The sequence below is a fragment of the Xanthomonas vasicola genome (genome assembly GCF_000772705.2).
Classification (GTDB): Bacteria; Pseudomonadota; Gammaproteobacteria; order Xanthomonadales; family Xanthomonadaceae; genus Xanthomonas; species Xanthomonas vasicola.
On sequence record NZ_JSBW02000039.1, the window covers coordinates 57,672 to 172,748 of the forward strand.

Below are 115,077 nucleotides of genomic sequence, written 5' to 3' on the forward strand. Positions count from 1 at the left end.
AAGCGACTGCGTCGCCAATACATACCGGACGAACCGAACCGGCAGTCGGCCATCTTCGGTTTGCAGTGGGCCGGCGACCGTTTATGGCTGGGAAGTGAGTCGGGAGTGCATGTGCTGCGGGCAGACGGTCACTGGCAGCCGCTTGCCTGGTCAACCATGTTTGGTCCCGGCAACGAGTTCTGGGGCGCAGTGGCGGCGCCGGATGGCGAATTCTGGCTGGGCAGCGGACGCGGTCTGTGGCGCACGCGTGGCGAGCGTCCGCCGGTGCCGGCCCTCAGCGGCGATGGGCCATTGTCGCGCCGCAACGTGGTCGGTTTGATGGAGGCGGCCGATGGCGGGCTGTGGGTGCCCATGCATGGCACCGGCCTGGGCTATCTGCCGGCAGACTGGAAACGCAGTGCCGTGCTCAAGCCCGCGGTGCCAGCGGGCGATGCAGTTTACTGCAACCTGGCGCCTGCCCAGCGCTCAGGGGGCTTGTGGCAGGTCGATGCGCAGGGGCAGCTATTGCGCCTGGATCCCAGCACCGGCGACTCGTTTCAGACAGGCCTGCAGTCGCCCCATCTCAAAGGGATGGAGTTGGTATCAGCGCTGGAAGATCGTCTGCAACGCCTGTGGCTGGGAAATTTGAGTTTTGGCCTGTCGCGGATGGATCTGCGCACTGGTGAGTTCATTCATTGGCCGTCCGATGGGCCCGAGCCTGCCTCGGCGTTGTCGCCGCCGGAATGGATCTCCGAGCATGGCGACACCGTGTGGATGGCCTTTATCGATATGGTGCAGCAGCGCGATCTGCGCACTGGCAAGGTCTTGCAGCGGATTACCCAGCAAGACCTGCATGGCCTGCGTGCAATCGATACACAACAGCTGGAGCAAGGCCCCGACGGACGCGTATGGGTGGCCGGCGAGGGTGGCATGTTCGCGTGGGACGATGCGTCAGGCCGCTTCGTGCCGGTGGCAGGTATGGAAGGAGCGCAAATCCAGGCATTTGCCAGCCCGTCTGCGGAGACGGTCTGGGTATATCGGGCTTCCGGTGCAGAGCAATGGCAAAAGGTTGCAGACCGCTGGAAGCGGGTCCGTCAGGTAGGCGAGGCGGATGGGATGAGCGGGTTCGATGCCTCTGCCATGCAGATCGACCCGCATGGCCGTGTCTGGATATCCAGTCTGCGCGGACTGTGGCGGATTGACCCCTCGGTGCATCCGGCGCGGGTCCGCAATATCGGCACGCGCGACGGGTTGACGAGTCAGGAATTCATCCAGCATTGCCTGTTGATGTCCGGCGATACGTTGATTGGTGCAACCAGCGACGGCTCTACCGTGCTGCTGGATACGGCGATGCCGGATGTTGCACCGTTCGTCCCGGCGCTGCAGCTGGAACATGTCAGCGTGCTGCGTAATGGCGCACGTATCGACCTGCCAATGGATCGCCCGTTCCAGCTGGGCCCGGAGGACCGCCAGCTGCAGGTCGTCAGCCGCTTGTTGTCGTACAGCGACCCGCTTTCCAATCGATATCGCAGCTTCCTGAAAGGTTTTGACGCGGACTGGCAAACCACCGGCAACTCGGGTATCCGCGAATTCGCCAGCCTGCCTGCTGGAAATTATGAGCTCGCGCTGCAGGGCATCGACCCGCTGGGCAATCGCTCGCAGGTCCGTTCGCTGCAATTTTCGGTCAGGCCGCCCTGGTGGCGCAGCGATATCGGTATTGCGCTGATCTGTTTGTCGGGATTGCTGTTGAGCGCCTTGCTGGCTGCGGCTTATCGCCGGCGTATTCGTATGCGCGCGCAATGGCAGCTGGCGCAACACAAACGCGAGTTGGCAGAGCAGGCGTCGCTGGCCAAGACGCGCTTTTTGGCCACGTTGGGCCACGAGGTACGCACGCCCATGACCGGCGTATTGGGCATGAGCGAGTTGCTGCTGCAGACCCCGTTGGATGGGCGTCAGCAAGGGTATGCGAGCGCGATCCAACTGGCCGGTAAGCACTTGCTGCGTCTAGTCAACGATGCGCTGGATTTGGCCCGGATCGAAGCCGGCAAACTGCCCCTGGATTACCGCGATTTCGACCTGCGTCAATTAGTCGGGCAGGTGGTGGAACTGGTGCGCCCGAGTGCCGAGCAGAAGCAGCTGGCCTTCCACTGCGCGCTTGACGATGCATTGCCGCCGGCCTTGCATGGCGATGCCAGTCGCGTGCAGCAGATCCTGCTGAATCTGCTGTTCAACGCGATCAAGTTCACTGAGCGTGGAAGCGTGCACCTGCGTGTTGCGGCACTGCCCGAGCACACGCAGCAGGGCATTCGTGTGGAAGTGCGCGACACCGGGCCGGGCATGAGCGCCGAGCAGCGCGGGCGGCTGTTCCAGCGTTTCGAACAGGCCGAAGGCGCGCTCACGCTTGCGCGGCACGGCGGCAGTGGCCTCGGGCTGGCCATATGCCGCGAACTTGCGGCCGCGATGGGCGGCTCAGTGACGGTCATCAGTGAGTTGGGACAGGGCGCGTGTTTCGTGGTCGAGCTTCCGCTGCGCTGGGTGTCCACGTTACCCGCTGTCACGCCGTCTGCAGTGCGCACAGCCCCGCTGCACGAGCAGGCGCCGTTGCAGTTGCTGCTGGTGGAAGACGATGCGACCGTGGCGCAGGTGATCGTTGGCCTGCTGCAAACGCGGGGGCATGACGTCACCCATGTATTGCACGGTCTTGCGGCGCTGGCCGAGGTCAGTACGCGCAGTTTCGATGCAGGTTTATGCGATCTGGATCTGCCCGGTCTGGACGGCGTAGCACTGATAGCGCAGTTACGCGCGCGCGGTGTGCGCTTCCCGATTGTGGCGGTGACCGCGCGTGCCGACGCCGATGCCGAACCGCAGGCGATGGCCGCCGGATGCAACGGTTTTCTGCGCAAGCCGGTCACGGGCGATTTGCTGGCGCAGGTGTTGGCGCGGGTACTTGCTGATGTCGATGATAAAAAGAGCGACAGTGAGGCCGGCGGCGTGTAGGCCGACGTGGAAGGCGATGCGAATGCGCACCAGGCCTAAGGGCGCTGGCACTGTTTGCTCGGCAGTGCAGAAAAAAACGGGAAGCCGCCAACCCGAACAATGTCACGTGGGCGCAGGCAGCTGCGGCATGGTCCGGCCATGATGTGGTCGCCCGCTGAGCTGGCGGCGATCAGCATTAGAACCAGCGCCGCGCTGCCAGCCACTCTCTGGAACCAATGACTGCTGTGTACCGGGTACAGTGCAGTCCAAACAGGGGCGCGCATGCGTGCACAGGCGGCGATGGGACAAGGATGACGATGAAGAATGTGCTGTTGTCGGTGCTGGCCGTGCTACTGCTGTCGATCGGCCTGGATGCGGTGGCGGTGAACCAGATCGAGACCCCGCACATGCGCCGGTTCGGTGCGGCCGAAGGCCTGCCCTCACGCATGGTGCTGGCATTGGCGCAGGACCGGCAGGGCTATATCTGGGCGGCGACCAGCGATGGCCTGGCGCGCTACGATGGCATCGGGCTGCAGGTATGGCAGCACGACCCGCATGTCGCCAGTTCGATCCCGGGCACCGAAGTAGAAACGCTGTTTGTCGATGATCGCGACCGGGTGTGGGTTGGCGTCAATGGTTCGCCACCGAGCATGCTGGATGCGGCGCGCATGTCATTTACGACGTTTCCGGACGTCGGCACGGCGTGCGATGCGCAGGTCTGGGCGCTGGCGCAGGCACAAGGCGCGATCTGGATCGGAACCAGTAGCGCCGGAGTTTGCCGGCGCGAAGAAAATGGACGGGTGACGGCGTTCCGTGCCACCCCCGATGCGGCGGATGGACTGCCCAGCAACACCATCATGAGCATGGTGACCGATGCACGCGGCCGGCTGTGGATCGGCACCGATCGCGGGTTGGTGATGCGCGACGGAGAGCGCTTCGTACGCATCGCGCCTGACAGATTGAGCACGACTGTCTTCAAGCTGAGCAAGGATACCGACGGTACGTTGTGGGTCGGGACCAGCAAGGGCTTGTACAGGGTGACACCGGCTGGTGTGCTCACGCCTGCGCCTTGGGCAGGGTCCGATATCGTACGTGCCGCCACCGTGGTGCACGATGTGCATGGCGGCTACTGGATTGGTGCCGCCGACGGGCTCTTTCGGGTGGCGCCCGGGGAAGCCGCAATGCGCGTTATGGAAGGTGATCGTGGCAGCGGCTTTCTTACCGCACGTAGTGGCGTGCTTGATGTGATGCAGGACCGCCAGGGTGGGCTATGGCTCGGGCTGATTTCGCAAGGCGTCGCGTATCTGTCACCGGATTGGCGGCGGTTCTCCACCATTTTTGCAAGCCAAGGCAAGCCTCTTGAGAGCTTGTACTTGGTCAACGCCGTCGCCGATGGCGGCAGCTTTCTGGTAACGACTGGCGAAGGTGTGTACCGGCTGGGTAATGACGGTGAGCTGGTCCCCGTACTACACAGCGATGCATTGGGGGGCGGTACCGTGCAGTCGGTGCTACCGGCCGGGGACGGTAGTCTGTGGATCGCGCTGCGCGATGGCGTTACACGCTATACCCCAGCGACCGGTCAGAAACAAATGCTCGCGATGCAGATTGGCACTTCCGCCACGCATCGGGTGGAGCTGATGACGCCAGGCATCAATGGCGAGTTCTGGGTTTCGATCGTGGAAGGTGGCGTACAGCGACGTGCTGCGGATGGGCGACTGCTGGCGACCTTCCACTTCGGCAGCGATCTCAGTGAAGTGGGCGGCATGGTGCAGCAACTGACGGTGCGCCCAGATGGCGCCGTCTGGGTCGCAGCCGGTGACGGTTTGTGGCTCTGGCAGGGCGAACGCTTTCGCGCTGTGATCAAGGACGCCAGTCATGAAGTCTATGCGCAGGCCTTCGTTTCGCCACATGAGTTCTGGGTTGGGCGTCCCGGTGCATTGGAGCGCTACGGCTGGGACGGGCAGCAGGCACGCCTGCTGGAGCGGATTGGGCACGAGCACGGTCTGCCATCTACCGAGATACGTGGTCTGGCATTAGGCGGCGCCGACACCGTATGGGCCACCACCTCGCGCGGCCTGTTTGCGTACAAGCGCGGCCAGCCGCAGGTACGCCGCTTCGGTCAACGCGACGGCTTGCCAGATAGTGAGTTTTCGATGCGTCCACCGGCCATCGGTTCCAATGGCCAGGTGCTGGCGCTGACGACCAGCGGCATCGTGTTATTCGATCCATCGCGGCCGTTCGCACCGGCGCCGATGGCGCGTCTAGTGATCGAGTCGGTGCAGGTGCGGCGTAACGATGCCGAGCGTCCGCAGACCATTGCGCACAAGGATGCGGTGATTCTGCAGGCGCGCGATCGCGATCTGCGCATCAGTGCGCGGCTGTGGTCGTTCGTCGATCCCGCCTCCGCGCATTATCGTTATCGTGTAAATGGCTACGACGAGCGCTGGGTGGAGCAGGGCGCCAGCGGCGAGCGCGTGATCTCGCGGTTGCCACCGGGCCATTACCGCCTCGACGTGCAGGCACGTGCCGGCGATGGCGACTGGGTCGCCGCACCAGCGCTGCAAGTGGAAGTCCGGCCGCCGTGGTGGTTGAGTACGGCGGCGCAACTGGCGGCGGCAGCGCTATGCATGCTGCTGCTATCTCTGGGCATCTGGGCCAGAAAAAAACGCGTGCGGCGGCAACAGGAATGGGTGCTGGCGCGGCAACGGCAACAGCTTGCCGAGCAGGCGTCGATCGCCAAATCGCATTTCCTGGCAACGCTCGGCCACGAAGTGCGCACACCCATGACCGGCGTGCTGGGCATGAGCGAGCTGCTGCTGGCCACGCCATTGAATGCCAAGCAGCGTAGCCATGTCGATGCGATCCGCAATGCCGGCACGCATCTGCTGCGGTTGGTCAACGATGCACTGGATCTGGCGCGCATCGAAGCCGGCAAACTGGAACTGATGCAGCAGCCGTTCGATCCCGCGCAGCTCACTCAGGAACTAGCCGATTTCATGCATCCCATCGCCGACGCCCGCGGCTTGCGTTTCCAGTATCGCAATCGGTTGCCCACCCAGCTGGTCGTGTTGGGCGACGCCACGCGCGTGCGGCAGATCCTGATCAACCTGTTGGGTAATGCAATCAAGTTTGCCGAACGCGGTGAGGTGTCGCTGACCCTGAGCCAGCACGGCGAAACGCTGCGCTTCAACGTGCGCGATGCCGGGCCGGGCATCGGGCCGGAACAGCAGAAGCGCTTGTTTCAGCGTTTCGAGCAAGGCGAGGGCGCGCGCACCAGCTCGCGTTACGGCGGCAGTGGGCTGGGCCTAGCGATCTGTCAGGAACTCACCGTGGCGATGAAAGGCCAAATCCGCGTGCGTAGCCGGCTCGGCATCGGCACCCAATTCTCTGTGGACCTGCCCTTGCCGGTCGATCGCTCCGGCACGCGTATCGCCACCGGCCAGGTGCAGGCGCTTGCAGGTGAGACGCTGCGCATCTTGCTGGTGGAAGACGACCCGACCGTGGCTGAGGTAATCAGCGGCCTGTTGATCAATCGAGGCCATCGCGCGGTGCATGCCGCGCATGGGCTGGCGGCATTGTCGGAAGCGGTGGACGGCGGTTTCGACGTCGCGCTACTGGATTTGGATCTCCCCGGGCTGGACGGCTTCGCCCTGGCATCGCAACTACGCCAGCTCGGTCACCGCTTTCCGCTGCTGGCAGTCACGGCACGCGCCGACAGCGCCGCCGAAACCCAGGCGCAGGCAGCCGGCTTCGACGGATTCCTGCGCAAGCCGGTCACCGCGGATTTGCTGGTGGAAGCGATCGCGGCTGCGCGCGATGTGGCAAATACATGCCCGATAGTCGCTGATGGCACTGCATCAGGCGGATTTCAGTGAGGCAATGCATGCTTGCTCACGCACGGCGCGCGCCGCACTATGCGGCGACCTGCAGTGAAATTTTTATGTCACGCCTACGTCTTTGTCCCGCTTTCGGTCGCCACCTTGCTGCAATGTGGTTGGTTCTATTGATCACCGCGGTGCCCGTGCTTGCCTCCGCGGCAGTGCCAACCACTCCTGTACCGGTCCAACTCACTGTGGCCGACGGTCTTCCGTCCAACACAGTGAACGACTTTGCCGAGGACAAAAATGGCTACCTATGGCTGGCAACTGCCGATGGCCTGGCCCGGTTCGATGGGCGAAGTTATCGCATCTGGCGAATGGAGGACGGGCTGACAGACAATTTTGTCTGGGCTTTAAAAGTCGATGCCGACGACGGGCTATGGGTCGGCTTCGATAATGGTGGCGTGGGTGTTCTGGATCCTAAGCAGCGTGCATTCAAGCGTTTGGAGAGCGCGCAGTTTCCTGAGCTTAGGCGCATCACCGTATGGGCGATCGCGCAGACGCCCGATGGCGATCTATGGTTTGGAACGGCAAGAAACGGGCTTTATCGCCGGCGGCCGGATGGCCGAATGCAGCACTTTATATCTGTGGCGGATGATTTACATGGTTTGCCGGGGAATAATGTCAGTTCCTTACAGGTCACGCCGGACGGATCGCTGTGGATCGGCGGTAACTCAGGCGTTGCGCGCTGGACAGGGAAGAGCTTTGAGCGTGTGCGATTGGCTGGGGGCGTACAAGCTGTCAACGGAATGCGGCTTGATTCGCACGGAATTCTCTGGATTACTGATACGAATTATCACCTATATCAGTTGAATTCACGAGGGCAGTTTGTAACGCAGCCTTGGCATAAAAACGAAAAAGATCGACGTGTTTTAGGTATGTTGTTGCGTGATCGTGTTGGACGCTATTGGTTGGATACGATGGCGGGTTTGGGGGTCTCGGATGGAAAAAATGTCGTTAATGTGCCGATTTACAGCCTCTCGGCGCATGGGCTTGTAAAGCCTAGCTGGTCAAGTGCATACCAGGATCGCGAGGGTGGGGTATGGTTCGCTAGCCTTAATGGTGGTCTTTGGCATTTACCTCCTAACTGGAGCACCTTTGCGGTACTGTCTTATCACGCAGATGATCGGCAATCGATTTCCAATCCTATCGTAAATATTTCGGCAGTTTCTGCATCTGGTGGAATGTGGATTGCCGGGACGCGTGGCGTTCTTGAGCGCTTGAATCCAGCTAATGGGGCGCTTGAACGTCATCTGCAGCCAATTTATGAATTGCGCTGGCCAACGTCTCTGATTGAAAGCAAAAGCGGATACGTCTGGATAGGGCTGCCTTATTCGCTTGTCCGCTATGATCCTCGTACTAAGCAGCGGAAACGCTGGCCGCTTTCTACCAACTCGGCATCGGTGGGTTACGACAGTCCAGAACGCCTGGCAATGGATGCACAGGACCGGCTGTGGATTTACACAACTAATACCGGAGTGCAGATTCGCGATGAAGAGGGACGACTGATTCGAGAAATAGCACAAGGCACTCATGGCCTTGATACGTCGAACGTCTATGACCTTAGGCTTGGTCCCGATGGGGAAATGTGGCTAGCCAGCTCAACTGGCTTGAGGCGCTGGGATCCAAAAGCAAACACTTTTGTCACGGTACAAGGCGCGCCTTCCTCAGCGAATTATGTAGTCGGTTTCACCGACTCAGGTGTCGTATGGATCGGACTGATGGGCGAGCTGCGGCGCTATCTCTGGGATGGCACGAGCCTTACCCATCTGGACACCATTGGCGGAGCGCAGGATTTCCCCATGGTGGCACCGAACGGGCTTGTAGTAGATGCCGCGGGCGTGGCCTGGGTGTCGAGTGCGCGCGGTTTGATCAGGGTGGACCCCGCTAGCAAAATGGTGCGGATCTACGGGGTGCATGACGGGCTTCCCAATCAAGAATTTCTGGGAGGCACGCTTGTCCAAGCAACGGGTGGGCAGATTCTAGGCGGGACGCCTGATGGTGTTGTGCTGTTTGATCCAGCCCAAATGCGTCCTAATACACGCCAACCACCCCTGTTGATTGAGCGTGTGGGGATACGTCGTGGCGAGCGCGGACTGGATGTGACCGGCGTGGAGCCGCTACAACTGCAGGACGGCGATCGCGACCTGCATATCGTGGCGCGAATGCCCACGTTCACCAATCCCGAATCGACAAGTTATCGCTTCCGTTTGAGCGGCTACGACCCGGATTGGATCGATGTGGGACCCAGTGGCGAACGCTTGTTCTCCCGCCTGCCAGCCGGTCGTTACACGCTGGAAGTGCAGGGGCGCACTGCCGACGGTATCTGGTCGGCAAGCCAGACTTTGCGTTTTCAGGTGCTGCCAGCATGGTGGCTCTCGCCGTGGGGTTTGAGCGTGCTGGCCTTGCTGACCTTGTGCATGATTGCTGCGGCCATCTTGTTGTACCGCCGTCGCCTGCGTCGCTTGACTGCCTGGCAGCTGGCGGTGCACAAACAGGAATTGGCCGAGCAGGCGTCTTTGGCCAAGACCCGATTCCTCGCAACGCTCGGCCACGAAGTGCGAACGCCGATGACCGGCGTTTTAGGTATGAGCGAACTACTGCTCAAGACGTCGTTGGATACCAAACAACGCAGTTACACCGATTCCATCCGCCGCGCGGGCGCGCATCTACTACGGCTGGTCAATGATGCGTTGGATCTGGCGCGCATCGAATCCGGCCGTCTGGAACTGGATCTGCAGCCATTTTCGGTGCGTCAGCTCTTGGCCGAAATCGAAGCGTTGATGGCGCCATTGGCACAGGAACGCGGCCTGCGTTTCAGCCTGGAAATCGGATTGCTCGGCGACATCACCGCCAGCGGCGATTGCACCCGCATCCGGCAGATCTTGCTCAACCTGCTCAATAACGCGATCAAATTCACCGAGCGTGGCGTGGTCGGTTTGAAGTTGACGACGCTCGGTTCCTATCAAGGGCTGCGCTTTGAAGTGGCCGACACAGGGCCCGGCATCAATGCCGAACAGAAAGTGCGCCTATTCCAGCGCTTCGAGCAGGGCGATGGTGCCAGAACCACCTCACGCTACGGCGGCAGTGGTCTGGGGTTGGCGATCTGCCAGGAGCTGGCGATGGCCATGGGCGGGCATATCGAGGTGATCAGCCGGCTCGGTTCGGGGACGCGCGTTGTGGTGGATCTGCCGCTGCGTTGGGTGACCTCCAATGCCACACTCGATGGCGAGCCAACGCCTGCCGATATGGCCGTCGAACCGCAGCGTATCTTGCTGGTGGAAGATGACCCGATCATTGCGGAGGTCATCATCGGCCTATTGCGCTCCCAGGGGCATTCGGTCGTGCATGCGCCGCACGGCCTGGCGGCGTTGACCGAGGCGGCCGACAACACTTTCGATCTGGCATTGCTGGATCTGGATCTGCCTGGGCTGGATGGTTTTGCGTTAGCGCGGCAACTGCGCGTGTTCGGCTACGAGATGCCGTTGATCGCCGTGACCGCACGCTCCGATGAAGCCGCCGAACCGAATGCAGAGGAAGCAGGCTTCGATAGTTTCCTGCGTAAGCCACTTACCGGCGACATGCTGGCCGACACCATTGCCGAGGCGTTACGCGGCAAGCGATAACATGCTGTGCGGATGCCTTGTCATCAACGCTAGCGCTAACTGGGCGGCATGCGGTGCGCTCCTTCAGCCGCGGGCTGTCGAACCGCGATGCAGCTCGTGATGATGTCGAAAGGCCAGACGGTGGTCTCAGTGAAATGCGCGGTTGGGCTCGCTGTTCGCGACCACTGCGGCATGGAGCGGCTTACCAATGACGCGACCGCAACCTCTTGAAAGCAGAGCGCAGACGCAGCCGCACGCACAGCTGCGGGCTTGCCCGCACCGCGTGTGGCCCGCACTATGCGCCGACGTGTTGTGAAGTTGATCCGGTGCGCCTTCTATCCCGCTTGCCCCATTGGCTACTCGTTGTGCTCTGGGTGTGCCTGTGTCTGGCAGTGCTTCCAGTGCAGGCGCGTACGCCAGCGACACCGGTGCCCATCCAGCTGACGATCGCCGACGGGCTGCCGTCCGATACGATCAATCAATTGGCCGAAGACAAGCAGGGGTATCTGTGGCTTGCCAGCGATGACGGGTTGGCCAGATTCGATGGCCGCAACTACCGCATCTGGCGGATGGAAGATGGCCTGACCAGCAATGTCGTCTGGACCATCTGTGTCGATGCCCATGATCGGGTGTGGATGGGCTTCGAGGATGGCGGCGTTGGCTATCTGGAAGCGAACACGCGCACGTTCAAGCGGCTGGAAGACCCACATTTCCCGGAATTGCGCGACGCCACCTTGTGGTCATTGGCACAAACGCCAGACGGCGATATCTGGATCGGCACTGCCAAGCAAGGCCTCTATCGGTACCGTCCCGACGGACGCATGCAGCACTTTTCTGCTAAAGCCGGTGATCCGGCGAGCTTGCCGTCCGACAACGTCGTCGGTCTTGAGGTTGCGCCCGACGGCGCGCTGTGGATCGGCACCTGGGGCGGGCTGGTGCACTGGGATGGTCGACGCCTGGAGCGCGTACCGCTGCCCGGCCCGTCCCAGGCAGTCAACCGGTTGTACAAGGAGCCCGACGGCAAGGTGCTATGGGTTGCCGATTTTGATGGCAATACGGTCCAGTTCAACACTGTTGGGCCGCACACGCCTCGTCCCTGGCACAGCCTCACGGCCAAGCCGCAGGTCAAAGGCGTGCTGTTGCGCGATCGGGTTGGGCGCTATTGGCTGGATACCGACACCGGCCTCGGGATGAGCGCCGGCGGCGGCGCCGTCGAACGCGTGCCGGTCTACAGTTTTTCAGCGCACGGTCTGGTCAACCGGAATTGGATTACCGCTTACGAGGACCGCGAGGGAGGACTGTGGTTCGCCAGTCTGGAGGGTGGCCTGTGGCATCTGCCCCCGCGTTGGGACACCTTCGCGCTGTTCTCGCACCGCGCGGATGACCCGCAATCTCTCGCCAATGCCTCGGTCGTTGCGACAGCGCCTTCGCGCACGGGCGGCATCTGGCTGGTCGGTACACGCGGTGCGCTGGAGCACTTCGATCCAGTTACAGGCCGCATCGAGCGACATCTGGCCCCGGTCGATCCAGAGCGCGTTCCCGACACCGTCATTGAAAGCAAACTGGGGACTGTCTGGATCGGTGTACAGGGCACGCTGGTTCGCTACGATCCGCGAACACGCCAGGTCAAGCGTTGGCCGCTGCTCAAGCACCTGCAACATCCCGCAGCCGACCCCGAGATCGCGGGCAGGCCTGGCAGGATGGCCGAAGATGCACAAGGACGCATCTGGGTCGCACTGCTGACGCATGGGGTGCAACTGTGGAGCGGCGAGGGCCAACTGCTCAGAACGATTGACTATGGAAGCCACGGGCTGAAAGCGCTGACCGTGCTGGATATGCGGATCGGGCCGGATGGTCAGATCTGGCTGAGCAACAACGCCGGGCTTTGGCGATGGGACCCACATGCCGACCAGTTCGTTGCCGTGCGTGGTGTGCCGTCCATGCCAACCTATGTGTTTCGCCAGGGCGATGGTGGCATCGTCTGGGTCGGGTTGGCCGGAGAGCTCCAGCGCTATCTCTGGGACGGCAAGCAGCTCACGCTTCTGGATAACGTGGGGAAGGACCAGGAATTTCCGATGGTGTCACCGACCGGTCTGGTGGTCGATGCCGGCGGCGTGGCCTGGGTTTCCAGTCATCGTGGCCTGATTCGGGTCGACCCCGGCAGCAAGCTGGTGCGTGTGTACGACGTGCACGATGGGCTTCCCAGCTCGCCCCTGCAGGTGGCGACCTTGGTGCAGGCAAACACGGGGCAGATCCTGGGCGGCACATCCGATGGCATTGTGGTGTTCGATCCGGCCACGATGCGTCCGAATCTGCGTCGACCGCGGCTGTTAATCGAACGCGTCAGCCTGCGACGCGGTGAGCGCGAGCTGGATGTCACCGGCAAGACCCCGCTGCAAGTGCAGGACGGCGATCGCGACCTGCATATCGTGGCGCGAATGCCCACGTTCACCAACCCCGAATCGACGAGTTACCGCTTCCGTTTGAGCGGCTACGACCCGGACTGGGTCGATGTGAGCTCCACGGGCGAGCGCCTGTTTTCACGCCTGCCTTCAGGTCATTACACATTGGAAGTGCAGGGACGCACGGCCGATGGCATTTGGTCGGCCAGCCAGACGCTGCGTTTCCAGGTATTGCCGCCGTGGTGGCTGTCACCGTGGGGCTTGAGCTTGCTGGCCTTGCTGACCTTGTGCGTGATTGCCGCGGCCATCTTGCTGTATCGGCGCCGGCTGCGTCGCTTGACTGCCTGGCAGCTGGCAGTGCACAAGCAGGAACTGGCCGAGCAGGCGTCTTTGGCCAAGACGCGATTCCTGGCAACGCTTGGCCACGAAGTGCGTACGCCGATGACCGGCGTGTTGGGCATGAGCGAATTGCTGCTCAAGACCTCGCAAGATGCCACGCAGCGCAGCTATACCGAATCGATCCGTCGCGCGGGTGCGCACTTGTTGCGGCTGGTCAACGATGCGCTGGATCTGGCCCGCATCGAATCGGGCCGGCTGGAACTGGATTTCGAGCCATTTTCGGTGCGTCAACTCGTGGCCGAAGTCGAAGCGCTGATGGCACCGTTGGCGCAGGAACGCGGCCTGCGTTTCAGCCTGGAAGTCGGGCTGCTCGGCGACATCACCGCCAGCGGTGATTCCACCCGCATCCGGCAGATTCTGCTCAATCTGCTCAATAACGCGATCAAATTCACCGAGCGCGGCGTGGTCGGTTTGAAGTTGACCACGCTCGGCTCCTATCAAGGCCTGCGTTTTGAAGTGGCCGACACGGGCCCGGGCATCAATGCCGAACAGAAGGCGCGCCTGTTCCAGCGCTTCGAGCAGGGCGATGGCGCCAGAACCACCTCCCGCTACGGCGGCAGTGGTCTGGGGTTGGCGATCTGCCAGGAGCTGGCGATGGCGATGGGCGGGCATATCGAAGTGATCAGCCGGCTGGGTGCGGGGACCCGCTTTGTGGTGGATCTGCCGCTGCGCTGGGTGGCATCCAATGCACCGCTGGGCGGCGAAGTGGCGCATGCCGGCAACGCGGTCGAACCGCAGCGCATCCTGCTGGTGGAAGACGACGCAACCATCGCGGAGGTCATTATCGGCTTGTTGCGTGCGCAGGGGCATTCGGTCGTGCATGCACCGCACGGCCTGGCGGCGTTGACCGAGGCGGCCGACAATGCCTTCGATCTGGCGTTGCTGGATCTGGATTTGCCCGGGCTGGATGGTTTCGCCTTGGCGCGGCAACTGCGCGTGTTCGGCTACGAGATGCCGTTGATTGCCGTGACTGCACGCTCCGATGAAGCCGCCGAACCGAACGCACTGGAAGCCGGCTTCAACAGCTTCCTGCGCAAGCCGCTCACCGGCGATATGTTGGCCGACACCATCGCCGAGGCGCTGCGGCGTGCGAGCCCGCGCGACGGTATCTAGCCGCTACGGACACGTGACGGTGCGCTGCCGCTACTCGGCAACCGCTTCCACTTCCTTGGGATGCGGCCGCGTCTCGGCCAGCTGCCAGAAGATCAATGTCGACGACAAGGTGATACCGCCAACGCACAAGAAAGTGGCATGCAGCGCTGCGGTGGCTCCATGCGTATCGCCCAGATGCGTGTTGAACGCGGCCAGCAAGCTACCCGCTGCTGCTGCGCCGAAACCGGTGGACAGCATCATCACCATCGACAGCAGGCTGTTGCCGGGGCTGGCTTGGTCGTGGCCCAGGTCGCGCAGGGTCACGGTGTTCATGACGGTAAATTGCAGCGAATTCACCGCGCCGAAGCAGGCCAGCTGCACCAGGCGCAGCCACAGTGGCTGGCCGATATCGATCAACGCAAAGCTGGCCATGGCCACGCCCACCAACACGGTGTTGAGCATCAGCACGCGCCGATAGCCGAAGCGACCCACCAGCTTGACCGCCGCGCGTTTGGCGGCCATGCCGGCCAGCGCCACCGGTACCATCATCAGCCCGGCATTCATCGGGCTCATGCCCAGGCCCACCTGCAACAACAACGGGATCAGAAACGGCATCGAGCCGCTGCCCACGCGCGCGAACAGGTTGCCCAGAATGCCGATGCGGTAGCTCGCCACCTTGAATAGCGCCAGCGGAAACAGCGCATTGGTGGTATTGCCCGCATGCAGCCAGTAGCCGGCCAGTGCGGCAAGTCCGCCGATCGCCAGCAACATCACAAATGCATGGCGCAGGCCGAGTTCCGAGATGCCATCCAGGGCCAGCGACAGCGCCACCATGCCGAACGCGAGCATCACGTAGCCGACCAGATCGAAGCCCCTGCGTGCATCGCCATAGTGATCCGGCATGATCTTGAGCGCGGCAATAAACCCGATCACCCCGATCGGCAGATTGATCAAGAACACCCAGTGCCACGAGGCGACTTCGACCAGCCAGCCGCCCAAGGTCGGGCCGATGAGTGGGCCGATCAGCGCGGGAATGGCGATAAAGCTCATCGCGCGCAGGAAGTCTGCGCGCGCCACCGTCTTGAGCACTGCCAGCCGCCCGACCGGCAGCAGCATCGCACCGCCAATGCCTTGCACCACACGTGCGGCCACCAACTGCGGCAGGTGCTGCGCTGCCGCGCACAGCAGCGAGCCCAAGGTGAACACGATGATCGCGGCAAGGAAGGTGCGCCGCGTGCCGAAGCGGTCTGCAATCCAGCCCGAGGCGGGGATGAACATCGCCACGGCCAGCGCATAACTGAAGACCACCGACTGCATCTGCAGCGGACTTTCATGCAGGCTGCGCGCCATCGACGGCAACGCCGTATTGACGATGGTCGCATCCAGCATCTGCATGAAGATGGCCAGCGACACCAGCCATAGCAACGGCTTGATGCTGTCGTAGGCGCGCAAGATGGGAACGGGCTGAGACATGGGGGCGTAGTGGAGGGAACGCTGCATTATCCCCTCCCTCGTGTGCACGGCGCGGAACGGTGTGCTCACCGGCGATGCATGCTGTGTGGTGGCCGATGTCGAGACCGCAAACCGCGGCTGCGTGCGTGCTCGGCGAGGTCGGCGTGCCGAAGAGATAGTTTCGACGAAGGTTTCGCATGCGCGCCTGCGTTAGCGGCATTGCGCGTCCATGCGCGGCGGGCCTGGACGACGAGCAGATCAGCGCCACGTGACAGCTGTCAGCGTCCAGCCGAACACAGCCGCGAACGCCATGGCTGCGTCATTCTGCAGCGCATCGTGTGCGTGCCGGGCCTGCGCTGCGATGACATACGCTCAGATCAGCAGCCAGCTCGTGATGACTGCAAGGCAAGCGCGCGCGTTTTTTCAGAGTGCGTCGATGCGGTGGCGCAGCGCGCGACGCGGCAGCGCCACGCGTAAGGGCCGGTGGCCGTGGAACTCCGGCCCTCGATGGCGTGATTAGCGCTTACTCAAACTCTGCACCGCTTCCACCAGCACGCCTACATGCTCCGGATTCATATCCGGCGACATGCCGTGGCCGAGGTTGAAGACGTGGCCTTCGCGCGAGCCGCCATTGCCTTGCGCATAGCTGTCCAGGGTCTTGCCGACCTCGGTGCGAATCGCTTCCGGCGAGCCGTACAGGGTGGCCGGGTCGAGGTTGCCTTGCAGGGCGACACGGCCGCCTGCGCGTTGCGCGGCGTCGGCCAGCGAGATGGTCCAGTCCACGCCCACCGCTTCGGCGCCGCTGGCGGCCAGATCGGCCACGTAGGCACCGTTGCCCTTGCCGAACAACACCAGCGGGGTGCGCTCTGCGCCTTCACCGCGTTCCAGCTCACGCGCGATGCGGGTGAGATAGGGCAGCGAGAATTCGCGGTACATCGCCGGCGAGAGCACGCCGCCCCAGGTGTCGAACACCTGCAGCGCTTGCGCACCGGCGGCGCGTTGTGCGGCCAGGTAGGCGATCACCGCGTCGGTGACAGTGTTGAGCAGGTGGTGCAGCAACTCCGGCGCGTTGAAGGCCATGGCCTTGATGCGTGCGTATTCCTTGCTGCCGCCGCCTTCGATCATGTAGCAGGCCAGCGTCCACGGGCTGCCGGAGAAACCGATCAACGGTACGGAACCGTCCAGTTCGCGGCGGATCACACGCACCGCATCCATCACGTAGCGCAGCTCGGTTTCCATGTCCGGCACGCCCAGACGGTGGATGGCAGCAGCATCGCGCACCGGGTGGCGGAACTTGGGGCCTTCGCCTTCGACGAAATACAACTCCAGGCCCATCGCATCGGGGATGGTGAGGATGTCGGAGAACAGGATCGCGGCATCCAGCGGGAAGCGCTGCAGCGGCTGCAAGGTCACTTCGCAGGCGATGTCCGGGTTTTTGGCCATGCCCAGGAAGCTGCCGGCGCGCGCGCGGGTGGCGCGGTATTCCGGCAGGTAGCGGCCGGCCTGGCGCATCAACCACACAGGGGTGCGGTCCACGGGCTGACGGTTGAGGGCGCGCAGCAGGCGATCGTTCTTGAGCATGGGAAGGTGTGTCCTCAGCGCGGCGCGTCGGCGCCGCCGGTGATGAGTTGGAAGCCGCGTTTGAGTTGGGTGTCGCGCGCCTTGTCGAAGGCGCGGTCCGCTTCATCCTGTTGCAGGTACTGGTCGCGTCGCAATTGCGTGCGTCCGCCGATCTCGCCGGTTTCGCGCAGCAATTCCCAGCCCCCGAACAGATCCGGTTGCAGGGTCAGCTGGACGTAGCGGAGCGGCGCGTTGCCGCCGGGATCGTGTTGTAGAAGGATGCGCATGCGGCCGATTGTAGCCGGGCGCTGCTGAAAGCAGAGAGCAGTGGCGCGTCCTGGTGTTTTAGAGCAGCTAACAAAAAACGTAGCGAGCAGTCGTCAGGTGGGTGCGGACGGCGCACAGGAACCGGAGTGTACGAGTGGTACATGCCGATTCCGAGCACAGGCCGCGCCCGCCTGGCGGCGAGCACAGGCCGCGCCCGCCTGGCGGCTGCGCAGTAGTTTTGTTAGCCGCTCTTAGTTGCGAAGGGAGCGTCGTTGGGCGTCCACGCTTGCCGGTGCGCTCCCGAGCGAGGTGCCGACCCCCTGCAGACGGTGGCAGGCAGTGCGTAGAGCGCACCTGGGCGCGATAGGGATTTGTCGGGAAGGCCCCATCGCGCCCAGGGGCGCTCCTACAGAGTGAGCGTGGTGATCGGCGGCAGCTGGGTGCGGGCGTCCAGCGTTCCGTGCCTTATTGGCCGGTTGGCCTTATTCCGCCAGGATCTTCAGCACCGCCGCCTCTTCCACATCCGGCACCACCTCGGCCTTGCCGATGCCGCGCCACAACACCAGGCGCAGGCGGCCGGCGATGTTTTTCTTGTCCAGGCGCATGCGCGCGAGCAGGGCTTGCGGGGTCAGGCCGGGCGGGATCTCGGTGGGCAGGTCGAAGTCGTGCAGCAGGGCGCGCAAGGCCTCGGTGTCTTGCGCATCGCTCATGCCTAGTGCGGCCGACAGGCGCGCCGCCAGCACCATGCCGACTGCGACGGCTTCGCCATGGTTGAGGTTGGTGTTGCCGGGCGCGCCGTAGCCTTGCTCGGTTTCGATGGCGTGACCGAAGGTGTGGCCCAGGTTGAGCAGGGCGCGCTCGCCTTTTTCCAGCGGGTCGCGCGCCACGATCTCGGCCTTGTGCTCGCAGCTGCGGGCGATGGCCTGCGCCAGCGCCGCTGCATCGCCATCGAGCAGCGCACGGCGCTCGGCGTGCAGCCACTGGAAGAACAGCGGGTCGCAGATGGCGCCGTACTTGATCACCTCGGCCAGGCCGGCGCGCAGTTCGCGCGCGGGCAGGGTGCGCAAGGTGTCGGTGTCGGCAATCACCGCACGCGGCGGATGGAAGGCGCCGACCAGGTTCTTGCCCTGCGGGATGTCCACCGCGGTCTTGCCACCGACCGAGGAATCCACCATTGCCAGCAGGCTGGTGGGCAGCTGCACGCAGTCCACGCCACGCATCCAGCACGCCGCCGCAAAGCCGGCCAGGTCGCCAACCACACCGCCGCCCAGCGCGAACACGCAGGCGTCGCGGGTGGCACCCAGTTCGGCCAACGCGGTGATCGCAGAGCCGAAGGTGTCCAGCGTCTTGGAGGCTTCGCCGGCAGCAATGACCAACTCGCCAATCTGCACGTCCGGGCGCGCGCTCAACAGCGCGGCACGCACGCCGGCGGCGTAATGCGGGGCCACCTGCGAGTCGCTGAGCAGCAACACGTGGCGACCACGCACATGGCGGGCCAGGCGCGCGCCGTCGGCCAGCAGGCCGGGCGCAATGGTGATGGTGTAAGGCTGAGCGCCGTCGACATCGACGCTGCGCGAGGAATGGGGAAGTGTCATGCGGGGGGACTCGACATGCGCCATTGCGCCGCCAAACGCAGCACCAGCTGCGCGGTGGCCTCGGCGGGGGAAAGATGATCGGTTTCCAGGCTGAGGTCGGCGACCTCCTGGTACAGCGGGGTGCGGTGCGCGGCCATCGCGTGCAGCACCTGTTCGCGGTCGGCGGGTTGCAGCAGCGGGCGATTGCGGTCGCGCGCCAACCGCGTCAGCTGCGCCGGCACGCTGACATGCAGATACACCACAAACCCACGTGCGCAGATGCGCTGGCGGTTGTTTGGATCCAGCACTGCGCCGCCACCGGTGGAAATCAGTTTGTTGTCCTGTTCCAGCAGCGCCTGCAAAGTGTCCGACTCATGCTGCCGAAACCTGGCTTCGCCATGCTGCTCGAAGATTTCCGGGATGCTGCTGCCCACCTGTTCGACGATGGACTGGTCCACATCGACGAACTCCAGCCCGAAGCGCTCGGCCAGGCGACGGCCGATGCAGCTTTTTCCGGCGCCCATCGGGCCGACCATCACGAGATTGGGTGCGGGGTTCATGCGCAGGGATCGTAGCATTCACGCCATCTGGCCGGGCCGATCGTGCGGATCAGTTCCGGGCTTCCGCCAGACGCATCGAGCCATGATCAGGTGATTCAATCGCGGTGCATAGGCGAAGCGCGGGCGATGCGCCCACAATAGGCGCCCATCTGGCTGCCACGCACCGTCATGACCGATCTGTACGCAGAAGCTCTCGCCACCTTTGCCGCGCTGTATGCCGAGGCGCAGAACAGCGCCGAACTCGAAGCCAGCGCGATGACCGTGGCCACTGCCAACATCGATGGCCGGCCGAGCGCGCGCACCGTGTTGCTCAAGGCCTTCGACGCGCGCGGGTTCGTGTTCTACACCCATCTGGACAGCGCAAAGGGCCGCGACTTGCAGACCCACCCGCAAGCGGCGCTGCTGTTCCTGTGGCGCAGCCTGCGCGAGGCCGGCATCCAGGTGCGTATCGAAGGCGGCGTGCAACTGGTGAGCGCGGACGAATCCGATGCGTACTTCGCCTCGCGCCCGCGCATGAGCCAGATCGGCGCGTGGGCCTCGCTGCAATCGCAGACGCTGGGCTCGCGCGAGGAGTTCGACGCGGCCATTGCCAAGGTCGAGGCGATCTTCGAAGGGCGCGAGGTGCCGCGACCGGATGGCTGGGGCGGGTTCCGGGTGGTGCCGCAGGCGTTCGAGTTCTGGTACGGCGCCAAGTTCCGCCTGCATGAGCGCTGGCGCTACGAGGCCGACGCGGCCAGCCACTGGAGCAAGCGGATGCTATATCCGTGAGCCCGCAGCTCGGTGTAGGGCTGCGAGCCAGCTGAACGGGCGGTTTGCCGCGCTAGCCGCGCGCCCGGCTAGCTGACTTTCGGCCCTTTCTGCCGGTCACAGGCAGTCTGTAGTATGTCCGGTCGTTGCAGGACTCTTGCTGCATCACCACCGCCGCATGACCAAAGGACAGGACATCGTATGACGCAGTACACCACTGTCGAATTGCACGGCTTGCTGGCCGAGCGCTACCGTGGCCAGCCAATCCATGTCGAACTGATCGACGGCCTGGAGCCGGCCATCAATCTCACCCTGGCCGACCATGGCGACATGCAGATCCAGGTTGCCGCTTCCGGCTCACAGGTTTTCGTGTCCACGCTGCTGGCCCATGCCGACCACGTCAACGACCGCGCCGCCTTCAACGACGCCTGCCTGCGCCTGAATCCGCTCAACCCCTTGTCCAACCTGGGCTTGGTCCAGGTCGACGGCGAGGACCGCTACGTGGTCTTCGGCGAACTGTCAGCATCGTCGACGCTCGACCAGATCGACGAAGAAATCCAGACCCTGGCGGCCAATACGTTGGAAGCCGCCGAATCTCTCAAGCCGTTCTTTTCCTAAAGGCGTGTTGTCATGAGTATTTTTTCCAAGCTGATCACGCTGCTGCGTGGTACCGCACACGAAACCGGCCAGAAGGCGGTCGACGCCAATGCGCTGCGCATCCTGGACCAGGAAATGCGCGATGCCGGCGCCCAGCTCACGCGCTCGCGCGAAGAGCTCACCAAGCTGATGGCGCAGAGCAAGCTGGCCCAGCAGAAAATCGACGCGCGCGCCGGCAAGATGGCCGAATACACGCGTTACATCGAAGGCGCGTTGGCCAAGAATGATGAAGCGCTGGCGCACGATGTGGCAGTCAAACTGGCTGCGCTGGAAAGCGAAGACGCCGGCGACAAGGCTTCCAAGACCGCGCTGGATCAGTCGGTGGTGACGCTCAAGGCCACCATCCAGAAGACCGAAAACCAGCTGCGCGGTATGCGGCAGCAAATCGACACGGTCAAGGCCACCGACGCGGTGCAGAAGGCGCAGGCCGCGATTGCCGCCCGCCACTCCGGTGCCAGCAGCAAGATGGGCTCGGCGCTGGAATCGCTGGAGCGTATCAAGGCAAGGCAGGCCGAGACCTCGGCGCGGATCGAATCGGCCGAAGAACTCGAAGCGTCCAGCGGCGATGGCGATCTCAATCGGCGTCTGGCGGCGGCCGGACTGATGGAAGGCGAATCCAACGCCGCTGCGGTGCTGGCGCGCTTCAAGAAGCCGGCTGCGCAGCTGGGTCACGAGAATGCCGGCGGCACCGCGCCGCTGATTGGCCAGGTGCGCGACGTGCAGCAGGTTCCGCGCAGCGACAGTTGATCCACCGCACGGCACAGGATGCGCCATGATCATCGTTGGACGGCTGTTGCGGGTCCTGCGGCGCCACGTGCGCCGCGTCAGCTGGGGCATGGTGACTCTGGCCCTGCTGGTGCACATGGGGCTGAGCTGGGTGTTGCTGCTGTGGGCCGGCGAGCAGAAGCTCGTCGGCCTGGACGCGTTTCCGTATTACTACATGACCACCGCCACCACCATCGTCTACGGCGATCTGTCGCCGGGCTCGGCGGCCGGGCGCTATATCGCCGCCTTCGTGTTGATGCCGGGCGCGGTGGCGTTGTTCGCCACGGTGCTGGCCAAGACCAGCGGCGTGCTCATCACGTTCTGGAGGCGCCACCACATGGGCAAGATGGCCTATGCCAATCTGCGCGGGCACACCATTCTGATCGGCTGGCAGGGCGCGGCTTCCACGCGCTTGCTGGAGTTGTTGCTCTCCGATACCGCCACCGATGACGAGGGTGTGGTGCTGATTGCCGAAGGCGTGGCGGAAAATCCGCTGCCCGACCACATGCGCTTCATCGCCGCCGAGTCGTACACGCATACCGAGGTGTACCTGCGTGCCGGCATTGCCGGCGCGGCGCGTGTGATCGTCAACCCGCCCTCGGACGACCAGACCCTGGCAGCGGTGTTCGCGTTGATGGCGCATGCGCCGGCCGCGCACATCGTGGCGCACTTCGATTCGGCCAGCGCTGCGCGATTGGTCAACTGCCATTACCCGGCCATCGAGTGCACGCGCCCGATGACCGCCGAGATCCTGGCCCGTGCGGCGCAGGATCCGGGCAGCGCGGCGATCACCGCCGAGCTGCTGTCGGTGGACGATGGCCCAACCCAGTTCAGTCTTGCGGTGCCCGCGAATGTCCAACCACTGGATTACAGCCGGCTTGCGGCCGATTTCAGCCAGCGCGGCGCATTGCTGCTGGGCCTGCGCGCACCCGACGGTGCATTGCGCTTGAACCCGCCAGCACGCACGGCGGTCGCCGCCGGTACCATGCTGTACTACCTGGCCGAGCAGCGCGTGCCGGCACACGCCATCGCGTGGCAGGCCATGCGCAGCGAGGCGTCCGCCATTTTCCCATCGCCACAAGGTGTATGACGATGAGTTTTTTCAGCAAATTGTTCGGTCAACCGCAACCGCCGCCGCTGCCCACTTCCGGGAGTGGCGCGATCGGTCACACGCTGCCGCTGGGGCTACGCGTCGGTGGCCAGGTGGAAATTGATACCACCCTGTACCGCATGGCGCCCGAGGCCATGACCGCCGAATTGCCGGGCGGGCACCAGGGCATTCCGTGCTACGGCCACGTCGATCTGGGCGATGGCTACGCGCTGCATCGGTTCTATCTGGACGACGATGCGTTTTTGCAGGTCACCACTGTGGGCGGCGATCTGGAAGCGATGAAGGCCTTCGTGTATTGCGAGACGGTGAACCCGCCCAGCAAACAGGCGTTTCAGGAGTTCGTGATGCAGCATCCGCATCTGGGTGCGGCGCGGATCGAGTATGCCGGTAAGCAGTGGCAGCGTGCCACACAGTCCACTGACGATGCCGCGCGGATTCCGCCGATCGCCTACGACGAAGTGTTGTACCGCTACCAGCCCCCGCGCCGCGACGGCGATCTAACCCACTACGCCATGCTCTATAGCCGCGATGTGCCCGAGCTGCAGCGCGAAGAATTTTTGCTGGTGACCGGCGAGGATTCCGGACCCAACGAATTCTGCGTCACCTATGCAGTCGGAATTGATGTCACCGTTGCCGATCTGGATATCACCTGAGCGCGCGCGCTTGTCTTCCACTCACCTTGGTCTTGTCATGAACCCGATCAATCTGCACAGTTTTCTCGCGTTTCTTTCCTATTTCGGTACCGGCCTGGGTGTGTTGATCGTTTCGGTGGTGCTGGTGACGCTGGTCACCCCGCATAAGGATTTCACCTTGCTGCGGCAGGGCAATGTGGCTGCGGCCACCGCATTGGCCGGCAACCTGATCGGTGTGGCGTTGCCGCTGCATTCGGCCATTACCCATTCGGTCAGCCTGATCGACGCCTTGATCTGGGGCCTGGTGGCCTGCGGCATCCAGGTGGTGGCGTACCTGCTGGCCAATCTGGTCGCCGGGCGCATCTCGCGGCAGATCACCGACAACATCACCGCTGCCGGCATCTTTTCGGCCGGCGTGTCGATCGCAGTCGGGCTGATCAATGCCGCTGCGATCACGCCGTAACGGAGCGCAGGCATGAAGCGATCACGCAATCTCAAACTCACCTTGATGGCCGCGCTGCCGGCCGCCTTCGTCACCGGCTGTGGCTCGGAGCCGGAGACCGGTGTGGTGCTGCAGTCGGCCTCGGACTGTTACCAGATCAAGAAGGAACAGACCGACATCCAGCAATGCCTCAAGGCCTACGACGAGGCGGTGGCCAAGCATCAGCAGGCCGCACCACGCTTCAACACGCGCTACGAGTGCGATGCGCAGTTCGGCAGCTGCACGGCGATCACCAATCCGCAAGGCCAGCAGAGCTGGATTCCGCCGATGGGCGGGTTCTTGCTGGGTTACGCGTTGGGCAATATGAGCGGCGGCGGCTACCGCTATGGCGGCTCGATCCCGCTGTATCGCGATTATCGCAGCGGCGGTTACTACAAGCCCAATGGCGATCTGGCCAGCGACCGCATTGGCACCGTGCGTGGGCGCAGCGGCGCCATCGACATGCCCACGCGTGCCATTACCGTGTCGCGCTCGGGCTTCGGTTCCAGTGCGGCGGCGCGCAGTTCATTCGGCAGCGGCGGGCGCAGCTCGGGCTTCGGCGGCTGACATGCAACGCATCCTGATCCCCGAACGCCCGGACTGGCGCACGCAGGCCGAATCGCTGGGTTTCCACTTCCACACCATCGACGGCGAACCGTACTGGGACGAAAGCGCGTACTACGCGTTTTCGCTGCGGCAGATCGAAGACGACATCGAAGCGCCCACGCAAGCGTTGCACGACATGGCGATGCAGCTGGTGGACGAGGTGGTGGGCTCGGAAGCGTTGATGACGCAGCTGGCCATCCCGCCGTTCTACTGGGACTGGATCGCCAACTCGTGGAAAGAGCGCGACCCGCATCTGTATGGCCGCATGGACCTTGCGTATTCGGGCAACGGCCCGGCCAAGTTGTACGAACTCAATTACGACACCCCGACCTCGCTGTACGAATCGGCGTATTTTCAGTGGTTATGGCTGGAGCAGCAGATCGCCAGCGGCGCGCTGCCCAAGGGCACCGATCAGTACAACCTGATCCAGGACCTGCTGTGCGAAACGCTGGGTGCGCTGGCGGTGGACGGTGCGATCGGCGCGCAGATGCATTTTGCGGCGGTGCGCGATTCGCTGGAAGATCGCGCCACCGTGCGGTATCTGCGCGACTGTGCGCATCAGGTCGGCATCAGTACTGAAGAAGTCGCCATCGAAGACATCGGCCTGAGTGCGGAAGGCTGGTTCACCGACGAGCAGGATCGGGTGATCCACACGCTGTTCAAGCTGTATCCGCTGGAATTCATGATGCAAGAACGCTTCGGGCCGGCATTGATCGCCGACCGGGTGCGCTTGATCGAGCCGGCATGGAAATCGGTGTTGAGCAACAAAGGCATCCTGCCGCTGCTGTGGGACCGCCATCAGGGCCACCCGAATCTGCTGCCGGCCCGCTTTGCGCAAGCCGGTGAAGCGCCGACCACAGGCTGGGTGCGCAAGCCCCTGCTGTCGCGCGAGGGCGCCAACATCGCGCTGGTCACTGCGCAAGGCGAGGCCGCACACACCGATGGCCCGTATGTGGATGGCCCCGCAATTCTGCAGGCGCATCATCCGCTGCCGGTGTTCGACGGACGCCATGCGCTGGTGGGCAGCTGGGTGGTCGCTGATCGTCCTGCCGGATTGGGCATGCGCGACGACGATGGCCCGATCACCCGCGACACCTCGCGCTTCGTGCCGCACGTCATCACCGATTGATGCGCAGTTTGTGCGTACATCGCCACCGAGCGGTGGCGACGTTGCGCGTGGGTCCAAGCTTCTCTGCGTCACACGTGGATACAGTTTTTGGGATGACGCCCAGCGTGTTGCCGGCAGGTACTACGCCCCTGCGATGGCACTGCTTGTCGCGCTTGACACAGGCGCCAGCGGCGCGCAAGGCCTCAGGCACATGCAAGGCGACGCATCTTTTCCACACCCCCTGTGGATGGAAGTTGCACAACGCTGTGGACAAGTGCGCGCAGGCCCCGGCCCGCAACGCTGTCAAGATCGGTGGTGAAAAAATGACCAATCACTAGCGGAGGATTTTTTTCGCTTGCGGTTGCAGCGATCTCGACAGGATCGGCAAAGTGGTCGGCACGTCGTCGCTGCGGAATCTCTGCGCGTTTGCGCGATGCCAGAATGACGTGGTGCGCATGCAGACCGCGTCAGGCGTGCCGACCGCGCACGCGGTGCATTTCAGTGGAGTGGCGTAAATCGGCCGATCACACTGGCATCAGGATGCGCTGTCAACGCGTCACTCATTCCATCCACACACGCACCCCACCACCCATCACACCCGTCGCGCCACAAAAAAGCTCGCGACCGCCAACAGCCACGCCAACCCGAACACGCTCAGGTAGGCCGCGCTCGTCGCCGATGTCAGCAGCGCAGCGAACAAGGCGCCGGCCAGTGCCAGCATGGCCGCCACCGCAATGGCTTCGCTCAACTGCAAGGCAGAGCTATCGGCGCCTTGCTGCGTCGGTGGCGACAGCGACAGCAGCACCACCGACAGGCTGGGATACAGCAGGCCCATGCCCAGGCCGGTCAGTGCCCAGCCGGCGATGGCCAACGGCACCGGAATCGCCGGCCACACCGCCCCTGCACTGATCGCGATGCCCAGCGTCATCAGCAGCGCGCCGGTCTTGAGCAGGCAAGGGCGCGACCAACCGGCACGGCTGTGGCCCTGGTACCACGAACCACTAAACCAGCCCAACGCGCCCACGCTCAGCGCCACGCCGGTCAGCAGCGGCGAGAGCCCGCGTTCGCGCGACAGCAGCAGCGGCAAAAAGGCCTCGAAACCAAAGAACGCAGCGGCAGCGATGCCAAGCAGCGCGATGACGCTGGGCAATCCGCGCGCAAGCCGCAACGTGCCGGCCGGCAGCAGATGCCAGGCGCAATACATCGCGATCGACAGCGCCGGCAGCATCGCGGCCGGTACCAGCGTGCCGTGCAGTTGCCCGCCCAGATATACGCCAAGCACGCCTAACGCCGCGCCGACGGCCCAGCCCAGCGATGCAATTGGTGCATCGGAAACCTCGCTTGTCCAGGTGCGTCCGCGCAGCGCCGGCCACAGCAGTAATCCCGCCGGAATCGCCAGCAGCGGCACCGACAGAAACACCCAGCGCCAGCCCACGTGTTGCACGATCAACCCGCTGATACCGGGGCCGATCAACGAGGGCACCACCCAGCCGGCTGAAAACGCGGCAAAGACGCGCGGGCGCAAGACCTCCGGATACAGCCGCCCGACGATGACGTACAAGGCCACCGAATACGCGCCGGCGCCCAGACCTTGCAGTAAGCGCCCGACGATGAGCAGCGGCATGCTCGGTGCCAAGCCGGCAACCAGCAGGCCGACCACGAAGCACAGCAGGCCGGCAGCCAATGCACCGCCAGGCCCGCGGCGGTCGCTCCAGCGCCCGGCTGCGGTCATGCCGACCACGCTGGTGGCCAGGGTGCCGCCGAATGCCAATGCATACACCGGCAGGCCGTTCAATTCGCTCGCCACCGTGGGCATCGCGGCGGCAACTGCCAGCGACTCGAAGGCGTTGAGCGACACCAGCGCCACCATGCCCAGCGTTGCCGCGCGGTAAGGCGCGGCCAGGATGGAGGTGGGCTGCGTTTCAATGGGCAGCGTTGCGGCAGTGGTCAGTCTCTCGGTGGGCATCGAACATCCTGGGACGAAAAGTGTGTAGAGCCATGGCACCGGTGCTTGCCCCGGTGATGGCCGCGCAGCATCCTGCCTCAACCTAAGTTGAGGTCAAGGCAATGCAGCGCGAGTTGTCCGTGGGCGAGGTGGCCAAGCGCAGTGGCGTGGCGGTGTCGGCGCTGCACTTTTACGAGCGCAAAGGCTTGATCAGTAGCCTGCGCACCGCCGGCAACCAGCGCCGCTACGGGCGCGATGTGCTGCGGCGGATCGCGGTGATTCGCGTGGCGCAGCGGCTCGGTGTGCCGCTGCAGCAGGTGCTCGATGCGTTCTCGGTGTTGCCGGAGCAAGGTACGCCCACGCGTGCAGAGTGGGCGCGCATGTCGGCGCGCTGGCGCAGCCAACTGGACGCGCGCATCAACGAACTGCAGGCCTTGCGCGACCAGCTCACCGAGTGCATCGGCTGCGGCTGTCTGTCGCTGCGCCGCTGCCGCCTGAGTAATCCGGACGACGCCATGGGCCAGGGCGGTGAGGGGGCATTGCGACTGGGTAGCCTGCTCGTGGAGTAAGCCTGGCTAACGACCGCTTCCTTGCGCCGATCGTCATGCAGGCGTCGTGGACTTGATCGGTACGCGATGCGTGCATGTAGAGCGCCGCTAGCGCTGCACCGGCGCGCGCATTGGCGGCCACGTCCAAAGCATCACGCGGCCGCAACCGGGACCAATGGCATTCCCATGCGCGGCGAGGTGCGCCGTAGGATGGGAACCCCCTTCCCGCCGCAGGATTTCGCATGACCCCCACCGTGCGCCGATCGCTCACCGTTGCATTGTCGCTGGCGTGCCTCACTGCGCCGATGCTTGCCGCCGCCGCGCCAGCCAGCGCCGCATCCGCCACGCCCGCTCCAGCGAACGTGTTCGACCCGCTGGCCCTGTTCGCGCCCCTGCAATTGCCGGACGCCCCGAATAGTTACCGCAGCGGCAGCGGCGTGCCCGGCCCGGCGTTCTGGCAGAACCGCGCCGATTACGACCTTAGCGCCAGCATCGACCCAGCAACGCACACGCTCAGCGGCGAGGCCGCTATCACCTATACCAACCATAGCCCCGACACGCTGGACGTGCTGTGGCTGCAGCTGGACCAGAACATCTATCGTGCCGACGCGCGCGCTGCCGCCAGCCGGCCCCTCAAGCGCAAGGAGTTCACCAATGGCATGCAGATCGCCAGTGTCGAGGTCGACATGGGCGGGCGTCGCCAGGCCGTGCACTTCGTTGTCGACGACACCCGCATGCGGGTGGATCTGCCGCAGCCGCTGGCCGGGCAGGGTAAGGCGCTCACCGTGCATATTCGTTACCGCTACACCATTCCCGGCACCTGGGGCGGGCGCACTGCGGTCAGTGCCAGCAAGCAGGGCGAGATCTACGAGATTGCGCAGTGGTACCCGCGCATGGCGGTGTACGACGATCTGCGCGGCTGGGACACGCAGCCATATCTGGGCTCGGAGTTTTATCTGGAATACGGCAATTTCGATTACGCAGTCACTGTGCCGGAGGGCTTTCTGGTCGCTGGCTCGGGCGCACTGACCAACCCACAGGACGTGCTCAGCCGCACCGAGCAGCAACGCCTGGAACAAGCCCGCGGCAGCGACCGCACGGTGCTGATCCGCACGCCTGACGAAGTGACTGCACGCGCGGCCAAGCCAGCGAGCAAGGGCACGCAGACCTGGCGCTTCCATATGGACCACACCCGCGATGTCGCATTCGCCGCATCGCCGGCATTCGTCTGGGACGCGGCGCGCATCAACTTGCCGGGCGGCAAGCAGTCGCTGGCAATGTCGGTCTACCCGGTGGAAGGCGTGGGCGCAGAAAAGTGGAGCCGCTCCACCGAATACGTCAAAGGCGCTATCGAGCATTTTTCGCAGTGGTATCCGTACCCGTGGCCGGCAGCGATCAACTTGGGCGGCTACGGCGCCGGCATGGAATACCCGGGCATCGTCTTCGACGGCTTCGAAGACGGCGGCAAGGATTTGTTCTGGATCACCGCACACGAAATCGGCCACACCTGGTTCCCGATGATCGTCGGCTCCAACGAGCGCCGGCATGCCTTCATGGATGAAGGCTTCAACACCTTCATCGACGTGTATGCATCGGATGCGTTCAACAAGGGCGAATACGCGCCCAAGCGCGATTCGGAATACGCACCGAAAGGTGGCAACCCGGTCGACGAAATCCTGCCGCTGCTGGCCGATACCCATGCGCCCACGCTGATGGACAACGCCGATTCCACCAGCGAGACCTATCGCCATCCGCTGACCTACTTCAAGGGTGCCTTGGGGCTGGTGCTGTTGCGCGAACAGATTCTGGGGCCGGCGCGCTTTGATCCCGCGTTTCGCAAATACATCGCCACCTGGGCTTACAAACATCCCACACCGTCGGATTTCTTCCGGCTGATGGAGAGCGAAAGTGGCGAAGATCTGTCCTGGTGGTGGCGCGGCTGGTATCTCAATAATTGGCAGCTGGACATGGGCATCACCGCAGCGCATTACGTGGACCATGACCCGTCCAAGGGCGTGCAAGTCACGCTGCGCAGCCGGCAGAGGTTGGTGATGCCGGTGACCTTGCGTGCTGACCTGGCCGATGGCAGCCATCTGGACCGGCGCGTGCCGGTGGAAACCTGGCTGCAGACCACCACGCCCACGGTCAACCTGCCGACCACGCAGAAGGTGCTGCACGTGACGTTGGATCCGGACCATGTGCTGCCGGATGCAGACCGCAGCGATGCGCGTGTGGACGTGACCGGCTGAGCATGACGACAGGTATGCATGGTGACGTGACCGCAGGCGCGGTCGCGTCAGCCGCCGCCTGCAGTGGCGACGAAGAGTGGAACGAAAACGCCTGCGGTAACCACCAGGCGAACACAGCAGTTGCCTCCAATCGGTAGGCAGCACTCGTACGCAGCGCTCAGTGGCGCTGCCGATGTCCAACCGAAGACGACGTACGCCGTGTATTTGTCGGCTCCAAACGCACGCAATCGATTGCGAAGATTGCGCTGTCTTCGTGTGTGCGAGATGCCTGTCGCTGTAAGGCGTGTTGCCGAAGTGCGAACGGCATCGCACATGTATCACTGCTGTGTTCAGTGCATCGCTGCGTCTGACAATCGCAACGAAGATGTGCGGCGGCGACATCCGATCCTTCGTTTGCGCAAACGCCGCCTTCCACCACGCCACGACACGTTACATTATGGAAATTTCACCGTGCGGCTTGCCGGTTTTTGCGTAATGCCTTGATAACGCTTACAGCCCTGCCACCGTTGATAAACGCATTCGGACTCAAGCGACTGCCGTATCGGCTGTAACAGTGCACAGCTATCACTATGTTGCAACGCACGGTGACAAGCCCTTTATGCCCTGACTAGGCTGCGAGGCATGTTAGCGCTATCACTGGCTGACACACGGTGCAAAGCAGCCGTCACAAATGCAGCAATGGCAGAGCGTTGTCGTTGATGCGCTGGGTGGTAGTGCGTGCACATCGCAGGTCAACGGTCGAAGGGGCGACCGGCGGCCTGCGTGCTAGGGGATAGATCGAAGGGCAGCTGAAACAACGTAGCGAGCGGTTGTCGGGTGGCGCGTGTGGTGTGGCGAAAGCGGCGGAGATGCACGCAGTGCATGTCCGATCCGAGCGCCGGCAGCGCCTGCATGGCGAACGCATCGGCGTTGGATTGGTGGCTCAGCAGTTGCAGCAGCAGTCGCCACGGCCTGTCGGGCAGTGGCCATGATTCCGCCGGATCGCATGCCGCGATATCGGCCGTTGGCGGTTGAACTCCACTCCCGAGGACACATCGATGCGTCGTACGTTGAACAGCTTCAAGTCGAAGGCCATGTTCACCTTCGTTGGCGGCCTGTTGGTCATCAATCCCGCGTTTGCGCAGGATGTCGCTCCGCCGCCCGCGCCGGCGCCGCAGTCCAGCAGCGATTCCGCTACAACCCTGGATGCCGTCAACGTGACCGGTATCCGCAACAGCCTCAACCAATCGATGGGCATCAAGCGCGACGCTGCCGGCGTGGTGGATGCGATCAGTGCCGAAGACATCGGCAAGTTTCCGGATACTAATCTTGCCGAATCGCTCCAACGCATCACCGGTATTTCCATCGAGCGCCGCGATGGCGAAGGCGCGCAGGTCACCGCACGCGGCTTCGGTCCGCAGTTCAACACCGTCACCCTCAATGGCCGTCTGATTCCCGGCGCCGATGCGTTCGGTGCGCCCGGCCAGACGCCGATCGGCGGTGTGGATGTCGGCACGCGTGCGTTCAACTTCGCCCAACTCGCGTCCGAAGCCATCACCGGCATCGAGGTGTTCAAGACCAGCCGCGCGACTGCGCCCAGCGGCGGCATCGGTGCGACGATCAACATCCAGACCGACAAGCCGTTCAATCACGATGGCGTGGTGGCCAACGCCGGCGCCAAGATGGTGTCGGACCGCTCCGAGCCCTTCGGCGATTCGCTCACCCCGGAAGTGTCGGGCATCTTCAGCTACACCAACCCGGACAAGACCTTCGGTATCGGCTTGAGCGCCAGCTACCAGAAGCGCCACGGCGGTTCGGTGCAGGCCACCGAAAACACCTGGAACATCCAGCGCTGGACCGGCACCGACCCGGCGCTGCGCCCGGACGCGGTGGTAACCAATGCCCCGGCGATCGGCCAGTTGTACGGCATGCCTAACGATCTGCGTTACGCATTCGCCGATTTCCAACGCGAGCGCATGAACGGCCAGGCGGTGATGCAGTTTGCGCCCACCGACAGCCTGACCCTGACCCTGGATTACACTTATTCGGCCAACGAAATTCGCGAAGAGCGCGGTGAGCAGGGTATCTGGCTGCAGCGCGCCAACAGCTTTACCGATCTGACCTTCGATACCGGCCAGGCCGTGGCCACGCCGGTCTATTTGCGCGATGTGCCCAACGGCGCCAAAGACTTCGGCATGGAGCAACAGCGCAACGAGCAGAAGTACACGCTTGGCTCGCTGGGCTTCAACGCGGATTGGCAAGTGAGCGATCGCTTCCAGTTGAGCTTCGATGCGCACAATTCGAAGACGCAAAGCCTGCCCAACGACCCGACCACGGGCGGCAGCGCCACCTACTTCAGCTTCGCCGGCACCAATAACTGCACCAATGGGCCGTACTGCGGCGGCCAATGGGGACAGGAACTGTGGTTCAACAATTCCTTGCCGATCGGCGCACGCACCTGGTATCCCACTGCAGCCGATTCGCTGGCAAATACCAATGGCGTGGTCAATCCTGCTTTCACGCCTGCCGAGCTCGGCTCGCAGGTGCTGCGCATTTTCTATCAGAAGCAGGTGACCGAAACCAAGGAAGGGCGCCTGGACGGCAAGTTCGACTTTGACGACGGGCGCTTCCAGTTTGGCGTGAGCTCGACCAACACCACCATGCAGCGCCGTGTCAGCGAGACCAACTCGCCGCTGGGCGATTGGGGCGTGGCCAATGCGGGCAACGAGCCGGGAATGGTCGCGCTGCTGCAGCCGGTGAGCATCACCGGCATGTTCAAGGATTTCAATCCCACCGGCGCTGCCCCCAGTGCATGGCGTGGCGATGCCGATCAGCTGGCTTTGTGGGGTGGAAGTCAGTACGGCGCGACCACGCGCTACAACCCGCAATACACCGCCGACAACCGGGTGGAAGAAAAGACCCGCGCTGCCTACGTGCAGTTGGAAATTGCCGGTGCCATCGCCGGGATGACCACCAATACACGCCTGGGTCTGCGCTACGAGCGCACCGACGTGGAATCCACCTCGCAGGTGGCCACGCCGACCGCGCTGCTGTGGCTTTCCAACAACGATTTCCAGTTGATCCGCTCCACTGAGCAGCAGCCTTTCAGCGAGAAGACCAGCTACAACTACATCCTGCCCAACATGGACTTCAGCATCGATTTCACCGATCAGCTGAAAGGTCGTGCCTCGTTCGGTCAGACCATTGCACGGGCGCCGTACAACAATCTCATCGCCGGTCCCACGCCAAATACCCCCAACGGCTCGATCCTGATCAATCCGTCCAACCGCGCCGGTGGCGACTCGCAGACGCCAACCCTCGATCCGTTGGAATCGGACAACCTCGATCTGGCACTGGAGTGGTATTTCGCTGACGCCAGCTACATCTCAGCGACGTTCTGGAACAAGCGCGTGAGCAATTTCATCGGCAATACCGTCACGCGTGAATCGCTGTACGGATTGACCGACCCCACCTCGGGGCCGGATGCCCAGGCCGCGCTGGCGTTCCTGCAAAGCGGTGCCTGCGCCGCCCAGGTGGGCGCGGCCGGCAACGATGTCGCAGGTGCATGTTCGGCCAACGACACCTCGCTGTTCGCGGCAATGGCACTGCTGCGCAATGCGGCTGCTACCGGCGGGCTGAGCGCCTACAACGGCAGTTCGGCGCAGAGCCTGGCGCTGGAGAATGCCTACGATATCGCCGGCAATGCCTCCGACCCGTTGTATCAGTTCGACGTGTCGCGGCCGATCAACCAGAACAAGGCAAATATCCACGGTTGGGAACTGGGTGGGCAGTACTTCTTCGGCAGCACCGGTTTCGGCATCTATGCCAACTACACCATCGTGGAAGGCGATGTGGCATTCGATAACACCGTGATCGACCGCGATCAGTTCGCGTTGCTCGGCCTGAGCGATACCGCCAACGTCATGCTGATGTACGAGAAGTATGGCTGGAGCGCACGCCTGGCCTGGAACTGGCGTGACGAATACCTGATTGCTGCCAACCAGGACAACGCCAACCGCAACCCGTACTACGTTGAGCCCTATCAGCAGTTCGACCTCAGCGTGAGCTACGCATTCAACAAGCAGCTGTCGGTGGGCTTCGAGGCGATCAACCTGACCGGTGAAGACGTGCGCTGGCATGGCCGCTCGGAGAAGCAGATCATCCGCTTGATCGACCAGCAGCCGCGTTACACGCTGGGCGTGCGGTACGCGTTCTGAGTCATCACGCCGACGCGCTTGAAGCTGTAGCCCTGCGGCCGCCATCGCGTGATGGCGGCCGCAACTGGTTGTTGCACAAGTGCTCGCTCGGGGTACGCAGCCGTGTCGTTCAGCAGCACCGTCTCTGTCTGTGCATATGAGGTCGCCGGCGCAGTGCGCACCCGTGACGTACGCGCTGATGTTCGCATTGATGCAGCGTATTGCTGCCCTGCGGCTTGCCGGCGCGCCTATTTTTGGCAATGCTCAGCATCGCCATGCACGCGGGGATGCGTGCGACCGAAACCCATCATGACTGCAGTCCTTCGCGACGGATGGCTGCTGGAGTTTTAAATGACGCGATATGCAGTGCTCAACAACGTGGCGCATCACGACCTGCGCGTGATCCTGCGCTTTGGTGCGGAATTCGGCGATGCGCTCGGCGTGGTGCCGGCTTTCGTCACCGAATACGCCGAGCTGCAGCGCGAGTACCCGCTGTTCTTCCGCAAGGATCCGGCTGGGAGTGGTTACCAATCTGTGGCGCTGCTGGGCTTCGCACAGGACGAGAACCTGTTTCTGCAGGACGGGCGCTGGAATGCCGGCTACCTGCCGGGCATTGTGGCCAAAGGGCCGTTCTTGATCGGTTTCCAGGAGCAGCACATCGACGGCGCCTTGGTGCAAGAGCCGGTGATCCATGTCGACCTGGAGCATCCACGCATCAGCCGCAGCGAGGGCGAGGCGGTGTTCCTGCCGCAAGGCGGGCACAGTCCATATCTGGAGCACATCATTGGTGTGTTGCGCGGCATCCGCGAGGGCGTGGACGCAGGGCAAGCGATGGCGGCTGCCTTCGACGCGCTGGGTCTGATCGAGCCAGTGCGCCTGGACGTCGCGCTGGATGCCAGCCACGCCACGCAGTTGCAGGGATTGTTCGCCATCGAACGCGAACGGCTTGCCGCATTGGATGCACAAGCGCTGCATCAGTTGCATCGGGCCGGCTATCTGGAAGGTGCCTTCCTGATGTTGGCATCGCTGCACAACGTGCGCCGGCTGATGGCCGAGAAGCAGCGCCGCTTGCAGCACTCGCACAGCGACTCCGTTGCCGCGTAGGCCTGAGCGCATGGCCGCACGCGCCGCCGATCTCTCCGTCACCGCAGGCACCGCCATCGCCGAGCGTAGCGATTGCGGCCCCGACGCATTGCCGCTCGCCGAACTTTGCGACGCCGCCGAGCCGGTGGTGCTGCGTGGCCTCGCGCGCAATTGGTCGCTGGTGCAAGCCGGGCTGCGCAGCGCCGAGGAAGCCATGGCGCTGTTGCGTGCGCACGATACTGGCCGCCCCTTGCAATATTCCTACGGCGGCCCGGACATCGGCAGCCGCCCGTTCTATCGCGACGATTGCAGCGCGCTCAACTTCGAGGTGCAACGCGGCAGCTTGAGCACCCTGCTGGATGCCATCGCAGCACATCGCGATGACGTGCAGCAGCCCACCTATTACTTGGCCTCGTTGCCGGTGGATGCCAACCTGCCTGGATTGCGCACGCACAACGACCTGGATGTCGCTGCGAAGGGCAGCCCCGTGCAGCCCAGCATCTGGATCGGCAATCGCGTGATCGCCTCGTGTCACTACGATGCGCTGGATAACCTGGCCTGCTGCACGGTGGGGCAACGGCGTTTTACGCTGTTTCCGCCGGAACAGGTGGCCAATCTCTACCCCGGCCCGCTCGATCCCACGCCTGGGGGACAGGTGGTGAGCATGGTCGATTTCGCTCGCCCGGATCTGCAGCGCTTTCCGCGCTTTGCCGATGCCTTGCCGCATGCGCGCAGCGTGGCGCTGGAGCCGGGCGATGCCTTGTTTATCCCCAGCATGTGGTGGCATCACGTCGAATCGCTGCATTCGTTCAACGTGCTGGTCAATTACTGGTGGAGCAGCGCGCCGGCGCATCTGCCTGCCGGGATGCCGGCCCTGTACCACGCGCTATGGGCCATTCGCGACCGCCCGGCAGCGGAGAAACAGGCGTGGCGCGCGCTGTTCGATCACTACGTGTTCGGCCCTGCCGAGCGAGCCGGCGAACACCTGCCCGAATCGGCACGCCAGGCGCTTGGTCCGATCGACCCAACGTTGGCACGACAGCTGCGCGCCATGCTGATCGGCAAGTTGAACCGTTGATGCGCAACACCGCTCTCAACCCATCTCACAGGAATGCGCAGTGACTCAGGCTCAGATTCGCAAGGTGGTGATCGCCGGTGGTGGAACGGCCGGCTGGATCGCCGCTTGTGCGCTTTCGCATCAATTCCGCGATTTGCTGGACATCACCCTGGTCGAGTCCGAGCAGATCGGCACTGTGGGCGTAGGCGAATCCACCGTGCCGCCCATCCGGACCTTCCACCGGTTCCTGCAGATTGACGAGCAGGAGTTTCTGCGTGCGGTCGCCGGCACCTTCAAGCTCTCGATCTCGTTCGAGAATTGGCTGCGTCAGGGCGATCGCTATATCCATCCGTTCGGCATCACCGGCCAGAGCACCCTGGTGTGCGCCTTCCATCATCTGTGGCTGGAAAGCCAACGCCGCGGCATGCCGGGCAGCTTCGGCGATTACTGCCTGGAAACCGTGGCCTCGCGCGTGGACCGTTTTGCGCTGCATGGCGAGCCGGCGGTCAATTATGCGTATCACCTGGACGCGGCGCTGTATGCCAAGTTCCTGCGCGCGCGTAGCGAGGCCTGTGGCGTCAAGCGTATCGAAGGCAAGATCCAGCAGGTGACCGTGCAGCCGCACAGCGGCGACGTCGCCAGCCTGGTGCTCGAAGACGGGCAGGTGATCGAAGGCGATCTGTTTATCGATTGCAGTGGCTTTCGCGGCCTGCTGATCGAGCAGACGCTGCACACCGGCTATGAAGATTGGAGCCATTGGCTGCCGTGCGACCGTGCGGTGGCGGTGCAGACCGAAGCCGTTGGCCCGCCGGTGCCGTATACCCGCGCTATCGCGCACGAAGCCGGCTGGCGTTGGCATATTCCGTTGCAGCATCGCGTCGGCAACGGCCTGGTGTTTTCGAGCAAGCATCTGTCCGATGACGAAGCGCACGCCAAGCTGCTGCACGATGTGGCCGCGCCCGCCGTCAAGGACCCCTGGATGGTGCCGTTCCGCACCGGCCGCCGGCTCAAAGCCTGGAACAAGAATGTGGTCTCGCTTGGTCTGGCCAGCGGCTTTATCGAACCGCTGGAATCCACCAGCATTCATCTCACCATCTCTGCGGTGGTACGGCTGTTGGCGCTGTTTCCGGCCGAAGGCATCGCACCATCGCAGGTGCAATTGTTCAATGACGTCAGCCGCGCTGAAATGGAGCACGTGCGCGACTTCGTTACCTTGCATTACCACGCTACCCAGCGCGATGAACCGTTATGGCAGCAATGCCGCGAGATGGAACTGCCCGACTCGCTTGCGTTGCGTCTGCGTGCCTGGCGCGAACGCGCGCACGCCTGGCAGGGTGCGGATGAATTGTTCCGTGTCGATTCCTGGACCCATGTGCTGATGGGGCAGGGCATCGCACCCGAGCAGCATCACCCGCTGACGCGCGCGTTCGCCGACCACGACCTGCGCCGCCTGCTCGACGGTATCGCCCAGCCGATCCAGCACGCGGTGCAGCAGATGCCGTCGCAACAAGCCTTTATCGAGCGCTATTGCAAGGCAGGCGCACAGGTGTGGGGGATGCGCAGGCCCATGCCGGCATAACGCCGGCCATCTGGCGACACTTCGGGGCAGGTGTTGCGCGTGCCTGCGCTAGAGACGCATCAAATCCTTGCCCACCACGATCGGCCCGGCGTAATGCCTGCGCGCGCCCTCGCTCCACATCGCATCGGTGATGGACGCATCGCCACCAGGAACGAAGTGATTGAGCACAAGCATCTTGGCCTTGGCCGCGGCTGCAATCTTGCCGACCTCCTCGCTGGTGGAATGGCTCTTGAGCAAATGGTCCAGCAACGTGGGCGCGTTATCGTTGTTCTGAAGCATCTTTTGCAGTGCCGGTAGATACATCACCTCGTGCACCAGGATATCGGTGTTCTTCGCGAACTCGGCCAGTGCGGGCAGATAGCGCGTGTCTCCAGAGAACACCACGCTGCGGTCGCGCGCTTCGAACCGGTATGCGAATGCCGGCTTGAGCGTGTAATGGTCCACCAAGGTGGCGGTTACGGTGACCTGATCGTTTTTCAGCACAGTGCCGGGCTGATCGAATTCGTGCAAATGGATCAGCTGCTTGAACGGCGGGCGGCCTTCCTCACGGATGCGTGCCTTGATGTCGATGGCATTCATCTCGACAAAGGCATTCACCATCTTGGCGATGCCGGGTGGGCCGTATAGATGCACTGCTGTTTGCAGGCCACTGGCCCAGGCGAGCCACACCACGTTGAGCAGATCGGCGCTGTGGTCGGAGTGGAGGTGGGTCAAAAAGATATCGCGCAGCATGGGCAGGCGGATCCCGGCCTTGGCCAGTTGCTGCGCGACCCCGTTGCCGCAATCGATGAGATACGGCTGCCCATCGATGACCAGCGCATTGGCTGCCGCCGCCCGCAAGGGCGAAGGCGTCGGGCCACCCTTGGTGCCCAGCAGCACCAGGACGCTACCCTCGGCTGGGAACGGTGCTGGCGGTGCGGCTTCGGGCTTGGAGAGCCCATGTCGTGTAGACGACTGCGCAGCACCAAGCTGCCCCACCGCAGTCAGCGCACCGGCAACCAGGGCAGTGCGCAGCAGCGTGCGGCGGGAGCGGGATGGATGGAATGCGGTCATTGCGGCTCCTGTCGGTGTGCGTGTGTTGGTGGGTGCCGATGCACTTCTGTGTCCTGGACACACAATACGTCAGGCGTCGCTGGCAGCGATTCGCCACAGCAGTCCAGGCGCTATGTTTCGCTGCTCACATCGCCAAGCTCAGAATTCGCGCGCAACGAATTGATTCAACGCCGGCGAACGATAGAACGCCATGCATTGCGCGAAGATGCGGTTGAACGGGCCGCGACGCGCCTCGTCCTTCATCGGAACTTCTCTCTTGTCGAAGCCCGCAGTGCTGGCGTCGACAAAACGCTGCAGACGCTCGGTGGCGCCGGCTTTGGCGTTATCCATCGCATAGGTGGTCAGCAGATACGAGCGATCGCGTAGCTGGTCGGGCGCGTATTTGCCGCTGCGCGTGTAGTTGTTGTCCAGGCAGCGCTGCAGCGCGTAGCCCTTGATGTCCTCGCGATCGGCGGGCTTGCCAGCCGCCTGGGCAGCGGTTTGTAGCGTCATGGCAGCAAGGGTGATAACGAACAGTGCGGTACGTAGACGAAGCATGGGCGGCGACTGGCGAAGGAGACCCAACAAGTCTGCATCATCACGCTACGCGCCGCCTAGATTTGCACGGGGTGAAGCCGGGTGAATTTGGCGGCGGCGGTCGTCCTGATTGTCTGACGTTGGGCAGCGATGGCGTTGATCTGGCGGGGGTAACGCACGGCGTACCGTGCTGTTGTCGCAATAAGAGCATTGCTGCTTGGCTATAGGCGCGCTGGAAATCGTGGCGCATTGACTCGTTCGACTCATTCCAACGAGCGATTATTTTGTCATCCGAAAGGTGATTTCTTAAGGTCTTCAGCGCAGCTGGACCCGCCATGAGTATCACCACAGAGCTTCGAGTAAGCGCCCAATCATCACTGTTTTGAACGATGCCATCGAAGTGGTCCGCGTCGGATGGCGAGGTCCAAACATCGTGGTGGTGCTGGTCGTATTCACGGGCTTCCAGCATTGCGGTAAGGCGGTCACGCTTCGAGCAGTCGGATTCATCATCGTGTCCACCACGGCAAGCATCCTGCGCTGGCCGCCACGGTTGTAGGAGTCCGGTGGCTATTGCTTGTGCGCCTCCAGTGCTTGCCAAAGGCCCACCCTCGCCCTTGTCCAACGCTCAAATCAAGACGGACCTGATTCGCGAATCCATCAGCTCGCATCCAGGCAACTGTCCTTGCCCCCATAACACAGCGCGTAATGGAAGCAGCTGTGGCGGTAGGAGCGCATAGCCGTGGTTGCGGTTACGTGTCCCTTTGCTATCCGAAAGACCTAACGGCCGACATGGTTGCTCAATACCGCGCCAGATAGCAGTCTCAGTGTGTGCCCATGCTGATGCTTCTGCTCTGTTGTTGGTGGCGACCTGCTGGTGGCCACAGAGTCACGCGGCCGTCTCCACGGCCAGCGCAACACGCTGCCCGGCCCCGTGGGGGATGGGTCTATCCGTCGTCCCCAGACGCCTGGCAAGGGGTGGGGCATAGCGTGTCAGGGCGGTGGATAATTGCTATTGCATCGCCCGGGCGATGCCGTTGCGGTCTTGTCATCATTCCTCCCCTGTCGCCCCATTCGGTTGGGCAACGGCTTGGGACGACAAAACCGCAGCAAGGCGGTTTTTTCATGCCCGCAGGAAGCTCCGTGTGACCATCGTCAAAGCCACTGCCGTCTACATCGATGGCCACACCTGTACTACGGGCGCATCCGTGGGACCGCATTCAATTGGCTTGATGTGGTCGCACTGTTCGATACCCTCCTGCATAATCAGGATCCGACCTCCGATCTGCTGCACGTCCGCTATTTCATAGCGCCGGCGCTGGGTCGGTTTGCCACCCACAAGCAGGCCTCGGAAACGCAAGCGGCATATCTGCGCGCGTAGCACACAGCCACCCACAACGATTCACCACGACATTGGGCAAACACAGCTGGGACAAAGCGGGAACCCTGCTGCCTGAGTTTGTCAGCGGCCAACCGTATGATCGGGCGCGCTGGGTGCGGGTCTGGAAGCTCGAAGAGAAACAGACCGATGTGAACCTGGCGCTGGCCATGTATCGCGATGCGGCATCTGCGCAGTATCAACAGCTGGTTGTGTACTCCAACGATAGTGACATTGAGCCGGTCCTTACGGCGATCCGCGAAGACTTCCCGACCATCGTGCTTGGCGTCGTCACGCCACGCAGGCCGCCGGTCGAGGGTGAATCAGACAGAAGGGTCAGCGCCTCGCTGTCGAGCCGCGCTGACTGGACGCGTCAATACATCTTGGATAGTGAGCTGGCTGCCGGTCAGCTTCCCGAGCGTGTTCGTAAGCCTGGCAAGCCCATCGATAAGCCGGGGCATTGGTGCGGGTGTCGCGCGAGGCTTGACCGCTAGCATGCTTGCCCCCGCGCTTTGACCGATCACAGTTCAGTTTTCAGCTGCATCCGATCAGTGGGCAGAATTTCGCTAGTCCACAGCGTTTTTCGTTTGGCGAAAGCAGGTTTACGCTTTTCGTGAGAAGTTGGCAGCCCTCAGTCGAGGGAGGGCGCTCGAAGTCCCCGCCCTGACTTCTTCTTGGTCGTAATGCACGTCATCGATTTCATATCGCAATGAAAATTGAAAAGAATGCCCTAACTGAATCAGCATCCACCATGTTGAGGGGACTTGAGGAAAAGCATGCGGCGAAACCTGGCGCATCCAGCGAAAAACGTCCCGAATGGGATGCGCTTACTCGATCGGGTGTGCTTGATGGACTGCAAAAGGCTCCCGTGCGCGTTGCTTCCAGTCGCTCTCGGTCCCGCACTTCAGGTCACGCCTCGACGGCTGGAGCGGATAGGACTTTGCAAAAACAAGCGGGCCTTTACGCTGAGAAAAAAAGAGTTCAGTGGATCAATGCGACAGGTGTCGTCAGTCGGGTGAGTCATAAGATTCAAGCCATGCTGGGGATGCGCGATGCCCAGTCTCGCGCGCAAGCGTTCGTTGAGTTCATGGCTGAGGGCAAAGGCAAGTCAGACGCAACAGCGCTCGATCTTGGCGATGGTTGGACGAGGATCACGCGCGTTGTCAATGGAAAGACGGCTTTGATCGACGTCCAGTGCGACAGCGATGGGCAGGTTGTAGATGCAAGGTATCCCGGAAAATTCCCTTTTCTCCCTGAGGGAAAGGAGCGGGAGGCATACAACACCGTGCTTCATGAGATGCAGCTCAAAGCGCCTGACGCGCTATCCCAAGTCCCCGTTTACTATGTGAACAGAAACACGCGTGGATATCTTATTCCCACACATGGATACGTAGTTGCCGGCTATCCCAACCGAGGGCGCAAAAGCGGCGCGATACTCTACGGAGTGGGAGGTGATCCAAAACGGGGGCATGTTGTGTTAGACGAAAAACTCCTTGGACACTTGATAGGTAAAGATTACTCGAAAAATCCCCACAAATTGTCTGCAGAGATCCGGGCGGCCCTTTTAGCTCTTGCCGGAACTTTATTTGCTACTCGTGAGGAGTTTTACGAAGCTTACAGGCGGGCTAGGGGTGGTGAGGCTAGTTCATTCGCGTTGCATGACGAGATCACTGCCATCTATCGTCTTTTGCCTTTGTCAACAATGGAAATGTGGCCAAAGAAAGCCGGTGACTACAGAGTGGAAAGGCCTCCCGCGCCGGAACGCGATCTGCGTGCCTTCGAACACCTGCCAAGAGATTTCAGAAGAAAAGTCTGGTTAAGAAAAATCTCAGACGTGGATAGTATTGATTTACTAGAGGCCAGACAGCAATTTACGCTTCATCAACTGTATCAGGATGAGCTGTTAGGGCGCAATGGAACAGGAGTTCCGTTGCGAAACCCGGAAGTCAAAATGGATGTTGCGCGCCGTAATCGCGTGCTGGCTCCCACACCGCGATTTCAGAGACTGCCGCCGCACAAAACCGACAAGGTCGGGAATTGCAATACCGGTGCATCATCCCTCCTTCAACGCGCTGTTGATAGATATGCAGATAAGAACAACTTACCTTCCAAGAAAGTCGCTGCTGCAAGTTTTTTTGGTATCGGGTCAACCCATCGCCTTGCGATTTGGGATCCCTTGGGAATAGACGCCAAAAAGGGGATTACCTCCTGAGCATGTCCGCATGACCCCACGGCCCGCCACAATGATTGGCGCTGGGTTGAATGCACAGTGGAGGCCTGAGTTTATTCCGCATTACAGCACTCGAGTAGGCTGCTTGCACGGTTGCTAACTCGCCCTGGTATCATTCAAGGGTCACAGACGCAGATCACCGTTGGATAGCCGGCAGCTCGGGCGCAGACCTGGGGTGTAGGGCAGAGTCCCTACGCGAACGCCTCACCTGCGCTTGCGTCACGGCGGACCCTGAGCCATCCCCAACTGAAGTCCTGCCTGACTTCACGGCGCTCTACTCCCGGCAATCAATTTCCATGACTTCGCGCGCAGTAAGCCGCCCACACCCGCTTTACGGTAGTCACGCTTGTGCCGGCGAGTCGCGCAGTGTTGGCGATGGTCTCCCCACGACCGCGCAAAGCGACGATGCGAGCATGTATGGCCTGATCGGCGGAGCGGCCACGGTATTTGTCTCTGCCCGATTCATGGATAGTCCTTCTCGTCAGGGATCGGCGAGCTGCAGCGGGGGGCTGCAACAAGCGGGCGCCATCGTGGCGCCAAACGAGACTAGGGAACTTCAGGGCTGAATATGCGCCCAAAAATATCGTTCGTAGATAGATAGTCGCAATAAATATAGTCATATCTTCAATCATCGATGTGTTGCGTCTTGGGTGCAGTTAGCCTGTATCGCATGCGCACTCTGGTAGAGACGGCCGCAGCGATGCATGCCGTCTTGTGCACAGTAACGTTGCAGCATGTACGTAGCGCCCTCTGCCGTGTGCATGCGCGATGCGTTACGCCGCATTGATCGTGTGCTGCAGCGTCGCGGCACAGCATCTGGTTACGCTTGCAGGCCACTACTACGCAGTTGCGATGGCTCGCAGCATAGGGCCAACCGCGACATGGCAGTGCAGCAGCCAGCGCTGTTGTCACGGCTATTCCAGCGCGTCGCTGGCGCGAAATTCGGTAGAACGTCCGCTGCGTTTCAGAAACGCCAGTACCGTTAGCCCCACAACCATCCACGCAGTGCCACCCAGTTGCGCGTGCATGTCGGCATTGATCAATACATAGGCCAGGATGACGATACCGATCAACGGCACCACACCATGCAACACGCGTCGACCCTGGCCGCGGAAGTGCCATAGCACCGCGATATGCAGCAATACAAAGGCGGTGAGTGCGCCGACGTTGCACAGCGACGACAGCAGCGCGATCTGGCCGACGAAGAGTTCGCCCAGCACGATGCTTAGGCCTGCCAACAGCAAGATCGCACGCTGCGGCACGCCGGTACGCGGGTGGATGTAACGCAGAAATGCCGGCAACTGCCGGTCGCGCGCCATGGCGAATAACAAGCGCGATGTGGCCGCTTGTGCCACCAGCGAATTGGCGATTGCCGCGCTGATCGCCACCGTGAGCGCAATGACGATCTGCAGCCATGGTCCGGCGATCAATCGCCCGATCTCGAAGAATGCATCGTTGGATGCCTGCGCGCTGGGGTAACGCTGCAGGGTGGGCTGCAGCAGTGCCGCCAGCCACGTTTGCAAGACGAATAGACCTGCGACGATCAGCAATGCCAACAAGGTGGCGCGCCCCACGACACGGTTGCCGCCGCGCGCTTCCTCCGACAAGGTGGAGATCGCATCGAAGCCGAGGAACGACACCACCGCCACCGACAACGCGCTGAAGATCAACTGCGGGGAAAATGCCTGCCGGTCGTAGAGCGGGCGCCAGCTCCAGTGCGCGCCATTGACGCCGCGCTGGATCGCCAATGTCGCCAGCACCACGAACACCGCCAATACAATCAACTGTGCAAGCAGAAAAAAGCGATTGGCACGTGCGGTGGTTTCGATGCCGCGTAGGTTCACCACCGTGTTGAGCACTACGAAGAATGCAATCCACGCCGGCTGCGGCACCGCCGGCAACACGTTATGCATCGCATTGGCGCCGACCACATACAGCAGGGTCGGCACCAGCAGATAGTCGAGCAGAATCGCCCACCCCGCCAGAAAGCCCATGCCGCTGCTCAGCCCACGCCCGACGTAGGCATACACCGAGCCAGCCACGGGGAATGCCCGCGACATCTGTTGGTAGCTCAGCGCAGTGAACAGCATCGCCACGAAGCCGACCAGGTAGGTCAGCGGCACCATTCCGGCGCTGATGTCGAAGACGCCGCCAAAGATCGAAAACGGTGCCGTCGGCACCATGGACACCAGCCCGTAGATCAGCAGATCCTTGAGCGTGAGCTGCCGCTTGAGCTCTTGTGCGTAGCCAAAGCGTTCCAGCGTGGCCGCAGCGTCGCGGCGTGGTGTGTCGATCATGCAGGTGTCCGTTGAAAGGGATGCCGGCGCGCAGCGCAAACGCTTCAAGGACCTGAACGCCCGTTCTGCGCTGCAGCTATGTGACCGGAATTGTGACGATAATGTGGCCGGCAAGCCCATCCATTGGCAAAAGTGCTAGGTTTTCCATGCTGTATGTCACCCGTTGGCAACCACCGGTACCGAGGATTCGCCACGTTCGAAATTCTAGCCAGCCTTAGTCGCGATCTGCAGGCGCTGCAGACGCTCAATAGATGCCTGGATCGGGTGTTTCGCGATGTCTCTGCACTCGGTTTCCAATCGCTGGTGTACGACTACGCACCGGTGCCCTTGAGTATCGAGGGGGCGCTGATCACGCCAACGGTGTTCATGCAGCGCAATGCGCCGGGCGATATGCAGCATGTCTGGTGCGCGCATGGGTACTACCAACATGACCCTGTTCAGCAGCGTGCAACGCGACGCACCACGCCGTTCGTGTGGTCATACCGCACCGACGGCAACTGCGCCGGTGTGGAATATGTGGGTGGCCAGCACTGGCAAGTGACGCGTTATCTATGCGATAGCGGCATGGGGACCGGCGCCACGGTGCCGCTGCATCTGCCCGGTGGCGCATTCGCCACCTTCAGCGGCGCGATCGACACCGTGGATGCAGAAGCGCCGCATTTGGCCGAAGCGCAGCTATTGCCCTTCTTGCTGCTGGCACACGCCTTCCAGGCGCGTGCGCAGGAATTGCTGGACCCGCAGGAACGTCGCTGCCACCACATCGCGCTGACCCGTCGCGAGCGCGAGTGTCTGCAGTATTCGGCCAAAGGCCTGACCTCCAAAAATATTGCCGCGGCCCTCAACCGTTCAACCGCCACGGTGAATCTGCATCTGAATTCGGCTGCCCGCAAACTGGGGGCACGTAACCGCGTGGAAGCGGTGGTGCGGGGTATGCACTATCGGTTGCTGGAGCCATAACCGCGGCTGATGGACACCTGCGCGGCCGCCACGCGGGCGCAGCGGGTGCTGGGAACCTGCTGATACCGCGTACAACATCTTTCCTCGTGCGCCATCCACATCCATTGGCAAGCGCTCGTTACGTTTTCTGAGGCGCTTCGAATTGAGCGAGCTTGCGCGCGCGACAGCCACACTGATGCATAGCGGACATTTCGATCGAAAAGCGAAGTTGAATCGTGCGGTATCGCGCGGAATTCAACGACGCAACACGTTTGGTGGAACCGGCTATCCGCCAGCGCCAACCGCGCATCCGGGCGCACTCAAACCTGTGAGATTTGCCAGTTAACGCCAGTGGGCCTGCTCGCTAAGCTCGGGGCACATCATTGCCGTAGGCAGGCGCAGGTCATGCAGTGCACCGAAGGTTACGTCGAATTCCGCGGCTACCGCACCTGGTACCGCATTACCGGCGATCTGTGTGCGGATGCCTGCCCGCTCCTGGTGTTGCACGGTGGCCCCGGATGCACCCACGACTACGTAGACAGCTTCAAGGACCTGGCGGCCAGCGGCCGTGCGGTGATCCACTACGACCAGCTCGGCAACGGCAATTCCACCCATTTGCCCAATGCCGCCCCAGGCTTCTGGACAGTGGGGCTATTTCTGGATGAACTGCAGACGCTGATCGCGCATCTGGGGCTGTCGCAGTACGCATTGCTGGGCCAGTCCTGGGGCGGGATGCTGGCCGCCGAACACGCGGTGCGCCGTCCAGCCGGCCTACGTGCGCTGGTGATCGCCAATTCGCCCGCGTCGATGGGCTTGTGGCGGGCTGCTGCGTTACGCCTGCGCGCGCGTTTGCCCAACGACATCCAGGCTGCGCTGGATGAGCACGAAGCCGCCGGTACGTTGGACCATCCGGCCTATCGCGCCGCCAGCCAGGTGTTCTATGCAAAGCACGTGTGTCGCGTGCTGCCGTGGCCTGCCGAAGTGGGGCGTACCTTTGCCGCCATCGATGCCGACCCGACCGTGTATCACGCCATGAATGGCCCGACCGAATTCCACGTGGTGGGCAGCTTGCGCAACTGGAGCATCATCGAGCGCCTGCACCGCATCACCACGCCCACGCTGGTGCTCTCTGGCAAGTACGACGAAGCCACGCCGGAAACCGTCGAGCCGTATGCGCGGTTGATTCCGGATGCGCGCTGGCATGTGTTCGCCAACTCCAGCCATATGCCGCACGTGGAAGAACGCGCGGCATGCATGCAAATGGTCGGCAATTTCCTGGACGATCAGACGCCCTGGCCCGGTGGGCAGATGCTGCGTTCGTCGGCGTTGGCCAATCGCGCTGTTTGAGTGGCCTGGTGTGGGTGTGGTTAGAGCCGGCGGGCCGAATACGGCTTACACGTCCGTGCCTGCAGCGTTGATGCCGCCTTGGGCGGGCATCATCGCTCCGCGCGTCCGATAGAGGCATTTAGCGAAGTTCAGTGCCCACGCATTTCTGGCGGTGCAGACATGGCGCTGCACGCGTTATGGCCGGTGTTCTGTCGATGTCGTTTCGAGCATTGGCGCGAGCCATCGTCAAGCTGCCGGCCGTGCACTTTGCGCGAGCGCCGCAACGCACTTCCGCAGTGTGGGAGTGAGCTTGGGCGTGAGACAGCCCAACGCATGAGCGCTCTGATGCACTGCGGAAGGGCTGCAAGCGACGCTGCAGCAACCGCTGGATACCACGCGTACGCACGCCTCTGGCGATGTACATGCACATGTTGCATTGCGTACCTGCAGAGCTTGTTGTGCCAGCTGCAGTCGCCCCGCAGGCACAGATGCGGGGCGAGCCTGCATGCAATCAGCACACGGACCATCACAGACGTAAGTGCGATTGATCTATAGCCAGGTGCGTGCTTAAAACCACATGCAGCCTCGACGTCTGCATGCACATGCACATACACGCATGCGTGTGGTCGGCGATGCGCACAACGTGATCATCCAGAATATGACCATCGGTTTGCTGCAAGGCGGCGAAGATGCCGATTCAATTTCGCTGGAGGGCAACTCCAGTGGCGAGCCATCCAAGATCTGGGTCGATCACAACACCATCTTTGCTTCGCTCACCAAGTGCTCCGGTGCCGGCGATGCCTCCTTCGACGGCGGCATTGATATGAAAAAAAGGGCGTGCACCACGTCACCGTCTCCTATAACTACGTCTATAACTATCAAAAAGTCGCGTTCAACGGCTATAGCGACAGCGACACCAAGAACTTGGCTGCAGGCACCACCTATCATCACAATCGCTTCGAGAATGTGGAATCGCGCTTCCCATCGCAGCGTCGCGGCCTGAGCCACATCTACAACAACTACTTCAATAATGTGTTCATCTCCGGCATCAACGTGCGCATGGGCGGCGTGGCGAAGATTGAGTCGAACTACTTCGAGAACATCAAGAACCCGGTGAACTCGCGCGACAGTAGCGAGATCGGCTATTGGGACCTGATCAACAACTACATCGGCAGCGGCATCACCTGGACCACGCCGGACGGCAGCAAGCCCTACGTCAATGCCACCAACTGGGTGAGCTCCAAGGTGTTCCCGGAGCCGCTGGGCTCCATGTACACCGTCACCCCGGCGGCGCAGGTCAAGGCCAAGGTGATTGCCACCGCGGGTGCGGGGAAGATCTGGCCGAGTGATCGGCAGCGCGTAGCCGCATCAACACACATCCCCGGCCTGTCCGGGGATGTGTTGACTCCATAGCTCGATGACGGCAGGTTGCTCGCTGGCGCTGCGTCGGCAGGCAGGCGGCAGCGCGTGCCGGGCAAGTCGCCGTGCGCTGCTTGCCGCACGCCCGAGGGCAAGGCACGAATGTCGGGCCTAGCCACTCCTTCCCCGGGCTGGCGTCAAGAGGCGCGGCAGGCGCCGCGACGCGGTATCGTGTCGCGATTCCATTTATTCAAGCCTGTCCATGCCGCTTCCGACCGACCCCGTTGCTGAGACCGCTGCGTCCGCCGCGCCTGCACTGCGCCATGCGCTGAAGCCGCGGCAATTGATGATGATGGGCCTGGGCACGGCGATCGGCGCCGGGCTGTTTCTGGGTTCGGGCGTGGGCATCCATGCGGCCGGGCCGGCCGCGCTGGTGTCCTACCTGATCGCCGGTGGTTTGGTGATCATCGTGATGAACGCGCTAGGCGAAATGGCGGCCGCCAAGCCGGCCAGCGGCGCGTTCTCGGTGTACGCGGCCGACGCGATGGGTCCGACCGCCGGGGCGACGGTGGGCTGGCTGTGGTGGGTGCAGATCGTGGTGGTGATCGCGGCCGAAGCAGTCGGCGCGGCGGGGCTGCTGGCGACGGTCTGGCCGGCCTTGCCGGCGCCGCTGCTGGCGTTGCTGTTCATGGCCACGTTCACTGCGATCAACCTGTTGGGTGTGCGTAACTTCGGCGAGTTCGAATTCTGGTTCGCCATTCTCAAGGTGCTGGCGATCGTGGTGTTCCTGCTGATCGGCGTGGCCCTGTTGGCCGGGGGGTTGCCTGGAGTCACGTCGCCCGGTTTGTCCAATTTCACCCAGAACGGCGGCTTTGCGCCGAAGGGGCTGGCCGGTATCGGCTCGGCGTTGCTGGTGGTGGTGTTCGCTTTCGGCGGCACCGAGATCGTGGCGGTGGCCGCCGCGGAAACCGCCGACCCCGGGCGCAGCCTGGCGCGCACCATCCGCACTGTGGCCTGGCGCATCCTGGTGTTCTATATCGGTTCGATCAGCGTGATCGTCGCAGTCGTGCCGTGGACCAGCAATGCGCTCAGCTCGCCGTTCGCTGCCGTGCTGGAAGTGGCACGCATTCCCGGTGCCGCCACGGCGATCACCCTGGTGGCGGTGGTTGCACTGCTGTCGGCGCTCAACGCCAATCTGTATGGCGCCTCGCGGATGATCTTCTCGCTGGCACAGCGCGGCGAAGCGCCGCGGGTGCTGGCCAAGACCAGCGGCGAGCAGGTGCCGCTGGTAGCGGTGGTCGCCAGTGTGTTGTTCGGCTTCGCTGCTGCCGCGCTGGAGTTGCTGTATCCGAACAAGGTGTTGCCGATGCTACTCAACATCGTCGGCGCTACCTGCCTGCTGGTGTGGACGATCTCGCTGGTGTCGCAATTTATCTTACGCGCCCGTGCCGACCGCGCCGGCATCGCCTTGCCGTTCCGCATGCGCGGCTATCCGTTTCTGACAGTGCTGGCGCTGGCGATCCTGGCGGTAATCTTCGGGTTATTGGCCTATTCGGCCGACACGCGTGCGCAGTTCCTGTCGATGGTCGCGCTGACCGCAGTCATCGCCGTGGTCAGCGAAGTTGCGCGACGCTTCCGTGCGCGGATGTAAAGAGTCGGTGGCCGTGTCAGTGCGCGGGCGCGGATGCCGACCTCGCATGTGTTGTTGGCTATTACGAAGCTTTCGCCCGGCAGATTGCCGCCATGGGGATCGTCGAAGATCCGTGGAAACACCTGAGTTTCGGCAGCGATTTCGATGGCGGTTCCAGCTTGCCGACCGGGATGCGCAGCGGTGCAGATCTGCCCAAGCTCACGCAGGCAATGATGGATGCCGGCTGGCCCACGCAACGCATCATTGATGTGTATGGCGGCAATGTTCTGCGGGCCTGGGAGCGGGTGCGGCCGTAGCGTTGCGGCGACCTGACTCTGCAAGGGATGGCGTGGTGGGTCTTGCTATCGTGCGCCGGCGCGTGCTTATCAGAGTCCAGTACGCCGCAGCGGCTACGTTTTCCTTCACCGTCTGCAGCGCAAGGCCTACTGCATGACGGGAAGGGTATCGCGGCGCATTGCTTTGACAAGAGCGGCAAAGTGTCGCAGATGCGACGCCGTGTCGCATCGGGAACGGGCCCGACCGTCCCTATCATGATGACGTAACGCAGCAGCTTGCTTGCGATCGTCCAATGCAGTGGCAACCCGGCGATCGATCTGCAGCTTGCTCGCCGACGATCACTTTTCCTGGAGGGTTCTCCATGGACGCACTGCTGTTATCGCGGATCCAGTTCGGGTTCGTCATCGCGTTCCACGTGCTGTTTCCGGCATTTACCATCGGGCTTTCCAGTCTGCTGGCGTTTCTGGAGTGGCGTTGGCTGCGCACGCGTCTGCCGGTCTGGCGCGAGCTGTATTTCTTCTGGCAGAAGATCTTCGCGGTGTCGTTCGGCATGGGTGTGGTCAGCGGCATCGTGATGGCCTTCCAGTTCGGTGCCAATTGGCCGGAATTAAGCCGGATTGCCGGTGGCGTGATCGGGCCGCTGCTGAGCTATGAAGTGCTCACCGCGTTCTTTCTGGAAGCCAGTTTCCTGGGCGTGATGATGTTCGGCTGGGGGCGCATTTCCGAGCGTCTGCACTTCTTTGCCACCTGTATGGTGGCGCTGGGCACGCTGTTCTCCACGTTCTGGATTCTCTCGTCCAATAGCTGGTTGCAGACGCCGGCCGGCTTCGATGTGATCGGCGGCATCGTACATCCGGTCAACTGGTTGAAGATCATCTTCAACCCCTCGTTCCCGTACCGGCTTGCGCACATGGCGCTGGGCTCGTTTATCACGACGTGTTTCGTGGTCGGTGCAGTGGGCGCGTGGTATCTGCACCGCGGTGTGCATCGAGAAGCAGGGCTGTGCATGCTCAAGCTGGCAGTGGTGTTTGCCGCGATCACCGTGCCTCTGCAGATCTTTGTCGGCGACATGCATGGCTTGAACACCCTCAAGCATCAGCCGATGAAGATCGCCGCGATGGAAGCGCACTGGCATGCCGAAAAGCCGGGCGAGGGGTTTCCGCTGGTGGTGTTCGCGTTGCCCAACGCGCAGGCCGAGCGCAATGATTACGAGCTGGCGATTCCGCGCCTGGGCAGCCTGATCCTGACCCACCGCCTGGACGGCAGCATCGCGCCGTTGACCTCGGTGCCGGCAAGCGAGCGTCCGCCAGTGACGCCGGTGTTCTTCGCCTTCCGCATCATGGTGGGCATCGGCTCGTTGATGCTGCTGGTGGCCTGGGTGTCTGCGTTCGCGTTGTGGCGCGGCAAGCTGGTGCAGTGGCGCTGGTTGCTGGCGACCTGGCGCTGGATGTTGCCAAGCGGCTTCATCGCGCTGATTTCTGGCTGGTTCGTCACCGAGATCGGCCGGCAGCCCTATGTGGTTTACGGTTTGTTGCGCACCGCCGATGCCGTGGGGCCGCAGTCTGCGCTGATGACCGTCATCTCGCTGGCGGTGTATGTGGCTGGTTACGCGTTCGTGTTCGGCTGGGGCATCTGGTACTTGGTCAAGATCGGCAAGCAAGGGCCGACCCCGCATGCTGACGCGCCGCATCTGGACCACGGCGAACACACGCCGGCACGTCCGCTCTCGGCGGCCGATGCATCGATTGACGGAGCCGCATGATGGACATGACGAAAGTACTGCCGGTGGCGTGGTTTGCAGTGATCGGCTTTGGGGTGCTGATGTACGTGGTGCTGGACGGCTTCGTGCTCGGCATCGGCATGCTGGCGCCGTTCCGCAAGGACGAAGCGCAGCTGGATCTGATGATGAACACCGCCGCGCCGATCTGGGACGGCAACGAAACCTGGCTGGTGCTGGGCGGGGCAGGGCTGCTGGCTGCCTTTCCCAAGGCGTATGCGGTGATCCTGTCGGCGCTGTATCTGCCGGTGCTGTTGATGGTGATGGCCTTGGTGTTCCGCGGTGTGGCGTTCGAATTCCGCTTCAAGGCGCATCGCTCGCGGCGCTTGTGGAGTAATGCGTTTGCCGCCGGTTCGATCCTGGCCACCTTCGCGCAGGGCGTGATCCTGGGTGCATTGGTGCAGGGCTTGCCGATCGAGAACGACCGCTATGTCGGCGGCATCTGGGGCTGGTTCAGTCCGTTCGCGATGCTCACCGGCGCCGCCCTGGTGTTCGGCTATGCACTGCTCGGCAGCACCTGGTTGATTCTCAAGACCGAAGGCCATGTGCAGGAGCTGGCGCGGCAGTTGAGCCGGCCGTTGACCATCAGCGTGTTGATCTTCATCGGCCTGGTCAGCGCCTGGTTGCCATCGCTGCAATCGCACGTGATGGGGCGCTGGTTCAGTGGCGCGCAATACCTGTGGCTGATGCCGGTGCCGCTGCTGGTCGTCATCGTAGGGTTCGCGCTGTGGCGTGCGACCGATGCGGGGCGCTCGGATGCGTTGCCATTTCTGTTGGCAATGGGTCTGTTTGTGCTGGGCTTCCTGGGGCTGGTGCTGGGCATGTGGCCGTATCTGGTGCCGCCGGTTTACAGCATCTGGCAGGCCGCCGCGCCGCCGTCTTCGCAGTTGTTCGCGATGGTCGGTTTGGTCATGTTGCTGCCGCTGATCCTGGGCTACACGGTGTGGTCATACCGCGTGTTCCGCGGCAAGGTCACCGCAGACAATGGCTATCACCACTGAGAGCGGCTAACAAAACGCCTGCGCAGCCGTCAGGCGGGCACGGCCGGTGCCCGGAATCGGCATGTGCCACTCGGACCTGCGGTTCCTCCGCGCCGTCTACACCCGCTTGGCGACCGCTCGTTACGTTTTTTGTTAGTCGCTCTAAGCCGCGCTGGCGGTGTCACGCCATCTCGCGCGCGCGCCGCGCCCGTGCAGCGCTGCACAGCGTCAGCGCAGGCGCTGCTTGAACATCCATTCCCACATCGCCGGGTCTGCGTAAGTCGCGTCCCAGGCGTTATGGTTGCTTTCCGGGTATTCGCTGTAACGCACATTGGCGCCGACGCCCTTTGCGGCGCGGTACAGCGCACGGTCGTCGTGCGGCGGTACGGAATCGTCCTTGGCGCCATGGAACATCCAGATTGGCACGTGCTTGAGTTGCGTCACTGCCGCGGTGTACGGGTCCGCTTCCTTCGCCACCAGACTCACGTACAAGGTGCGGCGCTCATCGCGCGGTGCCTTGAGCGCGCCGCAGATCGGCACGATTGCCGCAAACCGCTGCGGCTGCATCAGCCCGATTTCCCAGGCGCCATAGCCGCCCATCGAAATGCCGGTGAGGTAGGTGCGCTGCGGGTCGGCACTGAATTCGGCGCTGGCCGCATCCAGCGCAGCGATGGCCATGCGCGCATTGATGCCCATCCATTCTTCGTCTTCGGGCACCTGCGGCAGCACCACAAGCGCGGGGAAGTCGGCGGTGTGTTCGCTTAAGTAAGGGCCCACGCCGACTTCGGCCTGGTCGCGTCCGTTATCGCCGCGCTCGCCCGAGCCGTGCAGGAACAGCACGATGGGCCGTGGCTGCGCCACCTTGGACGCCGGCACGAACACTTGATAGCGGTACAGTCGCCCTTCCAGCCTCAGCGTGCGGGTGACGAAATGGCCGCGGCGTTCGTCGTGGTGTCGCTCAGCCATGCTGGAGCAGCCGGCCAGCAGGAGCGCAAAGGCAATGACAACAAGACAACGACGGATCACGCAGCTCTCCCGACCAATCACGTGGTTGCAGTATTACCGCATGCAAGGTCTCTGGCATATCGCGCTGCGGCGATTCCGGTTAAATATTCATCTGCTTATCGTCATCGCATGCACTGCACGTACGCTCACCGCAACCGCCGCAGGTCAAGGCAGCAGTACCAGTGTGGCCAGGCCGAGAAAGCTCAGAAAGCCCATTACATCGGTCAGGGTGGTCAGGATCACACCACCGGCCAATGCCGGATCGAAGCCCAAGCGTTTCAAGGTCACTGGCACCAGCACTCCGCCGAAGGCGGCAGTGAGCATGTTCACCGTCAACGCGGTGCCGATCACCAGCGACAGCATCGGCTGCTGGAACCAGGCCAGCACGATCAGGCCAAGCCCGATGCCCAGGCACAGCCCGTTGATCAGCGCGACGGTGAGCTCTTTTTTGAGCAAGGTCATCACGTTGGACGAACCGATCTGGCCTAGCGCCAGGCCACGCACCATCAGTGCCAATACCTGGGTGCCGGCATTGCCGCCCATGCCGGCCACGATCGGCATCAGCGCCGCCAGCGCCACCAGTTTTTCGATGGTGCCCTCGAACCGGCTGACCACGCTGGACGCCAGAAATGCGGTGCACAGATTGATGCTCAGCCAGATCAGGCGGCGCCGGAACGCGCGCCGGGCCGGGCTGAACATGTCTTCGTCTTCGTCCAGACCGGCCGCGCTCATAGCCTGGTGTTCGGCCTGCTCGCGAATGATGTCGACCACGTCGTCGATGGTGATGCGACCGAGCAGGATGTTGTTGTCGTCCACCACCGGCGCGGAGATCCAGTCGTGGTCGGAGAAGCGCCGCGCCACTTCGTCGGACCCGTCGCCGACATCGATCGCCGGCTGCTCGTCGTCGATCAGCCGGTTGACCGGGGTGCTGTCTTCGTGGGTGACCAGCGCAGCCAGCGGCACCCGGCCCAGGTATTGATGGCGCCGGCTCACCACATATAGGTGATCGGTGTGGTCGGGCAGCTCGCCACGCAGGCGCAGATAGCGCAGCACCACATCCACGTTGACGTCGGCGCGCACAGTGACCACGTCCGGGTTCATCAGACGCCCGGCGGTGTCTTCCGGATACGACAGTACCTGCTCGAGCCGCTCGCGGTTTTCGCGGTCCATCGACTTGAGCACTTCATCGATGACGGTGTCGGGCAGGTCTTCGACCAGGTTGGCCAGATCGTCGATGTCCAGGTCTTCGACCGCAGCCACGATCTCGTCGGTGTCCATGTCGGCCAGCAGGCTCTCGCGCACTTCGTCGCCGACGTGCAGCAGCACTTCGCCGTCGTCTTCTGGATCGACCAGGCCCCATACCACTTCGCGCTTGCCCGGTGGCAGCGATTCAAGCAGGTTGCCAATCTCCGCTGGCGCCAGCGTGTTGACCAACCGGCGCACCGGCCCCAGACGTCCGCTATCCAGCGCGTCGGACAGCAAGCGTAGCTGGCGCGCGGTTCTGTCGTGGCGGACGGCTTCGGCCATGCGGCTCCCCGGAAGAGTGGACGTGTCGTCAGTGGAAGACGCGGTGCTGGGTCAGCGCGACATTATCGCTTGCGCAAGGTGACGAAACATACAGTGTGGCTGCAGCGCGTTTGTGCAGTGCGTGCGCGATGGCCGCATCCAGACGGCGAGGGCTGCTGAAACGTGTAGGCAACGGTGCGCGACGGGCTACGTAGGCGGCGTTTTCGAAGCGCTTGTCGAGGACGAATGCGCAGGCTGTAAGCATCCGCCACGCTGGCGACCAGGTGCGCGCCGCGTGCAGCAGTTACCGCAGGAGCGCTTGGGTATGGCCCGCCAACCATTTTTCGATGCCCTTGCGATCACGGGCGCGCAGCAATTTTTCGCCATGCACGCGCAACTCGCCCAGATGTGTATCGCGCACCGCGCGGCGCACTTCCAGCAAGGTCGCCGGATGCAGGCTCAACTCGGTGAGCCCCAATGCCAGCAGCATCGGCACGAAGCGTGGGTCGCCAGCGATCTCGCCGCACACCGCCACCGGCTTGCCGTAGCTGCGCCCGGTGGCAAGCACCTGCGCAATCAAGCGCAGTACCGCCGGATGCAATGGCGAATACAGCTCGCCCAGTGCCTCGTTGTTGCGATCCACTGCCAGAAGGTACTGCACCAGATCGTTGGTGCCGATCGACAGGAAATCGATATCGTCGATGAAGCAATCCAGCGCCAATGCGGCGGCCGGCACTTCGATCATTGCACCCAGCGGAATGTGCTCGGCGATCTCGTGGCCTTCTTCGCGCAGCTGCGCGGTGAGCTTCTTCAACTGCTTGCGCAGCAGCAGGATTTCTTCGCGGCTGCTGACCATCGGCACCAGGATGCGCACCGGCCCGTAGCCGGACGCACGCAGGATCGCGCGCAACTGCGTCTGTGCCACCGCCGGCCGCGCCAATGACAGACGCACGCCGCGCAGGCCCAGCGCCGGGTTGTCTTCATCGCTGAGCGTCAAGCCGGTGCGGTCGGCCTTGTCGGCGCCCAGGTCCAGCGTGCGGATGGTGACCGGGCGGCCGCTCATGCCCAGCACGGTATCGCGATAGGTCTGGAATTGTTCGTCTTCGTCCGGCAGTTCGTTGCGCTGCAGGAACAGAAATTCGGTGCGATACAAACCCAGCCCGCTGGCACCCAGCGCATGCGCTTTTGCCACGTCTTCCAGCGATTCGGCGTTGGCCAGCAGCGTGATATCGACGTTGTCGCGCGTGCGCGTGGGTTTGGAGCGCAACCGCCCCAGCTCGCGCTGTTCTTTGGCCAGCGCACGCAGGCGTTCGCGGTAGTCGCGCAGATGCTCGGGCTTGGGATCGACGATCACCTGGCCGGAGCCGGCATCGACGATCAGCACATCGCCATCTTCGATGCGCTGCACCGCGTCGCTCACACCCACCACCAATGGCAGGTGCAGGCTGCGCGCGAGGATCGCGCTATGCGACAGCGCACTGCCGGCGGTGGTGACGATGCCGACCACGCCTTGTGCCTGCAGCTGCGCCAGCTCGGACGGGGCGACGTTGTCGCACACCAGGATCTCGCCGGCCACGCCCTTCAAATCGGGCGCGCGCTTGTGCAGAAATGCATGGATGCGACCGATCACGTGATCCAGATCGTCCATGCGGCTCTTGAGGTACGCATCCTCCATCCCGTCGAACACTGCCGCCAGCCGGTCGCGCTGCACGCGCAAGGCGTAGTCGGCGCTGTAACGGTGGGTGCGGATCAGCTCATCCAGGCCTTGCAGCAGCTCCGGGTCGTCGAGCAGCAAGGCATGCAGCTCGAGAAATTCGCCGACCTCGCGCGCCAGTGCGCCCTGCAGGCGATCGCGTAACTGCTGCATTTCGCCGCGCGCTGATTCGATCGCTGCATGCAGGCGCTGCAGTTGCGTTTCTACCTGATTGGCGGGCACGCGTTGTTCGGCCACTTCCAGCGTGTGGCTCTGGCGCACGCGCGCGCGACCCAGTGCATTGCCGCGCGCAGCGCCATGTCCGCGTAAGCGCAGGCTCATGCGTCTGCCTGGCGCAGCGGCGCCGTGTCGGCCGCAACGGCACCGACGCCGCGCATGCTCAGCTGTCCTCGTCGAAGCGACGTTCGAACAGGTCCACCAACGCCTGCAGGGCCTCGGCTTCGTCTTCGCCGTCCAGCCGCACCACTACGCTGGTGCCTTGGCCGGCTGCCAGCAACATCACGCCCATGATGCTCTTGGCATTCACCTCGCGGCCCTTGGCCGCCAGGGTGGCGTTGCTGCGATAGGACGATAACGTCTGCACCAGCTTGGCGGTGGCCCGCGCATGCAGTCCGAGTCGGTTGGAAACTATGAGTTCGCGTTCAAGCATCGTCGATGATCGCTCCATTGCGAGTGCCGGCCGCCGCAGTGGCGGGCAGCTCCTGCAATCCTTGTTCGGGGTAGTTCATCACCCGCAGCAGCATCGGCAGGCTCAGTGCAGACACCCGGCGAACCGGTGTGCCCAGCTTGGCCAGACGATTGGCGAGATTGCTGGGGCTGGCGCCGTACAGGTCGGTCATGACCAGCACGCCGTCGCCGCTGTCGACCCTGCGCATCGCCGACGACGCCTGGGGCAGCAACGTGTCCAGGTCTGCATCGAATGGCACATCGAATGCTTCGGTCTTCAACGGCAAATGCCGCAACAGCCCCGTCGCCACGTTCAATAACGCTGCGCCGATGCCGGGATGAGTAATGAGGAGAATGCCACAGGCCATGCCGAAACGGTAACAGGTCAGCATGACTGCGCGATAGCGTTTGCCGGCACAGATGCGTCGCGAACTGAATAGCCGTTTAGGACTGCTGCAGCGACGCGGCTCCACTACGTGCCGCCATTATGCGTTGCACATGTGGCACTGATCCGTGACGTGCGCAGCGTCAGCAATGCGGCCCAGACCGCAAGCGAACGCTGCTATTCGCGTAGCGTCAGGCAGGGCAGGCGGTCATGCCTTGCGGAGCGCCGCCAATGCGTTGGTTGCGACATCACCATGCGTTGATCGTGCAGCGTTGCCTAGCGCGCCAAACCAAAATCCCAAGCGGCTTTAGGAAGCAAGTGTTTTAGTGGCGCCATCTGCAGCATTGTCGCCTTTTCGCAGCGCCAAGCAGATGCAAGCCATCCGCAAACAATCGCAACCTTAAAAAGGCGCTGCGAGAGTGCCGTCTTGACGTAGGTGGAGCACGCTCACGTCACAGGATTTCGCTTCAACGCATCCCGAGCCCCCACTCCTGAATCCCAGCCTCTCAGTCCTGCTCGCGATGAAACGTCGCCACTTCCGGCCAGCCTTGTTCGCGTGCGTGCCGGGCCATGCGTTCGGCCATGTACACCGAGCGGTGCTTGCCGCCGGTGCAGCCGAAAGCGATGGTCACGTAGCTGCGGGTGTCATTGCGCAGCCGCGGCAACCAGGTGTCGAGCAGGTCCACAATTTGCGCGCTATAGCGCTGCACATCGGCTTCGTTATCCAGATAGTTGCGCACGCCGGCATCGCGGCCAGTGAGCGGGCGCAGTTCCGGGTCCCAGTGCGGATTGGGCAGCACGCGCGCATCGAACACGAAATCGGCCTCGGCCGGCACGCCGCGCTTGTAGGCGAATGATTCAAACAACAGCGACAGGCGGTCGTTGCTGCCCAACGCGAATTTGGTGACCACGCGGCGGCGCAACTGATGCACGTTGAGCGTGCTGGTGTCGATGATGGCATCGGCCTGCGCACGCAGCGGCTCGGTCAACTGACGCTCGCGGGTGATCGCCTCCGGCAGGGCCAGGCCGAGATGGCTGAGCGGATGGCGGCGGCGGGTGTCGGCGTAGCGCTTGATCAATGCCTCGTCGCTGGCCTCGAAAAACAGCAGCCGCGCTTCGATGCCGTATTCCTGTGCGGCCTGACGCCACTGCGCCAGCTGGGTGAGGTCGCTGCGGCTGCGCACATCGATGCCCACCGCCAGGCGCTGGTCGCCGACCGGGTTGCCGCGCAGGCGGCTTTTGACGAAGTCCGGCAGCAGCTCCACCGGCAGATTGTCCGAGCAGTAGTAATCCAGGTCTTCGAAGGTCTTCAGCGCGACCGATTTGCCCGAGCCGGAAAGCCCGCTCACGATCATCAGCGTGGAGGGCGCGATACTCATGGCGTGCGTCGCTCCAGCAGGTTGCTATGGCGGGCGATGAACATCGCCGCCGGGTCGATGCCCTTGGTGCGCAGGATATGCAGGCGCGTGGCCGCTTCGGTCAGCACCGCCAGGTTGCGGCCGGGCATCACCGGCAGGGTGATCAGCGGCACGTCCAGGTCCAGCACATGGCGGCTGCCGGAATCGCCGGTCAGGCGCTCGTAGCCGGATGGCGTGGGCTCGGTCATCGGCCGGGTCAGGTGCACGATCAGGCGCAGGTATTTGTTTTTCTTCACCGCGGTGTCGCCGAACATGTCGCGCACGTTCAACACGCCCAGCCCGCGTACTTCCAGCAGGTCCTGCAACAGTTCGGGGCAGGTGCCGTCGAGCACATCGGGCGCGATCTGGGTGAATTCGGGCGCATCGTCGGCCACCAGGCGATGGCCGCGGCTGAGCAATTCCAGCGCTAGCTCGCTCTTGCCTGAGCCGGCTTCCCCGGTAATCAGCACGCCGATCGAATAGATCTCCATGAACACGCCATGCAGCGTGACGCGCGGCGCCAGCGTGCGCGCCAGATGGTAGGAGAGGTGGTTGAGCAGTTCGTGGCCGCGCTTGGGCGAAATCCACAGCGGCGTGTTGGATTCGTCCGCCGCCGCGCGCAGGTCTTCCGGGCACGACTGGTTCTTGCTGATCACCAGCGCCAGCGGCTGCACCTGGATGATCTTTTCGATGGTTTCCCAGCGCTGCCGCGCATCCAGCGAGTCCAGCCAGGACAGTTCCTCGGTGCCCAGTATCTGCACCTTGTTGGGATAGATCACATTGAGGTAGCCGGCCAGCGAGGGGCGGCGCGCATTGTTGCTGCCAGCCTGGATCTCGCGGTGCTCGTCCTTCTGGCCGGCAACCCAGCGCAACGCCAGCTTGTCGCGCTGCTGGTCGAACAGTTCGCGTGCGGTGATGCTGGTATTCATGCCGCGCTCGCCTGCGGTGGTGGCACGTCGGTGAGCAGGGCCATCAGGGCGTCGGCGTTGGGCGCGGCGCGCAGTTGCTGGCGGAAGTCCGCATCGGAAAACCGTTCGGCCAACTCCGACAGCAGCATCAGGTGCTGGTGGGTGTAGTGCGCCGGTACGGCCATGGCGAAGATCAGATCCACCGGCTCGTCGCCGCCGAACGCGACCGGCGTATCCAGCCGCAGCAAGGCGCCGCGCGGTTCTGTGAGGTTGGGGCAGCGCCCATGCGGAATGGCGATGCCGTGGCCGATAGCGGTACTGCCCAGGGCCTCGCGCTCGCACAGGTTGGCGTAGAGCTCGTCGGCGCCGGCCTGGCGGCAGGACAGCAAATCGGCGGCGGTGTGCAGGACGGTGTCGCGATCGGCGGCCGGCGACACCACGGTGCGCACGGCCGCCATCAGATCGGTTAAAGGCATGAGGGCATCAAGCGGGAAGCGTCATGCGGGATTGTCGCGCACCTCGCGGGCGTGGTGGTTACATTTCTTTTCTTTGTGCTTGAGCACCAGGCGGTCGAGCTTGTCGACCAGCAGGTCGATGGCCGCATACATGGTGGAGCCGCTGGCATCTGCGTGCAGGGTGCGACCGGGAAGGTTGACGGTGGCGACCACGTGGTGGTCTGGCTTGCGAACGGCCAGCTGCGTTCGGACTTCGCAGTGCTGGTCGAAATGGCGCTGCAGTCGCTGCAGCTTGCTTGCCACGTACTCCCGCAGGGCGGGGGTCACTTCAAGCTGGTGGCCATACGTCTCGATACGCATCAGATACCTCCATTGGTCGGTGGGCCAATGAACCGTTCCGGTAATCCGACTAACCCGGCGCAGGCCGGCGTTGCGGTGGTTGCAACGTCAGGCGATGCGTACGCGTTCGTGGGAGGCGGAAATGTTCATGGCCTCACGATACTTCGCAACGGTGCGCCGCGCCACTGGTACGCCGGATGTTTTCAGCAGATCGGCCAGTTTGGCGTCGGACAAGGGTTTGCGCGGGTTCTCCGCATCAATCAGGCGCCGGATCATGGCCTGGATGGCGGTGCTGGAGGCCTCGCCGCCGCTGTCGGTGTCGATACCCGAAGCAAAAAAGGAGCGTAGCGCGATGGTGCCGCGCGGGGTGCGCACGTATTTGCGCGAGATCGCGCGGGAAATGGTGGATTCGTGCAGGCCGAGCTCGCCTGCGATCTCGCGCAGGGTCAACGGGCGCAGGGCCTGCGCACCGAATTCCAGAAACCCGGCCTGGTGCTGCAGCAGGCAGCGCACCACCCGCAGCAGCGTTTCGCCACGTGCCTCTACGCTCTTGAGCAGCCAGCGCGCTTCCTGCAACTGTCCGCGCAGGTAGCCGGCGTCGGATTCGCCGCAGCTGCGGATCAGGTTTTCGTAGCCGCGGTGGATGGTGACCTTGGGTTGCGCGCGGCCGGCCAGCGAGGCGCGCCAGACGCCGCGCTGGCGCCAGATCACACAGTCGGGCACCACGTAAGTGTCTTGCGACAGATCGCCGATCTGCTTGCCCGGGCGCGGGTCTAGCGAGCGCACCAGCTGCACGGCTTGTTCGACGTCGGCCGTAGAACGCTTGAGCTCGTGGGCCAGGCCAGCCACGCCGCTGCGCGGCAGCCGTTCCAACGGGCCGGCGACGATCTGCAGCGCCAGCTCGCGGCCCGGGGGGGCCGGGTCGAGCACCGCCAGCTGCAGCGCCAGGCATTCGCCCAGCGTACGCGCACCCACGCCGACCGGGTCGAAGCGCTGGATCTGGTGCAACACCGTGAGTACATCGGCTTCGTCCACCGCCGCGCCGAGCGCCAGGGTTTCGAGAATCGCCGACAGCGGTTCGCGCAGGTAGCCGTCTTCGTCCAGTGCGTCGATCAGCATCGCGCCGATCTGGCGGTCGCGTGGCGACAGTGGCGACAGATGCAGCTGCCACAGCAGGTGATCGGCCAGTGTTTCGGAGTCGGCCACGCGCTCGGCGGCATCACCGGACTCGTCGTCGTCGAAACTGCCGCCGCTGCCCGAGCCGGTCCACTGCAGTTCGTCTTGCGACCAATCGTCATCGCGCTCGGCAGGTGAGGCTTCTTCGCGCTGGGGTTCTTCAGCGGACGCGGACGACGAGGATTCCATCGCCGTGTCGCTGGCCGCGTGCGCGGCCTCGTCGGCCCATTCCAGCAGTGGATTGGTTTCCACTGCTTCGGCAATTTCCACTTCCAGCTCAGTGGTGGACATCTGCAATAGTTTGATCGCCTGACGCAATTGCGGCGTCATGACCAACTGCTGTCCTAGCGATGTCTGGAGCCGGGCTTTCATGCGGGCACTGACTGGAAAAAACGTTGGCGCGGCGGCGCGCTCAAAGGCGGAAAGTTTCCCCCAGATACACGCGACGGACATCGGGATTGGCTAGCAACGTGTCTGGTGCCCCCTGCGCCAGCACGCCCCCCTCGGCGAGGATATACGCGCGGTCGCAGATTCCCAAGGTCTCGCGCACGTTGTGATCGGTGATCAACACACCAATGCCGCGTTCCTTGAGGTGAATGATGATGCGCTGGATCTCGCCAACCGAAATCGGGTCCACGCCGGCAAAGGGTTCGTCCAGCAGCATCATGCGCGGATTGGCCGCCAGCGCACGTGCGATTTCGCAACGTCGCCGCTCGCCGCCGGACAGGCTGGCACCCAGTTGATCGGCCACGTGGGTGATCTGTAGTTCTTCCAGCAGCGAGACCAGTTCTTTCTCACGGCCGGCGTTATCGAGTTCCTCGCGCAACTCCAGCACCAGGCGGATGTTGTCGGCCACGGTGAGCTTGCGGAAGATCGACGGTTCCTGCGGCAGGTAACCGACGCCGAGCTTGGCGCGCGCGTACATCGGCTCGGCAGTAAGGTCGCGGCCGTCCAATTCGATACGGCCTGCATCGGCTTCGACCAGACCCACGATCATGTAGAAGCAGGTGGTCTTGCCGGCACCGTTGGGGCCTAGCAGGCCGACCACTTCGCCGGCCTCAAGCGTGAGACCGAATTCCTTGACGACTTCGCGTTGCTTGTACTTCTTGCGCAGACCGGTGGCGACCAGCATTACTTCTTCCCCTGCGACTTGGAAGCAGGCTTGGCGGCCGGTGTCGGGGCGGGCGTTGCCGCGGCAGGCGCGGCAGGCGCGGCATTTTTCGGCTGGATGATGGTGCGCACGCGGCTGCCATCGCCGCCGCTCTGCATGTTGCCGGTCTTGGTGTTGTAGACCATGCGCTGGCCGGCGTTGGTGCCCTTGGGCGAATCGACCTTGTAATTGCCGGTCAGGATGATGATTTCATCGGCGACCTTGTATTCGATGTTGTCGGCCTGGCCGTGCATCATCGCGCCGTCGTCCATCTCCTGCTTGAGCGTGGCCTGCTTGCCATTGAGTACCACGCGATCGGTCTGGCCGTTCTTTTGGAAGATATCGGCAGTGTCGGCGTGGATTTCCAGCGTGCCCTGGGTGATCACCACATTGCCGCTGAAACGGCACTTGCCGCTGTCATCGAGCATGTTGCAATCGTTGGCATTGGAGTCGATCGCCATCGGCTGATTGCGATCGCTGGTCTTGGCCATTGCCAGTGCAGGCAACAGCAGTGCGGCAAATGCCAGTTTAGCGTGCAGCATTCGGTTCATAGCGGGTCTTGACCTGAGAAAGGAGCTTGTACTGGCGTGATTTGAGGTCGGCTTCAAAGCCGACGCCGCTCTGCATGATACCCGGGCGGGTCATGGTCACTGGCGCGTCGGTCTTGGCGATGTTCTGTTGCGGGAACACGTCCAGGCTCTGGGTGCGGAACGTGGTCGGCGGAGTTGCGCCGCCGGTCGGGCTGTCGCCCTCGACGTCGCCGCGCAGGCGCAGCTGGGTGCCATCCGGGTTGAGCCAGCCCGTCTTGGAACGCAGGGTCCACGGCAGATTGGCGTTGTCGGGCATCAGGAACACCGGCGTGGTGATGTCTGCGGTCTGGTCGGCACGGTTGCGATGCATTTCCGGCGCGCGCAGCGTCATCGATTCCTTGCCGCTTTGCTTGTCCAGGGCGATCAGCTCGAAGTCGCGCAGGATGTAGTCCGCGCCTGACTCCTGCACGGCCGCGGCGGCCGGGCGCGCGCGCTGCTTCCATGCCGACCAGCCGGAAATCACGGCGGCGACGAACAGCGCCACGCCCAGGGTGGTGCGCCAGTTCCAATTCATGCCGAAAACCCTTCGATGATGCGCTCGACCTGGCCTTGTGCGGCCAGCACCACATCGCACACCTCGCGCGCGGCACCTTCGCCGCCACGGGCGCGGGTATGCCATTGCACACGTTCGGCGATCCAGGGGTGTGCGTTGGCCGGCGCCACCGGCAGACCAACCGCAAGCAATGCGGGCAGGTCGGGCAGGTCGTCGCCCATGAACAGCACCTGGTCCAGCGACAAGCCGTGCTCCTGGCATAGCGCCAGCACTGCCATGCGCTTGTTCTTCACCCCGATCTGCACATGCAGGCCCAGGTCCTGGCCGCGTTTTTCTGCCGACAGGCTGGTGCGCGCAGTGATCAGCGCGACATGGATGCCGGCCCGGTCGAGCTGCTTCAGGCCCTGGCCGTCGAGTACGTTGAAGGCCTTGCTCTCGTTACCGGCGTGGTCGTAGTACAGGCGGCCGTCGGTCAGGGTGCCATCGACGTCGAAACAGGCCAGGCGGATACGCGCGGCGCGTTCGATCAGTTCGGCGGGAAGGTGCTGCAAAGGGGAATAGGGCATCGGCACGAATCGGTAAGAACGGGGTCCGGCGGTTGAAAACTGAACCTGTTAAACCACCTTGGCGCGCAACAGGTCGTGAATGTTCAATGCGCCCACCGCGCGCTGCTGCGCATCGACCACAATCAGGCCGTTGATCTTGTAGTCCTCCATCAGCCGTGCGGCCTCGGCGGCCAGTTGGTCGGCGCCGATGGTGCGCGGGTTGCGCGTCATGACCTGCGCGATGCCGGCGCTGCGCACATCGATGTCGCTGTCCAGTGCGCGGCGCAGGTCGCCGTCGGTGAACAGCCCGATCAGGCGGTCGTCGGCGTCCACCACGGCGGTCATGCCCAGCCGCTTGCGGCTCATTTCCATCAGCGCCTCGCTCAGGCTGGCGTCTTCGCGTACACGCGGCAGATCGTCGCCGGCATGCATCACATCAGTGATATGCAGCAGCAGGCGCCGGCCCAGGCTGCCGGCCGGGTGCGAGCGTGCAAAGTCGTCGGCGGTAAAGCCGCGGGCATCCAGCAGGGCAACCGCCAGCGCATCGCCCATCGCCAGCGAGGCGGTGGTGCTGGAGGTGGGGGCCAGATGCAGTGGGCAGGCTTCGGCCGACACGCTGACATCCAGGTGCACGTCGGCGGCGTTGGCCAGGGTCGAGCTGGCGCGGCCGGTCATGGCGATGATCGGGTTGCCCTGGCGCTTGAGCACCGGCAGCAGCATGCGCACTTCGTCCGATTCTCCCGAGTACGACAGCGCAAGCACAATGTCGGCCTCGGTGATCATGCCCAGGTCGCCGTGCCCGGCTTCGCCCGGGTGCACGAAGAACGCCGGGGTGCCGGTCGAGGCGAACGTGGCGGCAATCTTGCGCGCCACATGGCCGGACTTGCCCATGCCGGTGGCGACCACCCGCCCGCGCGAGGCCAGTACCAGACGGCAGGCCGCCGCGAAGTCGCTGCCGATGCGTGCGCCCACACTGGCCAACGCCTCGCGCTCGATCTCCAGCACGCGCTGGCCGCTGGCAACCAGGCTGGCGTCGCTGACGGTGGCGGAAGGCAGGTGCGAGACAGCCATGCGGAACTCGGGTGAAGAGTAGAATGTGCGCTCATTTTATGAGGAAACGCCCTTTGGACGCCGAAACCATCCGTAAACTCATCGAATCCGGCTTGCCCGAAGCCCGCGTCGACGTGCACGGCGACGACGGCGTGCACTTCGAGGCCACCGTGGTCAGCCCCGCATTTGTCGGCAAGGCACCGCTGGCGCGGCACCGCATGGTCTATGCGACCCTGGGCGGACTGATGGGCGGAGCGATTCACGCGTTGCAGCTGAAGACGCTGACGCCTGAAGAAGGTTAAGCGCGTTGACTGCGCTTGCTGCCAGGCGGGCTGGACCGGGGCGGAAATTCGTACGCACCTGATCACCGCTGCCCCGCGCCGCAGTCCACGAGCGCCCGGCAACTGCCGCCAGCGCGTTCCAAACCCTCGCCGGCGCCGTTTTGATCTGTCCGTCTTGCACCAAGGCCGTTTGCACCAAGGCCGAAACGCTCGCACGTCATTCCCCCGACATACCTTTCATTTTCGGATTGCTTAGATTCCCATGGCAAAAATCGTAGTGACCGGCGGCCAAGCGCTGCACGGCGAAGTCAATATTTCCGGCGCCAAGAACGCAGTGCTGCCGATCCTGTGCGCGACCCTGCTGGCCGACGCGCCGGTAGAAATCAGCAACGTGCCGCATCTGCACGATGTGATCACCACGGTGAAATTGCTCAGCGAGCTGGGTGCCGAAGTGACCATCGACGAAGGCACGTTGGCCAAGGGCCGCTCCATCCTGGTCGACCCGCGCTCGGTCACGCATCAGATTGCGCCGTATGAGCTGGTCAGGACCATGCGCGCCTCCATCTTGGTGCTGGGCCCGCTGCTGGCGCGCTACGGTACCGCCGAAGTGTCGCTGCCCGGCGGGTGCGCGATCGGTTCGCGCCCGGTGGATCAGCACATCAAGGGCCTGCAGGCGCTGGGTGCGGACATCAGTGTGGAAAACGGCTACATCAAGGCCACCAGCAACGGACGCCTGAAGGGTTCCCGCTATGTATTCGACATGGTCAGCGTCACCGGCACCGAGAACGTACTGATGGCTGCGGTGCTTGCCGAGGGCACTACGGTGCTGGAAAACGCGGCGATGGAGCCCGAAGTCACCGACCTGGCCGACTGCTTGATCGCGCTTGGCGCGCAGATCGAAGGCGCCGGCACCCCGCGCATCGTGGTGCAGGGCGTTGAGCGTCTGGGCGGCGGGCACCATGCGGTACTGCCGGACCGCATCGAAACCGGTACCTTCCTGGTTGCCGCAGCGATGACCGGCGGCAGCGTCACTGTGCGCCGCGCGCGCCCGGAAACCCTGGATGCGGTGCTGGACAAGCTCACCGAAGCCGGCGCCACCATCACCACCACCGCCGACAGCATCACGCTGGATATGCAGGGCAAGCGTCCGCGCGCGGTCAGCCTGACCACTGCGCCGTACCCGGCGTTTCCCACCGATATGCAGGCGCAATTCATGGCGCTCAACTGCGTGGCCGACGGCGTTGGCGTGATCAACGAAACCATCTTCGAAAACCGCTTCATGCACGTCAACGAGCTGCTTCGCCTGGGTGCGGATATCCAGGTTGAAGGGCACACCGCCATCGTGCGCGGTGCCGAACGCCTGAGTGGCGCGCCGGTGATGGCGACCGACCTGCGCGCATCGGCATCGTTGATCCTGGCCGGCCTGGTCGCCGAAGGCAACACCACCATCGATCGCATCTACCACCTGGACCGTGGTTACGAAAACATCGAGGAGAAGCTGGGGGCGCTGGGCGCGACCATCCAGCGCACCGCATGATCCTGCGCGGTCGTTTCACCACCCGGCGCAAGATCCTGCTGGGCGTGATCGTGCTGATCCTGGCGTGGCTGGCCTACGCCTGGAGCGTGGGCATGGCCATCACCCAGGGCGTCGAATTCAAGGACATGGACTGGAACAACGACGGCACTGCCAGCCGCGACGAAATCGCGCAATCGTTCTATGCAGTTGCAGTGAAAAAGACTGTCGAAGGAAAACGCCATTGCGATCTGTTTTATTGGCGCAAGAACAACCAGCAGATTCGCGTGGATTGCCGCACAATGTTTACGACTGGCGATGACAAGGCTGCGGGTAAGCCTTGAGTTTCGGCAGGTCGGTCTGTCTCTGATCGCTCAGTTAAAGAGCGACGGATCTGCGGCTGTGCTGCAGGGCCCTTGCCGCCCACCATCGCAGGACACGCTGCAAGTACGTCCATGTAAGCTCCGTGGCGGCATCCATGCCGCCACGGGTCCCGCGACGGTGAGTGGGCAAGGACCAGTCGAGATGGTCGGTGCGTGTAGTCGGTAAAGCACCGGCAGAGGGCCTCACCCTGTTCTATCGCTTCAGCAAAGCTGCCAGTAATTCTTCGCGCGTCGTCCTCGCTCCGCCTTCCAAAGCGCAATTCAAGAAGAAATGCCTAGGGGGCCGATCGGTGATCCGTAGATCGGTCGGCTGCTGTGTCATCGCCTTCAATAAAGCAGCCAACAAACTCTCTGACGCTGTGAGTTTGCTGCAGGGCCCTTGCCGCCCACCATCGCAGGACACGCTGCAAGTACGTCCATGTAAGCTCCGTGGCGGCATCCATGCCGCCAAGAGTCGCGCGACGGTGAGTGGGCAAGGACCAGTCGAGATGGTCGGTGCGTGTAGTCGGTAAAGCACCGGCAGAGCGCCTCACCCTGTTCTATCGCTTCAGCAAAGCTGCCAGCAAACTCTCTGGCGAGGGCACACGCTAAGCACCAAGCTTTAGCCCCGAGCTAAAGGACGCATCCCAATGATTCAAGCGGAGGAATTCCGCCGGCATGTCAGCCATTCATTGGAGGATCGCCGCTCAGTTGTATCGCAAGAGCCAATAAAAAAGGCGTTTCCCAGAAAGTGGGAAAACGCCTCTTGTGCGGATCCAACAGCATCTTTCTATGGAGGTGACAGCATCAAGCGTGCGGCGCGAACTTCAGTGACCAACTGCCAACATGCTCCTGTTGGCGGTTCTCCCTGCCACATGCCTAAGCAGCAACGCACCTCAGCGCGCTTTTATGCATGCTCGCGCTGGCGAAGATCGCTTAGCGCAGCGCCTTGATGGTCAGGTCCAGCGCGTCCTGGCCCTTTTCTTTCTGCAGCAGACGCGCCGGCACCGGCAGATCCTTGACCACCCACGCGATCAATTCTTTGTCGCCGTCCACGCGCGACACCTTGGTGGCCTGTTCCTGCTTGCCGTTGACGGTGATGGTTTCCTTGCCGACCACCTTGTAGCTCATCGGTTTGATGCGGCCTTCGTCCACCATGCGGTAGTTGAGCGGCTTGCCGGCGGCCAGATCGCGCGTGATCGCCAGATTGATCAGCAGCGCATCCATGTCGCCGGGCTGCAGTTTCACCGGGCCGCGGCGGTCCGGCTTGATGTCGCCGCCCCAGGTGGCCTGGCTGGTCTTCCAGTCGTAGTTGGCAGTGACATTGCGGCGCTTGACCATCATCGACGAGGTGTCGTTGCTGCTTACCGGGCGCAGTTGGCCGTTGGCTTCTTCGAACACCGTGCTCTGGGTCAGGTTGGCCAACTGGTTCTGGATGGTGAGCGTGTAGCGCCACTTATTTGCGCCGGCAGCGGCCAGGGTCATGGTGCCATTGGCCTGCATGCCCATGTAATTGGCCGAATAGTCGGCCTGGAACGGCTGCATGGCGAAGGCGGGCAGGCTGGACATCGCCAATGCGGCGGCGGCGATCACGGCGCTGGTACGGGAGAAGAGTTTCATCGTTTAGGCTCCTTGGTATTCGACCAGGCGCAGATCGATCTGATCTTCACCTTTGTCACGTTGCAGGATGCGCACCGGAGTCGGAACTCCGTTCGCAATCCAGAGGATGGTTTCGTTGTCGCCGCTGTTGACGCGGTATACGCGCAGGGCGTCGTAGCTCAGATCGCCCACCTGCACCACTTCTGTTGCATCGGCAGCGCGGTAGTCGTATTTGCGCACCTTGCCCACATCGACATAGCGATAGCTCAGGTTGCGCCCGGGTTGGGCATCGCGCATCAGCGACAGGTTCAGCGACAACGCGCTTTGGTCGCCGTGCTGCAACGGAATCGGCTGCTGCCGATCTTCCTTCAGATCGCCGTTCCACTGCGCGGTGCCGGCTTGCCAGTTGTAGACGCCGGTGACCTTTTTGCCGAAGAACATCGCCTTGCGCACCGTGCTCTGGCTCAGCGGCACGTATGTGTCGCCGTCGACGCGGAAGACCGTGCTCTGTTCCAGGTTCAGGCCCAAAATGCTGGCGAAGCCCTTACGGCCACGCACCGACATGTCGATGCGCCACTGGCTACCGTCGCCATGGCTGACCTGCATGGTGGCATCGCCGGCCTCTTTGCCACGGTAGAACGCCTGATAGGTCGCTACGAACGGCTCCAGCGGCGGCGGTGTCCAGGTGCTGGCGGGCAGGGCAGCTGACGATGCCGGTGCAGCGGCAGGGGCCGCACCCGGAGCAGGTACGGCCAGCGCAGGCGCGCCTTGCGCGGGCGCGGCAGGTGCCTGCTGCGCACGGCCAGTGCCAGCCTGGCTGAGGAGGGCGACGGTTAACAGCGCGGTAGCGATCGGGATGACGTTCATGCGCTGGTAGCGGGCACTGGGGCCGCAAGAATGTCCGAGACGGGATGAGGGGGGCGTATCCGCATTCAGGCGAATGCGATATCTGCGGACTCTAGTCGTAATGGCGTAAACAGGCACTGACCATCGATATGCACGGCATCGCCATGCACCGCGACGCGACCACTGGCGAGCAGTTCCAGCGTGGCCAGTAGCAGCGGGTGCTCGCGGGCAAGCACGCGCGCGGCCAATTGCTCGGCGCTGTCGCCGGGCAACACCGGGACACGTGCCTGGGCAATCACCGTGCCGGCATCCAGCTCCGGCACCACCAGGTGCACGCTGGCGCCATGCTCTGCATCGCCGGCTTCCAGCGCCCGTGCGTGGGTGTGCAGACCGCGGTATTTGGGTAGCAGCGACGGATGGATGTTGAGCAGGCGCCCGGCAAAGCGGCGCACCAGCGGCTCACCCAGAATGCGCATATAGCCAGCGCAGATCACCCAGTCCGGCTGCGTCGCAGCGATCGCATCGCCGAGTGCGGCGTCAAACGCAGCACGGTCGGCAAAATCGCGCGGGCTGGCGCTCCAGCGACGCGTCTGCTCGACCTTCCGCAACGCTGGCGCCTGCGGGCGGTCGGAAAACACCCCGACCACCTCGGCATGCAGATGCCCACTGGCGATCGCATCGACAATGGCCTGCAGATTGCTGCCGCGCCCGGAGGCGAGCACGGCCAGGCGCAGGCGGGCGTCAGGTGCGTGCATTGAATAACGTCCTCACAGAGGGCTCAAACAGCCGTGTTGCCGACGCCGAACAGCGCCTTGACCCGCGGGCGCAGCAGCGTCACCAGCGTGAACACACCAAGTACGGTACCGAGCGGCATGAAAGAACAGGAAATGCCGGCCACGATCAGGCACAGCAGATGCCGCCTGCGCTGGGCAATGCAGCGGCCGGCGTAGGCCATGAATCCGGCCATGGTAAGGCCGCCCAGGATGAGCATCGCTGCAATGATCACGAAGATCCAGCCGACCCAGCGCGGATCCATCGGCGGCCCGTCCGGATTGGCATTGTCCATCGGCAGCTGCCCGGTGACGATCGCAATACCCATGGCCAAGTGGATCAACGGGAGCAATGAAAACAGCGCGGTGAGACCGCCCAGCACGTAATGGAAGAGCGACAGCAGCTTGAGATGCTGCAGGTCATCGGCGCTGGCCGACGCCAACGCCAATGTCGGCGGTGAGGAGGCGTCCATGCAGATTCCTCGCTCAGCCGATGCGCACGCGCTCGTCGCCGTGTGCCGGCACCACCTGACCAATGCGCCAATGCGCCAGTGACTGCGCATCCAGCGCCTGTTCCAGCGCAGCCGCTTCCGCGGGCGCGGCAATCAGCACGAAGCCGATCCCGCAGTTGAAGGTACGCCACATTTCGGCATCGGCCACCGCACCTTCGCGCTGCAGCCAGGCGAATACCGGCGGCAGCGTCCAGGCAGCGGCGTCGATGTCCAGGCCCAACCCATCGGGAATCACGCGAATGATGTTTTCGGTGAGGCCACCGCCGGTGATGTGCGCCATCGCGTGGATCGATTCGCCGTGCGACTTCAGCAGCGCCAGCACCGGCTTGACGTACAGCGCGGTCGGCGCCATCAGCGCATCGATCAGCTTGGTGCCATCGTCCAGCACATGCTCGGCCGGCGCACCGGCACGCGCGTAGATCTTGCGGATCAACGAATAGCCATTGGAATGCGGACCCGACGAGGCGATGCCGATCAGTACGTCGCCTTCGCGCACCTGCGCGCCATCCAGCAGCTGCGACTTCTCGACTGCACCCACGGTGAAGCCGGCCAGGTCGTATTCGCCCGGCGGGTACATGTCGGGCATTTCGGCGGTCTCGCCGCCGATCAGCGCGCAGCCGGAGAGCTCACAGCCGCGTGCGATGCCGCCGACCACTGCCGCAGCAGTGTCCACGTCGAGCTTGCCGGTGGCGAAATAGTCCAGAAAGAACAACGGCTCGGCGCCTTGTACCAGCACGTCGTTGACGCACATGCCGACCAGGTCGATGCCGATGGTGTCGTGCCGACCCAACTGCTGGGCCAGCTTGAGCTTGGTGCCCACGCCGTCGGTGCCGGACACCAGCACCGCCTCCTTGTACTTGCCTGACAAGTCGAACAGTGCGCCGAATCCGCCCAGGCCACCCATCACCTCCGGCCGGAAGCTGCGCTTGACCAGGGGCTTGATGCGTTCGACCAATGCATTGCCGGCGTCGATGTCGACACCCGCGTCGCGGTAGGTCATGGGCGAGGGGCTGGAAGGCGTTTGGCTGGTCACGGGCAGGGGTGGCTCGGCAGTAAAGGCGGCGATTTTAACAGCCACGTTGGCGCTAGCGCCCCATTCGGGCAACAATTCACCCGGATACGCTTATGTCATGGAACCGTCGATGCGCCGCAGTCTCGCTTTCTTTCTCGCCCTCGTGGTCGCAATGCCCGTTGCTCCGGCCTTTGCGCAGGCAGATCTGCGCACCGAAGGCGACGTTGCCAAGGCGCAAAGTGCCTATGACGCCGAAGTGCCGGTCAACAGTCAGAGCGAATCCGATCGCCCCGGCGCACTGGCGCGCGCGCTGGGCGCCGTGCTGGGCAAGGTCTCCGGCGACCGCGGCGTGATGAGCCGCCCCGGAGTGCCGCAGGCGCTGCGCAATGCACCCAACTACGTCGAACACTACGACTACCGCCAGGATCAGGGCACCTCGCGCACCGGCGCGCCGACCTTCCGCACCACCTTGGTGGCGCGCTTCCGGCAGTCGGATGTGGATGACTTGATCGCTGCGCTGGGCCTGCCGGTGTGGCCGTTACCGCGTCCCAAGCCGGTGCTGTGGCTGGCCATCGATGACGGCAGCGGCCCGCGTCTGGTTGGTGTCGCCCAGGCCAACGCGGCGCGTAGCGTGCTCGACCGTGCCATCGAGCGCGGCTACCGGCTCGGTCTGCCGAGCGGCGCAGCTGCCGAGCAGGCGCTGGCCGGCGCAATCTGGCGCAAGGACACCGCGGCGGTGTCGCGCGCCTCGGCCAAATACAGCCCGCCGATGCAGTTGATCGGCAAGCTCTACCGCAACGCTGCCGGTTGGACCGCCGACTGGGTGTTCGTGGACAACGGCAATGTGTTGTCCAGCTGGACTAGCAGCGACGGCGATGCACGCCGCGCGATGGCCGCCGGTGCCGACGGCGCTGCCGATGCGCTGGTCAAGCGCTACGCCAAGCGGGTGGATTCGGGTGTGCCCGGTGTCTACCGCGTGGTGATCACCGGCGTCAGCAGCGCCGACGACTACCTGCGCGTGTCGGCTGCGCTGCAGGGCGTGTCGGTGGTACGCAGCATCCGCCCGGTCAGCGCCAACGGCGACCGCATGGAACTGGATCTGGAACTACTCACGGGCATTTCTGGCCTCAACCGTATGCTCGGCGACAACAGCCCGTTGGTTTCGGTCTCGGTACCGACCGAGGGTCCGATCATTCTCGAAAACGAGCACGCCGAGTACCGCCTGAAATGACTTTGACTCCCGAAGCCGAAATTGCCCAGTTTCTGCGCCGCCTCAAATGGGCGGCGGTGATTGTCGGTGTGTTGTGGGTGGTCTCGCTGCTGGCGCCGATCCTGACCCCGTTCGTGCTGGCGCTGTTGCTGGCATGGCTGGGCGACCCGCTGGTGGATCGCATCGAACGCGCCGGGCGCTCGCGCAATGTCGCGGTGATGCTGGTCTTCGTGCTGGCAACGCTGCTATTCGTGCTGGCATTGATGATTCTGGTGCCGATGATCGAACGCCAGATCATGACCTTGATCGATGCGCTGCCGCAGATGCGCAACTGGGCGATCGGCACCGCCATCCCGTGGCTGGAAGCCAAGACCGGCATGCAGTTGATGGCATGGCTGGATCCAGAACGCTTGATCGACTGGATCCGCAGCCATTGGGAACAGGCCGGTGGTGCCGCCAAGACCCTCTTCGGCTACGTGTCGCGTTCGGGATTTGCGATGGTCACCTGGGTGATCAACCTGGCGCTGTTGCCAATCCTGGCGTTCTACTTTCTGCGCGACTGGGACCGTCTGGTCGAACGTGTGGCGGCGGTGATCCCGCGTGCCTACATCGGTACCGTGAGCCGGCTGGCGCAGGAATCCAATGATGTGCTTGGCGGCTTTATTCGCGGCCAGTTCCTGGTGATGCTGGCGCTGGGGGCGATCTACGCCACCGGTATGTCCATCATCGGGCTCAATCTGGGCTTGTTGATCGGCATCATCGCCGGCCTCATCAGCTTCATTCCGTACCTGGGTGCGACCACCGGCATCGTGCTCGCGTTGCTGGCGGCCATCGTGCAGGCGCAAGGGCTGGACCTGAAGTTACTGATCGGCGTGGGCGTGGTGTTCACCGTGGGCCAGTTGCTGGAAAGCTATGTGCTCACCCCGCGCATTGTGGGCGACAAGATCGGTCTGCACCCGGTTGCGGTGATCTTTGCGGTGATGGCCGGTGGCCAGTTGTTCGGCTTCCTTGGCATGTTGCTGGCATTGCCGGTAGCGGCGGTGGCCAACGTGTTGCTGCGCTATGCGCATCAGCAATATACCCGCAGCGATCTGTATGCGGGCGAGCGCGCCGGTATCGTGCTGCAGTCCACGCCCGAGCGCAGCGTGATTGTCGAACCCGGCAAGGACGCAGATCGGTTGTGAGCGTTCCGCAGTTGCCGCTGGCGTTGCGCGCGCCACCCGATCAGCGTTTCGATAGTTACATCGCCGCGCCCGACGGCCTGCTTACGCAACTGCAGGCGCTGGCCGCGGGGCAGGTGAGCGATTGGCTTTATCTGTCTGGCTCCGCCGGCACCGGCAAGACACATCTTGCGCTCTCGCTGTGTGCCGCTGCCGAGCAGGCCGGGCGCACGCCGGCGTATCTGCCGCTGCAGGCAGCCGCCGGCCGCTTGCGCGATGCACTCGAAGCGCTGGAAGGCCGCAGCCTCGTTGCCTTGGACGGCGTAGAAAGCATCGCCGGGCAGCGCGACGATGAAGTGGCCTTGTTCGATTTCCACAACCGCGCGCGCGCAGCCGGCATTACGCTGTTGTACACCGCGCGCCAAATGCCCGATGGGCTGGCGTTGGTGTTGCCGGACCTACATTCGCGACTGTCGCAATGCATCCGGATCGGTTTGCCGGTACTCGACGATGCTGCACGTGCGGCAGTGTTGCGTGACCGCGCGCAGCGTCGTGGCCTGGCCCTGGACGACGCCGCAATCGACTGGCTGCTGACCCATAGCGAGCGCGAGCTGGCCGGTCTGGTGGCCTTGCTGGATCGCCTGGATCGCGAATCGTTGGCCGCAAAACGCCGCATCACGGTGCCGTTTCTTCGGCGTGTGCTCGAGGATCGTGGGTCGTAGGGACTAATCTGCGGCTTGGCCGCAAGGCCTCACCGAGATCGCTCCGTGCGCATGGCTCTCAATAACGCAGCCAGCAAATCGCGCGACGCGGTGTAGTGGTTCTTCAATAGAGCAGCCAGCGCACTGTCTGGTGAGGTCACCGCGCACTCAGGGTCTTAACGTTGCTGCAGGGCCCTTGCCCGCCCACCATCGCGGGACACGCTGCAAGTACGTCCCTGTAAGCTCCGTGGTGGCATCCATGCCGCCAAGGGTCCCGCGATGGTGAGGCGGGCAAGGACGAGTCAGGTTGGTCGGTGCGCAACCTTCTCAATAAGCAACTAGCAATACGCTTGCGCGGTGCCTCTGTTCTTCAACAAGCAACCAGCCAATGATTACCAGAGTTAGAACAGCAAAGTTGCGATCAGCTGCTGTCGCGCTGCAACTGTGCATCCAGCTCGGCCAGCCGCTGCGGCGTGCCGACATCGGTCCAGCGTCCAGAGTGGTGGATGCCACCGATCAAGCCTGCCGCCGTCTGCGCACGCAGGATCGGCGCCAACGCAAACCGCGGTGCCGTGCCGTGCTGCTCTGGCAACTGACCAATGACAGTTTGCCAATCGCGCAGCAGCGCCGGGCGATACATGCCGATGCCGGAATAGGTCAGCGTCGCGGGCAGATCTGCGCGCACTTTGCCGTCCGCATCCAGCGCAAAGTCTGCGCGCGTTGCGTGGCTGGGTTGATCCACCAGCAACAGCTGCGCCAGCCCTTCGGGGGCATGCGACAGACGGGCAAAATCGAAATCGGTCCAGATGTCGCCGTTGACCAACAGAAATGGGGCATCGCCCAACAGCGGCAGCGCATGCAACATGCCGCCACCGGTTTCCAGCGGCGTCGCACCTTCATACGAATAGGTCAGGCGAAGACCGAACGCGCTGCCGTCGCCCAAAACGTGTGGAAATTGCTCGGCCAGCCACGAGGTGTTGATCACCACCTCGTCTACGCCCAGCGCCGCCAATTTGCGCAGATGCCACACGATCAACGGCGTGCCACCGACCGACAGCAGCGGCTTGGGTGTGCGCTCGGTCAGCGGGCGCATGCGCTCGCCGAACCCTGCGGCAAAGATCAGCGCCTTCATGTCGTCGCCTGCTGCGCACGCGCAGCCAGCGCCGGCTTGATTACCTCGTCCAGCAAACCGATCAACGGCGCCAGCTCGGCGTAACGGGGCAGTACTTCTTCCAGATACGCGACGAAACGCGGAACATTATCCAGATACCAATGCTTGCCATCGCGCTGGCTCAGACGGGAGAAAATGCCCAGGTTTTTCAGATGTCGCTGCACGCCCAGCCAGTCTGCATCGCGCAGAAACTGCGCCAGCGGCGGCACCGGCAATCCTGCCGCAGATGCACGTGCGTGATAGTGCTGCAGCCAACCGTCTACCCGGGCGAGTGGCCAACTTACCGAGGTGTCCTTGAACAGACTGATCGGGTCGTAGGCGATCGGGCCAATGACACAATCCTGAAAGTCCAACACCGCCGGGCCATCGGGCACCGGCATTAGATTGCGTGGCATGAAATCGCGATGGGTAAACACGCGCGGCTGCGCCAGCGCGTTGTCCATCAAACGGCGCTGCACCAATTGCAACTGCTCGGCATGGGCGCAGTCCAGCTGTACGCTCAGGTGGCGGCCTAAAAACCACTCTTCGAACAAACCGGCATCGCGCTGCAGCAGCGCTTCGCCAAACACGCCGCTATCGGCAGGTGGTGGAATTTGTTGCAGCAACAGCAGCTGGCTGATCGCGCCATCCAGCAAGTCGTCGGCGTTGGCGTCAGTGAGTACCTGTGCCAGCGTTGGCACGCCCAGGTCCTCCAATAGCAAAAACCCGTTCTCCAGATCCTGGGCAAGCACCTGCGGCACGCGCACGCCATGTGCGCCCAACAGCGCATGCATGCGCAGCCACGGCGCAACGTTTTCCAGCTGTGGCGGCGCATCCATCAAGATGCGATCCACACCGTGCCCGCGCGCGCGCCAATAACTGCGAAACCCCGCATCGACCGACGCGCGCTGAAGCGACGCCTGTGGATCGTCGAGCGCGTGTTGTGCCCAATGCAAACGAAGCGCGTCGCGCGCGGTATCCGGATGAAGTGACGTCATGGATCGAGTGGGTATCATGAAGTGATGGGTAAACAGATCAGACGCGCAGTGAAGCGCTTAGCGTTTGCTGCCGCTGAACAACCGCAACAACGCCAGGATCGCAATCGCCCCGAGCAACGCTCCAAGAAAACCGGCCGGCTCGCCCGCGCGGTACCAACCCATGTAGCGGCCAAACCAGCTAGCGACCACGGCACCGGCAATGCCGAGCACGATCGTCAACAGGCAGCCCAGGCGTTGCGTACCCGGCGTAATGAAACGCGCCAGCAGGCCGACCATGAAGCCGACCAGCAGAATGTAGAGCCAGCTGTCGCTACCAAATAGATGATTCATTGCAGCACCGGAGGTGGACGGGATCGGCAGACTAGCATTTCGGGTGTCACTGCCTAGCGCAGCGGGCGCTGGAGTGACCGCGCCGATGCATTGTCTTCAGAAAGGCGTGGTCTTCGGCTTCCGCTGCCAAGCGCTCCTAGCTTCAGGCAAGTCATTTGATAGATAAATTGGCTTCCCAGCTGGTAGGTCGTCTTTCAAGGAAAGAGACCTTTTCGGGAAACCGTTGCCGGTGAGATGTATGCGGAAGACATCAGTGCTGAGCCAGGCCGATCACCACTAAATGCTCTTGCGAACAAGAGTAATTGCTGGTCTTTCTCCCCTCGTGAGAGGGGTGGGATGAGGGTGCTAGACCAGAGGCGATGCATGAGTTAGGCACCCAAGTTGCAACGGCGAGCTTGGGCGCCAAAACCAGCTAACCGGGCTAGCAGCCAAACGATCTACGCACCCGCGCTCAACGCGCCAACCTCTCATTCATCGATGCGCGCCAGCGGCACGCACCAATGAGGCCGTCAATTCAACAGCAGCCATGCCCACCATGACGGGTGCCGCTATCGGCAGCCACCGGCGAGCCGCTGGTTTCGCCGCGCAGACAAGCAGCGTGATGGTCGGCAATCACCTTGGACACGCAAGCGGTCACGCGCTTGCCCATCGGAATGTGCAGGAACTCGTTCGGCCCATGCGCATTGGAATGCGGGCCGAGCACGCCGGTGATCATGAACTGCGCGCCGGGGAATTTTCCGCCAAGCATGCCCATGAACGGAATCGAGCCGCCTTCGCCCATGTACATCGCCGGCTTGTCGAAAAATGCCTGGCTGGCGTCGTCGATGGCCTTTTCCAGCCACGCTGCCATGGCCGGGGCATTCCAGCCGGACGAGGCCTTTTCCAACTCCAGCGTGACCTGTGCGCCGTTGGGCGGGTCGCGCAGCAATGCCTGCTTGAGCAACTCGCCGCAGGCCTTGCCGTCCGCCGTTGGCGGGAGTCGCAGCGATAGTTTCACCGCCGTTTGCGGGCGCAGCACATTGCCTGCCGACGCCAGTGGTGGCATGCCGTCCACGCCGGTGATCGACAGCGCCGGGCGCCAGGTGCGGTTCAACACCAGCTCGGTCAGATCCTCATGCATCGGCACTAAGCCATCGACCATCGGGAACTTGTCGAAGATCGCGGTATCCAGCGTGGCCGCTGCGGCCTTTGCCTGCGTCAGTCGCTCGGCGGGCACCTCCACATGCAGGCCGTCGAGCAGGATGCGGCCGGTGGTTTCGTCTTCAATGCGCGACAAGAGCTGGCGCAGCAGGCGGAAGCTGGACGGCACCACGCCCGAGGCATCGCCCGAGTGCGCGCCTTCTTCCAGCACTTTGACTGTCAGGTTGCCGCCGGTCAGCCCGCGCAGCGAGGTCGTGCACCACAGCTGCTCGTAATTACCGCAGCCCGAGTCCAGGCACACCACCAGCGATGGCTTGCCGATGCGCTCGGCCAGATGGTCCACATAGGCCGGCAGGTCGTAGCTGCCGGATTCTTCGCAGGCCTCGATCAGCACCACGCAGCGCGCATGCGGCAGGCCCTGGGTGCGCAGCGCGAGAATCGCGGCCAGCGACCCGAAGATCGCGTAGCCGTCGTCGGCGCCACCACGCCCGTACAACTTGTCGTCGCGCAACACCGGCTCCCAAGGGCCGAGGTCGGCATCCCAACCGGTCATCTCCGGCTGCTTGTCCAAGTGACCGTACAGCAGCACGGTGTCGTCGCCCGATTCAGGGCCAGTGGCCGGAATTTCGATGAAGATCAATGGCGTGCGGCCTTCCAGGCGCACCACCTCGACCTGCATGCCGTCGATGGCCTGGGCGCGCGCCCAGGTTTCCATCAACACGACCGCCTGTTCCATGTAGCCATGAGCCACCCAATCGGCGTCGAACATCGGTGACTTGTTGGGAATACGGATGTAATCGACCAGCTGCGGGACGATCTCGCGGTCCCAGGTATCGCTGACGAATTGGTCGATCTTGGCGCTGTCCATGAAGGCTCCGAATGCGTGACGTAATCAAAGATTCTACGCCTGCGCTAGGGGGTAGGTATTTCCCTACAAGGCGGCGCGCAGTTCACCTGCTGTGTGAAAAGTTCGTTGGCGATAGGATTGCTGCACGTGGCGCGGGACACTGGCTCCGCCGGCAGGAATGCTGGCTAGGACCATCACCCAAGCCACAAGGAGCGTTGCAATGAAGTCATTTACCGTAGTCCTGAAGTCCCTGCTACTGGCGTTGCTGTTGTCCTCGAATGCGTATGCACTCGACAAGGTCGATATCAACACCGCGTCTGCTGAGGAATTGGACAAGGTGCTGATGAATGTCGGGCGATCAAAAGCCGAGGCAATCGTCGAGCACCGTCAGGCAAACGGTCCCTTCAAAAGTGCCGAGGAACTGGCACTGGTCAAGGGCATCGGACTCAAGACGGTCGAACGGAATCGTGACCTGATCGAAGTAGGAGCCACGATGGCTCCCGCCAAGAAGGCTGCCAAGGGGGCGGCGGTGAAACCGGTGGGACGGCGTTAAGGGGAAGGGATCCGAGATACGGTTCGACGCGAGGATGCGTGGCCGCAACCTAACTGGACAGGATGTCCGGGGGATGGCTGGAAGCCGACAAGGACGTGGAATCGCCCGGTGTTGCACTTGGATGTGCAGCCGGGCGTTTTTCGTTTGGGCGTTGAAGAGACTTGGGATACGCAGCGACAGGGTGTTTGACCGTCTGCAACACTTGGCAAACAAGTGTCAGGCTGGTGGGGATGTCGCCATAGAGCCCAGTGTTCGAAAGGATCATCCCGTACGGGGCACTCACGGTGTTCCGTCCAGCGGAGTGACGGCCGTTCTGTTACTCGCTCGCTTTTAGCTGTCAAAGATCCGCCTCGCTAAGGGATGGCTTTTCTGATGCAGGCAGTCCGTCCGGCAACAAAAGAGCGTGGTCGTCGGTCGAGCGCTTTCAGGCACAATGCGCCGATGCAGCTGACAGACCTGAGCAGCCGGGTGATTCCGGCCACCGAGTACCGCCGTGAGCGGTGGCGCAATCAATTGGGTTGGACCCGCGAGATCCTGCGTCTGGGTGATACGGACGAATGGGCGTTGCGCCTTTCGATTGCCGAAATCGAGCAGGATGCTGCGTTTTCCGCATTTGCAGGCATCGATCGTGAGTTGGTGTTGCTGCGTGGCAATGGCATGCGCTTGACGTTCGGCAATCGCGATGCTGATGCCGATACCCATGCAAGTGCGAGTTCTGGCGCCAATGTCAGCACCGACGAAACCGAAACCGTTGCAGGTGCCGCTGCCTGGAAGGTTAGCGATTCGGATGCTCTTGGCGCGGAGAGTCTCGGCGAACGTGCTGACGTCGTTGAAGTATTAAGCAGTGCCGAGCGTCTTGTTGCACACCCTGCGGACGGTGGGCGCTGCGTGGATTTATTGCCGCCCTATCAACGCGTGCGATTTGCCGGCGAAAAGACGGTGCACGCGACGCTGCTCGACGGGCCAACCCAGGATTTCAATCTGATGTGGCGGCGCGACTTGCTGCAGACCGAGTTGCTGCATCGTCCGTTGGTCGGCACCATGTTGTTCTTTGCAGACCCCGGTAGCGCCTGGGCCATTCACTTGCTTGCCGGCCAGGCGAGCTTCGGGCGCGATGGCGGTTTGCCGCCGTTAGCGGCTGGCGATACCGCGTGGCTGAGCGCAGCGACGCGTACCCGCTATGTGCTCGACGGCGGTGGCGAATTGTGGGCGATTCGGGTGAGTCCGCTGCCGGAACATTGAGCCTAACGGATGCCGCTAACTCGGTCCTGCCTGTGGCAGATCCCCAGCAGTAAGCCCGTATCGCTCGTGGGCAGTCTGGAAATCTTGTATGTGCGTCTGCGCGCGGTTTGTAGACCGTGTTTTTTCGAAGGCCAGCGGGCGGTGTCTATGTCGAGGGTGTGCTGGACGGGCCATGGCGTCGACGCGCGTTTGGCCGATCATTGGCGTGAAAGGTCTGGCGGCGGGTGTACGGCGGGTCAGTACACGTCGCGCCGGTAGCGGCCGTCGTGTAGCAGCTGCTGTCTGACGGATGCCCCCAGAATATTGTCTAGCGCGTTGTCTACTTCAGGCGCCATGCCGCGCAAGCTGCCACAGACGTAGAGGCAGGCACCTTGTTCGACCCACAAGCGCACGTCGGCGGCGGCCGCAGCCAGTGCGTGTTGCACATAGCGTGCAGGTTGATCTTGGTCGCGCGAATACACGCGGTCCAGCCCTTCGAGCCAGCCGGTCTGTTGCCAGTGCTGTAGTTCGTCTGCGTACAGTGCATCGTACGCAGCGTTGCGTTCGCCGAACACCAACCAGTTGCGTCGCGCGCCGACAGCGATGCGTGCGCGCAGATGTGCGCGCAGGCCGGCGATGCCGGTGCCGTTGCCGATCAGCAGCATGGGCTGGTCCGGTGCAGGCGGGTGAAAGCCGGGGTTGCTGCGCAGGCGCAATGCAATCGGTGCGCCGATCGGTGCGTGCACGCACAACCAGCCACTGCCCAGGCCCAGGCTGCCGTCGCTGTTGTGGTGTTTGCGTACCAGCAGTTCGACATGACCTTCATCGGGAATTGAGGCTAGCGAATAGTCGCGATGAGGTAGGGCGACCAGGTTCCGCACCAGCGTTGCAGTGTCCAGTGGTGATGCGCTACCGATACCTGAAGATATATCCGTAATGGCAGTCGCATTCGCAGTTACGATTTCAGTCGCATGTGCATGTGCATGTGCATGTGCATGTGCATGTGCATATACAGTTCCATTTGCGTTGCTCGTGGCTAGACCCACGACATCAACCTTTGCGATTATTTTTGCTTCTAGCTTGTCAGTTGATTTCCCACGCGCAGCCATCTCTACATCAAGTTCCATAGCCGAGCCCACAGGAAGCTGTGAGCCGCTAAGCCATTCGCGCAGCGTGCGGTTTTCGATACGCTGCGCACCATCGTACTGATGGTGCTGCAACCAGGCATCCACCGTAGCGGCTGGATGCTGTGGCGCGATCTCGGTAATGTCGCCTGCTTTCCACGTTGGTAATTCACCATTGCAAGGCGTCAGCCGCAGCCGATAGATCGGTGCGCCGGCACTGCCGGGGTTGACGTGGACACGCTCGCGCAGTTCCCAGTCCGAATAAGTCGGTATATTCCAAGGCGGCTGCGCTGCAAGTGTGGGCGTCAGTTCCACCAGCTGTCGCTGCCACTGTTGCAGCGCACGTGGGTCTGCGTTGTCGACCTCGATGCGCGGGAATAACGGTGTTGCGCCGCGCGCTTGCAAGCGATTGTCGAGGCGGCGGCCGAACGCGCAGAACTGCGCATAACGTTGGTCGCCAAGCGCTAGCACGGCGTAACGCACCGCGGCCAGATCCTGGCTGTCGCCCGCAAGCCAGCCGCGCTCGGCAGCCTGCAGGTGGTCTGGTGCATCGCCTTCGCCGGTTGTGCTGACGATGCACAACAGCCGCGGCACGCGCGCGAGTTCACTGGCATCCACCGCGTCCAGCGGCAGTGCGCATGCGCCCACGCCTGCCGATTGCAGCGCAGTGGCGCTGCGCTCGGCCAGTTCGCGCGCAAAACCGGTCTGGCTTGCCCAGGCAATCAATATGCCGCTGGCCTCGCCGCGTTGCGCGGTGACGCGCGTGCGCGAGCGCCAAGCGACGATCAGGCACAGCGCGGCGTACACCGCCACGGCGAGTGCAGCCAGTTGCCAGCGATACGGCGTTGGCGGACTCCACCACATGCCGTTATACAAGCTGCCGAACCATGCGAGCAGCGCTATCAGTGCAAGCACTACAAGCCCTTTGCCGAACTGGGCGCGTGGTATTGCAAGACTCATGAAGCAGCCAGATGCTGTTCGAACGCTGGGCTCATTGATTCATGGAGCGTGTTGTTGCTGCGCCAGAGGAAGCGCACCGCCAGTTGCGCAGCGTGTGCATAGGCGAGTCCGGCATCGACGCCGAGCACGGTCATTGCCGTGGCCCAGGCATCGGCGTGCATGGCCTCGCGTGCGAGCACGGTGACGGCTGCAGGCGCGTGCGGCACCGGTGCGCCGGTGCGCGGGTCGAAAGTGTGCGCATAACGGATGCCATCGGCGTCGAAGCGGTGCCAGCGATCGCCTGAGGTGGCTACTGCCAGGCCATCCAGCGCGAGGACGCGCGAGGGCAATGCCACGCTGGCGTCTTCGTCGGGTGCCGATTCGACCAGCACGCGCCATGCGCTGCCATCGGGCTTGTGGCCGTAGCCGAACAATTCGCCGCCGACTTCGATCAACGCGCTGGTGATGTCGGCCTGCACGAGCGCGTGGTGCACGCTGTCCACGCCGAAGCCCTTGGCAATTCCCGACAGATCCAATGCCACTGCGCCAGGTTGCAGTACGCGCATGCCGTCCAGATCCAGACGCTGCCAGCCGCACCGCAAGCTGGCCAGCGCGATCTGCTCACGCGAGGGCACGCGTTGTCGGCCGCCGGAGGCGCCAAAGCCCCACAACTCGACCATCGGGCCGATGGTGGGGTCGAAAGCGCCGCCGCTGGCCTGGGCGATGTCCAGCGCGGCGCGCAGCACCGCATGGAACTCTGCGGGCAATGTCTGCCAATGACCAGCCTTCGCACGGTTGTAGCGACTGATATCTGATTCGGCTTCCCAGGTGCTCATCTGTGCCACGACACGATCCAGTGCGGCTTGGATGCATGCATGCAGCGGATGCAGGTCGCGTCCGCGGGGCGCCACCAGTTTCACGCTCCAGGTGGTGCCCATGCTGCGGCCGCCCAGGGTGGCGATGTCGTGGTCGGCGGAAGGCGCTGCAGGCATGGCGTGATCGTGTAGGTGCGGAAAGCAGCAGGATGCAGCAAACATGTGGTTCCTGCCGCGTCTGGCAGCTTAACGTGGCTAAAAAGTAGCGAGTGCTCGACGGGCGATGTGATGGCGCACAGGAATCGCAGCGGACGAGTGGTTCCTGCCGCACCGAGCACTTTCCACGCCTGTCTGTCGATATGCGCGGCAGTTTTCGCTGCTCTTATTGCGGCAGCACTTCCAGCGTGGCGACATAGCCAAGGCGCCGTTGCTTGGCCTGCGGCAGCGAGGTCTTGGCGTCTTCGCTGGTCACTTCCAGCCAGTACATCCCCGCCTCTGGCCAGGTCACACTGAAGCCACCCTTGGCATCGGTTTTGAGCTTGATCTCGTTCTGCGCATCGCGGTAACGGGTGCCGCCGCGTACGATTTCGATCTCCACCCCGGCGGCCGGTTTGCCGTCCACCTGCAGGGTGAACTGCGCGGATTCGCCAGCGACTAGATCATTTGGATGTGTGACCGGAATCAATTCAATGCCCTTGCCGCTAGGCTTGAACACGGTGGTCGTGGGTGCGCCGCGGGTGACGAAGGTTTCCACCCGATTGAGCGATTGTGATACCTGCAGTTCTTTGGCATTTTTCGGCACTTCAGTAGCGAAGCTGTTTTCGTTGCCGCGCCAGCGCTTGGGTTTGCCGTCTTCTTTCCAGCTGGCGAACAGGCCGGCGTTGATGATGGTGAGCTTGTAGGTGCCCGGCTGGGTGAGCTGCAGGTCGAACACGCTGCGGTACTTGCCGGTGGCCGGGTTCTCCGGCTTGAGCGCGCTGCCATCGGGTGCGGTGACGCTCAGGTTGTCCAAGCGCAGCGGCACGTGGTTGAAATAGAACAGGTCATTGGAGACCGCGGCATCCACCGTAATCCACGGCGCTTCGCCGGCGATGACGGTCTGCGACGGCAGCAACCAGGCCTTGTGAGCGAGTGCGTTGAGCGGCAGTGCGGCAAGCAGGGCGCCCAGGACGAGCGAGCGTTTCATGACAACTCCTTGAAAGACGATGGCGACGATGGGTCACGTGTCCGATCAGCGCCAGACTGCAGCGCTGTGTGGATGCGTGGAAGACGATGGATTAGAGCTGCAGGAATTGGCGCAAACGCGCAACGTGTGCGTTACAAAATTAAAAGCGACGTGCTGGACAGATACGAACGGCAACGCAGCGCTCAGGGCTTTGCAACCAGACTGACTGCACCGAGCTCGCTGCTGCCGCTGGCCTTTGCTGTCTGTGCCGAGGTCGCCGGCCAGGTGAAAGGCACCTTGATCAGTTCGCGGCCACCCACTTCGCGTGCAGCTTCCACCACCAGCGTGTATTGCCCTGCAGGCAGCGACTTCAATGCGCCCTTGGTGTCCGAGAACGACAGCGCATGTGCGCCGGCCGGACGGGTAGGGCCGGTCACGCCATCGACCGGCACGGTCAGAGTGCGGCCGCTCTTGCGCCACCACTGACGCAGATCCGGCAGCCACTTGGTGCCATGGCCTTCGGCGGTGTCCTTGGATTGATACCAGACAGCCAGATTGGTGGCGACCTTCTGGTCTGCGCCTTCCAGCCAGATCGCCACATACGGGCGGTGGTATTCGGCGACATTGAGCTTGGGAATTTCGACGTTGATGTCGAGCGTGGCTGCATACGCCGGCATGGCGAGCAGGCCGCTCAAGGCGATGGTCAAGGTGGCGCGCATGATCGTCTCCGTTAGGCAAAAGTCAGTGGATCAATAGCAGGGCAAGCAGGAATGGAATCAGCACGCCCAGGCCGACCAGCGGCCAGGTCATGCGCCGCTGGCGCGCATGCAGATGCAGCAGGAACAGGCCGGTGATGCAAAACACCAGGCAAGCGATGGCGAACACATCAATAAACCAGCCCCAGGCCGGCCCGGCGTTGCGGCCTTTATGCAGATCGTTGAGATAGGCGACCCAGCCGCGCGATGTGCGCTCGTATTCGATTGCGCCCGTCGCACGGTCCAGGCTCAGCCAGGCGTCGCCGCCGGGGCGCGGCAGCCCGATATACACCTCGTCGGCCGACCATTCGCCGTCGCGTGTGCCGACGCTGATATCGAGCTGGCGCCCCAGCCATTGCGCCACGCGCGGCGGCAGCGGTGCGTTGCCGTCCTGCCGCGTGCCCAGCGTCTGCAGTAGCGCGGGCGGCAGTGTCAGCGTGCGTTGTTCGGTCGACGGGCTGGCCTCGATACGTGCGGCGTGATTCAAAGTCAGCCCGGTGATCGTAAACAGCAGCATGCCGATCAGACACAGCGCCGAGCTGATCCAGTGCCATTGATGCAGCATGCGCAGCCAGAAACCGCGGCGCTGCTGTGCGGTGGCGAGGGAAGTGTCGTTTGACGTCGACATGCTGCGCTCAAGCCACGTCTGCGGGGACGCGAGGCTGCAGTTGGAGCTGCCGTGCGGCCACCTCGTGCAGTAAAGCATGCAGGCGTGGATGGCGCGTGCCGGCCAGCAACGGCGTGAGCTGGTGCAGAAAGCCGGCATGACCACCTGCGATGGCGCGGCGCATCCACTGTTCGGCATCATCAAGCTCGCCGCTGTCGGCAAGCAGCGTGGCGTAGCCGGCCTGGCCGCGGAAATCGCCAGCTTCGGCAGAACGCTGATACCAGGCGCGTGCGGCTACCGGATCGGCATCGCAAGCGAGCCCTTGATCGAGATAGCGCGCCAGGAAGTTCATCGACTTGGCATGTCCGCGTTCGGCCGCACGGCGATACAGCGCCAATGCCTGCGTGTGGTCCTGCGCCACGCCGCGCCCGGAGGCGTACATGTGCGCCAGGTTGTACATGCCCCAATCCAGCCCAAGTTCGGCGGCGCGGCGATACCACAACACGGCCAGCATCGCGTTGATGGCCGTGCCGAAACCCAACTCATGGCAACGGCCCAGCTGATTCATCGCCTCCGCGTGGCCGGCGTTGGCAGCCACTTCGTACCACAGCATCGCCGCGGCCGGATCTGCGGCAATGCCGCGTCCTTCGGCGTACATCTGCGCGAGCAGGAGTTGTGCGCCCACGTCCTGGCGCGCAGCGGCTTTGTGCAACAGCGCGCGTGCCTGTTCCGGTTGCGTGCGCAGCAACGCTGTCAGCTGCGCGAGGTCCAGCGCCGGCTCAGACATCGGCCCATTGCCGCAACAGGTTGTGATACACGCCGGTGAGCTGGATCAATGAAGGATGGCCGGGCGTGTCTTGGGTGAGGCGGCGGATCGAGACATCCAGTTCGAACAACAGGCGGCGCTGCGCCGCATCGCGCAGCATGCTTTGCGTCCAGAAAAAACACGCCGCGCGCGTGCCGCGTGTGACCGGCATGACCCGGTGCAGGCTGGTGCCCGGGTAGATCACCAAGTGCCCTGCCGGCAGCTTGACCGACTGCGTGCCGTAGGTGTCTTCGATGACCAGCTCGCCACCGTCGTAACTGTCTGGGTCGCTGAGAAACAGTGTGGCGGAGACGTCGGTACGCACCGGATCGGCGCCGCCGCGACTGCGGTCGTAACGCACCGCATTGTCGACGTGATACCCGAACGACTGCCCGCCGCTGTAGCGATTGAACAGCGGCGGATAGATACGCCGCGGCAATACCGCCGAGAAGAATGTGCTGCTGCGCGAGAGTGCCTCCAGTACCAGCGCGCCGGCTTCGCGCGCGATGGCGCTGTCTTCGGGCAGCTGCGCATTGTCCTTGGCCTGCGCCGATTGATGGCCGGCAGTGATGCGTCCGTCTGCCCAGTCGGCTGCATCCAGACGTGCGCGCAACTCGCTGAGCTGTGCGGGGCCGAGAACATCGGGAATGGGCAGCAACATGCGGTTGTCTCAACGCCGCCCGCGCGGGGCGGACGACGTGCCAGAGGTTAGAAACTGAAAGTGGCGTTCAACACCGCCGAGCGGCCATCGCCCGGCAACGCCCAGCCGCTGCCGGCGGTGACGGTGCCAGCAGCATTCACGGTGAGGTTGTTGCGGATACTGGTGTAGTACACCTTGTCGAACAGGTTGTTGACGTTCAACTGCAGGCTGAGCCACTCGTTGACGCGCAGGCCGACCATTGCGCGGTGCACCCAATACGCGTCGGTCTTGCGATACACCGCAGTCGAGGTATTGTTCGGATAGAAACTGCCCTGGTAGTTGACGCCGTAGCCGAAGGTCCACTGGTTGAGCTGATACGTGGTCCAGAGATTGCCGGCGTTACGCGGGGTCTGCACTAACTCGCGCCCGGCGATGGGGTCGCCGGTAAGGCTGGCAGTGCGGTTGGAGACGCTCTGCAGCACTTCGCTATCAAGGAAGGTGTAGTTGGCGAAGATCGACCAGCGGTCGGTCAGATAGCCGGCCGCGCCCAGCGCGATACCATCCACGCGCGCCTTGCCGTCCAGTACCTGTTCGGGGATCAGCGGGTCGCCACTATTGACCTTGTAGTTCTCGCGCTCGTTGCGGAACACCGCTGCGGTCAACGCCAGACGCTCGTTCAACACGTCCCACTTGCCGCCCAGTTCGATATTGACGGCGTTTTCCGGTTCGATATTGCAGTTGGCGCCCACGGTGGCCGTGGCGATTGGCGTGCACGAGCCGTTGACTGAGGCCTTGGAGGGCGTCTTGCTGTTGGCGTAGAACAGATACAGGCTGGCGTTTTCGACCGGCTTGAACACCAAGCCGGCGCGATACGAAAACAGATCGTCCTTGCTACCGGCAGGGAAACCCGCGGTCACGCCGGTGATACCGCCAGCGGCATTGACGGTGTAGGTGGTGGTGTCGCCCTCGTTGTGCTCGTAGCGGCCGCCCAGGTTGAGCATCCATTGCTCGTTGAATTGCAGCGTGTCGAACAGGTACAGCGCCTGATTGGTCAGGCTGCCTTTGCTGTGGCCGGTGCGGAAATAGTTCTGCGGGCCGGTCCAGATGTTGTACGGATTGTCGAACGATTGCAGCGGGTAGGTGATGCCGGTGGTGGAGCCGTCAGCGTTGCGGAAGATCGTGCCGCTATCCAGTTCGAAGTCTTCCTTGCTGAAGGCCACGCCGGCGACCACGCGATGCTCGATCGCACCGGTGTGCAGCGTGGCGGTCAGATCGGTTTGGCTATGCGCGATGAAATTTTCGGTGTCGCGCACCAGGCCGCGCGGCCCGCTGTTGGGATTCCACGTGGAGGGCGGCTGGCCGACGCACGCACGGCCGGTGTAGGCGTTGGTGTTGTTGGGCAGGCACCAGGTGCCTTCCGGTGCAGTGGCGGTGGTGCTCTGATCCACGCGCTGCAGCCGCGCCAGGCTGCGCAGCTTGACGTTTTCGTCGAAGTCCATTTCCAGCATGCCGGTGAGCATGTCCACATCGATTTCCTGACGCGACACATTGCGATAGCCGTAATAGGTCTCGCGGTCCACGCCCGGTAACGGCCCGTCGTTGAACGGGCTGAGCGCGAACGGTACGCCGTACTGCGGCAGGTTGTTGTCGTGTTGGTGCAGGTAGCTCAGTGTGAAGCGCGTGTCTGAGCCCAGCCCGAAGGCCACCGACGGTGCAAAGCCCCAGCGGTGACGGAATTCCTCATCGCGGCCGGGCACGTCCTGGGTGTGGCCCATCGCGTTCAAACGCACGGCGGTGCCGTCTTCGAAATCGTAATTGCTGTCGGCAGTGAGGCGACCGTAGCGGTCGCTGCCGCCACCGATCATGACGTTGGTGAAGTTGCCCTGGCCGGCGGTCTTGGTGACCAGATTGATGTTGCCGCCCACCGAGCCGGCGCCGGACATGGCCGAGTTGGCGCCGTTGATCAACTCCACCGACTCAAGATTGAAGGTGTCGCTGCGGCTGTACTGCGCGCTGTCGCGCACGCCGTCGGTGGTGATGTCGCTGCTGGCGGTGAAGCCGCGCAGATTGATGCTGTCGCCGTAGCCGCCGCCGCCTTCGCCCGCACCGAAGGTGATGCCGGGCAGGGTGCTGAGTACATCGCGCAGCGACAGCAGATTTTGCTGGTCCATGGTCTGCTTGGTGACCACGGTGATGGTCTGCGGCGTGTCACGCAGCGCCTCGGTGTACTTGGGTGAGGACGGCTTCTGCGCACGTTCCTGCTGCACCCGGATTGCATCCAGATCCACCGCTCCCGGAGGCGCCGGCGCATCGTCAGGTTGGGCGAAAGCGGGGGCGGACAGCGTCAGCAATACGGCCGAGGCGAGCGGGGAAGTGCGAGGAGTCATGGAAGGTCTCAAAGAAGTGCGAGGTTCCTACCTGGCGATGGCTTGGCGGATGCGGGATGTGATGCGTTGGACGCTGCGCCGGCTAACTCAAAATGCTTTGCCGACCGACGCATATCCCAGACAGGCCGAAGCGCTGTGCACTAAGGCACAGCCAAGGGGAATGAACGGAGCAGGAGTCGAGCAGTGCTAAGTGCATGAGATCGCAGGCAGGCCAGTTGTTAAGAAGGCCTTAAGAGCGCATCTTAAATGCAAATCATTCTTCTTTGCAATATGTACTAATCGACGATGCCGCCAGCTGCGCCGTGGCGGTCTCTAGCGTGCAACACATGCTTGAAAGCGCCCGCTTAGCGGTCGTCGCGCGTCCAGATGCCGTCGTGTTCGCGCTTGACCGGGAATTTCGCCACGGCGGTGTAGGCGGGCGCGCACAATGGACGACCGTCGCGGATATCGAAGCGTGCGCTATGCAACTGGCACTCGATGATGCCGGCAACAGGGTCGAAGGTGCCGGGCGATAATTCGTAGTCTTCGTGGCTGCAGCGGTCTTCCAGCGCGTACAGCGCGCCATCGAGGTTGAACACGACGATCGGCGCGTCGGTGACCTCGTCCCAGACGGTCCGCATTTCACCGGGCAGCAATGCGTCGCTGGCGCAGACAAAGGTCCAGGTGTCGCTCACGGCGTTGGCCCGTTCAACTGTTTTTCCAGCACCTCAAAACGCAGATCCTGGCGCAGCGGAATGCCGAAGCGTTCATCGCCATACGGGAAGGGTTTGACGATACCGGTGCGGCGGTAGCCGCGGCGTTCGTAGAAGGCGATGAGTTCACTGCGCACATCGATGACGGTCATGCGCATCATCGGTAGTTGCCATTCGCTGTGCGCAATGCGCTCGGCCTCGGCCAACAGCGTCTTGCCGAGCCCGCTGCCCTGCAGCGATGGATCGACTGCAAACATGCCGAAATATCCAGCGCCGTGGTCGTCGGCGATATGCGCGCAGGCCTGCAGGCGCCCATCCTGTTCGACCAGAAGCACCAGGCTGCGCTCGCGCAGAATATCTTCGCGCAGCACTACAGGGTCGATACGCGCGCCATCGAGAATATCCGCCTCGGTGGTCCAGCCCACGCGGCTGCTGTCGCCGCGATAGGCCGAGGTCACCAGCAGGACAAGGGCGTCGATGTCATCGACGGTGGCGGTGCGGAAAGTGGTGGTCTGCATAGGGGCAGTTTAATCGGGAATCGGGAATCGCTGAAGCTTGAGCGGTTGCATCAGATATGCACGCCAGTTAGTTCGGTGCGCGCAGGATATGTTGAGCAAGCCCCTCTCCCCTCGGGAGAGGGGTTGGGGTGAGGGTACGGAGCGAAGCGCTCGTGCAGTCGAACAACGCCAGGCTTCGCACGTACCCTCATCCGCCCCTTCGTGGCACATGCTCCCCCATGAAGGAGGACAATGTCCCGGCGGTAGAAGGAACTGCAACGGCGCAGCGCATTGAAGGGTCTACCACTTACCCAAGCAGCGTCCGCACCTTCTTCAACGCGGCAACGAAGCGCTCGATCTCGTCATGCGTGTTGTAGAACGCCAGCGAGGCGCGGCAGGTGGCGGCGACACCGTAGTACTGCAGCAGCGGATGCGCGCAGTGTTGGCCGGAGCGCACTGCGACGCCTTCCAGGTCGAGCAGGGTGGCCAAATCGTGCGAATGTGCGCCGTCGATCAGGAACGACACCACCGCGGCCTTGTCGGGCGTGGTGCCGAAGATGCGCAGGCCATCGATGCGCTGCAGCTCTTCGGTGAAGTGGGCGAGCAGCTCGGCTTCGCGCGCTTCCACGTGCGCCAGCCCGACCGACTCCAGGTAATCCACTGCTGCACCCAGGCCGATGAAACCGGCAATGTTCGGTGTGCCGGCTTCGAACTTGTGCGGTACGTCGTTGAAGACGGTGTTCTCGAAGCTGACTTCCTTGATCATCTCGCCGCCGCCCAGAAATGGCGGCATCGCCTGCAGATGTTCGCGACGTGCCCACAGCGCGCCGGTGCCGGTGGGCCCGCACATCTTGTGGCCGGTGATGGCATAGAAATCACAGCCGATGCTAGCCACATCGATGCGCCGATGCGGTGCCGCCTGCGAGCCGTCCACCACGGTGACGATGCCGCGCTTGCGCGCCTCGCGGCAGATCTCGCGCACCGGGTTGACCGTGCCCAGCACGTTGGAGACGTGGGTAATCGCCAGCAGCTTCACCTCCGGCGTCATTGCCTTGCGCAATGCATCCAGATCCAGCGCGCCATCGGGCGTGATTTCGGCCACGCGGATGGTGGCCCCAGTGCGTTGTGCCACCAGCTGCCACGGCACGATGTTGGCGTGGTGCTCCATGCGCGAAACCAGGATCACATCGCCTGCGCCCAGGCGCGGCAATGCCCATGAATAGGCCACCAGATTGATCGCGAAGGTGGTGCCGCTGCACAGCACCAGCTCGTCGGCGCGCACGTTGAGAAAACGCGCGAGCTTGCTGCGCGCGCCTTCGAACGCATCGGTGGCTTCAGAACCCAACGCATGCACGGCACGGCTGACGTTGGCGTTCTGGCGGCGATAGAACTCGTCGGTGGCCGCAATCACCTGCAGCGGCTTCTGGCCGGTGTTGGCGTTGTCGAAATAGATCAGCGGCTTGCCATGTACCTGCCGCATCAACAGCGGAAAATCCAGGCGTACACGGTCCCAATCGGGTGCCACGCTGTGCGGGACGGCGGGCATATTCATGCCACGCCTGCCGAGTTCAACGCACGGTCCAGCTGCAGTGCCAGCACGGCGCTCAAGGCGGGCGGCAGTACGCGCAAGGGCTCGTGACAGAACGCCGCGCTAAGCAAGCGTTGCGCTTCTTCCTGCGGCAACCCCCGCGAGCGCAGGTAGAACAATGCGTTGTCGTCAAGCTGCCCTACCGTGGCGCCGTGCGCAGCCTGTACTTCGTCGGCATCGATCACCAGCACCGGCTGGGTATCGATTTCGGCGTTGGACGACAGCAGCAGATTCTTGTTGGACAGCCGCGCATCGGTGCCGTCGGCACCTGCGCGGATGCGGATGCCGCCATGGAAGACCACGCGGCTACGGTCTGCGCCCACACCGCGCCATACCAGTTCGCAGGCGGTGTCGCGCGCAATGTGCTCGATGCCCAGGCGCGTGTCGACATGCCGGCGGCCATTGCCGAGCAGCACGCCATTGGCGGTGAGCTGCGCATTGCTGCCCTCGAGACGGACGTTGAGTTCGTGCCGCGATAGGCCTGCACCCAACTCCAGGTCCACACGCTGGTAGCGTGCGTTGCGCGCAAGGACTGCGTCGGTCCGCAGCAACGAGGTGGCATGCGCGCTATTGGCCTGCATGCGCGCATGCGAGAGCGCTGCGTCCTGCGCCAGATGCACATGCATCACGCTGTTTTCCAGATGTGCGGCATCGCCCACGTGCAGATGATGCTCGACCACCTGCAACGCAGCGCCGGCACGCACTTCGATCAAGTGGCGGTGATGCCAGGACAGGTCGTGCTCACCGGTCACGCTGACGAACACCAAATGCAGCGGCAGCTCGATCTGCGCACCGTCGCGCACGCGCACCAGCACGCCTTCGTCGGCAAGTGCAGTATTCAGGCGCGCAAAGATTTCGTCGCTGCCGTCGAAGCGGCGGCCCAGCAACTGCTGTGCGTCATCGCCTGCAGCCAGCGACGCCGACAAGGTGTCCAGCTGCATGCCATCCGGCAAGGGGGACAGGTCGCTCAGCGCTTCGGACGGGCGACCATTGACGAACACCAGACGCGGCGATGGGATGTCGTCCAGCGCAGCAGCATCCACCAGTGTTGGCACCAGCGGAGCGGGCTGGAAGCTGCGACGTTCAAGCTGCCGCAGTGAGGTGTACTTCCAGGCTTCGGCACGCGGGCCGGGCAGGCCAGTTTGCAGCGCGGCATCGAGCTCGGCACGACGGGCATCGTCGCCGCTGAAGCCGCGTGCCAGGGAATCGAGCAGGGCGCTCATCAGGCGGCAACCTCAGGCACCACACGGTCCTTCAAAAAGTGGTAACCGTGCTTTTCCAGTTCCAACGCCAGTTCCGGGCCGCCGCTCTGCACGATGCGCCCCTCGGCCAGCACATGCACCACGTCTGGCTTGATGTAGTCGAGCAGGCGCTGATAGTGGGTAATGACCAGGAACGAACGCTCCGGCGACCGCAGCGCGTTGACGCCGTCGGCCACGCTCTTGAGTGCATCGATATCCAGGCCGGAATCGGTCTCGTCCAGGATGGCGAGCTTGGGCTCAAGCACGGCGAGCTGGAAGATCTCGTTGCGCTTTTTTTCGCCGCCGGAAAACCCTTCGTTGACGCCGCGATGCAGCAGCTCATCCTTCAAATGCAGCACGGCCAGCTTCTGGCGCACCAGCTTGAGGAACTGCATCGAATCCAACTCATCTTCGCCACGCGCCTTGCGCTGCGCATTGAGCGCGGCACGCAGAAAATAGGTGTTGTTGACGCCGGGAATTTCCACCGGGTACTGGAAGGCCAGAAACAGGCCGGCGGCGGCGCGTTCTTCTGGCGGCAGATCGAGCAGATCCTTGCCTTCGAATTGCACGGTGCCCGCAGTGACGTCATAGCCGTCGCGGCCGGCGAGCACGTTACCCAGCGTGGATTTACCCGCGCCGTTGGGCCCCATGATGGCGTGCACCTGGCCGGGCTGGATGTCCAGCGACAGACCCTTGAGGATGTCTTTGCCGGCGATGCTGGCGTGGAGGTTGTTGATTGTGAGCATGGGATTTTCCATCAGATTCTTTTAGCCCCTCTCCCACCGGGAGAGGGTTGGGGTGAGGGTACGGGCCAGGCGTTGCGCGGTCGGGTGCACGATGCTTCGCTCGTACCCTCATCCTGCGCTGCGCGCCACCTTCTCCCGGGGGTGAAGGGTAGGCGCGTCAGCCGACGCTGCCTTCCAGCGAGACTTCCAGCAGCTTCTTGGCTTCCACCGCGAACTCCATCGGCAGCTCGCGGAAGACCTGCTTGCAGAAGCCGTCGACGATCAACGACACCGCATCTTCCTGGCTGATGCCGCGCGCGCGGCAATAGAACAGCTGGTCGTCGCTGATCTTGGAGGTGGTGGCCTCGTGCTCGACGGTGGCGCCCGGATTCTTCACCTCGATATAGGGAAAGGTGTGCGCGCCGCACTGCTTGCCGATCAATAGCGAATCGCACTGCGTGTAGTTGCGTGCGCCATCGGCATTACGGTCCACCTTGACCAGGCCGCGATAGGTGTTCTGGCCACGCCCGGCGCTGATGCCCTTGCTGACGATCTTGCTCTTGGTGCGCTTGCCGATGTGGATCATCTTGGTGCCGGTGTCGGCCTGCTGACGATGGTGGGTCAGCGCAACCGAATGGAACTCGCCCACCGAGTCGTCGCCAATCAGCACGCACGACGGGTACTTCCAGGTAATGGCCGAGCCGGTTTCGACCTGGGTCCAGGTCACCTTGCTGCGCGCGCCACGGCATTCGGCACGCTTGGTGACGAAGTTATAGATGCCGCCGCGGCCTTCTTCATCGCCGGGGTACCAGTTCTGCACGGTCGAATACTTGATTTCGGCATCTTCCAGCGTCACCAGCTCGACCACCGCTGCATGCAACTGGTTTTCGTCGCGCATCGGTGCGGTGCAACCTTCCAGATACGACACGTAGGCCTGGTCTTCGCACACGATCAAGGTGCGTTCGAACTGGCCGGTATGGCCGGCATTGATGCGGAAGTAGGTGCTCAATTCCATCGGGCAACGCACGCCCTTGGGGATGAACACGAAACTGCCGTCGGAGAACACTGCCGAGTTGAGGGCGGCGAAATAGTTGTCGCCCACCGGCACTACGCTGCCCAGGTACTGCTTGACGATCTCTGGGTGCTCCTTGATGGCCTCGGACATCGAGCAGAAGATCACACCCTTTTCGGCCAGCTCCTTGCGGAAGGTGGTACCGACCGAGACCGAATCAAACACCGCATCCACGGCCACGCCAGCCAGCTTGGCGCGCTCGTGCAGCGGCACGCCGAGCTTGTCGTAGGTGTCCAGCAGTTCCTTGGGCACATCGTCCAGCGAGGCGTACTTCGGACCCTTGGGGGCGGAGTAATAGCTCAGCGCCTGGAAGTCGATCGGCGAGATCTGCAGCTTCGCCCATTCCGGCATCGGCATCTTCAACCAATGACGATAGGCCTCAAGACGCCAGTCGGTCATCCATTGCGGCTCGTCTTTCTTGGCCGACAACGCACGGATGATGTCTTCGTCCAGACCGGGCGGGAGCGAGTCGGATTCGATCTCGGTGATGAAGCCGGCGTCGTAACGTCGACCCAGCCGTTCGAGGATCTCGGCGTTCTGCGGAGGAGCAAGTTCGGTGGCCATTGGGCTGCCTACAGGTCAGGTGGTCGCGACGCGTGCGGCGATGGAGCGCCGACGGCTGTCGCCAGGGAGGGAGAGGGGCTGCAACATTTGCGCGAGCGTGACACGACGCAAGGCATCGCCGACCACGTCGTTGATCAGGCGCCAGTTCGAGCGCACGCCGCAGCGCTGCGCAATGCCGCACTGGCTGTGGTCCTGGCTGCATTCGGTGATCGCCAACGGGCCTTCCATCGCCTCGACGATCTCCACCAGGGTGATGTCGCTGGCAGCACGCGCAAGCCGGTAGCCGCCGTGTACGCCACGTAAGCCTTCAACCAGACCTGCTTGCGACAAAGGCTTGAGGATCTTGCTGACGGTCGGCGCTTCCAGGCCGGCCTGTTCGGCCAACTCGCTTGCGCTGAGCACCTGATCGCAGTGTGCCGCCAGGACGGTCAGCACGACAGTGGCGTAATCAGTGAGTTTGGTGACGCGCAACATGGGAGCGAATCCGAAAGCGGACCGAAATTGTACTCTTTCCAGCAAGGCAGGGCCAATGGCGCGGTTCAGCCTCCGGCAAGCGTGGCCCATTGCGGCGAGTGCTGCGCTTGTGCTTGGCGCATTGGCGCGCTGCGGTCACAATGAGCGGCCCCATCACTGGACCCTTACATGTCGCGCAAAGTTGCCGCTCGCAAGTCACGTATCCACGGCAATGGCATGTTCGCCCTCGCCCCGCTCCGCAAGGGCGAGCGCATCATTCAATACAAGGGTCGCTTGCGCACGCATGCCGAAGTGGATGCGGACGACACCGGCGACGTAGAGAGCGGGCACACCTTTCTGTTTACGCTCAGCGATGATTACGTGCTGGATGCCAACTACGAAGGCAATGTGGCGCGCTGGATCAACCACAGCTGCGATCCTAATTGCGAGGCGGTGATCGAAGAAGCCGAGGGCGACGACCGCCGCAAGGACAAGATCTTTATCGAGGCCAAGCGCGACATCAAGCCCGGCGAAGAGCTCACCTATAACTACGGCATCACCCTGGCCGAGCGTCACACGCCGCGCCTGAAGAAGATTTGGGAATGCCGTTGCGGCTCCAAGAATTGCACCGGAACGATGCTGCAGCCCAAGCGCTGAGCATGAAGGTGGCGTCACGCACTGACGCCACGCATACATCGGTTCACGGGTGCGCAACGGCGCGCTTCCTAGGGTTTAGGCTTCTTTTACGAGGAGCCCCACATGTCTTATTCGCTCTCCGGCAAGACCGTCGCCGTGCTGGCCACCGACGGCTTCGAGCAATCCGAACTGATCGAACCGAAGCGCCTGCTGGAATCCTGGGGTGCCAAGGTCGAGGTGATTGCACCTGGCGATAGCGCGAAGATCCGCGCCTGGAATCACACCGATTGGGGCGATTCGGTAGGGGTCGATAGGCAGCTCGGTCAGGCGACAGTTGATCCTTATGACGCACTGGTGTTGCCTGGCGGTGTGCTCAATCCAGATACGCTGCGGACCGACAAGCAGGCAATCGCATTCATTCGCGCGTTTTCTACTGCACACAAGCCGGTGGCTGCGATCTGCCATGGGCCGTGGTTGTTGCTTGAAAGCGACTTGGTCCGCAATCGCCAAGTCACCTCATGGCAGTCGGTGAAGACGGACCTGATCAATGCCGGCGCGCATTGGCAGGATGCCGAAGTGGTGGTCGATGGTCAGCTGATTACCAGCCGCAAGCCGGATGACATTCCCGCATTCGCCGCTGCTGTGGCAAAGGCATTGTCAGCATAAGTTTGCATAAACACGATCTTGCGTTCGACACAAAAAAGCCCGGCGCTGCTGCGTCGGCCTTTCTAATGTACAGCGTTGTGCGGCTGTCACCATCAACGCTGGGAACGAAGCTGACTTACTTCCCAGACAGCGCGGCCGCCGGCACCATTTGCTCGATATTCTGGTTGAAGTTGACCGCAACCCGCCCGTTCTGGATACCGACCGATTCCACCTGCACTGCGCCCATGACCGATGCAATTGCCGGATCGATCCGATAGATCGGTTCCTTGCGCGCGTAATCGGCTAGCCAGGTATTGAGCAGCTGGCGAGTGCTGTGGTCGAGCTTTGCACCCGCGTGGGCGGGGCGGAAGTCATCGATGCTGGGTTGGTCGAGATAAAAGCCTTGCTTGGCCACGTCGTAGCGTAGCGCGCTGGTCAAGGTCACGTTGCCGACCGGGGCAGGAGCGCCGCCGGCGGTTGCGACGGCAAGATCGAACGCCATCTTCAGGCGATCGCCTGGCGGCAACGACAGCGCCGGGTTGCTGACCGTCATCGCGACCAGTCCGCCCAGCGCGTCGTGTGTTTGCGGGAAGCGGCCACCCAGATATTGCTGCAGGTCGCTGGCCTGCACGCTGATCTGTTTTCCCTGAATCTGCGGCGCGGCCCAGGCGCCGGTGATGGGCATTGCCAAGGCGAGAGCGAGCATGGATCCGGCAAGCGAACGCAGTTTCATCGGGTAACTCCGGCAACAGGTGACATCACATTAGTCGGCGCCGGTGAACCACGGGTTAGCGCAGCACCGGTTGCAGCGTGGCCGAATAGATTTCCCAGCTGTCGCTGCCGGCGCGGGGCTGCAACCGGTATGCGCCAACCAGGCGCTGCGTACCGGTGGTGGTACGCACCGTCAATTGCACCGGCACTTCGATGCGCTGTGGCGGATGCGCCTGATCCAGCGCAATTGGTGGATCGTTGTTGATGCGCAGCGACTGGATATTGCCGATCGCACGCAAGGCAGCATCGTCCGGCACCGGGGAGGGGCGGCCGCCGGTCCATAGTGCATCGGCATCTGCGCGCGCCGCTCCGGGCAACGCGCCGAGATAGCGTTGGACGGTGGCGCTTGCTTGGGCGTAATTGGCCAGCGCGATGGCATCGTTGGGATCAGTCGCAGGTGCTGATGCTGCGGGTGCGTCGCCTGCATTGCCGGTATTTACCGGGTGCGATGCGCTCGCAGCTTGCATCGCCGACGCATCGCTTGCCTGCGGGTCCGCGCTGCGATGACAGCTGCAACCAGACAATGCGGCTGCCACGACAATCGTTCCCATCCAGCGCATGGCACGTCCCCTTCCCCGAGGCGCGCAGTGTAGCGGTTACGTGTGGCGATGCGGCCTTCAGACTCCGGTTGCGGGCTGCACTCGCTGTAGGCGTTCCAACAGCAACTGCAGTTTGGGACGCAAGGCGTCCAGTGCGTCGCTGGGTCGTGCGCGTGGGCGAGCGGCCAGGTCTTCCAGCAATTGCGAGCCCACGGTGAGTGCCGCGCATTCGTCGCTGCTCAGGTCGCGGCGCAGGTGTAGCTCTTCGAGCAGGCGCATCCAATCGGCGCGCGAGCGTTGTTCGAATTCGATGGTGCAGCGGTCGTCACAAGGGCGGCCGTCGTTTTCGATAGGCGTGACCGTGATGCGATAGCGTTTGCGGGACATATGGGTCGCGTCGTTCTGGGCTGTGCTCACCATAGGCGCAGGACGCAACCGTCTCGATAGCGCGGGCCATGACGCAGTGTTCCAGCGTGATCAATTTGCCGGGTGTGGTGCGGATTTGCGCAGGAGCGGCAGCGGATCGTACGCACTGTTGCGTCCATAGACACCATAGTGTAGATGCGGCGGCGTGCCGCGCGCGTTGCCAGTGGTGCCGACGATGCCGAGCGGTGTGCCGGGCTTGACCACATCGCCGACTGAAAGGCCGGCAGCCCAGTCATCCAGGTGCGCGTAGTAATGCCGCTCCATCGCCGGACCCAGAAGCCAGACCTGTTTGCCGCCCAGGCCCTGGTCGCGAATGGCGCTGACCACGCCGCGCGTTGCCGCCACCACTGGTGTGCCGCGTGGCGCGAAGATATCCACGCCTGCATGCGTGCGGTCGCGGCCACGGGGTGCGCCAAAGGTGTCGGCGATCTGTCGCGCACGCACGCCTTTTACCGGCAGATGCAACTGCGCGGGCGGCGGCATCTGCGACAGCTCCCAACTGGTACGGAGTTGATTGGCGATCGGCAGTTGCCAAGCCCAGCGCGCGGCCACGGCCAAAGAGCACAGCAGCGCAACCGTGACCACCACGCTGCGCAGCCGGCGTGCCGGGCTGCCCGTCGCCGGGCGTGGTGACGATGGCGGAGTGTTCGAGGGACCGGTCACAGGCACCTGCAGATGGCGAACCAGCATGCAGGGTAGGGCAGTGTCGATGAGCGGTGTGTGCTGCGCACGGCGGCGCGACTGCAAAAAAAAGACGGCCCGCAGGCCGTCTTCGTGACACCGGATGCGTGCTCGATTAGAGCGCGGCGTCCTTCAACCTCTTCATCACGCGGGACTTGAGCTTGCTGGTCGCAGGCTTGGCGGCAAAGATCTGCTCTTCCTTGGTGAACGGGTTGATGCCCTTGCGCTTCGGCTTTGCCGGCACGTGCACGGTGGTCAGCTTGAGCATGCCCGGGATGGTGAAGGTGCCGACGCCCTTCTTGCTCAGCGAGGCGTGTGCGGTGGCTTCCAGCGACGCCAGCACGGCGCGCACGTCCTTCGGAGCCAGCTGGGTGCTTTCGGCAATGTGCGCGACCAGGCCGGTCTTGCTCAGTGCTTCCTTGATCGGCTTGGGTGCAGCGGACTTGGCAGCAGCTGCCTTGGCCGGCTTTGCGGTCTTGGTTGCGGCGACCTTTTTCACTGCCTTCTTGGGGGCAGCCTTCTTAGCGGCGGTTTTTGCCATGAGTGATGTGTTCCGTATTCGTGGTGGTGATGGGTCTGCCGACCCAGTCGGCAACGCGAAATGTAGGGCAAGTGCTGCGCGCCGCCAATAGGCAAACGATGAAACAACACGAAAAAAGCGTCTTTCGACGGGGATTCGTTCACCAGTGGCAGAAAAAGACGCACAAAACGTATCGCCTTGACCGCGCAATGCGCGCGTTCGCTGCATGTCTGACGCACAGCAGCAGATCGTTTGCGCGAGGAAAGGCAGTGACGTACCTGCGTGGTGATGGTGCAAGCAGCCGATGTGGGCAGCTGTTTAGCAGTGCGTGTAGCAGGAACATGCGCCGCCGATGTGACTGACATCGATTGCAAGCGCTGGCGCGCGCTCCATTACCAGAATTCCAGGGGTTTCCGGCGCCATGCAGCGTTTCCTCTCTCTCGCCCTGTATCGACCTGTGTTTGGCCAAGGGCGCTGGCGCGGCCTGTCCAGCCACGTAGTCACATTATTTCGTCTTGCAGTGCACGCCGTACCGAACAGGCGCGTGGTGAAACACGCAAGTTTTGCGGCGTCTCACTAATCATTGGCAGCCGACAAACTGCGGCCGCGTTCGGTAGCTGCGGCAATTGCGTTGGCGGTAAGCGCTTCGAAGCCGCCGGCCTGGAATGTCTCCATGGCGGCGTGGGTGGTGCCGTTGGGCGAGGTTACGCGGCGACGCAAGACATCCGGTGCTTCGCCCGATTCGGTGAGCATACGCGCGGCGCCGAGCAATGTTTGCAGCACCAGCGTGCGTGCAGTGTCTGGGGGCAGGCCCTGTGCTTGTGCGGCAGCCTCCATCGCTTCGGCCAGCAAAAAGACATAGGCCGGTCCGCTGCCGGAGACCGCAGTCACCGCATCCATCTGCGCTTCGTCCTCTATCCACACGGTGACGCCGGCGCTGTCCAGCAGTCGGGTTGCCTGCTTGCGTTGCGCGTCGGAGACGCGTGCGTTGGCATACAGCCCGGTGACGCCGGCGCCGAGCAGGGCGGGGGTGTTGGGCATGGCGCGCACTACAGCGACATCGCCGCCCGACCAGCGCTGCAACTGCGTGGCGGTGATGCCGGCAGCGATGGAGACCAGCAGCGGTTGTTGTGCCTGGGCTAGATCGGCCAGCTGCCCACAGACTGCTGGCAAGACCTGCGGCTTGACCGCCAAGACCCAGGTCGCCGCAGCGTCGACTGCGGTGCGCGCATCTTCGACGACCTGCACGCCGAAGTCGCGCGCCAGTGCATCGCGCAGCTCAGCCACCGGTTCGGCCACACGGATGCTGTCAGCCGGCGTGCCTTGCCGGATCAGCCCAGCAATCAGGCTGCGCGCCATGTTGCCGCCGCCGACGAAGGCGATGCGCGCAGCGTCGGAAGATGAGGAAGAAGGCGTGGACGCGACAGGCGTGGTCATTGCAGCACCTTTAATAAGAGATCGATATGGGGAACGCGATGTGGTCAGGCGGAGGCAGCCGGCGACTGGCCGCGCGCGCCGAACAAGGCCGTGCCCACACGCACCATGGTGGCGCCGGCCGCAATCGCTTCGGCAAAATCCGCGCTCATGCCCATCGACAAGGTGTCCACCTGCCGGTGACGAGTTTTGAGTTGCTCGAACAGCGCCTGCATGCGCGTAAACGCGGCCTGGCGTCGTGCCTGCTCGGGAAATGGGGCAGGAATCGCCATTAGCCCGCGTAGCTGCAAGCGCGGCTGCAGTGCGATCGCCTCGGCCAGGCTATCGATCGCCTCCGGCGCGCATCCGTGTTTGCTGTCCTCGTCGTCGATGTTGAGCTGGATCAGCACATTCAAGGGCGCGCGGTCGTCCGGGCGGTGGCGTGCCAGCAGCGGAATCAATTTGGCGCGGTCCACCGTCTGCACCCAATCGAAGCACTGGCTGGCCAGTTCGGCCTTATTGGATTGCAGGTGGCCGATCAAATGCCATTCCAGCCCCAGCGCACGCAATTGGGCGATCTTGGCCTCGGCTTCCTGCACGTAGTTTTCGCCGAAGGCGCGCTGGCCTTGCGCGGCCAGCCCGGCCACAGCCTCGGCCGGCTTGGTCTTGGACACCGCCAGCAGCCGTACGTCGGTACGCGCATGTGCGGCAGCGGCGGCGTGGATGGCGTCGAGAATTTGCTGCAGCGACGAAGCCGGCACGTGGCATTCCGGAGAAGGATGGGAGGGCTATAGTGCCGCCCGCCGCCCTTTCCTTCCAGCTGACGGCTTGCCGTGCGTACATTGATACGACGGCGCCGCGCCTATATGCACGTTGTGTCTGGGCGCGCGGTTAGCCTCAAAGCCCCAGCTCCTCTTCAGTAGCTAGGCGTCCGGCTGGGGCACAGGCGTCTCGTACAATTCCGACCAAGACCCCGACTCAAGTGGAGGCCGCGGCAGCGCAGACGCCGCGCCCGGCAGGCGCTCCGCCCGTACCGGGCGCAAGGCAACCGTTTCAGCCAGCCCCACCCGCGGCCGGCCTGAAGCGGCCCGGGCCGCTTCCCGCCAGCAGCCAGAACGCTATACTGCCGGCCGGGGAGTACCTTCCAATCGCAGCCTAGGGGAAAAGCAGCGCATGGATATCGCTGAACTATTGGCGTTTTCTGTCAAGAACAAGGCATCGGACCTGCACCTGTCTGCAGGGCTGCCGCCGATGATCCGTGTCGATGGCGATGTCCGCCGCATCAATATTCCGGCGCTGGACCACAAGCAGGTGCACGCGCTGGTCTACGACATCATGTCGGACAAGCAGCGGCGCGATTACGAGGAATTCCTCGAAGTCGACTTCTCGTTCGAAATTCCGTCGCTGGCGCGTTTCCGCGTCAATGCGTTCAACCAGAACCGCGGCGCCGGTGCGGTGTTCCGTACCATTCCGTCCGAAGTGCTGACGCTGGAAGACCTGGGCTGCCCGCCGATTTTCCGCCAGTTGATCGACCAGCCGCAGGGCCTGATCCTGGTGACCGGCCCGACCGGTTCGGGCAAGTCGACCACGCTGGCCGGCATGATCGACTACATCAACAAGAACGAATACGGGCACATCCTCACCGTCGAGGACCCGATCGAATTCGTGCACACCTCGCAGAAGTGTCTGATTAATCAGCGTGAAGTGCACCGCGATACGCACGGCTTTAACGAAGCGCTGCGCTCGGCGTTGCGCGAAGACCCCGACATCATTCTGGTCGGCGAATTGCGCGACCTGGAAACCATCCGCCTGGCGCTCACCGCTGCGGAAACCGGCCACTTGGTGTTCGGCACCCTGCACACCAGCTCGGCGGCCAAGACCATCGACCGCATCATCGACGTGTTCCCGGCCGGCGAGAAGCCGATGGTGCGCTCGATGTTGTCCGAATCGCTGCGCGCAGTGATTTCGCAGGCGCTGCTGAAGAAGGTCGGCGGCGGACGTACCGCAGCGTGGGAAATCATGGTCGGCACCCCGGCCATCCGCAACCTGATCCGCGAGGACAAGGTGGCGCAGATGTATTCCTCGATCCAGACCGGCCAGCAATACGGCATGCAGACGCTCGACCAGCACCTGCAGGACCTGGTCAAGCGCAGCCTGATCACGCGCAACCAGGCGCGCGAGTACGCCAAGGACAAGCGGATATTCGAGTAGCAGGGATTGGGGATTCGGCATTGGGGATTCGCAACGGCGATTTCCCGGCCGGACCCCGCTCTTGCGAATCCCGAATCTCTACTCCCGAATCCCTGCTCCAGAGGAGCACGCCATGAGCACCATCGACTTCACCTCCTTCCTCAAGCTGATGGCGCATCAGAAGGCGTCGGACCTGTTCATCACCTCGGGAATGCCGCCGGCCATCAAGGTGAATGGCAAGATCAGCCCGATCACCCAGACGCCGCTGACTGCGCAGCAGAGCCGCGATCTGGTGTTGAACGTGATGACGCCCTCGCAGCGCGAGGAATTCGAAAAAACGCACGAGTGCAACTTCGCCATCGGCGTGTCCGGGGTCGGACGTTTTCGCGTGAGCTGCTTCTACCAGCGTAATCAGGTGGGCATGGTGCTGCGCCGGATCGAAACGCGCATCCCCACCGTGGACGAGCTGAGCCTGCCGCCGGTGATCAAGACGCTGGCGATGACCAAGCGCGGCATCATCATCTTCGTTGGCGCCACCGGTACCGGTAAGTCGACTTCGCTGGCTGCGATGATCGGCTACCGCAACCAGAATTCCACCGGGCACATCATCACCATCGAAGACCCGATCGAGTTCGTGCACAAGCACGAGGGTTGCATCATCACCCAGCGCGAAGTCGGCATCGACACCGACAGCTGGGAAAACGCGCTGAAAAATACCCTGCGCCAGGCGCCGGACGTGATCATGATCGGCGAGGTGCGCACCCGCGAGGGCATGGATCACGCGATCGCCTTCGCCGAAACCGGCCACCTGGTGCTGTGTACGCTGCACGCCAACAACGCCAACCAGGCGATGGACCGCATCATCAACTTCTTCCCGGAAGATCGCCGCAACCAGCTGTTGATGGATCTGTCGCTCAATCTCAAGGGCGTGGTCGCGCAGCAGCTGATTCCGACGCCGGACGGCCGTAGCCGCCGCGTGGCGATGGAAATCATGTTGGGCACGCCGCTGGTGCAGGATTACATCCGCGACGGCGAGATCCACAAGCTCAAGGAGATCATGAAGGAGTCCACCAACCTGGGCATGCGTACCTTCGATCAGAGCCTGTTCGAGCTCTACCAGGCCGGCGAAATCAGCTATGAAGACGCGTTGCGCTACGCCGACTCGCAGAACGAGGTGCGCCTGCGCATCAAGCTGTCGCAAGGTGGCGATGCCAAGACCTTGTCTCAGGGCCTGGATGGTGTGGAGATTGCCGAGGTTCGATAAGGACTGCGGCAGTCACGCAGGACGTGCAGTAGGTAAAGATTCCAACCCGGCCCGCAGTGGGGCGAGATCTGATCGCGGGTGCCAAGTGGACGAGCCGGTCGCGGTGGTATTGCGCCATTGAACTGGAAGCTGGCTTTGCGGTTGGTCGCACGCATCGCACCGGATGACTCAAGCCCGGCTGCGCTGCGCACCGGCGTGCTGAGGTTTCAGATGTCACCGCGCCAGCCGATAGTGTTTAATGTCCGCACCCCACTGCAGTCCCCACCCGTGAGCCTTCCCGATTCCGATCTCTGTCCGGAGCAAGAGCCGTTGCCCGACGACGGCGCCGTGGTGACATCCGGTCCGTTAACCCCGCCGCCTGATTCGGCTGGGACTGCCGCCGACGACCACGCTTTCCACCATTCGGTTGCAGAGGATGTGCAAGGCATGGTGTTGGCGACCCTGGTCGCATCGCTTGGTCTGGCCATCTTTGCCAAGGGTGGCTTGATGATCGGTGGCATGGCGGGCGTGGCCTTCTTGCTGCACTACGCGCTGCACTGGCATTTCGGGCTGGTGTTCGTGTTGGTCAATCTGCCGTTCTACTGGCTGAGCGTGCGCCGCATGGGCTGGGAATTCACCTTGAAGACCTTTGTGGCGGTGGGTGCATGCGGGGCGCTCACCGACCTGCTGCCGCGCTGGGCCGAGTATGCGCACGTCGAGACGCTGTTTTCGGCGATCGTCGGTGGCGCGCTGGCGGGGTTGGGCATCCTGTTCTTCATTCGCCATCGCGGCAGCCTGGGTGGCATCGGCATCCTGGCGGTGTACCTGCAGCGCGAGCGTGGCTGGAGTGCCGGCAAGGTGCAGATGAGTTTCGACGCGATGTTGATGCTGGTCGCATTCTTCGTGCTGACGCCGGATAAGGTGCTGTATTCGGCCATCGGCGCGTTGATGCTGAGTTTGGTGCTGATGTTCAATCACCGCCCGCATCGTTATATGGGTCTGTAACGTCTGCCGACGACCGCTTGAGTGGTAAACAGGCCGCGAGCAGTTACCAGATGGGCGTGGCTGGGCACAGGAGCCCGAGCGTGCGAGTGGTGCATGCCGCTGCGAGTATTATCCGTGTGCGCCTGGGCGGCGCAGTCGGTTTGTTCGCTGTTCTAAGTGCCTTCGCGTGGCGGGCAATCGGTAGGCAATTGCAGCCGTTGCATCAAACCGCGCGCATCGAACGGCGCATGCACCTTCATGTCGTTGTCGAAGTAGCAGTAGACATCGCGCGAGGCGCGCTTGCGCGCAGGTGCGCCGACGCGTGCCGCATCGTCCGGTTCGCCGCCGCTGGCCCAGGCGGCAATGCGTGCCGCCCAGCGATCTAAGGCACTATCGCTGTAGCCGCTGGCGTACAACTGCGCATCGCCATGCAGACGCAGATAGACGAAATCGGCGCTGACGTCTTCCAGATACGGAAATTTCCCCGCAGTGTCGGCAACTACCACGGCAACATTGTGCCGCCGCAGCAGACGCATACAGGCCAGATCGCAGAAGCTGTCGTGGCGCACTTCCAGTGCGTGACGGATCGGCCGCTGATGATCGATCGCCAGTGCGCTACGGCCCTGCATCAGCGCAGTGTCGCGCTTGCGCGCCAGTGCCAGTGCCACCTCGCTATCGCGCGGCAGGCTGCTCAGAAACGCATCCAGCAGATCGCCATCGAAACGTAATGTTGGCGGTAGCTGCCACAGGATCGGTCCAAGTTTGGCGCCCAGCCGCAGCACACCGGAGGCGAAGAAGTTGGCCAGCGCCTGGTCGCAATCGCGCAGGCGCTTCATATGGGTGATGAAGCGTGGGCCCTTGACCGAGAAGACAAAGTCGTCCGGCGTTTCGTCATGCCAGCGCTGGAAGCTTTCCGGACGCTGCAGGGAATAAAACGAGCCATTGATTTCCACACTGGGAAAGCAACCTGCGGCGTACTCGAGCTCGCGCCGCTGGGCCAGGCCGGCCGGATAAAACGTGCCGCGCCAGCGCGCATAGCGCCAGCCGGAAATGCCAATACGAATCGCCATGTCGCGAGCATTTCGTGTGCGGTGTGCAAGAGGTGTCTAGCCGCGCTGGACCGTGCGCGTTCTTTTGGGCTTGTGCGCCTGTATCCACGGTGGTGCCAGTGGCTGGATCTGCGCAAACACCGGGCAGTCGGCATGGTGCGCACCGGGCAGGTAGCCCAGGCTCATCAGGAACTCGCCGGTGATTTCGCCGCCGGTGAAGCGGAAGGTCTTCTTGAACAGCTTGATCCAGGCCGGTTTGTCAAGCGGATGGTGTGCGTCCAGCCACTGCGCGAAGCTGCCGTGCGTGGCGCGCAAGCTCTGGATGACCTGTGCGTTGTGAATTGCCGCCAGCACCTTGAGGCGATTGCGGATGATGCCGGCATCGCCCATCAACCTGGCGATGTCGGCGTCGCCGTACGCGGCGACGGTGTCCACGTCAAAGCCGTCATAGGCCTGCTGGAAATTGACACGCTTACGCAGGATGGTTTCCCAGCTCAGTCCAGCCTGGTTGATTTCCAGCACCAGTCGCTCGAACAATTCGCGTTCGTCGCGCTGCGGAAAGCCGTATTCGTGGTCGTGGTAGTGCCCATGAACCGGATGGCCCGGGGCGATGCTGCAATAACCGCTCATGAGTGTGCCTGTGATGGTGGAGCAGGAGGCGAATCGCATGCCGGCAGCGGCGACATCGGGGCGACGAAGCAACTGGCGGATTGATCGGTTCGCCATTTGCACAGCTGCACCGCTTTCGGCTGCATCACCACTTGCACCCGTTGCGATCAAGCTGAACGCGCCGGTCAGGTGCAGCAGATGGACAACGGCAAAGCGCGCTGCCCCGGAAGCATTGATCGCTGCAAGGTGCCAGCAAACCCCAGTATGGCAGCAGCTCTGCGCGCGGCGAAGCGAACGGCTAGAATGCGGCCATGTCTGTTTTGTCCACGCCTCTGGCCAACCAACTGCTGATTGCGCTTCCGGCGCTGTCCGACCCCACCTTTTCGCGCAGCGTCGCGCTGATCTGCCAGCACGACGAGAACGGCGCCATGGGCGTGCTGGTCAACCGACCCTCCGAATACACCTTGGGCGAAGTGTTGGCGCAGATGGGCATCGACACCGACGATGAGCCGCTGCGCGAGCAGATCGTGCTCAGCGGCGGGCCGGTGCACCCGGAGCGCGGCTTTGTGATCCACGACGATGCGCGCGAATGGGATTCCAGCCTGGAAGTGGGGCAGGGCGTGTTCCTGACCACCTCGCGCGACATTCTTGAGGCCATGGCGGCCGGCAACGGCCCGCGCAATGCGCTGGTGGCGCTGGGCTGCGCCGGTTGGGGCGCAGGCCAGCTGGAATTCGAACTGGGCGAGAACAGCTGGCTCACCGCGCCGTCGGATGCCAATGTGCTGTTCGCCACCGCGCTGGAAGATCGCTGGCAGACCGCCGCCGGGCGTATTGGCGTGGACCTGTTCCGGCTTACGGATTATTCCGGGCATGCCTGAGGCGGGCGTGATCCGTTCCGATGGCACGGTACTGGGCTTCGACGTGGGGTCGCGCCGGATCGGCGTCGCTGTCGGCACGGCTCTCGGTGCGGGCGCGCGTGCGGTCGCCGTCATCAACGTGCATGCCAGCGGCCCCGACTGGGTTGCGCTGGACCGCGTGCACAAGGAATGGCACCCCGACGGCCTGGTAATCGGCGACCCGCTGACACTGGACGACAAAGACCAACCTGCACGCAAGCGCGCGCATGCGTTCGCCCGCCAACTGCGCGAGCGCTACGCGCTGCCGGTTGTGCTGATCGACGAGCGTTCCAGCTCGGTTGAGGCCGCGCAGCGTTTCGCGCGCGAGCGCGCCGATGGGCGCAAGCGCCGCCGCGATGCCGAAGCGCTCGACGCCATGGCCGCTGCGGTGATCGTCGAACGCTGGTTGGCTGCCCCCGACCAAGCCACCCTTCTTCCTTGACTCCCGACCTGCGATGACCACCATGCAACTCGATTCGGACGGACGCCTGCGTCACCTGCTCACCCTGGAAGGACTGCCGCGCACCACGTTACTGCAATTGCTTGACCGCGCCGGCCAGATCCGCGATGCGGCGGTGGGGCGTGTGGGCAAGCGCAGTGTGCTGGCGGGCACCGCGGTATGCACGCTGTTCTTCGAACCCTCCACGCGCACGCGCAGTTCCTTCCATCTGGCGGCGCAGCGGCTGGGCGCGGACGTGCTCAATTTCGATGCCTCCACCTCATCCACCCGCAAGGGCGAAACCGCGCGCGATACGCTGAAGAATCTCGAAGCGATGGGCGTGCGCGGCTTTGTGGTGCGTCACCCCGACGACGGCGCGGTGGAAGCGATGGCCGCCGCCGCAGGCGAGGGCACCGCGTTGATCAATGCCGGCGACGGACGCAGCGCGCATCCCACCCAGGGTCTGCTCGACATGCTCACCTTGCGTCAGGCCAAGGGCACTGATTTTTCCAAGCTGAAGGTGGTCATCGTCGGCGACGTCAAGCATTCGCGCGTGGCGCGCTCGGACCTACATGCCTTGCGCACGCTGGGCGCCGGCGAAATCCGCGTCTGTGGCCCGGCGAGCCTGCTGCCCGACGACGATATGCTGGATGGCTGCGTGGTCGGCCAGGATTTCGATGCCATGCTCGAAGGCGCCGACGCGCTGATGATGCTGCGGCTGCAGCGCGAGCGCATGGAAGAAGGCCTGGTGCCATCGCTGGAGCAATACCACACCGAATACGGCCTGACCCGCGAGCGTTTGGCACGCGCCGGCCGCGATGCCGCAGTGCTGCACCCGGGCCCAATCAACCGCGGCGTGGAAATCACCGATGAAGTGGCCGATGGCGCGCAGTCTTGTGTGCTGCGGCAGGTCGCCAACGGCGTCGCCGTGCGTATGGCTGTGCTAGAAACTCTGCTGTGCTAAGAGCAACCAACAAAGCGACTGCGCTTACGCCAGGCGGGCGCGGCCGGTGCTCAGAATCGGCATATATCACTCGTACACTGCGGTTCCTGCGCGCCGTCCGCACTCACCTGACGGCCGCTCGCTACGTCTCGTTGGCCGCTCTCAAAACGGCTGCGCAGTCGCTTTATTTGACGCGCCAAGAGCTGCAACGCGACTGCACACTTAACGGGCGATCGCGTTTGATCTTTGAATCGTTAATTGCGAAGAGACAGCGCCTTTTTGACGAACGCACACCTGATCCGCTCCGCGGTCGCGTTCGATGCGCAACTTCATGAGTGCAGACAAACCGTCGCTTGCTGCCGGACGCACTCCGCAATCTGCTCTTGCGATTTCCGATTTCCGATTTCCGATTTCCGATTTCCGATTTCCGATTCCGATTCCGATTCCGATTCCGATTCCGATTCCGATTCCCGCACCATCAGCTAACGCTCACTCGCCTATCGTGACGGCTCCTCTCAGCGCAGGAGATCGCAATGGGTATTTCACGTCACGCCACCGCTCACTGGGAAGGCGACCTCAAGACTGGCAAGGGCCAGCTCAGCAAGCCGCAGAGCGGCTTGATGGACAACACCCGCTATGCCTTCAGCAGCCGCTTCGGCGACGAGAGGGGCACCAATCCGGAAGAGCTCATCGCCGCTGCGCATGCCGGTTGTTTCACCATGGCGTTGTCTGCCCAGTTGACCGAAGCCGGCTTTCCGCCGACCTCGTTGGATACGCGTGCCGATGTGGATTTGTCGATGGAAGGCGGCCCGCAGTTGTCGCAGATCCGTCTCAAGCTCAAGGCGGTGGTGCCGGGCATCGACGAAGCCACGTTCCGTGAGCTCGCCGATACCGCCAAGAAAAATTGCCCGGTGTCCAACGCGCTGAGCGCCGTGCCGATCAGCCTGGAAACCGAGTTTTCCAGCTGATACCAACACCGCTGCGACGCGCCGGCACACGTACCCGGCGCGCGCAGCTGGCGGAAACCTGAATAGGGCTTTTCAAGGCCGGTTTGGTTCAGGGCGGTTTCACTGGCACAGGCCGAGCATCGGCAGCGTGTCCTCCCTATGAAGCTGCCGCAATGAAAACTCTTGTGCTTGGTGCTCTGGTGATGGGTCTGGTCGTGGCGGGTAATGCC

103 protein-coding genes, 3 other RNA genes and 2 pseudogenes (2 of these 108 running past the window's edge) are annotated in these 115,077 nt (G+C 63.2%); 49 read left to right on the forward strand and 59 right to left on the reverse strand.

The window, feature by feature from the left end; genetic code table 11:
* From NX05_RS09690 to NX05_RS09705, 4 genes are all read left to right on the forward strand, one after another.
* A protein-coding gene (locus NX05_RS09690) for a hybrid sensor histidine kinase/response regulator (protein WP_017113326.1) crosses the window boundary here: on the forward strand, positions 1-2,976 show its 3' portion. 600 nt of this gene lie to the left of the window's left edge; only the last 2,976 of its 3,576 coding nucleotides appear in the window; its start codon lies beyond the left edge, outside the window; its stop codon occupies positions 2,974-2,976.
* A 296-nt stretch (positions 2,977-3,272) separates the two neighbouring features.
* The gene (locus NX05_RS09695; RefSeq protein WP_039433223.1) at positions 3,273-6,830 is read left to right on the forward strand and encodes a ligand-binding sensor domain-containing protein; all 3,558 of its coding nucleotides are present in this window, start codon (positions 3,273-3,275) and stop codon (positions 6,828-6,830) included.
* A 113-nt stretch (positions 6,831-6,943) separates the two neighbouring features.
* Complete coding sequence (locus NX05_RS09700) at positions 6,944-10,459, forward strand: ATP-binding protein (RefSeq protein ID WP_039433224.1); 3,516 nt, start codon at positions 6,944-6,946, stop codon at positions 10,457-10,459.
* A gap of 344 nt (positions 10,460-10,803) precedes the next feature.
* The gene (locus NX05_RS09705; protein WP_039433225.1) at positions 10,804-14,352 is read left to right on the forward strand and encodes a hybrid sensor histidine kinase/response regulator; all 3,549 of its coding nucleotides are present in this window, start codon (positions 10,804-10,806) and stop codon (positions 14,350-14,352) included.
* A 30-nt stretch (positions 14,353-14,382) separates the two neighbouring features.
* Here NX05_RS09705 and mdtD read toward each other — a convergent pair whose 3' ends face one another.
* The 6 genes from mdtD to NX05_RS09730 form a co-directional block, all read right to left on the reverse strand.
* Positions 14,383-15,804 carry a multidrug transporter subunit MdtD gene (gene mdtD, locus NX05_RS09710; RefSeq protein ID WP_017118899.1) on the reverse strand — a complete coding sequence of 474 codons (1,422 nt, stop codon included), beginning with the start codon at positions 15,802-15,804 and terminating at the stop codon, positions 14,383-14,385.
* Positions 15,805-16,299: 495 nt separating this feature from the next.
* Entirely contained in the window at positions 16,300-17,364 is a 1,065-nt protein-coding gene (gene hemE / locus NX05_RS09715) for a uroporphyrinogen decarboxylase (RefSeq protein WP_010369111.1), read from the reverse strand.
* Positions 17,365-17,378: 14 nt separating this feature from the next.
* Positions 17,379-17,630 carry a WGR domain-containing protein gene (locus NX05_RS09720; protein ID WP_010369113.1) on the reverse strand — a complete coding sequence of 84 codons (252 nt, stop codon included), beginning with the start codon at positions 17,628-17,630 and terminating at the stop codon, positions 17,379-17,381.
* Positions 17,631-17,695: 65 nt separating this feature from the next.
* Positions 17,696-17,773, reverse strand: a non-coding RNA gene (locus NX05_RS22280) — sX9 sRNA.
* A gap of 319 nt (positions 17,774-18,092) precedes the next feature.
* A complete protein-coding gene (gene aroB / locus NX05_RS09725) occupies positions 18,093-19,205 on the reverse strand; it encodes a 3-dehydroquinate synthase (RefSeq protein ID WP_039433226.1) in 1,113 nt (370 codons plus the stop codon).
* A complete protein-coding gene (locus tag NX05_RS09730; protein WP_039433227.1) occupies positions 19,202-19,744 on the reverse strand; it encodes a shikimate kinase in 543 nt (180 codons plus the stop codon). Before NX05_RS09730 ends, aroB begins: the two co-directional genes overlap by 4 nt.
* Before the next feature lie 168 nt (positions 19,745-19,912).
* Between NX05_RS09730 and pdxH the strand changes: the two genes are divergently transcribed.
* The 8 genes from pdxH to NX05_RS09770 all read left to right on the forward strand — a co-directional run bounded on the left by pdxH (position 19,913) and on the right by NX05_RS09770 (position 25,872).
* Positions 19,913-20,512: a pyridoxamine 5'-phosphate oxidase gene (gene pdxH / locus NX05_RS09735; protein WP_010369118.1), complete on the forward strand. Its 600-nt coding sequence runs from the start codon at positions 19,913-19,915 to the stop codon at positions 20,510-20,512.
* Positions 20,513-20,692: 180 nt separating this feature from the next.
* Positions 20,693-21,109, forward strand: a complete 417-nt coding sequence (locus NX05_RS09740; RefSeq protein ID WP_010369119.1) for a YjfI family protein — start codon at positions 20,693-20,695, stop codon at positions 21,107-21,109.
* Between the two features lie 12 nt (positions 21,110-21,121).
* Positions 21,122-21,895 carry a PspA/IM30 family protein gene (locus NX05_RS09745; protein WP_007965636.1) on the forward strand — a complete coding sequence of 258 codons (774 nt, stop codon included), beginning with the start codon at positions 21,122-21,124 and terminating at the stop codon, positions 21,893-21,895.
* A 25-nt stretch (positions 21,896-21,920) separates the two neighbouring features.
* Positions 21,921-23,003 (forward strand): potassium channel family protein, encoded by a 1,083-nt coding sequence (locus tag NX05_RS09750; RefSeq protein ID WP_039433228.1) that lies wholly within the window; start codon positions 21,921-21,923, stop codon positions 23,001-23,003.
* Positions 23,000-23,677, forward strand: a complete 678-nt coding sequence (locus NX05_RS09755) for a YjfK family protein (protein ID WP_039433229.1) — start codon at positions 23,000-23,002, stop codon at positions 23,675-23,677. The genes NX05_RS09750 and NX05_RS09755 overlap by 4 nt, the downstream gene beginning before the upstream one ends.
* Positions 23,678-23,714: 37 nt before the next feature.
* Positions 23,715-24,119, forward strand: a complete 405-nt coding sequence (locus NX05_RS09760; RefSeq protein ID WP_010369128.1) for a DUF350 domain-containing protein — start codon at positions 23,715-23,717, stop codon at positions 24,117-24,119.
* 12 nt (positions 24,120-24,131) lie between these two features.
* Positions 24,132-24,704 (forward strand): DUF1190 domain-containing protein, encoded by a 573-nt coding sequence (locus NX05_RS09765; RefSeq protein ID WP_010369129.1) that lies wholly within the window; start codon positions 24,132-24,134, stop codon positions 24,702-24,704.
* Position 24,705: 1 nt separating this feature from the next.
* The gene (locus NX05_RS09770; protein WP_039433230.1) at positions 24,706-25,872 is read left to right on the forward strand and encodes a glutathionylspermidine synthase family protein; all 1,167 of its coding nucleotides are present in this window, start codon (positions 24,706-24,708) and stop codon (positions 25,870-25,872) included.
* A 571-nt stretch (positions 25,873-26,443) separates the two neighbouring features.
* On the opposite strand, the gene NX05_RS09775 is transcribed toward NX05_RS09770, so the two are convergent.
* On the reverse strand, positions 26,444-27,817 hold the full coding sequence (locus NX05_RS09775) for an MFS transporter (RefSeq protein ID WP_039433232.1): 1,374 nt from the start codon (positions 27,815-27,817) through the stop codon (positions 26,444-26,446).
* A 101-nt stretch (positions 27,818-27,918) separates the two neighbouring features.
* Between NX05_RS09775 and soxR the strand changes: the two genes are divergently transcribed.
* The 6 genes from soxR to NX05_RS09805 all read left to right on the forward strand — a co-directional run bounded on the left by soxR (position 27,919) and on the right by NX05_RS09805 (position 38,487).
* Positions 27,919-28,365: a redox-sensitive transcriptional activator SoxR gene (gene soxR, locus NX05_RS09780; protein ID WP_039433233.1), complete on the forward strand. Its 447-nt coding sequence runs from the start codon at positions 27,919-27,921 to the stop codon at positions 28,363-28,365.
* A gap of 221 nt (positions 28,366-28,586) precedes the next feature.
* Positions 28,587-30,593 (forward strand): M1 family metallopeptidase, encoded by a 2,007-nt coding sequence (locus NX05_RS09785; protein ID WP_039433234.1) that lies wholly within the window; start codon positions 28,587-28,589, stop codon positions 30,591-30,593.
* A 1,037-nt stretch (positions 30,594-31,630) separates the two neighbouring features.
* Positions 31,631-34,789 (forward strand): TonB-dependent receptor, encoded by a 3,159-nt coding sequence (locus NX05_RS09790; RefSeq protein WP_010369136.1) that lies wholly within the window; start codon positions 31,631-31,633, stop codon positions 34,787-34,789.
* Between the two features lie 330 nt (positions 34,790-35,119).
* Positions 35,120-35,872 (forward strand): SapC family protein, encoded by a 753-nt coding sequence (locus NX05_RS09795; protein WP_039433235.1) that lies wholly within the window; start codon positions 35,120-35,122, stop codon positions 35,870-35,872.
* Between the two features lie 10 nt (positions 35,873-35,882).
* On the forward strand, positions 35,883-36,929 hold the full coding sequence (locus tag NX05_RS09800; RefSeq protein ID WP_039433236.1) for a cupin-like domain-containing protein: 1,047 nt from the start codon (positions 35,883-35,885) through the stop codon (positions 36,927-36,929).
* A gap of 40 nt (positions 36,930-36,969) precedes the next feature.
* Positions 36,970-38,487, forward strand: coding sequence for a tryptophan halogenase family protein (locus tag NX05_RS09805; protein WP_039433237.1), 1,518 nt, complete (start codon positions 36,970-36,972; stop codon positions 38,485-38,487).
* A 48-nt stretch (positions 38,488-38,535) separates the two neighbouring features.
* Here NX05_RS09805 and NX05_RS09810 read toward each other — a convergent pair whose 3' ends face one another.
* Positions 38,536-39,540, reverse strand: coding sequence for an MBL fold metallo-hydrolase (locus NX05_RS09810; protein ID WP_039433238.1), 1,005 nt, complete (start codon positions 39,538-39,540; stop codon positions 38,536-38,538).
* Between the two features lie 138 nt (positions 39,541-39,678).
* On the reverse strand, positions 39,679-40,077 hold the full coding sequence (locus NX05_RS09815; RefSeq protein ID WP_039433239.1) for a hypothetical protein: 399 nt from the start codon (positions 40,075-40,077) through the stop codon (positions 39,679-39,681).
* Between the two features lie 361 nt (positions 40,078-40,438).
* Between NX05_RS09815 and NX05_RS24410 the strand changes: the two genes are divergently transcribed.
* The 4 genes from NX05_RS24410 (at position 40,439) to NX05_RS09825 (ending at position 43,643) form a co-directional block, all read left to right on the forward strand.
* Positions 40,439-40,612, forward strand: a complete 174-nt coding sequence (locus tag NX05_RS24410; RefSeq protein ID WP_172645735.1) for a hypothetical protein — start codon at positions 40,439-40,441, stop codon at positions 40,610-40,612.
* Positions 40,613-41,287: 675 nt separating this feature from the next.
* A complete protein-coding gene (locus NX05_RS24195; protein ID WP_162231359.1) occupies positions 41,288-41,434 on the forward strand; it encodes a hypothetical protein in 147 nt (48 codons plus the stop codon).
* A gap of 149 nt (positions 41,435-41,583) precedes the next feature.
* Positions 41,584-41,925: a PIN domain-containing protein gene (locus NX05_RS09820; protein WP_039433333.1), complete on the forward strand. Its 342-nt coding sequence runs from the start codon at positions 41,584-41,586 to the stop codon at positions 41,923-41,925.
* Between the two features lie 215 nt (positions 41,926-42,140).
* Positions 42,141-43,643, forward strand: a complete 1,503-nt coding sequence (locus NX05_RS09825) for a type III effector (RefSeq protein WP_230597635.1) — start codon at positions 42,141-42,143, stop codon at positions 43,641-43,643.
* 305 nt (positions 43,644-43,948) lie between these two features.
* On the opposite strand, the pseudogene NX05_RS22295 reads toward NX05_RS09825, so the two are convergent.
* Both NX05_RS22295 and NX05_RS09830 read right to left on the reverse strand, forming a co-directional pair.
* A pseudogene (locus tag NX05_RS22295) lies at positions 43,949-44,119 on the reverse strand (helix-turn-helix domain-containing protein); the annotation flags it as partial.
* Between the two features lie 456 nt (positions 44,120-44,575).
* Positions 44,576-45,958 carry an APC family permease gene (locus NX05_RS09830; protein ID WP_039433241.1) on the reverse strand — a complete coding sequence of 461 codons (1,383 nt, stop codon included), beginning with the start codon at positions 45,956-45,958 and terminating at the stop codon, positions 44,576-44,578.
* Between the two features lie 153 nt (positions 45,959-46,111).
* Between NX05_RS09830 and NX05_RS09835 the strand changes: the two genes are divergently transcribed.
* The 8 genes and pseudogenes from NX05_RS09835 to NX05_RS22305 all read left to right on the forward strand — a co-directional run bounded on the left by NX05_RS09835 (position 46,112) and on the right by NX05_RS22305 (position 54,422).
* A complete protein-coding gene (locus NX05_RS09835) occupies positions 46,112-46,915 on the forward strand; it encodes a LuxR family transcriptional regulator (protein ID WP_052239567.1) in 804 nt (267 codons plus the stop codon).
* A 384-nt stretch (positions 46,916-47,299) separates the two neighbouring features.
* Positions 47,300-48,241, forward strand: coding sequence for a proline iminopeptidase-family hydrolase (locus NX05_RS09840; protein ID WP_039433242.1), 942 nt, complete (start codon positions 47,300-47,302; stop codon positions 48,239-48,241).
* A 601-nt stretch (positions 48,242-48,842) separates the two neighbouring features.
* Positions 48,843-49,633, forward strand: a pseudogene (locus NX05_RS09845) (pectate lyase family protein); the annotation flags it as partial.
* A gap of 208 nt (positions 49,634-49,841) precedes the next feature.
* Complete coding sequence (locus tag NX05_RS09850; protein ID WP_039433243.1) at positions 49,842-51,230, forward strand: amino acid permease; 1,389 nt, start codon at positions 49,842-49,844, stop codon at positions 51,228-51,230.
* A 92-nt stretch (positions 51,231-51,322) separates the two neighbouring features.
* Positions 51,323-51,526 (forward strand): membrane dipeptidase, encoded by a 204-nt coding sequence (locus NX05_RS09855; RefSeq protein ID WP_039433245.1) that lies wholly within the window; start codon positions 51,323-51,325, stop codon positions 51,524-51,526.
* Between the two features lie 341 nt (positions 51,527-51,867).
* Entirely contained in the window at positions 51,868-53,268 is a 1,401-nt protein-coding gene (locus NX05_RS09860; RefSeq protein ID WP_039433246.1) for a cytochrome ubiquinol oxidase subunit I, read from the forward strand.
* Positions 53,268-54,284, forward strand: coding sequence for a cytochrome d ubiquinol oxidase subunit II (gene cydB, locus NX05_RS09865; protein ID WP_039433247.1), 1,017 nt, complete (start codon positions 53,268-53,270; stop codon positions 54,282-54,284). The genes NX05_RS09860 and cydB overlap by 1 nt, the downstream gene beginning before the upstream one ends.
* A 61-nt stretch (positions 54,285-54,345) precedes the next feature.
* Positions 54,346-54,422: non-coding RNA, sX9 sRNA (locus tag NX05_RS22305), on the forward strand.
* A gap of 69 nt (positions 54,423-54,491) precedes the next feature.
* On the opposite strand, the gene NX05_RS09870 is transcribed toward NX05_RS22305, so the two are convergent.
* From NX05_RS09870 to NX05_RS09940, 15 genes are all read right to left on the reverse strand, one after another.
* On the reverse strand, positions 54,492-55,229 hold the full coding sequence (locus NX05_RS09870) for a carboxylesterase family protein (RefSeq protein WP_017117393.1): 738 nt from the start codon (positions 55,227-55,229) through the stop codon (positions 54,492-54,494).
* A gap of 204 nt (positions 55,230-55,433) precedes the next feature.
* Positions 55,434-56,795 (reverse strand): magnesium transporter, encoded by a 1,362-nt coding sequence (gene mgtE, locus NX05_RS09875; RefSeq protein WP_010369204.1) that lies wholly within the window; start codon positions 56,793-56,795, stop codon positions 55,434-55,436.
* A 283-nt stretch (positions 56,796-57,078) separates the two neighbouring features.
* A complete protein-coding gene (gene ptsP / locus NX05_RS09880) occupies positions 57,079-58,809 on the reverse strand; it encodes a phosphoenolpyruvate--protein phosphotransferase (protein ID WP_039433248.1) in 1,731 nt (576 codons plus the stop codon).
* A 58-nt stretch (positions 58,810-58,867) separates the two neighbouring features.
* A complete protein-coding gene (locus tag NX05_RS09885) occupies positions 58,868-59,137 on the reverse strand; it encodes an HPr family phosphocarrier protein (RefSeq protein WP_005913389.1) in 270 nt (89 codons plus the stop codon).
* The gene (locus NX05_RS09890) at positions 59,130-59,522 is read right to left on the reverse strand and encodes a PTS sugar transporter subunit IIA (RefSeq protein WP_010376914.1); all 393 of its coding nucleotides are present in this window, start codon (positions 59,520-59,522) and stop codon (positions 59,130-59,132) included. Before NX05_RS09890 ends, NX05_RS09885 begins: the two co-directional genes overlap by 8 nt.
* A gap of 523 nt (positions 59,523-60,045) precedes the next feature.
* Entirely contained in the window at positions 60,046-60,918 is an 873-nt protein-coding gene (rapZ, locus tag NX05_RS09895; protein WP_010369215.1) for an RNase adapter RapZ, read from the reverse strand.
* Complete coding sequence (gene hprK, locus NX05_RS09900) at positions 60,915-61,865, reverse strand: HPr(Ser) kinase/phosphatase (RefSeq protein WP_039433249.1); 951 nt, start codon at positions 61,863-61,865, stop codon at positions 60,915-60,917. Before hprK ends, rapZ begins: the two co-directional genes overlap by 4 nt.
* Positions 61,862-62,320 (reverse strand): PTS sugar transporter subunit IIA, encoded by a 459-nt coding sequence (locus tag NX05_RS09905; protein ID WP_039433250.1) that lies wholly within the window; start codon positions 62,318-62,320, stop codon positions 61,862-61,864. Before NX05_RS09905 ends, hprK begins: the two co-directional genes overlap by 4 nt.
* Positions 62,321-62,341: 21 nt before the next feature.
* On the reverse strand, positions 62,342-62,659 hold the full coding sequence (gene hpf, locus NX05_RS09910) for a ribosome hibernation-promoting factor, HPF/YfiA family (protein ID WP_005913379.1): 318 nt from the start codon (positions 62,657-62,659) through the stop codon (positions 62,342-62,344).
* Positions 62,660-62,746: 87 nt separating this feature from the next.
* Entirely contained in the window at positions 62,747-64,186 is a 1,440-nt protein-coding gene (locus tag NX05_RS09915) for an RNA polymerase factor sigma-54 (RefSeq protein WP_039433251.1), read from the reverse strand.
* 40 nt (positions 64,187-64,226) lie between these two features.
* Complete coding sequence (lptB, locus tag NX05_RS09920; RefSeq protein ID WP_039433252.1) at positions 64,227-64,946, reverse strand: LPS export ABC transporter ATP-binding protein; 720 nt, start codon at positions 64,944-64,946, stop codon at positions 64,227-64,229.
* On the reverse strand, positions 64,946-65,515 hold the full coding sequence (gene lptA, locus NX05_RS09925; protein ID WP_104607649.1) for a lipopolysaccharide transport periplasmic protein LptA: 570 nt from the start codon (positions 65,513-65,515) through the stop codon (positions 64,946-64,948). Before lptA ends, lptB begins: the two co-directional genes overlap by 1 nt.
* Positions 65,493-66,068, reverse strand: coding sequence for an LPS export ABC transporter periplasmic protein LptC (lptC, locus tag NX05_RS09930; protein ID WP_039433254.1), 576 nt, complete (start codon positions 66,066-66,068; stop codon positions 65,493-65,495). Before lptC ends, lptA begins: the two co-directional genes overlap by 23 nt.
* Positions 66,065-66,613 (reverse strand): KdsC family phosphatase, encoded by a 549-nt coding sequence (locus NX05_RS09935; protein ID WP_039433255.1) that lies wholly within the window; start codon positions 66,611-66,613, stop codon positions 66,065-66,067. The genes lptC and NX05_RS09935 overlap by 4 nt, the downstream gene beginning before the upstream one ends.
* Before the next feature lie 48 nt (positions 66,614-66,661).
* Positions 66,662-67,663: a KpsF/GutQ family sugar-phosphate isomerase gene (locus NX05_RS09940; RefSeq protein WP_039433257.1), complete on the reverse strand. Its 1,002-nt coding sequence runs from the start codon at positions 67,661-67,663 to the stop codon at positions 66,662-66,664.
* A 53-nt stretch (positions 67,664-67,716) separates the two neighbouring features.
* Between NX05_RS09940 and NX05_RS09945 the strand changes: the two genes are divergently transcribed.
* From NX05_RS09945 to NX05_RS09955, 3 genes are all read left to right on the forward strand, one after another.
* On the forward strand, positions 67,717-67,944 hold the full coding sequence (locus NX05_RS09945; protein WP_010369228.1) for a BolA family protein: 228 nt from the start codon (positions 67,717-67,719) through the stop codon (positions 67,942-67,944).
* A 241-nt stretch (positions 67,945-68,185) separates the two neighbouring features.
* Positions 68,186-69,460 (forward strand): UDP-N-acetylglucosamine 1-carboxyvinyltransferase, encoded by a 1,275-nt coding sequence (gene murA / locus NX05_RS09950; RefSeq protein ID WP_010376895.1) that lies wholly within the window; start codon positions 68,186-68,188, stop codon positions 69,458-69,460.
* Positions 69,457-69,780 carry a hypothetical protein gene (locus tag NX05_RS09955; protein WP_039433258.1) on the forward strand — a complete coding sequence of 108 codons (324 nt, stop codon included), beginning with the start codon at positions 69,457-69,459 and terminating at the stop codon, positions 69,778-69,780. The genes murA and NX05_RS09955 overlap by 4 nt, the downstream gene beginning before the upstream one ends.
* Positions 69,781-70,734: 954 nt before the next feature.
* Here NX05_RS09955 and NX05_RS09960 read toward each other — a convergent pair.
* The 5 genes from NX05_RS09960 to purM all read right to left on the reverse strand — a co-directional run bounded on the left by NX05_RS09960 (position 70,735) and on the right by purM (position 74,633).
* Positions 70,735-71,418, reverse strand: coding sequence for a DUF3108 domain-containing protein (locus NX05_RS09960; protein ID WP_017118884.1), 684 nt, complete (start codon positions 71,416-71,418; stop codon positions 70,735-70,737).
* Positions 71,419-71,421: 3 nt separating this feature from the next.
* On the reverse strand, positions 71,422-72,264 hold the full coding sequence (locus tag NX05_RS09965; protein ID WP_010369236.1) for a DUF3108 domain-containing protein: 843 nt from the start codon (positions 72,262-72,264) through the stop codon (positions 71,422-71,424).
* Positions 72,265-72,329: 65 nt separating this feature from the next.
* Positions 72,330-72,998, reverse strand: a complete 669-nt coding sequence (gene purN / locus NX05_RS09970) for a phosphoribosylglycinamide formyltransferase (RefSeq protein WP_039433259.1) — start codon at positions 72,996-72,998, stop codon at positions 72,330-72,332.
* A 23-nt stretch (positions 72,999-73,021) separates the two neighbouring features.
* Positions 73,022-73,486 (reverse strand): hypothetical protein, encoded by a 465-nt coding sequence (locus tag NX05_RS09975; protein WP_010369241.1) that lies wholly within the window; start codon positions 73,484-73,486, stop codon positions 73,022-73,024.
* 13 nt (positions 73,487-73,499) lie between these two features.
* Entirely contained in the window at positions 73,500-74,633 is a 1,134-nt protein-coding gene (purM, locus tag NX05_RS09980) for a phosphoribosylformylglycinamidine cyclo-ligase (protein ID WP_172645734.1), read from the reverse strand.
* A gap of 22 nt (positions 74,634-74,655) precedes the next feature.
* Between purM and NX05_RS09985 the strand changes: the two genes are divergently transcribed.
* From NX05_RS09985 to hda, 3 genes are read left to right on the forward strand one after another with little or no spacing between them, the layout of a single operon-like run.
* Entirely contained in the window at positions 74,656-75,768 is a 1,113-nt protein-coding gene (locus NX05_RS09985) for a DUF2066 domain-containing protein (RefSeq protein WP_017113341.1), read from the forward strand.
* Positions 75,765-76,931: an AI-2E family transporter gene (locus tag NX05_RS09990; RefSeq protein WP_010369246.1), complete on the forward strand. Its 1,167-nt coding sequence runs from the start codon at positions 75,765-75,767 to the stop codon at positions 76,929-76,931. The genes NX05_RS09985 and NX05_RS09990 overlap by 4 nt, the downstream gene beginning before the upstream one ends.
* Positions 76,928-77,629 carry a DnaA regulatory inactivator Hda gene (gene hda, locus NX05_RS09995; protein ID WP_039433262.1) on the forward strand — a complete coding sequence of 234 codons (702 nt, stop codon included), beginning with the start codon at positions 76,928-76,930 and terminating at the stop codon, positions 77,627-77,629. Before NX05_RS09990 ends, hda begins: the two co-directional genes overlap by 4 nt.
* A gap of 400 nt (positions 77,630-78,029) precedes the next feature.
* On the opposite strand, the gene murU is transcribed toward hda, so the two are convergent.
* The 4 genes from murU to NX05_RS10015 form a co-directional block, all read right to left on the reverse strand.
* On the reverse strand, positions 78,030-78,740 hold the full coding sequence (murU, locus tag NX05_RS10000; protein WP_039433264.1) for an N-acetylmuramate alpha-1-phosphate uridylyltransferase MurU: 711 nt from the start codon (positions 78,738-78,740) through the stop codon (positions 78,030-78,032).
* A complete protein-coding gene (locus tag NX05_RS10005; RefSeq protein WP_039433266.1) occupies positions 78,737-79,756 on the reverse strand; it encodes an aminoglycoside phosphotransferase family protein in 1,020 nt (339 codons plus the stop codon). The genes murU and NX05_RS10005 overlap by 4 nt, the downstream gene beginning before the upstream one ends.
* Before the next feature lie 57 nt (positions 79,757-79,813).
* Positions 79,814-80,086 (reverse strand): GlsB/YeaQ/YmgE family stress response membrane protein, encoded by a 273-nt coding sequence (locus NX05_RS10010; RefSeq protein WP_039433267.1) that lies wholly within the window; start codon positions 80,084-80,086, stop codon positions 79,814-79,816.
* Between the two features lie 514 nt (positions 80,087-80,600).
* A complete protein-coding gene (locus tag NX05_RS10015) occupies positions 80,601-82,094 on the reverse strand; it encodes a M20 family metallopeptidase (RefSeq protein ID WP_039433270.1) in 1,494 nt (497 codons plus the stop codon).
* Positions 82,095-82,251: 157 nt separating this feature from the next.
* On the opposite strand from NX05_RS10015, the gene NX05_RS10020 reads away from it, so the two are divergent.
* Complete coding sequence (locus tag NX05_RS10020) at positions 82,252-82,626, forward strand: ComEA family DNA-binding protein (protein ID WP_008572623.1); 375 nt, start codon at positions 82,252-82,254, stop codon at positions 82,624-82,626.
* 441 nt (positions 82,627-83,067) lie between these two features.
* Positions 83,068-83,868 carry a HutD/Ves family protein gene (locus NX05_RS10025; RefSeq protein WP_039433272.1) on the forward strand — a complete coding sequence of 267 codons (801 nt, stop codon included), beginning with the start codon at positions 83,068-83,070 and terminating at the stop codon, positions 83,866-83,868.
* A 236-nt stretch (positions 83,869-84,104) separates the two neighbouring features.
* On the opposite strand, the gene NX05_RS10030 is transcribed toward NX05_RS10025, so the two are convergent.
* The 15 genes from NX05_RS10030 to NX05_RS10100 form a co-directional block, all read right to left on the reverse strand.
* Entirely contained in the window at positions 84,105-85,931 is a 1,827-nt protein-coding gene (locus tag NX05_RS10030) for a flavodoxin domain-containing protein (RefSeq protein WP_039433274.1), read from the reverse strand.
* The gene (locus NX05_RS10035; RefSeq protein WP_039433276.1) at positions 85,928-86,902 is read right to left on the reverse strand and encodes an FAD:protein FMN transferase; all 975 of its coding nucleotides are present in this window, start codon (positions 86,900-86,902) and stop codon (positions 85,928-85,930) included. Before NX05_RS10035 ends, NX05_RS10030 begins: the two co-directional genes overlap by 4 nt.
* A 205-nt stretch (positions 86,903-87,107) precedes the next feature.
* A complete protein-coding gene (locus tag NX05_RS10040) occupies positions 87,108-87,911 on the reverse strand; it encodes a DUF4198 domain-containing protein (RefSeq protein WP_039433278.1) in 804 nt (267 codons plus the stop codon).
* A gap of 182 nt (positions 87,912-88,093) precedes the next feature.
* A complete protein-coding gene (locus NX05_RS10045) occupies positions 88,094-88,609 on the reverse strand; it encodes a DUF2271 domain-containing protein (protein ID WP_039433279.1) in 516 nt (171 codons plus the stop codon).
* Between the two features lie 22 nt (positions 88,610-88,631).
* Positions 88,632-89,273, reverse strand: a complete 642-nt coding sequence (locus NX05_RS10050) for a PepSY-associated TM helix domain-containing protein (RefSeq protein WP_010369276.1) — start codon at positions 89,271-89,273, stop codon at positions 88,632-88,634.
* Positions 89,274-89,280: 7 nt separating this feature from the next.
* Entirely contained in the window at positions 89,281-90,039 is a 759-nt protein-coding gene (locus NX05_RS10055) for a tetratricopeptide repeat protein (RefSeq protein ID WP_039433282.1), read from the reverse strand.
* Positions 90,032-90,718: a Fe2+-dependent dioxygenase gene (locus NX05_RS10060; RefSeq protein WP_039433284.1), complete on the reverse strand. Its 687-nt coding sequence runs from the start codon at positions 90,716-90,718 to the stop codon at positions 90,032-90,034. The genes NX05_RS10055 and NX05_RS10060 overlap by 8 nt, the downstream gene beginning before the upstream one ends.
* A gap of 47 nt (positions 90,719-90,765) precedes the next feature.
* On the reverse strand, positions 90,766-93,084 hold the full coding sequence (locus NX05_RS10065; protein ID WP_039433285.1) for a TonB-dependent receptor: 2,319 nt from the start codon (positions 93,082-93,084) through the stop codon (positions 90,766-90,768).
* 344 nt (positions 93,085-93,428) lie between these two features.
* A complete protein-coding gene (locus NX05_RS10070; protein WP_039433286.1) occupies positions 93,429-93,758 on the reverse strand; it encodes a non-heme iron oxygenase ferredoxin subunit in 330 nt (109 codons plus the stop codon).
* On the reverse strand, positions 93,755-94,294 hold the full coding sequence (locus NX05_RS10075) for a GNAT family N-acetyltransferase (RefSeq protein ID WP_039433287.1): 540 nt from the start codon (positions 94,292-94,294) through the stop codon (positions 93,755-93,757). Before NX05_RS10075 ends, NX05_RS10070 begins: the two co-directional genes overlap by 4 nt.
* 286 nt (positions 94,295-94,580) lie before the next feature.
* On the reverse strand, positions 94,581-95,825 hold the full coding sequence (locus tag NX05_RS10080) for a cysteine desulfurase (protein ID WP_010369296.1): 1,245 nt from the start codon (positions 95,823-95,825) through the stop codon (positions 94,581-94,583).
* On the reverse strand, positions 95,822-97,084 hold the full coding sequence (gene sufD, locus NX05_RS10085) for a Fe-S cluster assembly protein SufD (protein WP_039433288.1): 1,263 nt from the start codon (positions 97,082-97,084) through the stop codon (positions 95,822-95,824). Before sufD ends, NX05_RS10080 begins: the two co-directional genes overlap by 4 nt.
* Entirely contained in the window at positions 97,084-97,848 is a 765-nt protein-coding gene (gene sufC / locus NX05_RS10090; protein ID WP_010369299.1) for a Fe-S cluster assembly ATPase SufC, read from the reverse strand. Before sufC ends, sufD begins: the two co-directional genes overlap by 1 nt.
* A 157-nt stretch (positions 97,849-98,005) precedes the next feature.
* A complete protein-coding gene (gene sufB / locus NX05_RS10095; protein ID WP_039433289.1) occupies positions 98,006-99,463 on the reverse strand; it encodes a Fe-S cluster assembly protein SufB in 1,458 nt (485 codons plus the stop codon).
* Between the two features lie 15 nt (positions 99,464-99,478).
* Positions 99,479-99,937: an SUF system Fe-S cluster assembly regulator gene (locus NX05_RS10100; protein WP_010369303.1), complete on the reverse strand. Its 459-nt coding sequence runs from the start codon at positions 99,935-99,937 to the stop codon at positions 99,479-99,481.
* A gap of 168 nt (positions 99,938-100,105) precedes the next feature.
* Between NX05_RS10100 and NX05_RS10105 the strand changes: the two genes are divergently transcribed.
* Entirely contained in the window at positions 100,106-100,573 is a 468-nt protein-coding gene (locus tag NX05_RS10105; protein WP_003487757.1) for an SET domain-containing protein, read from the forward strand.
* Between the two features lie 102 nt (positions 100,574-100,675).
* On the forward strand, positions 100,676-101,218 hold the full coding sequence (locus NX05_RS10110; protein WP_039433290.1) for a type 1 glutamine amidotransferase domain-containing protein: 543 nt from the start codon (positions 100,676-100,678) through the stop codon (positions 101,216-101,218).
* A 115-nt stretch (positions 101,219-101,333) separates the two neighbouring features.
* Here the strand turns inward: NX05_RS10110 and NX05_RS10115 are convergent, their stop codons facing one another.
* The 7 genes from NX05_RS10115 to NX05_RS10145 all read right to left on the reverse strand — a co-directional run bounded on the left by NX05_RS10115 (position 101,334) and on the right by NX05_RS10145 (position 106,308).
* Entirely contained in the window at positions 101,334-101,930 is a 597-nt protein-coding gene (locus NX05_RS10115) for a YceB family lipoprotein (protein WP_017118875.1), read from the reverse strand.
* 55 nt (positions 101,931-101,985) lie between these two features.
* On the reverse strand, positions 101,986-102,528 hold the full coding sequence (locus NX05_RS10120) for a hypothetical protein (RefSeq protein WP_039433291.1): 543 nt from the start codon (positions 102,526-102,528) through the stop codon (positions 101,986-101,988).
* A gap of 57 nt (positions 102,529-102,585) precedes the next feature.
* Positions 102,586-102,927 carry a DUF3861 domain-containing protein gene (locus NX05_RS10125; RefSeq protein WP_017112486.1) on the reverse strand — a complete coding sequence of 114 codons (342 nt, stop codon included), beginning with the start codon at positions 102,925-102,927 and terminating at the stop codon, positions 102,586-102,588.
* Positions 102,928-102,984: 57 nt separating this feature from the next.
* Positions 102,985-103,623, reverse strand: a complete 639-nt coding sequence (locus NX05_RS10130; protein ID WP_039433292.1) for a M23 family metallopeptidase — start codon at positions 103,621-103,623, stop codon at positions 102,985-102,987.
* Between the two features lie 106 nt (positions 103,624-103,729).
* Positions 103,730-104,155, reverse strand: a complete 426-nt coding sequence (locus NX05_RS10135) for an HU family DNA-binding protein (protein WP_010369315.1) — start codon at positions 104,153-104,155, stop codon at positions 103,730-103,732.
* 555 nt (positions 104,156-104,710) lie between these two features.
* Positions 104,711-105,571 (reverse strand): pyrroline-5-carboxylate reductase, encoded by an 861-nt coding sequence (gene proC / locus NX05_RS10140; RefSeq protein ID WP_039433294.1) that lies wholly within the window; start codon positions 105,569-105,571, stop codon positions 104,711-104,713.
* Positions 105,572-105,615: 44 nt separating this feature from the next.
* Positions 105,616-106,308, reverse strand: coding sequence for a YggS family pyridoxal phosphate-dependent enzyme (locus NX05_RS10145; RefSeq protein WP_039433295.1), 693 nt, complete (start codon positions 106,306-106,308; stop codon positions 105,616-105,618).
* 412 nt (positions 106,309-106,720) lie between these two features.
* Here NX05_RS10145 and NX05_RS10150 point away from each other — a divergent pair, with 412 nt between their 5' ends.
* The 3 genes from NX05_RS10150 (at position 106,721) to NX05_RS10160 (ending at position 109,985) form a co-directional block, all read left to right on the forward strand.
* Positions 106,721-107,758, forward strand: a complete 1,038-nt coding sequence (locus tag NX05_RS10150) for a type IV pilus twitching motility protein PilT (RefSeq protein WP_003489919.1) — start codon at positions 106,721-106,723, stop codon at positions 107,756-107,758.
* Positions 107,759-107,870: 112 nt separating this feature from the next.
* On the forward strand, positions 107,871-109,001 hold the full coding sequence (locus NX05_RS10155; protein ID WP_010369335.1) for a PilT/PilU family type 4a pilus ATPase: 1,131 nt from the start codon (positions 107,871-107,873) through the stop codon (positions 108,999-109,001).
* A 309-nt stretch (positions 109,002-109,310) separates the two neighbouring features.
* Positions 109,311-109,985 carry a YitT family protein gene (locus tag NX05_RS10160; protein WP_017117396.1) on the forward strand — a complete coding sequence of 225 codons (675 nt, stop codon included), beginning with the start codon at positions 109,311-109,313 and terminating at the stop codon, positions 109,983-109,985.
* 152 nt (positions 109,986-110,137) lie between these two features.
* Here NX05_RS10160 and NX05_RS10165 read toward each other — a convergent pair whose 3' ends face one another.
* Positions 110,138-111,034 (reverse strand): DUF72 domain-containing protein, encoded by an 897-nt coding sequence (locus NX05_RS10165; RefSeq protein WP_039433296.1) that lies wholly within the window; start codon positions 111,032-111,034, stop codon positions 110,138-110,140.
* 36 nt (positions 111,035-111,070) lie between these two features.
* Positions 111,071-111,643 carry a DNA-3-methyladenine glycosylase I gene (locus NX05_RS10170; RefSeq protein ID WP_010369343.1) on the reverse strand — a complete coding sequence of 191 codons (573 nt, stop codon included), beginning with the start codon at positions 111,641-111,643 and terminating at the stop codon, positions 111,071-111,073.
* Between the two features lie 290 nt (positions 111,644-111,933).
* Between NX05_RS10170 and NX05_RS10175 the strand changes: the two genes are divergently transcribed.
* The 6 genes from NX05_RS10175 to NX05_RS10195 form a co-directional block, all read left to right on the forward strand.
* A complete protein-coding gene (locus NX05_RS10175; protein WP_010369349.1) occupies positions 111,934-112,500 on the forward strand; it encodes a YqgE/AlgH family protein in 567 nt (188 codons plus the stop codon).
* Positions 112,493-112,960 carry a Holliday junction resolvase RuvX gene (ruvX, locus tag NX05_RS10180; RefSeq protein WP_010369353.1) on the forward strand — a complete coding sequence of 156 codons (468 nt, stop codon included), beginning with the start codon at positions 112,493-112,495 and terminating at the stop codon, positions 112,958-112,960. The genes NX05_RS10175 and ruvX overlap by 8 nt, the downstream gene beginning before the upstream one ends.
* A gap of 13 nt (positions 112,961-112,973) precedes the next feature.
* Positions 112,974-113,921 (forward strand): aspartate carbamoyltransferase catalytic subunit, encoded by a 948-nt coding sequence (locus NX05_RS10185; RefSeq protein ID WP_010369356.1) that lies wholly within the window; start codon positions 112,974-112,976, stop codon positions 113,919-113,921.
* 61 nt (positions 113,922-113,982) lie between these two features.
* Positions 113,983-114,058: non-coding RNA, sX9 sRNA (locus NX05_RS22315), on the forward strand.
* A 375-nt stretch (positions 114,059-114,433) separates the two neighbouring features.
* The gene (locus NX05_RS10190) at positions 114,434-114,868 is read left to right on the forward strand and encodes an OsmC family protein (RefSeq protein WP_039433297.1); all 435 of its coding nucleotides are present in this window, start codon (positions 114,434-114,436) and stop codon (positions 114,866-114,868) included.
* A 152-nt stretch (positions 114,869-115,020) separates the two neighbouring features.
* Positions 115,021-115,077 carry the start of a glycine zipper 2TM domain-containing protein gene (locus NX05_RS10195; RefSeq protein ID WP_017112239.1) on the forward strand. It continues 540 nt past the right edge of the window, so the window shows 57 of its 597 coding nt (coding positions 1-57); it begins with the start codon at positions 115,021-115,023; its stop codon lies beyond the right edge, outside the window.

Coding starts and splice junctions, on each gene's coding strand:
- rapZ (WP_010369215.1), bottom strand. CDS start 60,918: ATGAGTATCGCGCCCTCCACGCTGATGATCGTGAGCGGGCTTTCCGGC.
- mdtD (WP_017118899.1), bottom strand. CDS start 15,804: ATGTCTCAGCCCGTTCCCATCTTGCGCGCCTACGACAGCATCAAGCCG.
- NX05_RS10135 (WP_010369315.1), bottom strand. CDS start 104,155: ATGGCAAAAACCGCCGCTAAGAAGGCTGCCCCCAAGAAGGCAGTGAAA.
- NX05_RS10175 (WP_010369349.1), top strand. CDS start 111,934: ATGTCTGTTTTGTCCACGCCTCTGGCCAACCAACTGCTGATTGCGCTT.
- NX05_RS09855 (WP_039433245.1), top strand. CDS start 51,323: ATGGGGATCGTCGAAGATCCGTGGAAACACCTGAGTTTCGGCAGCGAT.
- hpf (WP_005913379.1), bottom strand. CDS start 62,659: ATGCGTATCGAGACGTATGGCCACCAGCTTGAAGTGACCCCCGCCCTG.
- NX05_RS10170 (WP_010369343.1), bottom strand. CDS start 111,643: ATGAGCGGTTATTGCAGCATCGCCCCGGGCCATCCGGTTCATGGGCAC.
- NX05_RS10120 (WP_039433291.1), bottom strand. CDS start 102,528: ATGCGCTGGATGGGAACGATTGTCGTGGCAGCCGCATTGTCTGGTTGC.
- NX05_RS10190 (WP_039433297.1), top strand. CDS start 114,434: ATGGGTATTTCACGTCACGCCACCGCTCACTGGGAAGGCGACCTCAAG.
- ptsP (WP_039433248.1), bottom strand. CDS start 58,809: ATGAGCCTGCGCTTACGCGGACATGGCGCTGCGCGCGGCAATGCACTG.
- murA (WP_010376895.1), top strand. CDS start 68,186: ATGGCAAAAATCGTAGTGACCGGCGGCCAAGCGCTGCACGGCGAAGTC.
- NX05_RS10010 (WP_039433267.1), bottom strand. CDS start 80,086: ATGAATCATCTATTTGGTAGCGACAGCTGGCTCTACATTCTGCTGGTC.
- sufB (WP_039433289.1), bottom strand. CDS start 99,463: ATGGCCACCGAACTTGCTCCTCCGCAGAACGCCGAGATCCTCGAACGG.
- soxR (WP_039433233.1), top strand. CDS start 27,919: ATGCAGCGCGAGTTGTCCGTGGGCGAGGTGGCCAAGCGCAGTGGCGTG.
- NX05_RS10015 (WP_039433270.1), bottom strand. CDS start 82,094: ATGGACAGCGCCAAGATCGACCAATTCGTCAGCGATACCTGGGACCGC.
- NX05_RS09760 (WP_010369128.1), top strand. CDS start 23,715: ATGAACCCGATCAATCTGCACAGTTTTCTCGCGTTTCTTTCCTATTTC.
- NX05_RS09830 (WP_039433241.1), bottom strand. CDS start 45,958: ATGATCGACACACCACGCCGCGACGCTGCGGCCACGCTGGAACGCTTT.
- proC (WP_039433294.1), bottom strand. CDS start 105,571: ATGACCACGCCTGTCGCGTCCACGCCTTCTTCCTCATCTTCCGACGCT.
- sufC (WP_010369299.1), bottom strand. CDS start 97,848: ATGCTCACAATCAACAACCTCCACGCCAGCATCGCCGGCAAAGACATC.
- NX05_RS10125 (WP_017112486.1), bottom strand. CDS start 102,927: ATGGTGAGCACAGCCCAGAACGACGCGACCCATATGTCCCGCAAACGC.
- NX05_RS10150 (WP_003489919.1), top strand. CDS start 106,721: ATGGATATCGCTGAACTATTGGCGTTTTCTGTCAAGAACAAGGCATCG.
- sufD (WP_039433288.1), bottom strand. CDS start 97,084: ATGAGCGCCCTGCTCGATTCCCTGGCACGCGGCTTCAGCGGCGACGAT.
- NX05_RS09775 (WP_039433232.1), bottom strand. CDS start 27,817: ATGCCCACCGAGAGACTGACCACTGCCGCAACGCTGCCCATTGAAACG.
- NX05_RS10075 (WP_039433287.1), bottom strand. CDS start 94,294: ATGCAGACCACCACTTTCCGCACCGCCACCGTCGATGACATCGACGCC.
- NX05_RS10055 (WP_039433282.1), bottom strand. CDS start 90,039: ATGTCTGAGCCGGCGCTGGACCTCGCGCAGCTGACAGCGTTGCTGCGC.
- lptB (WP_039433252.1), bottom strand. CDS start 64,946: ATGCTGGTCGCCACCGGTCTGCGCAAGAAGTACAAGCAACGCGAAGTC.
- hprK (WP_039433249.1), bottom strand. CDS start 61,865: ATGAATACCAGCATCACCGCACGCGAACTGTTCGACCAGCAGCGCGAC.
- NX05_RS09870 (WP_017117393.1), bottom strand. CDS start 55,229: ATGGCTGAGCGACACCACGACGAACGCCGCGGCCATTTCGTCACCCGC.
- NX05_RS09890 (WP_010376914.1), bottom strand. CDS start 59,522: ATGGCCTGTGGCATTCTCCTCATTACTCATCCCGGCATCGGCGCAGCG.
- NX05_RS10080 (WP_010369296.1), bottom strand. CDS start 95,825: ATGAATATGCCCGCCGTCCCGCACAGCGTGGCACCCGATTGGGACCGT.
- NX05_RS09860 (WP_039433246.1), top strand. CDS start 51,868: ATGGACGCACTGCTGTTATCGCGGATCCAGTTCGGGTTCGTCATCGCG.
- NX05_RS09985 (WP_017113341.1), top strand. CDS start 74,656: ATGGAACCGTCGATGCGCCGCAGTCTCGCTTTCTTTCTCGCCCTCGTG.
- NX05_RS09770 (WP_039433230.1), top strand. CDS start 24,706: ATGCAACGCATCCTGATCCCCGAACGCCCGGACTGGCGCACGCAGGCC.
- NX05_RS10130 (WP_039433292.1), bottom strand. CDS start 103,623: ATGCTGGTTCGCCATCTGCAGGTGCCTGTGACCGGTCCCTCGAACACT.
- NX05_RS09750 (WP_039433228.1), top strand. CDS start 21,921: ATGATCATCGTTGGACGGCTGTTGCGGGTCCTGCGGCGCCACGTGCGC.
- NX05_RS09795 (WP_039433235.1), top strand. CDS start 35,120: ATGACGCGATATGCAGTGCTCAACAACGTGGCGCATCACGACCTGCGC.
- NX05_RS09960 (WP_017118884.1), bottom strand. CDS start 71,418: ATGAAACTCTTCTCCCGTACCAGCGCCGTGATCGCCGCCGCCGCATTG.
- NX05_RS09850 (WP_039433243.1), top strand. CDS start 49,842: ATGCCGCTTCCGACCGACCCCGTTGCTGAGACCGCTGCGTCCGCCGCG.
- NX05_RS09810 (WP_039433238.1), bottom strand. CDS start 39,540: ATGACCGCATTCCATCCATCCCGCTCCCGCCGCACGCTGCTGCGCACT.
- lptC (WP_039433254.1), bottom strand. CDS start 66,068: ATGAATTGGAACTGGCGCACCACCCTGGGCGTGGCGCTGTTCGTCGCC.
- NX05_RS09765 (WP_010369129.1), top strand. CDS start 24,132: ATGAAGCGATCACGCAATCTCAAACTCACCTTGATGGCCGCGCTGCCG.
- NX05_RS10060 (WP_039433284.1), bottom strand. CDS start 90,718: ATGTTGCTGCCCATTCCCGATGTTCTCGGCCCCGCACAGCTCAGCGAG.
- NX05_RS09905 (WP_039433250.1), bottom strand. CDS start 62,320: ATGCCTTTAACCGATCTGATGGCGGCCGTGCGCACCGTGGTGTCGCCG.
- lptA (WP_104607649.1), bottom strand. CDS start 65,515: ATGAACCGAATGCTGCACGCTAAACTGGCATTTGCCGCACTGCTGTTG.
- NX05_RS09990 (WP_010369246.1), top strand. CDS start 75,765: ATGACTTTGACTCCCGAAGCCGAAATTGCCCAGTTTCTGCGCCGCCTC.
- NX05_RS10035 (WP_039433276.1), bottom strand. CDS start 86,902: ATGCCTGCAGCGCCTTCCGCCGACCACGACATCGCCACCCTGGGCGGC.
- NX05_RS10165 (WP_039433296.1), bottom strand. CDS start 111,034: ATGGCGATTCGTATTGGCATTTCCGGCTGGCGCTATGCGCGCTGGCGC.
- NX05_RS09745 (WP_007965636.1), top strand. CDS start 21,122: ATGAGTATTTTTTCCAAGCTGATCACGCTGCTGCGTGGTACCGCACAC.
- NX05_RS10045 (WP_039433279.1), bottom strand. CDS start 88,609: ATGCGCGCCACCTTGACCATCGCCTTGAGCGGCCTGCTCGCCATGCCG.
- NX05_RS10115 (WP_017118875.1), bottom strand. CDS start 101,930: ATGAAACTGCGTTCGCTTGCCGGATCCATGCTCGCTCTCGCCTTGGCA.
- NX05_RS10065 (WP_039433285.1), bottom strand. CDS start 93,084: ATGACTCCTCGCACTTCCCCGCTCGCCTCGGCCGTATTGCTGACGCTG.
- purN (WP_039433259.1), bottom strand. CDS start 72,998: ATGCACGCACCTGACGCCCGCCTGCGCCTGGCCGTGCTCGCCTCCGGG.
- NX05_RS09835 (WP_052239567.1), top strand. CDS start 46,112: ATGTCACCCGTTGGCAACCACCGGTACCGAGGATTCGCCACGTTCGAA.
- NX05_RS10105 (WP_003487757.1), top strand. CDS start 100,106: ATGTCGCGCAAAGTTGCCGCTCGCAAGTCACGTATCCACGGCAATGGC.
- cydB (WP_039433247.1), top strand. CDS start 53,268: ATGGACATGACGAAAGTACTGCCGGTGGCGTGGTTTGCAGTGATCGGC.
- NX05_RS09720 (WP_010369113.1), bottom strand. CDS start 17,630: ATGCGCATCCTTCTACAACACGATCCCGGCGGCAACGCGCCGCTCCGC.
- murU (WP_039433264.1), bottom strand. CDS start 78,740: ATGAAGGCGCTGATCTTTGCCGCAGGGTTCGGCGAGCGCATGCGCCCG.
- NX05_RS09840 (WP_039433242.1), top strand. CDS start 47,300: ATGCAGTGCACCGAAGGTTACGTCGAATTCCGCGGCTACCGCACCTGG.
- NX05_RS09740 (WP_010369119.1), top strand. CDS start 20,693: ATGACGCAGTACACCACTGTCGAATTGCACGGCTTGCTGGCCGAGCGC.
- mgtE (WP_010369204.1), bottom strand. CDS start 56,795: ATGGCCGAAGCCGTCCGCCACGACAGAACCGCGCGCCAGCTACGCTTG.
- NX05_RS10005 (WP_039433266.1), bottom strand. CDS start 79,756: ATGACGTCACTTCATCCGGATACCGCGCGCGACGCGCTTCGTTTGCAT.
- ruvX (WP_010369353.1), top strand. CDS start 112,493: ATGCCTGAGGCGGGCGTGATCCGTTCCGATGGCACGGTACTGGGCTTC.
- NX05_RS09885 (WP_005913389.1), bottom strand. CDS start 59,137: ATGCTTGAACGCGAACTCATAGTTTCCAACCGACTCGGACTGCATGCG.
- NX05_RS10020 (WP_008572623.1), top strand. CDS start 82,252: ATGCTGGCTAGGACCATCACCCAAGCCACAAGGAGCGTTGCAATGAAG.
- NX05_RS09790 (WP_010369136.1), top strand. CDS start 31,631: ATGCGTCGTACGTTGAACAGCTTCAAGTCGAAGGCCATGTTCACCTTC.
- NX05_RS09800 (WP_039433236.1), top strand. CDS start 35,883: ATGGCCGCACGCGCCGCCGATCTCTCCGTCACCGCAGGCACCGCCATC.
- NX05_RS09700 (WP_039433224.1), top strand. CDS start 6,944: ATGTGGTTGGTTCTATTGATCACCGCGGTGCCCGTGCTTGCCTCCGCG.
- NX05_RS10100 (WP_010369303.1), bottom strand. CDS start 99,937: ATGTTGCGCGTCACCAAACTCACTGATTACGCCACTGTCGTGCTGACC.
- NX05_RS10185 (WP_010369356.1), top strand. CDS start 112,974: ATGACCACCATGCAACTCGATTCGGACGGACGCCTGCGTCACCTGCTC.
- NX05_RS10155 (WP_010369335.1), top strand. CDS start 107,871: ATGAGCACCATCGACTTCACCTCCTTCCTCAAGCTGATGGCGCATCAG.
- NX05_RS10030 (WP_039433274.1), bottom strand. CDS start 85,931: ATGAGTCTTGCAATACCACGCGCCCAGTTCGGCAAAGGGCTTGTAGTG.
- pdxH (WP_010369118.1), top strand. CDS start 19,913: ATGACCGATCTGTACGCAGAAGCTCTCGCCACCTTTGCCGCGCTGTAT.
- hemE (WP_010369111.1), bottom strand. CDS start 17,364: ATGCTCAAGAACGATCGCCTGCTGCGCGCCCTCAACCGTCAGCCCGTG.
- NX05_RS09940 (WP_039433257.1), bottom strand. CDS start 67,663: ATGGCTGTCTCGCACCTGCCTTCCGCCACCGTCAGCGACGCCAGCCTG.
- NX05_RS09825 (WP_230597635.1), top strand. CDS start 42,141: ATGAAAATTGAAAAGAATGCCCTAACTGAATCAGCATCCACCATGTTG.
- NX05_RS09915 (WP_039433251.1), bottom strand. CDS start 64,186: ATGAAAGCCCGGCTCCAGACATCGCTAGGACAGCAGTTGGTCATGACG.
- NX05_RS10040 (WP_039433278.1), bottom strand. CDS start 87,911: ATGAAACGCTCGCTCGTCCTGGGCGCCCTGCTTGCCGCACTGCCGCTC.
- aroB (WP_039433226.1), bottom strand. CDS start 19,205: ATGACACTTCCCCATTCCTCGCGCAGCGTCGATGTCGACGGCGCTCAG.
- NX05_RS09975 (WP_010369241.1), bottom strand. CDS start 73,486: ATGGACGCCTCCTCACCGCCGACATTGGCGTTGGCGTCGGCCAGCGCC.
- NX05_RS09815 (WP_039433239.1), bottom strand. CDS start 40,077: ATGCTTCGTCTACGTACCGCACTGTTCGTTATCACCCTTGCTGCCATG.
- NX05_RS09955 (WP_039433258.1), top strand. CDS start 69,457: ATGATCCTGCGCGGTCGTTTCACCACCCGGCGCAAGATCCTGCTGGGC.
- NX05_RS09965 (WP_010369236.1), bottom strand. CDS start 72,264: ATGAACGTCATCCCGATCGCTACCGCGCTGTTAACCGTCGCCCTCCTC.
- NX05_RS09785 (WP_039433234.1), top strand. CDS start 28,587: ATGACCCCCACCGTGCGCCGATCGCTCACCGTTGCATTGTCGCTGGCG.
- NX05_RS10110 (WP_039433290.1), top strand. CDS start 100,676: ATGTCTTATTCGCTCTCCGGCAAGACCGTCGCCGTGCTGGCCACCGAC.
- NX05_RS09935 (WP_039433255.1), bottom strand. CDS start 66,613: ATGCCCTATTCCCCTTTGCAGCACCTTCCCGCCGAACTGATCGAACGC.
- NX05_RS10050 (WP_010369276.1), bottom strand. CDS start 89,273: ATGTCGACGTCAAACGACACTTCCCTCGCCACCGCACAGCAGCGCCGC.
- NX05_RS10025 (WP_039433272.1), top strand. CDS start 83,068: ATGCAGCTGACAGACCTGAGCAGCCGGGTGATTCCGGCCACCGAGTAC.
- NX05_RS09755 (WP_039433229.1), top strand. CDS start 23,000: ATGACGATGAGTTTTTTCAGCAAATTGTTCGGTCAACCGCAACCGCCG.
- NX05_RS09695 (WP_039433223.1), top strand. CDS start 3,273: ATGAAGAATGTGCTGTTGTCGGTGCTGGCCGTGCTACTGCTGTCGATC.
- NX05_RS09730 (WP_039433227.1), bottom strand. CDS start 19,744: ATGAACCCCGCACCCAATCTCGTGATGGTCGGCCCGATGGGCGCCGGA.